At 60.7% G+C, this 114268-nt stretch carries 108 protein-coding genes and 1 tRNA gene (2 of these 109 cut by a window edge); 53 read left to right on the top strand and 56 right to left on the bottom strand.

What is annotated here, in order from left to right; translation table 11 throughout:
• From CRO06_RS03445 to CRO06_RS03545, 22 genes are all read left to right on the top strand, one after another.
• Window positions 1-862, top strand: the 3' portion of a protein-coding gene (locus tag CRO06_RS03445) for a type VI secretion system Vgr family protein (protein WP_097057735.1). It extends 2168 nt beyond the left edge of the window; only the last 862 of its 3030 coding nucleotides appear in the window; its start codon lies beyond the left edge, outside the window; its stop codon occupies window positions 860-862.
• A gap of 121 nt (window positions 863-983) precedes the next feature.
• Window positions 984-1838 (top strand): DUF4123 domain-containing protein, encoded by an 855-nt coding sequence (locus CRO06_RS03450; RefSeq protein ID WP_179746437.1) that lies wholly within the window; start codon window positions 984-986, stop codon window positions 1836-1838.
• On the top strand, window positions 1835-4672 hold the full coding sequence (locus CRO06_RS03455; RefSeq protein ID WP_143247708.1) for a T6SS effector BTH_I2691 family protein: 2838 nt from the start codon (window positions 1835-1837) through the stop codon (window positions 4670-4672). Before CRO06_RS03450 ends, CRO06_RS03455 begins: the two co-directional genes overlap by 4 nt.
• A gap of 1 nt (window position 4673) precedes the next feature.
• Entirely contained in the window at window positions 4674-5726 is a 1053-nt protein-coding gene (locus tag CRO06_RS03460; protein WP_143247709.1) for a DUF6708 domain-containing protein, read from the top strand.
• A 45-nt stretch (window positions 5727-5771) separates the two neighbouring features.
• Window positions 5772-6824, top strand: a complete 1053-nt coding sequence (locus CRO06_RS03465) for a DUF6708 domain-containing protein (protein WP_143247710.1) — start codon at window positions 5772-5774, stop codon at window positions 6822-6824.
• 94 nt (window positions 6825-6918) lie between these two features.
• On the top strand, window positions 6919-7620 hold the full coding sequence (locus CRO06_RS19910; RefSeq protein ID WP_143247711.1) for a hypothetical protein: 702 nt from the start codon (window positions 6919-6921) through the stop codon (window positions 7618-7620).
• 275 nt (window positions 7621-7895) lie between these two features.
• Window positions 7896-11564 (top strand): response regulator, encoded by a 3669-nt coding sequence (locus CRO06_RS03470; RefSeq protein WP_022995916.1) that lies wholly within the window; start codon window positions 7896-7898, stop codon window positions 11562-11564.
• Window positions 11565-11587: 23 nt separating this feature from the next.
• Entirely contained in the window at window positions 11588-12442 is an 855-nt protein-coding gene (locus CRO06_RS03475; protein ID WP_026949325.1) for a CheR family methyltransferase, read from the top strand.
• 13 nt (window positions 12443-12455) lie between these two features.
• Entirely contained in the window at window positions 12456-12947 is a 492-nt protein-coding gene (locus CRO06_RS03480; RefSeq protein WP_022995918.1) for a response regulator, read from the top strand.
• A gap of 87 nt (window positions 12948-13034) precedes the next feature.
• Window positions 13035-13610, top strand: a complete 576-nt coding sequence (locus CRO06_RS03485) for a chemotaxis protein CheB (RefSeq protein WP_022995919.1) — start codon at window positions 13035-13037, stop codon at window positions 13608-13610.
• A 1-nt stretch (window position 13611) separates the two neighbouring features.
• Window positions 13612-14745 (top strand): response regulator, encoded by a 1134-nt coding sequence (locus CRO06_RS03490; protein ID WP_179746439.1) that lies wholly within the window; start codon window positions 13612-13614, stop codon window positions 14743-14745.
• 50 nt (window positions 14746-14795) lie between these two features.
• Window positions 14796-16277 carry a type II secretion system ATPase GspE gene (gene gspE, locus CRO06_RS03495; RefSeq protein WP_055100112.1) on the top strand — a complete coding sequence of 494 codons (1482 nt, stop codon included), beginning with the start codon at window positions 14796-14798 and terminating at the stop codon, window positions 16275-16277.
• A gap of 167 nt (window positions 16278-16444) precedes the next feature.
• Entirely contained in the window at window positions 16445-17665 is a 1221-nt protein-coding gene (gene gspF, locus CRO06_RS03500) for a type II secretion system inner membrane protein GspF (protein ID WP_097057741.1), read from the top strand.
• Window positions 17666-17710: 45 nt separating this feature from the next.
• A complete protein-coding gene (gene gspG / locus CRO06_RS03505; protein WP_014994558.1) occupies window positions 17711-18142 on the top strand; it encodes a type II secretion system major pseudopilin GspG in 432 nt (143 codons plus the stop codon).
• Window positions 18143-18173: 31 nt separating this feature from the next.
• On the top strand, window positions 18174-18893 hold the full coding sequence (locus CRO06_RS03510) for a prepilin-type N-terminal cleavage/methylation domain-containing protein (protein ID WP_097057742.1): 720 nt from the start codon (window positions 18174-18176) through the stop codon (window positions 18891-18893).
• Window positions 18890-19321, top strand: coding sequence for a type II secretion system minor pseudopilin GspI (gene gspI / locus CRO06_RS03515; protein ID WP_055100052.1), 432 nt, complete (start codon window positions 18890-18892; stop codon window positions 19319-19321). The genes CRO06_RS03510 and gspI overlap by 4 nt, the downstream gene beginning before the upstream one ends.
• The gene (gene gspJ / locus CRO06_RS03520) at window positions 19321-19944 is read left to right on the top strand and encodes a type II secretion system minor pseudopilin GspJ (protein WP_022995925.1); all 624 of its coding nucleotides are present in this window, start codon (window positions 19321-19323) and stop codon (window positions 19942-19944) included. Before gspI ends, gspJ begins: the two co-directional genes overlap by 1 nt.
• The gene (gspK, locus tag CRO06_RS03525; RefSeq protein WP_026949321.1) at window positions 19935-21026 is read left to right on the top strand and encodes a type II secretion system minor pseudopilin GspK; all 1092 of its coding nucleotides are present in this window, start codon (window positions 19935-19937) and stop codon (window positions 21024-21026) included. The genes gspJ and gspK overlap by 10 nt, the downstream gene beginning before the upstream one ends.
• Window positions 21027-21067: 41 nt before the next feature.
• Window positions 21068-22270, top strand: a complete 1203-nt coding sequence (gene gspL / locus CRO06_RS03530; protein ID WP_022995927.1) for a type II secretion system protein GspL — start codon at window positions 21068-21070, stop codon at window positions 22268-22270.
• Window positions 22267-22797 carry a type II secretion system protein GspM gene (gspM, locus tag CRO06_RS03535; RefSeq protein ID WP_097057743.1) on the top strand — a complete coding sequence of 177 codons (531 nt, stop codon included), beginning with the start codon at window positions 22267-22269 and terminating at the stop codon, window positions 22795-22797. The genes gspL and gspM overlap by 4 nt, the downstream gene beginning before the upstream one ends.
• A 3-nt stretch (window positions 22798-22800) precedes the next feature.
• On the top strand, window positions 22801-23541 hold the full coding sequence (locus CRO06_RS03540; RefSeq protein WP_097057744.1) for a lipoprotein intramolecular transacylase Lit: 741 nt from the start codon (window positions 22801-22803) through the stop codon (window positions 23539-23541).
• Window positions 23538-25589 (top strand): PEP-utilizing enzyme, encoded by a 2052-nt coding sequence (locus CRO06_RS03545; protein ID WP_097057745.1) that lies wholly within the window; start codon window positions 23538-23540, stop codon window positions 25587-25589. Before CRO06_RS03540 ends, CRO06_RS03545 begins: the two co-directional genes overlap by 4 nt.
• On the opposite strand, the gene metH is transcribed toward CRO06_RS03545, so the two are convergent.
• Entirely contained in the window at window positions 25586-29287 is a 3702-nt protein-coding gene (metH, locus tag CRO06_RS03550) for a methionine synthase (RefSeq protein WP_055100047.1), read from the bottom strand. The genes CRO06_RS03545 and metH overlap by 4 nt on opposite strands.
• A 279-nt stretch (window positions 29288-29566) precedes the next feature.
• Between metH and CRO06_RS03555 the strand changes: the two genes are divergently transcribed.
• On the top strand, window positions 29567-30343 hold the full coding sequence (locus CRO06_RS03555) for a DUF481 domain-containing protein (protein ID WP_022995932.1): 777 nt from the start codon (window positions 29567-29569) through the stop codon (window positions 30341-30343).
• A gap of 42 nt (window positions 30344-30385) precedes the next feature.
• On the opposite strand, the gene CRO06_RS03560 is transcribed toward CRO06_RS03555, so the two are convergent.
• Window positions 30386-30462, bottom strand: a tRNA-Pro gene (locus tag CRO06_RS03560).
• 132 nt (window positions 30463-30594) lie between these two features.
• Here CRO06_RS03560 and CRO06_RS03565 point away from each other — a divergent pair.
• Window positions 30595-31719 (top strand): methyltransferase, encoded by a 1125-nt coding sequence (locus CRO06_RS03565; protein ID WP_063139573.1) that lies wholly within the window; start codon window positions 30595-30597, stop codon window positions 31717-31719.
• Here CRO06_RS03565 and mtnC read toward each other — a convergent pair.
• From mtnC to CRO06_RS03590, 5 genes are all read right to left on the bottom strand, one after another.
• Complete coding sequence (mtnC, locus tag CRO06_RS03570; RefSeq protein WP_097057746.1) at window positions 31701-32378, bottom strand: acireductone synthase; 678 nt, start codon at window positions 32376-32378, stop codon at window positions 31701-31703. The genes CRO06_RS03565 and mtnC overlap by 19 nt on opposite strands.
• Window positions 32379-32382: 4 nt before the next feature.
• The gene (locus CRO06_RS03575) at window positions 32383-32928 is read right to left on the bottom strand and encodes a 1,2-dihydroxy-3-keto-5-methylthiopentene dioxygenase (RefSeq protein ID WP_022995935.1); all 546 of its coding nucleotides are present in this window, start codon (window positions 32926-32928) and stop codon (window positions 32383-32385) included.
• Window positions 32929-32981: 53 nt separating this feature from the next.
• Complete coding sequence (locus CRO06_RS03580) at window positions 32982-33611, bottom strand: methylthioribulose 1-phosphate dehydratase (RefSeq protein WP_022995936.1); 630 nt, start codon at window positions 33609-33611, stop codon at window positions 32982-32984.
• On the bottom strand, window positions 33608-34645 hold the full coding sequence (mtnA, locus tag CRO06_RS03585) for an S-methyl-5-thioribose-1-phosphate isomerase (protein WP_055100042.1): 1038 nt from the start codon (window positions 34643-34645) through the stop codon (window positions 33608-33610). The genes CRO06_RS03580 and mtnA overlap by 4 nt, the downstream gene beginning before the upstream one ends.
• A gap of 117 nt (window positions 34646-34762) precedes the next feature.
• Window positions 34763-35188, bottom strand: coding sequence for a hypothetical protein (locus tag CRO06_RS03590; protein ID WP_055100111.1), 426 nt, complete (start codon window positions 35186-35188; stop codon window positions 34763-34765).
• Window positions 35189-35545: 357 nt separating this feature from the next.
• Between CRO06_RS03590 and CRO06_RS03595 the strand changes: the two genes are divergently transcribed.
• Window positions 35546-36019 carry a DUF2489 domain-containing protein gene (locus tag CRO06_RS03595; RefSeq protein ID WP_244902761.1) on the top strand — a complete coding sequence of 158 codons (474 nt, stop codon included), beginning with the start codon at window positions 35546-35548 and terminating at the stop codon, window positions 36017-36019.
• A gap of 115 nt (window positions 36020-36134) precedes the next feature.
• Window positions 36135-36803, top strand: coding sequence for a hypothetical protein (locus CRO06_RS03600; protein ID WP_022995940.1), 669 nt, complete (start codon window positions 36135-36137; stop codon window positions 36801-36803).
• A gap of 46 nt (window positions 36804-36849) precedes the next feature.
• Here the strand turns inward: CRO06_RS03600 and CRO06_RS03605 are convergent, their stop codons facing one another.
• Window positions 36850-37494 (bottom strand): hypothetical protein, encoded by a 645-nt coding sequence (locus tag CRO06_RS03605; protein WP_097057747.1) that lies wholly within the window; start codon window positions 37492-37494, stop codon window positions 36850-36852.
• Window positions 37495-37699: 205 nt separating this feature from the next.
• Here CRO06_RS03605 and CRO06_RS03610 point away from each other — a divergent pair, with 205 nt between their 5' ends.
• The 3 genes from CRO06_RS03610 to thrH all read left to right on the top strand — a co-directional run bounded on the left by CRO06_RS03610 (window position 37700) and on the right by thrH (window position 40482).
• On the top strand, window positions 37700-38614 hold the full coding sequence (locus tag CRO06_RS03610) for a 5'-nucleotidase (protein ID WP_022995942.1): 915 nt from the start codon (window positions 37700-37702) through the stop codon (window positions 38612-38614).
• Between the two features lie 110 nt (window positions 38615-38724).
• On the top strand, window positions 38725-39699 hold the full coding sequence (gene cysB / locus CRO06_RS03615; protein ID WP_026949316.1) for an HTH-type transcriptional regulator CysB: 975 nt from the start codon (window positions 38725-38727) through the stop codon (window positions 39697-39699).
• Between the two features lie 165 nt (window positions 39700-39864).
• On the top strand, window positions 39865-40482 hold the full coding sequence (gene thrH / locus CRO06_RS03620) for a bifunctional phosphoserine phosphatase/homoserine phosphotransferase ThrH (protein ID WP_022995944.1): 618 nt from the start codon (window positions 39865-39867) through the stop codon (window positions 40480-40482).
• 90 nt (window positions 40483-40572) lie between these two features.
• On the opposite strand, the gene nhaB is transcribed toward thrH, so the two are convergent.
• Window positions 40573-42165 carry a sodium/proton antiporter NhaB gene (gene nhaB, locus CRO06_RS03625; protein ID WP_026949315.1) on the bottom strand — a complete coding sequence of 531 codons (1593 nt, stop codon included), beginning with the start codon at window positions 42163-42165 and terminating at the stop codon, window positions 40573-40575.
• Window positions 42166-42392: 227 nt separating this feature from the next.
• Between nhaB and CRO06_RS03630 the strand changes: the two genes are divergently transcribed.
• From CRO06_RS03630 to CRO06_RS03655, 6 genes are all read left to right on the top strand, one after another.
• Window positions 42393-44126, top strand: a complete 1734-nt coding sequence (locus CRO06_RS03630; RefSeq protein ID WP_244902762.1) for a FimL-related protein — start codon at window positions 42393-42395, stop codon at window positions 44124-44126.
• Complete coding sequence (gene nudC / locus CRO06_RS03635) at window positions 44123-44947, top strand: NAD(+) diphosphatase (protein WP_022995947.1); 825 nt, start codon at window positions 44123-44125, stop codon at window positions 44945-44947. The genes CRO06_RS03630 and nudC overlap by 4 nt, the downstream gene beginning before the upstream one ends.
• 36 nt (window positions 44948-44983) lie before the next feature.
• The gene (locus tag CRO06_RS03640) at window positions 44984-45631 is read left to right on the top strand and encodes a hypothetical protein (RefSeq protein WP_022995948.1); all 648 of its coding nucleotides are present in this window, start codon (window positions 44984-44986) and stop codon (window positions 45629-45631) included.
• A gap of 61 nt (window positions 45632-45692) precedes the next feature.
• Window positions 45693-46748 (top strand): protease SohB, encoded by a 1056-nt coding sequence (gene sohB / locus CRO06_RS03645; RefSeq protein ID WP_097057748.1) that lies wholly within the window; start codon window positions 45693-45695, stop codon window positions 46746-46748.
• 57 nt (window positions 46749-46805) lie between these two features.
• Entirely contained in the window at window positions 46806-47798 is a 993-nt protein-coding gene (locus CRO06_RS03650; RefSeq protein WP_026949312.1) for a YhdH/YhfP family quinone oxidoreductase, read from the top strand.
• Window positions 47799-47838: 40 nt separating this feature from the next.
• Entirely contained in the window at window positions 47839-48801 is a 963-nt protein-coding gene (locus tag CRO06_RS03655; protein ID WP_097057749.1) for a zinc transporter ZntB, read from the top strand.
• An 83-nt stretch (window positions 48802-48884) separates the two neighbouring features.
• Here the strand turns inward: CRO06_RS03655 and CRO06_RS03660 are convergent, their stop codons facing one another.
• From CRO06_RS03660 to CRO06_RS03675, 4 genes are all read right to left on the bottom strand, one after another.
• A complete protein-coding gene (locus tag CRO06_RS03660) occupies window positions 48885-49388 on the bottom strand; it encodes a DUF934 domain-containing protein (RefSeq protein ID WP_022995952.1) in 504 nt (167 codons plus the stop codon).
• Complete coding sequence (locus tag CRO06_RS03665) at window positions 49381-51030, bottom strand: nitrite/sulfite reductase (RefSeq protein ID WP_026949310.1); 1650 nt, start codon at window positions 51028-51030, stop codon at window positions 49381-49383. Before CRO06_RS03665 ends, CRO06_RS03660 begins: the two co-directional genes overlap by 8 nt.
• A 131-nt stretch (window positions 51031-51161) precedes the next feature.
• Window positions 51162-51386 (bottom strand): DUF2970 domain-containing protein, encoded by a 225-nt coding sequence (locus CRO06_RS03670; RefSeq protein WP_022995954.1) that lies wholly within the window; start codon window positions 51384-51386, stop codon window positions 51162-51164.
• A gap of 10 nt (window positions 51387-51396) precedes the next feature.
• Window positions 51397-52758 carry an MATE family efflux transporter gene (locus CRO06_RS03675; RefSeq protein ID WP_080530953.1) on the bottom strand — a complete coding sequence of 454 codons (1362 nt, stop codon included), beginning with the start codon at window positions 52756-52758 and terminating at the stop codon, window positions 51397-51399.
• A 167-nt stretch (window positions 52759-52925) separates the two neighbouring features.
• On the opposite strand from CRO06_RS03675, the gene nfuA reads away from it, so the two are divergent.
• Complete coding sequence (gene nfuA, locus CRO06_RS03680) at window positions 52926-53519, top strand: Fe-S biogenesis protein NfuA (protein ID WP_022995099.1); 594 nt, start codon at window positions 52926-52928, stop codon at window positions 53517-53519.
• 152 nt (window positions 53520-53671) lie between these two features.
• Here nfuA and CRO06_RS03685 read toward each other — a convergent pair whose 3' ends face one another.
• Genes CRO06_RS03685 through CRO06_RS03695 form a run of 3 tightly spaced genes read right to left on the bottom strand, consistent with a single transcriptional unit; the run spans window position 53672 to window position 57058 of the window.
• Window positions 53672-54457 (bottom strand): M48 family metallopeptidase, encoded by a 786-nt coding sequence (locus tag CRO06_RS03685; protein ID WP_022995098.1) that lies wholly within the window; start codon window positions 54455-54457, stop codon window positions 53672-53674.
• Window positions 54458-54471: 14 nt separating this feature from the next.
• Entirely contained in the window at window positions 54472-56136 is a 1665-nt protein-coding gene (locus tag CRO06_RS03690) for an ABC1 kinase family protein (protein WP_022995097.1), read from the bottom strand.
• 37 nt (window positions 56137-56173) lie between these two features.
• Window positions 56174-57058 (bottom strand): haloalkane dehalogenase, encoded by an 885-nt coding sequence (locus CRO06_RS03695; RefSeq protein WP_022995096.1) that lies wholly within the window; start codon window positions 57056-57058, stop codon window positions 56174-56176.
• Window positions 57059-57126: 68 nt separating this feature from the next.
• Between CRO06_RS03695 and CRO06_RS03700 the strand changes: the two genes are divergently transcribed.
• Window positions 57127-57447: an SET domain-containing protein gene (locus CRO06_RS03700; RefSeq protein ID WP_022995095.1), complete on the top strand. Its 321-nt coding sequence runs from the start codon at window positions 57127-57129 to the stop codon at window positions 57445-57447.
• 14 nt (window positions 57448-57461) lie between these two features.
• Here the strand turns inward: CRO06_RS03700 and CRO06_RS03705 are convergent, their stop codons facing one another.
• The 6 genes from CRO06_RS03705 to rimO all read right to left on the bottom strand — a co-directional run bounded on the left by CRO06_RS03705 (window position 57462) and on the right by rimO (window position 64615).
• Window positions 57462-58085 (bottom strand): pseudouridine synthase, encoded by a 624-nt coding sequence (locus CRO06_RS03705; RefSeq protein ID WP_097057779.1) that lies wholly within the window; start codon window positions 58083-58085, stop codon window positions 57462-57464.
• A gap of 64 nt (window positions 58086-58149) precedes the next feature.
• Window positions 58150-60528, bottom strand: coding sequence for an endopeptidase La (lon, locus tag CRO06_RS03710; protein ID WP_097057750.1), 2379 nt, complete (start codon window positions 60526-60528; stop codon window positions 58150-58152).
• Window positions 60529-60638: 110 nt separating this feature from the next.
• Window positions 60639-61304 carry a class I SAM-dependent methyltransferase gene (locus tag CRO06_RS03715; RefSeq protein WP_022995092.1) on the bottom strand — a complete coding sequence of 222 codons (666 nt, stop codon included), beginning with the start codon at window positions 61302-61304 and terminating at the stop codon, window positions 60639-60641.
• 84 nt (window positions 61305-61388) lie between these two features.
• On the bottom strand, window positions 61389-62357 hold the full coding sequence (locus tag CRO06_RS03720; protein WP_097057751.1) for an alpha/beta fold hydrolase: 969 nt from the start codon (window positions 62355-62357) through the stop codon (window positions 61389-61391).
• Between the two features lie 96 nt (window positions 62358-62453).
• A complete protein-coding gene (locus CRO06_RS03725) occupies window positions 62454-63302 on the bottom strand; it encodes a DMT family transporter (RefSeq protein WP_026949304.1) in 849 nt (282 codons plus the stop codon).
• Complete coding sequence (gene rimO, locus CRO06_RS03730; protein ID WP_080530955.1) at window positions 63299-64615, bottom strand: 30S ribosomal protein S12 methylthiotransferase RimO; 1317 nt, start codon at window positions 64613-64615, stop codon at window positions 63299-63301. The genes CRO06_RS03725 and rimO overlap by 4 nt, the downstream gene beginning before the upstream one ends.
• An 87-nt stretch (window positions 64616-64702) precedes the next feature.
• Between rimO and thpR the strand changes: the two genes are divergently transcribed.
• The gene (thpR, locus tag CRO06_RS03735; RefSeq protein WP_097057752.1) at window positions 64703-65260 is read left to right on the top strand and encodes an RNA 2',3'-cyclic phosphodiesterase; all 558 of its coding nucleotides are present in this window, start codon (window positions 64703-64705) and stop codon (window positions 65258-65260) included.
• Window positions 65261-65301: 41 nt separating this feature from the next.
• On the opposite strand, the gene CRO06_RS03740 is transcribed toward thpR, so the two are convergent.
• The gene (locus CRO06_RS03740; RefSeq protein ID WP_022995087.1) at window positions 65302-65532 is read right to left on the bottom strand and encodes a hypothetical protein; all 231 of its coding nucleotides are present in this window, start codon (window positions 65530-65532) and stop codon (window positions 65302-65304) included.
• 55 nt (window positions 65533-65587) lie between these two features.
• Complete coding sequence (locus CRO06_RS03745; protein ID WP_143247712.1) at window positions 65588-65890, bottom strand: hypothetical protein; 303 nt, start codon at window positions 65888-65890, stop codon at window positions 65588-65590.
• Between the two features lie 207 nt (window positions 65891-66097).
• Here CRO06_RS03745 and CRO06_RS03750 point away from each other — a divergent pair, with 207 nt between their 5' ends.
• Complete coding sequence (locus CRO06_RS03750) at window positions 66098-66613, top strand: RNA polymerase sigma factor (RefSeq protein ID WP_022995085.1); 516 nt, start codon at window positions 66098-66100, stop codon at window positions 66611-66613.
• Window positions 66610-67434, top strand: coding sequence for a hypothetical protein (locus CRO06_RS03755; RefSeq protein ID WP_022995084.1), 825 nt, complete (start codon window positions 66610-66612; stop codon window positions 67432-67434). The genes CRO06_RS03750 and CRO06_RS03755 overlap by 4 nt, the downstream gene beginning before the upstream one ends.
• Window positions 67435-67512: 78 nt before the next feature.
• Here CRO06_RS03755 and CRO06_RS03760 read toward each other — a convergent pair whose 3' ends face one another.
• The 4 genes from CRO06_RS03760 to CRO06_RS03775 form a co-directional block, all read right to left on the bottom strand.
• Complete coding sequence (locus CRO06_RS03760) at window positions 67513-68895, bottom strand: NAD(P)(+) transhydrogenase (Re/Si-specific) subunit beta (protein WP_022995083.1); 1383 nt, start codon at window positions 68893-68895, stop codon at window positions 67513-67515.
• A gap of 3 nt (window positions 68896-68898) precedes the next feature.
• Window positions 68899-69174 carry an NAD(P) transhydrogenase subunit alpha part 2 gene (locus CRO06_RS03765; protein WP_014994608.1) on the bottom strand — a complete coding sequence of 92 codons (276 nt, stop codon included), beginning with the start codon at window positions 69172-69174 and terminating at the stop codon, window positions 68899-68901.
• Window positions 69174-70388, bottom strand: a complete 1215-nt coding sequence (locus CRO06_RS03770) for a Re/Si-specific NAD(P)(+) transhydrogenase subunit alpha (protein ID WP_022995082.1) — start codon at window positions 70386-70388, stop codon at window positions 69174-69176. The genes CRO06_RS03765 and CRO06_RS03770 overlap by 1 nt, the downstream gene beginning before the upstream one ends.
• Before the next feature lie 201 nt (window positions 70389-70589).
• Window positions 70590-72020, bottom strand: coding sequence for an ABC1 kinase family protein (locus CRO06_RS03775; RefSeq protein ID WP_097057754.1), 1431 nt, complete (start codon window positions 72018-72020; stop codon window positions 70590-70592).
• A gap of 216 nt (window positions 72021-72236) precedes the next feature.
• Here CRO06_RS03775 and CRO06_RS03780 point away from each other — a divergent pair, with 216 nt between their 5' ends.
• A complete protein-coding gene (locus CRO06_RS03780) occupies window positions 72237-73010 on the top strand; it encodes an alpha/beta fold hydrolase (protein WP_097057780.1) in 774 nt (257 codons plus the stop codon).
• A gap of 12 nt (window positions 73011-73022) precedes the next feature.
• Here the strand turns inward: CRO06_RS03780 and CRO06_RS03785 are convergent, their stop codons facing one another.
• Window positions 73023-75134: a carboxy terminal-processing peptidase gene (locus tag CRO06_RS03785; protein WP_022995079.1), complete on the bottom strand. Its 2112-nt coding sequence runs from the start codon at window positions 75132-75134 to the stop codon at window positions 73023-73025.
• Window positions 75135-75335: 201 nt separating this feature from the next.
• On the opposite strand from CRO06_RS03785, the gene CRO06_RS03790 reads away from it, so the two are divergent.
• Window positions 75336-76559 (top strand): nucleoside recognition domain-containing protein, encoded by a 1224-nt coding sequence (locus CRO06_RS03790; protein ID WP_097057755.1) that lies wholly within the window; start codon window positions 75336-75338, stop codon window positions 76557-76559.
• A gap of 12 nt (window positions 76560-76571) precedes the next feature.
• Here the strand turns inward: CRO06_RS03790 and CRO06_RS03795 are convergent, their stop codons facing one another.
• Window positions 76572-77213 carry an alpha-ketoglutarate-dependent dioxygenase AlkB family protein gene (locus CRO06_RS03795; protein ID WP_244902765.1) on the bottom strand — a complete coding sequence of 214 codons (642 nt, stop codon included), beginning with the start codon at window positions 77211-77213 and terminating at the stop codon, window positions 76572-76574.
• A gap of 94 nt (window positions 77214-77307) precedes the next feature.
• Between CRO06_RS03795 and corA the strand changes: the two genes are divergently transcribed.
• On the top strand, window positions 77308-78258 hold the full coding sequence (gene corA / locus CRO06_RS03800) for a magnesium/cobalt transporter CorA (protein ID WP_022995076.1): 951 nt from the start codon (window positions 77308-77310) through the stop codon (window positions 78256-78258).
• A 140-nt stretch (window positions 78259-78398) separates the two neighbouring features.
• Here corA and CRO06_RS03805 read toward each other — a convergent pair whose 3' ends face one another.
• Together CRO06_RS03805 and CRO06_RS03810 are read right to left on the bottom strand one after the other, a co-directional pair.
• Window positions 78399-79238 (bottom strand): MBL fold metallo-hydrolase, encoded by an 840-nt coding sequence (locus CRO06_RS03805; protein ID WP_026949297.1) that lies wholly within the window; start codon window positions 79236-79238, stop codon window positions 78399-78401.
• An 80-nt stretch (window positions 79239-79318) separates the two neighbouring features.
• On the bottom strand, window positions 79319-79795 hold the full coding sequence (locus CRO06_RS03810) for a hypothetical protein (RefSeq protein ID WP_080530956.1): 477 nt from the start codon (window positions 79793-79795) through the stop codon (window positions 79319-79321).
• A 223-nt stretch (window positions 79796-80018) separates the two neighbouring features.
• Between CRO06_RS03810 and yaaA the strand changes: the two genes are divergently transcribed.
• Window positions 80019-80798 (top strand): peroxide stress protein YaaA, encoded by a 780-nt coding sequence (gene yaaA / locus CRO06_RS03815; protein ID WP_097057756.1) that lies wholly within the window; start codon window positions 80019-80021, stop codon window positions 80796-80798.
• Window positions 80799-80927: 129 nt separating this feature from the next.
• Here yaaA and CRO06_RS03820 read toward each other — a convergent pair whose 3' ends face one another.
• From CRO06_RS03820 to ccoN, 12 genes are all read right to left on the bottom strand, one after another.
• Complete coding sequence (locus tag CRO06_RS03820) at window positions 80928-81845, bottom strand: universal stress protein (RefSeq protein ID WP_055100027.1); 918 nt, start codon at window positions 81843-81845, stop codon at window positions 80928-80930.
• Window positions 81842-82555: a fumarate/nitrate reduction transcriptional regulator Fnr gene (gene fnr / locus CRO06_RS03825; protein ID WP_022995071.1), complete on the bottom strand. Its 714-nt coding sequence runs from the start codon at window positions 82553-82555 to the stop codon at window positions 81842-81844. Before fnr ends, CRO06_RS03820 begins: the two co-directional genes overlap by 4 nt.
• 82 nt (window positions 82556-82637) lie before the next feature.
• A complete protein-coding gene (gene hemN, locus CRO06_RS03830; RefSeq protein ID WP_097057757.1) occupies window positions 82638-84011 on the bottom strand; it encodes an oxygen-independent coproporphyrinogen III oxidase in 1374 nt (457 codons plus the stop codon).
• A gap of 65 nt (window positions 84012-84076) precedes the next feature.
• Window positions 84077-84787, bottom strand: coding sequence for a sulfite exporter TauE/SafE family protein (locus CRO06_RS03835; protein ID WP_097057758.1), 711 nt, complete (start codon window positions 84785-84787; stop codon window positions 84077-84079).
• Complete coding sequence (ccoS, locus tag CRO06_RS03840) at window positions 84777-84959, bottom strand: cbb3-type cytochrome oxidase assembly protein CcoS (RefSeq protein ID WP_097057759.1); 183 nt, start codon at window positions 84957-84959, stop codon at window positions 84777-84779. The genes CRO06_RS03835 and ccoS overlap by 11 nt, the downstream gene beginning before the upstream one ends.
• Entirely contained in the window at window positions 84938-87316 is a 2379-nt protein-coding gene (locus CRO06_RS03845) for a heavy metal translocating P-type ATPase (RefSeq protein WP_097057760.1), read from the bottom strand. The genes ccoS and CRO06_RS03845 overlap by 22 nt, the downstream gene beginning before the upstream one ends.
• Window positions 87313-87807 (bottom strand): FixH family protein, encoded by a 495-nt coding sequence (locus tag CRO06_RS03850; protein ID WP_026949290.1) that lies wholly within the window; start codon window positions 87805-87807, stop codon window positions 87313-87315. The genes CRO06_RS03845 and CRO06_RS03850 overlap by 4 nt, the downstream gene beginning before the upstream one ends.
• On the bottom strand, window positions 87782-89188 hold the full coding sequence (gene ccoG / locus CRO06_RS03855; protein WP_097057761.1) for a cytochrome c oxidase accessory protein CcoG: 1407 nt from the start codon (window positions 89186-89188) through the stop codon (window positions 87782-87784). Before ccoG ends, CRO06_RS03850 begins: the two co-directional genes overlap by 26 nt.
• A 5-nt stretch (window positions 89189-89193) precedes the next feature.
• Window positions 89194-90105, bottom strand: a complete 912-nt coding sequence (ccoP, locus tag CRO06_RS03860) for a cytochrome-c oxidase, cbb3-type subunit III (RefSeq protein WP_022995064.1) — start codon at window positions 90103-90105, stop codon at window positions 89194-89196.
• On the bottom strand, window positions 90098-90268 hold the full coding sequence (locus CRO06_RS03865) for a cbb3-type cytochrome oxidase subunit 3 (protein ID WP_022995063.1): 171 nt from the start codon (window positions 90266-90268) through the stop codon (window positions 90098-90100). The genes ccoP and CRO06_RS03865 overlap by 8 nt, the downstream gene beginning before the upstream one ends.
• Window positions 90265-90900, bottom strand: a complete 636-nt coding sequence (gene ccoO / locus CRO06_RS03870) for a cytochrome-c oxidase, cbb3-type subunit II (protein ID WP_097057762.1) — start codon at window positions 90898-90900, stop codon at window positions 90265-90267. The genes CRO06_RS03865 and ccoO overlap by 4 nt, the downstream gene beginning before the upstream one ends.
• Before the next feature lie 10 nt (window positions 90901-90910).
• The gene (ccoN, locus tag CRO06_RS03875; protein ID WP_097057763.1) at window positions 90911-92344 is read right to left on the bottom strand and encodes a cytochrome-c oxidase, cbb3-type subunit I; all 1434 of its coding nucleotides are present in this window, start codon (window positions 92342-92344) and stop codon (window positions 90911-90913) included.
• 291 nt (window positions 92345-92635) lie between these two features.
• Here ccoN and CRO06_RS03880 point away from each other — a divergent pair, with 291 nt between their 5' ends.
• The 3 genes from CRO06_RS03880 to CRO06_RS20365 all read left to right on the top strand — a co-directional run bounded on the left by CRO06_RS03880 (window position 92636) and on the right by CRO06_RS20365 (window position 96642).
• Window positions 92636-94783 carry a TonB-dependent siderophore receptor gene (locus tag CRO06_RS03880; RefSeq protein ID WP_097057764.1) on the top strand — a complete coding sequence of 716 codons (2148 nt, stop codon included), beginning with the start codon at window positions 92636-92638 and terminating at the stop codon, window positions 94781-94783.
• A 362-nt stretch (window positions 94784-95145) separates the two neighbouring features.
• A complete protein-coding gene (locus CRO06_RS03885; protein WP_218839862.1) occupies window positions 95146-96270 on the top strand; it encodes a type I restriction enzyme HsdR N-terminal domain-containing protein in 1125 nt (374 codons plus the stop codon).
• Window positions 96271-96474: 204 nt separating this feature from the next.
• A complete protein-coding gene (locus tag CRO06_RS20365) occupies window positions 96475-96642 on the top strand; it encodes a MerR family DNA-binding transcriptional regulator (protein WP_218839863.1) in 168 nt (55 codons plus the stop codon).
• Window positions 96643-96835: 193 nt separating this feature from the next.
• On the opposite strand, the gene CRO06_RS03895 is transcribed toward CRO06_RS20365, so the two are convergent.
• The 4 genes from CRO06_RS03895 to CRO06_RS03910 all read right to left on the bottom strand — a co-directional run bounded on the left by CRO06_RS03895 (window position 96836) and on the right by CRO06_RS03910 (window position 100333).
• Window positions 96836-97456, bottom strand: a complete 621-nt coding sequence (locus CRO06_RS03895) for a 2-hydroxychromene-2-carboxylate isomerase (RefSeq protein ID WP_097057765.1) — start codon at window positions 97454-97456, stop codon at window positions 96836-96838.
• Window positions 97457-97482: 26 nt separating this feature from the next.
• Complete coding sequence (locus CRO06_RS03900) at window positions 97483-98349, bottom strand: CmcJ/NvfI family oxidoreductase (protein ID WP_179746441.1); 867 nt, start codon at window positions 98347-98349, stop codon at window positions 97483-97485.
• An 88-nt stretch (window positions 98350-98437) separates the two neighbouring features.
• Entirely contained in the window at window positions 98438-99361 is a 924-nt protein-coding gene (locus CRO06_RS03905; protein ID WP_097057766.1) for a LysR substrate-binding domain-containing protein, read from the bottom strand.
• Between the two features lie 75 nt (window positions 99362-99436).
• Complete coding sequence (locus CRO06_RS03910; protein ID WP_022995038.1) at window positions 99437-100333, bottom strand: LysR family transcriptional regulator; 897 nt, start codon at window positions 100331-100333, stop codon at window positions 99437-99439.
• Window positions 100334-100431: 98 nt separating this feature from the next.
• Between CRO06_RS03910 and CRO06_RS03915 the strand changes: the two genes are divergently transcribed.
• Complete coding sequence (locus CRO06_RS03915; protein WP_097057767.1) at window positions 100432-101619, top strand: Bcr/CflA family efflux MFS transporter; 1188 nt, start codon at window positions 100432-100434, stop codon at window positions 101617-101619.
• Between the two features lie 7 nt (window positions 101620-101626).
• Here the strand turns inward: CRO06_RS03915 and CRO06_RS03920 are convergent, their stop codons facing one another.
• Window positions 101627-102706 carry a fatty acid desaturase family protein gene (locus CRO06_RS03920; protein ID WP_244902766.1) on the bottom strand — a complete coding sequence of 360 codons (1080 nt, stop codon included), beginning with the start codon at window positions 102704-102706 and terminating at the stop codon, window positions 101627-101629.
• A 129-nt stretch (window positions 102707-102835) separates the two neighbouring features.
• Between CRO06_RS03920 and CRO06_RS03925 the strand changes: the two genes are divergently transcribed.
• The 4 genes from CRO06_RS03925 (at window position 102836) to CRO06_RS03940 (ending at window position 106964) form a co-directional block, all read left to right on the top strand.
• Window positions 102836-103609 (top strand): metallophosphoesterase, encoded by a 774-nt coding sequence (locus tag CRO06_RS03925; RefSeq protein ID WP_179746443.1) that lies wholly within the window; start codon window positions 102836-102838, stop codon window positions 103607-103609.
• A 168-nt stretch (window positions 103610-103777) separates the two neighbouring features.
• A complete protein-coding gene (locus CRO06_RS03930; RefSeq protein WP_097057770.1) occupies window positions 103778-105163 on the top strand; it encodes an NfeD family protein in 1386 nt (461 codons plus the stop codon).
• On the top strand, window positions 105160-105921 hold the full coding sequence (locus CRO06_RS03935) for a slipin family protein (RefSeq protein WP_097057771.1): 762 nt from the start codon (window positions 105160-105162) through the stop codon (window positions 105919-105921). The genes CRO06_RS03930 and CRO06_RS03935 overlap by 4 nt, the downstream gene beginning before the upstream one ends.
• 131 nt (window positions 105922-106052) lie before the next feature.
• A complete protein-coding gene (locus CRO06_RS03940) occupies window positions 106053-106964 on the top strand; it encodes a DMT family transporter (RefSeq protein ID WP_022995032.1) in 912 nt (303 codons plus the stop codon).
• Window positions 106965-107012: 48 nt separating this feature from the next.
• On the opposite strand, the gene CRO06_RS03945 is transcribed toward CRO06_RS03940, so the two are convergent.
• A complete protein-coding gene (locus CRO06_RS03945; RefSeq protein ID WP_022995031.1) occupies window positions 107013-108191 on the bottom strand; it encodes a vWA domain-containing protein in 1179 nt (392 codons plus the stop codon).
• 45 nt (window positions 108192-108236) lie between these two features.
• Window positions 108237-109079, bottom strand: coding sequence for an AAA family ATPase (locus CRO06_RS03950; protein WP_022995030.1), 843 nt, complete (start codon window positions 109077-109079; stop codon window positions 108237-108239).
• 115 nt (window positions 109080-109194) lie between these two features.
• Between CRO06_RS03950 and CRO06_RS03955 the strand changes: the two genes are divergently transcribed.
• Window positions 109195-109911, top strand: coding sequence for a 16S rRNA (uracil(1498)-N(3))-methyltransferase (locus CRO06_RS03955; RefSeq protein WP_055100011.1), 717 nt, complete (start codon window positions 109195-109197; stop codon window positions 109909-109911).
• Window positions 109912-109975: 64 nt separating this feature from the next.
• Here the strand turns inward: CRO06_RS03955 and rluB are convergent, their stop codons facing one another.
• The 5 genes from rluB to CRO06_RS03980 form a co-directional block, all read right to left on the bottom strand.
• Entirely contained in the window at window positions 109976-110818 is an 843-nt protein-coding gene (gene rluB / locus CRO06_RS03960; RefSeq protein ID WP_022995028.1) for a 23S rRNA pseudouridine(2605) synthase RluB, read from the bottom strand.
• On the bottom strand, window positions 110811-111674 hold the full coding sequence (gene scpB / locus CRO06_RS03965; RefSeq protein WP_022995027.1) for an SMC-Scp complex subunit ScpB: 864 nt from the start codon (window positions 111672-111674) through the stop codon (window positions 110811-110813). Before scpB ends, rluB begins: the two co-directional genes overlap by 8 nt.
• The gene (locus CRO06_RS03970; protein ID WP_097057772.1) at window positions 111671-112585 is read right to left on the bottom strand and encodes a segregation and condensation protein A; all 915 of its coding nucleotides are present in this window, start codon (window positions 112583-112585) and stop codon (window positions 111671-111673) included. The genes scpB and CRO06_RS03970 overlap by 4 nt, the downstream gene beginning before the upstream one ends.
• Before the next feature lie 39 nt (window positions 112586-112624).
• Window positions 112625-113839 (bottom strand): tryptophan--tRNA ligase, encoded by a 1215-nt coding sequence (locus CRO06_RS03975; RefSeq protein ID WP_014994666.1) that lies wholly within the window; start codon window positions 113837-113839, stop codon window positions 112625-112627.
• 94 nt (window positions 113840-113933) lie between these two features.
• Window positions 113934-114268 carry the 3' portion of an L-threonylcarbamoyladenylate synthase gene (locus CRO06_RS03980; RefSeq protein ID WP_022995025.1) on the bottom strand. The gene runs 289 nt beyond the window's last position, so the window shows 335 of its 624 coding nt (coding positions 290-624); its start codon lies off the right edge, out of view — the gene reads right to left on this strand; it ends in the stop codon at window positions 113934-113936.

Consider the following 114268-nt stretch of genomic DNA (forward strand, 5'->3'; position numbering starts at 1 on the left):
ATTAACCACGCTGAAAGACACCCGTTCCGGCTCCGGAGGGGAGCAGGGCGGTGCCGGCTCACCGCCCGGCTGGTCCCGCCCGCTGATCGTCGCCACCAGCCCGGATGGGCTGGCCAGCATTACCCAGCAGGCACAGACCTGGGTAGCGGGTACCACCACCACGCTGGTCAGCGGCGCGGACATCAACTGGATGAGCAAGAGCCGCACGGTAATGACCGTGAGCGGCGGGCTGAGCCTCTACAACAACGGCGCCGCGCCGGCCAGCGGCAAACCCAACCAGGAAAGCGGAATTCAACTGCACGCCGCCCAAGGCAAAGTCAGCGCCCGGGCCCCGAAACAGCCCTTGACCCTCGCCGCCGCCCAGGACGTCGCCCTGGCCAGCACCAACAGCCAGGCCATCCTGGCCGCCCCCAACCAACCCCTCCTGCTCGCCTCCGGCGGCGCCTACCTCAAACTCGATGGCGGCAACATCGAGCTGGGGGCGCCTGGCGGCGTGCATCTGCAGGCGGCGATGAAACAGTTTGTCGGGCCGGCGAGCGCGTCGGCGCAGGCGCAGACGTCGAGTGGCGGTGATCTTGACATCTGTGATGTCAACCTGGAAGACGCGGACAGGAGTGGAAGCTGGACTGTCGCACTTGGTGCAATGGGCGCCGGAGCAGAACAGAAGGTGGGAGCCTACGACGAGGCGTTTCAGTTAACTGACCAGCAAACAGGCGAACCTCTGGTGAAGGTGCATTACCGTATCGTCAGGGCAGATGGCACGACTGAAGAGGGGACGACCAATGAACAGGGAATGACCCATGTCGTAAATACAGACGTGCCGGAAGAACTGATCATTGAAATTGAAGATCTCGAGGCTTGAATAATTTAATAACGAGTCAGGGCATGGATCAATCTTGGGCTCTAGCCCTGGAGGGATCGCTAATGAGAAGGCCGCAACGGTTTACACTATGAATGGCAATCAGGTTGTGATTGGACACCAGATGGATGACATGCGATTCGGCGATCTAACCGGCGCAATTGTTAATCCTATTCAGGTTCCCGCTGAAGCCTTGAAGGGACTCAAACCGATGCCTTTGGCTCCTCAGTCATTGTCTTTGCAGGCGCGGCGGCTCCCGCAGCTGGTATGGTTTGATGATATTCCAGACTCGCTGCGCGAGGTGTTGCCTAAGCGTATTGAATATTGGAGGCGCAAAGGGGTGACGTTATTTTCAGCATTGGTGAACACCAAGGCCAGCGCCGATGCCGTCACAAGCCATCTCCAAGATTTGTTTTTTGTTCCTGTCTCAGAAAACGGAACCGTCGCTTTACGACGGTTTTATGATCCACGAGTTTTCCGGCACCTCCCCTGGATGCTGGACCGCCGCCAGATGATGTCGGTAATGGGACCGATCGATGTATGGCGCTGGCCGGATGGGGGTGGAGGCTGGAAATATCATAAGAATGACGACATGCCTGTTTTATCCCGGCCAACCGCCGGTCGACTGAATTTTAGCCAAAAACAGAAAGTGACACTGTCACGACTCCCGTTGATAAATCAACTATCAGAGGCGCTGTCTGCCTCGATGCCTGATTACGACCAGGATGCCACATTCTTTCGAACCGTCGATCAACTGCTGTCAGAGGCGAAAGAAAAGGAGCTCGCGGATGATGAAGACTGTCGGTTGTATGTCACTCAGGCGTTCCAATTCGGTCCGGAGATTCATAAGCACCCCGACATGGAAGCGCGCTGTACCAAGGCGGCATTAAGTACCATTTCTTATGCTGAGGCCTGCGCTGATCTTTCCGAAGAGGTGCTGGCTCGCTATGCGGTTGAAGGGAAAAGGAAGGTTCTATGACATCAGCACAGGATGGAAAGTGCCCATTTTGCAAGAAACAAGGACTGCCGATACTACCCTTGCGTTACGCGGTGGCTCGTGACGATCACGAAAGCGGTCCTTATGATCCAGCCGTCCCTGAGGTTTCGGGCCCCTTTGGTGCCGATGTACAGAGCGTTCCTCTCCCTGAAGGGCAACATTACACCTTGCGCTTGCTCAGACCAGGGTATCTATACGTCTTTAATGAGGTGAGAGGGAGCTGGAACGGATATCAGGTGACCGAGAACGGATACCTATTTCCTTTCGTTACTGAATTGATACACAGCTCCCTTCAAAGTATGGATCCCGAATCCCCGGAAGGCATCGATGTGCATTTGATCCCGCCAACCGAAGAGAAAGAGTTTTCCTGTACTCGGGAACCCAGCCATGCACATCTGGCTCGTTGCATAATGATTCCTAACGCTGATCAGGCAGATGCCATCTACATGGTTTTCTCCGACGTTGCCTGGACGAAGCGAACCTGGCATGCCTATGCCAATGATGTGGACGGGCGGCGCAGTCGTATGCGGCGAATTTCCTTGGCTGGCTGGAAGGGCGGTAGCCAACCGCATATGCAGGAAATCCTGGAGGGACTTGTAAGCCAGACTGCCGAGTCACATTATCCCTGGCAGCCGCCCAGTTCACCTAAGCCAATCGTCAAATCGGCTTCCGGTGAAAGAATCGCGACGATGGATACCATGCGCGTTTTTCCGTGTAGTGCTCTTGAGCATTCCATACAAGAGGTTCACGGTCTGCGCGAACAAGTAGCGGGCTTAACGCAATGGGCGCGGGAGCAGGCCGAGTCGTCAGGTATGTCCCCGGCCATCGTCGCTCTGGAGGACCCGGTTGGCATCACCACCGATCTGGCCGGGCTATTACGGGCCAAATTCAAATCGTTTCTAGAGAGAGAGGATATTAAGCGACCGATTACCATAGCGTCGACGCTAAACGGATTACAGGAAGCATTGGAGAATCAGGCTGAGCTTAACCGGATCCAGGGGGCAAAAGCGGTTGCGGTCGAAAGCATCTCGCCCTGGTATGACTTGCCCATTATGGCGACAAACAATACAGAAGCCGTTATAGAGCAATCCAACCAGGAAGAAGTCATGCGCAAATGGCACGAGCGCAAACTAGAGCAGGATCGAGCCTATCGGATTGAATGGGAAGAGAAAGTTCGAGTAGCGGAGTCGGAGGCCATTGCCGAACTCACCGCCGCTGATCTTGACCAGGCCAGACGCAACGCCTGGGGGAAGTATGGGGAAATGCTTAAAGAAGGGCAGCCCGATGAATGGCTGGAACAGACTTATAAGCCCGCTCTTGAGGCGTTTGACCAAAACCAGCTGGCACCCCTTGCCCAGGCCCACGTGACCTGGATGGAGAGCAGCAAGTTATTAGCCTACTTTGACGACCGGTACGACGCTGAGCGTATGGAAGATGGCCAGGCTTTTGCGGACACCCTGTTACTGTGCTTGCAGGACACGCAGCAATACGATGCTTGCCAGGCGCTCTACGAGCGTTGGCTGTCAGCGGAATCCATACAGCGAGAGAATCTTCTGCTCAGAGCCATGGTGTTCAACCAGACGGCCATTCTGGAACAGGTAAACCAGGAAGCAAACCGGGGCTTGTCTGTGTCCGATCTGAAGAAACTGCCCTGGGATAAATTGATCACGGCCTATGAAAAGGCTATGGAAGAACTTTCCGATGCCGGGCAGAGCGCTGCGGCGCGGGTGGTCGCCGCGCTGATGGGGCCGGTGATGAAAGTCCTGGACATCGTCATGGACAAGGGCGTGGGGCCGCTCTTGATTTCGTTGGGGCTGGTTGGCAAAACCCCGGTGGTTTACAGCCGCGTCTCGGGCACCTTGGCGGAAGCGTTGGATGACTTCGTCCGACAACTTCACCAGCTGAACCCGGCCTTTGCTGATATGGATCAACAGCTATTGAAAGACCGGATCGAGGTGAAATCCAGAGGAAGCAGACGTATCACACACGACCGCGCACCCGGTGGGCGAGTACTTGAGCAACGTGTTCAGATCGCGGCGGATCGCCTGCAACTGGCGGCGGTGGAAGGTGATCTGTCCGAACGCATGCGGGCCAATGCGGCCGCCGATGCGGTTGTGGATATCGACGATTGGAACAAAAGCCCCATGTCCAGATGGCAAACCATGACCAGCGGGGACGTGCGAACCGGGATTGTCGGTGTCCTGCTTGGGTTCTGGTCCATGAAACAACAAGGTGAAGCCATGGATAAAGCGGTCTATGAGGATCAACAGGTAGAATCCACGTGGCGATTCGGCGCGGCGGTGGCGGGGGTGACCGAGGCTGTGGCCGGAACGGTTCATAGGATGCTGGCCCGTGCTGAAATAGCCGGTGCCTGGACAGCTAGATTCGTGGGCAGTGCTGTGAAAAAAGTGCTCTTTGGGATTACTAAGGCATTTGGGTTGGCCGCGGCACTTGTTTCTGGTGTGTGGGATTTCATAAAAGGGTGGAACGAACTAGGTAAGGAAAATATGGGGATGGCCGCCCTATACTTTTTCTCCTCGGGGGCAACAATAGGCTCGTTTATGGCTTTTAATGGTGTTTTCGGAGCAACGATTGTGGGGTTAAGTGCCACTACAGTAGGGATAATTCTGGCAGGCGTAGTCTTGGTGGCTGCGGTGCTAATACTGATTTTCCAGAATGATGACCTCCAGGACTGGTTGGAGCGATGCTACTTCGGTGGCTTGGGACGAGGCGGCAAGCCCGAAGACGATGCTCGCATGAATACCTTGGAGGAAGAAATCACTGCTTTGAATTCATTGTTGGAAGTCGAGGCCTAGAATGCTATCTGATTATACGGGTCTGGGCAGAAATGCCTATAAAGTGAATCGTCCTCTCGAGCAGGAAGAGAAAACGAGTCGGCTGTCAAGAGACCGGCGCTGGACGGATGAACCTCCCAACGATGAAGCATTACTGATCAAAATCAACAGCACCTATTTGGAGATGGTGGATCGCTGGTATTGGCAAAAAGGGCAGATTCAAGTCTTCACTCTAACAGCGTTTCTTATGCTCGTTGGGTTTTCAGTTGCATTGCTGTTCTTTCCTCAAGGAAGTGATAGAGGGCTAGGTCGGTGGGCCTTCGATATCTTCTTTTCTCTTCTTTTCTTAGGCTTGGCCTGGGCTATTTGGAAAGGCATGAGAATGGAAATCTTTGCCTACACCCATTACCCCGTACGCCTGAACAGAAAGAACCGAATGGTGTACGCCTTCCGCACCGACGGAACCGTTATTCGCGCGCCCTGGGATGACCTGTTTCTGCATATCGGGGAAGGGACAGTGCCGACGGTGGGCACTACCTACGATATCCGCGCCCATGTGCTTGATGACGATGGCGTCACGGTAAAAGACACCTTTACTCTGGCGTATCCGGGTTTTCTTACCGGCAAGAAGGATCTGCCGCGCTTGATGCGCGTGGGGGAATATGTCCGCCGGTATATGGAAGAACCGGATGGGGCGAAGAAGAATGCGGAGTACAGCATGTTGTTCAACCCGGTGGAGGGCCGCAGGGAAGGCATTCACTGGAGCTTGATCCGCGCTTTCGCGCCGTCGTCGCGGTATCCCTGGCTTCAGCTACTGTTTTCGATGGTTTTCTCGCTATTCTTCCTGGGCCGCTGGATGACCATGCTGACCTGCAAGGTGCCGGTCTGGCCGGAGGAGATCGAAGAGGAATGCAAGATTGAGGTGGATGATCCGTACCGGAAGGATGCAAGCAACAACCCCAAATTTGGCTTCCTGGAAGGGCCTTGGTTGGTCATTTGTGTGTTGACCGGCTTGGCGGTGCTTGCGTGGGTACTTGTTAAATACTCACCGCTGTCGCTTCTGTTTTCCGGATAGCGGATCTTTAAAAAGCGCATCTGATAGATGCATGGGATGACTGGAATGCTCTCCGATTATACCGGTCTAGGTAGAAACGCCTACAAAGTGAACCGCCCTCTCACGCCGGAAGAGAAAGCGAGTCGGTTGTCAAAGGATCGGCCCTGGACGGATGAATCTCCCAACGATGAAGCGTTGCTCATCAAAATTAACAGTGTCTATATGGAGATAGCAGATCGTTGGTATTGGCAGAAAGGACAGGTCCAACTTTTTTTTCTTTGTTTTGTCGCGACCTTTTTTATTTCTCCCCTTTTTCTATTGACAACGTCGTTGAAAAGAGATGCAGGGGTGGGCGAATGGTTAGTATTGGCCTTTATTTTTATAATAAGCTGGGGCGCTGCCTGGGCCATCTGGAAAGGCATGAGAATGGAAATCTTTGCCTACACCCATTACCCCATACGTCTGAACAGAAAGAACCGGATGGTGTACGCCTTCCGCACCGACGGAACCGTTATTCGCGCGCCCTGGGATGAGCTGTTTCTGCACATCGGGGAAGGGACCGTACCGACGGTGGGCACCACCTACGATATCCGCGCCCATGTGCTTGATGAGGACGGCGTCACGGTAAAAGACACCTTTACTCTGGCGTATCCGGGTTTTCTTACCGGCAAGAATGATCTGCCGCGCTTGATGCGCGTGGGGGAATATGTCCGCCGGTATATGGAAGAACCGGATGGGGTGAAGAAGAATGCGGAGTACAGCATGCTGTTCAATCCGGTGGAAGGGCGCAGGGAAGGCCTTCACTGGAGTTTGATCCGCGCTTTCGCGCCGTCGTCGCGCTACCCCTGGCTTCAGCTGCTGTTTTCGATGGTTTTTTCGCTATTCTTTTTGGGCCGCTGGATGACCATGCTGACCTGCAAGGTGCCGGTCTGGCCGGAGGAGATCGAAGAGGAATGCAAGATTGAGGTGGATGATCCGTACTGGAAGGATGCAAGCAACAATCCCAAATTTGGCTTCCTGGAAGGGCCTTGGCTGGTCATTTGTGTGTTGACCGGCCTGGCGGTGCTTGCGTGGGTACTTGTTAGATACTCACCGCTGTCGCTTCTGTTTTCCGGTTAGGACGTTTTCTGTAGAGGCTATTTCCCGGACTGCTAACTGTAGAGATGGCCTGGCTTCAGATTTGAAGGATGACGAATAGCACAGGGACCAAACGATGGCAAACTATGTGCAAGTAGGACAATCAAGGACTTCTGTCACGGCCAATACGCAAAGGGCGGTAGTTAAAGTTGATGTCAGGCCTTTTTATGTATTGATGTATGGTGAGCCTGGTATCCGAAAAAATGCCGGAAAAGTCTTTCAGTGGGCAGCGGAAACCAAGGCCAGGGAGCTTGAAGAGCAAGAGAACGCTGAAACTCTGATAACTCCGGTGACGAATTTTGAGGAGTTCAAAGCGGCCATCGAAGGGGCTGCCCCGGAAACACCGCCTCTTTTGGCTCGTGTTGTCAGCGGTGTTTACTTTTTTGGCCACGCAAGTAGCCAGGCTATTTTTGTCGGGGAGAACGCTTGGGCCGGAACGAATGTCGATCTGTCAAATGTATTCGGCCTTACTCCAGGCAACATGCGTAAAAATGCGAATGTTTGGCTTTATTGTTGTAATGCTGGTAATACTGCCAGTGGAATGCCATGTATCGCGGAATTAATGGCGGATATTATCAGACGTGATGTATACGCATTCAGTAGTGGCATGCACTATCAAAACTCTCCAGAGCTTAGGGGACTGGCATTGGCTATGCCGCTGAAAGACCGCAAACCTATGTATTTGGTGCCGGACAATGGCAAGCCGGCAACCCTTTTCCCCAAGCCAGACATTCATGAGAGTAAAGAAGAAAAATATATTGGGCCCGAACAGCCTTAGCGAAGGTTTGCTGCGACGGATAACCTTGCCTCCGTCTACAAGTCCCTGAAAGCCATCTGGCCAGGCTTCCAGCGCACGCTTCCGCGACTCCCTTTCTGACACCTCCCTCGGGCTAAAAGTGTGCGCCATATCTCGTTTTTTGCCCCTCGCATGAGCCGAGCTCCGCTTAGGGTTTGGCCCTTTCGTCCTTTCTGTTAGCCTACGAATTTAGTCTTATTCCCGTTTTGGGGGGGAATACAACAAGAGCGCCTGTAGGCACGCATGGGGACGCGTTAATGAGGTGGTTTCAGAATCTGTCCGTCCGGCTGAAGATTCTCGCCGTGGCGGTTTTGGGGATTGTGCTTTTTCTCGCTTACTTTTTGTACAGTTATTATATCGCCGCGACCAATATCGACCACTTGAGCCGCATCGAGAACCATGATTTCCCGGTGCTGGAGCTGGTGAACGCCAACAATCTCGAGTTCGTGGGGATCGCCGACGCCTACAGTACGGCCATCGCCCAGATCGACGAGCGGCCGCTGGATGAGGCCAGGGTGCGCTCGGACCAGTTTCTGGAACGGCTTGGCGATATCGATCGGCTGGATCCGGCGTTGACGGACGATGTGGACAGAATCCGCATGTCCTTCATCGATTATCTGAATGAAGCGAATGGTCTCGCTCAGGCGCTGATCGAAGACCCCATGACCCTGGTGAACAGCTACGCCTGGCTGGATCGGGTGGAGTTGCTGGAGCGCCAGCTCAAGCAGGTGCAGGACGAGTTCCAGGCGAAGCGCTACGAGGCTTTCCGGGATACGCTGCTGCGCAGCCGTGAGGATAACCGCAGCACGCAGATGATCGGTCTGGCGCTGGGTGTGATGGCCTTTACCCTGCTGGGTTGGATCGCTCTGAGGGTGACACGCTCCATCACACGGCCATTGGAGGATGCGGTGGGTGCCGCGGACAGTATCGCCAATGGCAACTGGGACACCGCCATCCAGAGCGAAAGCCGGGATGAGACCGGTCACTTGATCCGTGCCATCCGCAAGATGCGGGACACCATAAAGCACCGCATCGAGGACGAAAAGCGTCAGGAACAGATCAAAACCCGGCTCTCCCAACTGGGGGATCTGATGCGTGGCGACATGGCCATCGACAAGCTCGGCAGCAATCTGCTGGGCTATGTAATTCCCACTTTAAACGCTCAGATCGGTGCCTTTTATACCTTCGATGTGGAGCGCGAGCGCCTGTACATGCGGGCGGCCTATGCCATGCAGCGCCGCAAGCATCTGGCCAATGATTTTGCTTTGGGTGAGTCACTGGTGGGGCAATGCGGGCTCGAAGGCAAGCCGATCATTCTTGAGGAGGTTCCCGAGGATTACATCCTGGTGTCCTCGGGCACCGGTAACGCGGTGCCCCGTAATCTGATGGTGATTCCCATCTTCCATGAGGAAGAACTCAAGGGGGTGCTTGAGATCGGCTCGTTCCGGCGCTTCGGAGAGGATGACCTGACTTTCCTCGAACAGGGAGTGGAACTGATCGGGGTGGCGCTGCATAGCGCGCAGAGCCGGCTGCGTTTGGGGGAAATGCTGACCCGTACCCAGGAGCAGGCCAAGGAATTGAGCCTGCAGAAGGAGGAGATGGCCCGGGCCAACCAGGATCTGGAACGCCAGGCTTCCGAGCTGGCGGCGTCCGAATCGCGCCTGCAGCAGCAGCAGGAAGAGCTCAAGGCCATCAACGAGGAGCTGGAGTCGCAAACCCAGGCATTACGGGCGTCGGAGGAGTCGCTGCAGGCGCAGCAGGAAGAACTGCGGGTGACCAATGAGGAACTGGAAGCCCAGGCGCGCATGCTCAGTGAGCAAAAGGGGGAGATGTCGCGCAAGAATACCGAGTTGGAGACACTCCATGAGGAGCTGGAGGACAAGGTCAAGGAGTTGGAGCTGTCGTCCAAGTACAAGTCCGAGTTTCTCTCCACCATGTCCCACGAGTTGCGTACACCGCTGAACTCGATTCTGATTCTGTCCAACGCCCTGGGGCAGAACAAGAAAGGCAATCTGGACGAGAAGCAGGTGGAGCACGCCCAGGTGATTCATTCCGCCGGCTCGGATCTGCTGTCTCTGATCAACGACATCCTCGATATCTCCAAGATCGAGGAAGGCAAGATGGACGTGGTCATCGATGAGATCACGCCTCAGGACGTCTCTGATTACTTCCAGCGTCATTTCACCCATGTGGCTGAAAACAAGGGTGTGGGCTTCAATGTGGTGATTGAGGAGGGCGTGCCGTTGCATTTTTATACCGACAAGCAGCGGCTGGAACAGATCGTCAAGAATTTGCTCTCCAATGCTCTCAAATTCACTGACGAGGGCAGCGTGACATTGACCATTGCCCGGCCGGCCGAGGATGAGCGCATTCCAGGGAGGGTCCTGGAACGCGACAGCACCTTGTGCTTTGCCGTCACCGATACCGGTGTGGGTATTGCCGAGGATAAGCAGAAGCTGATCTTCGAAGCCTTCCAGCAGGCCGATGGCACCACCAGCCGCAAGTATGGCGGCACCGGACTGGGGCTGACCATTTCCAGGGAACTGGCCCGTCTGCTGGGCGGGGAAATCGGCCTGCGCAGTGATGGTCTGGGGCAGGGCGCGACGTTCACGCTGTACTTGCCGGAAGGCGAGGCGCTGGGAGCCGAGGCCGCATTGGAGGAGAGCATGGACGTGGGCGCCAACGCCGAAGCGCACACTGCTCCCACCGCGCCCCTCGCCGTGGAGCCGTCAGCGGAAGAGTATGTGGTCCGTGAGAAGACCGTGCTGGTGGTGGAGGACGATCGTGAGTTCGCCAATGTGCTGGTGGATTTGGCCGCGGACTACGGGCTGGAGAGCCATATCTGTGTTGACGGCGAAAGCGGTCTGGAATACGCCAGCCGTTATCGTCCCAGTGCCATCATTCTGGACATCGGCCTGCCGGGTATCGACGGCTGGGAGGTGATGGAACGTCTCAAGGCGGATCCGCGTACCCAGGATATTCCTGTACATTTCCTGTCCGGCAAGGATGAGCGTAAGAAAGCGCTGGACTTGGGCGCCATCGACTTCCTTACCAAGCCGGTCAGCCAGGAGCAGATGCTGTCCGCGTTCGGCACCATCGAGCAGGCCATCGAAAAGAATGTCCGCCGCTTGTTAGTGGTTGAAGACAGCGAGGCTCAGCACGCCAGCATCCGCGAGCTGTTCGACCAGAAGGGTGTTGAGATTACCGCGGTGACCAGCGGTGAGGAGGCCTTGTCGGCATTGGGAGAACGGGTCTATGACTGCATGATTCTGGATCTGACCCTGCCGGATATGACCGGCTTCGAATTGCTGGAGCGTCTGCACGAAGGCGACGAGAACGAGGCCCTGCCGGTGGTGATCTACACTGGCAAGGATCTGACCCGGGAAGAAGAGGCCAAGCTGCGCAAGTACGCGGACCGCATCATCCTCAAGACGGAGCGTTCCCACGAGCGGCTGCTTAATGAGGCCTCGCTGTTCCTGCACTGGCTGGAATCCACTCTGCCCAGCCATCGGCGCGGCAATCCGGAACTGATCGAGCACCGCGATGACATTTTCGAAGGCAAGCGGCTGCTGTTGGTGGACGACGATATGCGCAACATCTACGCACTGTCCGCCCAATTGGAGGAACTGGGCTTCGATATCGAGATCGCCAATAACGGCCGTGAAGCCATTGAAGCCCTGGAAGCATCCCCACAAACGGATATCGTGCTGATGGACATCATGATGCCGGAAATGGACGGCTATCAGGCGATGGGGCACATCCGGCAGCAGCCTCGGTTCGCCACGCTGCCGATCCTGGCTCTCACCGCCAAGGCGATGAAGGATGACCGGTCCAAATGTCTGGAGGCGGGTGCCAATGACTACTGCTCCAAACCCATCGACATGAGCAAGCTGACCTCGCTGATGCGGGTCTGGCTGCACCGCTAGGAGGCTCTCTCGTGCAGCAGTCCATGGACGTGATCGACGACGATCAGATTCAAATCGAGGATATCGAGATCCGCTTGCTGCTGGAGGCGATCTACCAGCTCTATGGCTATGATTTTCGCGCCTACAGCCGGGCCTCCATGCGCCGCCGGGTGATGCATCGCCTGACCATGTCCGGCTTCCCTTCGGTGATGCAAATGACCGAACGGGTGCTGCGGGATCGTCAGTTTTTCGTCACGCTGCTCAATGATCTGACCGTCAACGTGACGGAAATGTACCGGGATCCAGAGTTTTATCGCGCCTTCCGCGAGGAGGTAATCCCGGTATTGAAGACCTTTCCGTTCATCAAGATTTGGCACGCCGGCTGCTCCACCGGTGAGGAAATTTATTCCATGGCCATTCTGCTGGAGGAAGAGGGGCTGTACGACCGGGCCATGTTGTACGCCACCGACATTGACAAGAATGTACTGGTGGCGGCTAAGAAAGGGATCTATCCCATCGATGCCTTCAAGCAGTATACCGAGAACTACCGCCGGGCCGGTGGCCGCAAATCGCTGTCGGAGTACGCCACGGCGCGTTACGACAGCGTGATCATGGAGCAACGGCTAAAGCGCAATATCGTTTTTGCCGATCATGATCTGGCCACGGACCAGGTGTTCGGCGAGATGCACGTGATCTTGTGCCGGAATGTACTGATCTACTTTGACCGGCCGTTACAGGAACGGGTGATCCGCCTGTTCGACGACAGCCTGGATCTGGGTGGTTTCCTTTGCCTGGGGACCAAGGAAAGCCTGCGTTTCAGTGGGAACGAAGACGCTTTCGATGTAATCAACAAGTCACTGCGCATCTTCCGTAAGCGACAGATCCCACATAACGCCTAAACCGAGAAGAACGATGATCGAGCAGAAGCTGCTTTTGGTCGATGACCAACCCGCCAATCTGGTGTCTCTGGAAGCCATTCTGGAGGAGGAAGGACGCGTGTTGCTCAAGGCCGAGTCCGGTCAGGCCGCCTTGAGAATCATGCTCAGGGAGGACATTTCGCTGGTGCTGCTGGATGTGCAGATGCCGGGCATGGACGGTTTCGAAGTGGCGGAACTGATGCGTCAGCGCAAGGATACCCAGACCATTCCGATTATTTTCGTGACGGCTATCTCCAAAGAGAAAAAGTATGTGTTCAAGGGTTATCAGGCCGGCGCCGTGGATTACCTGTTCAAACCTCTGGATCCATTGATTCTGAAAAGCAAAGTCAACTTCTTCCTGGAGCTGGACCGGCAACGCCGGGACCTGCTTGCCAAGCTGAAGGAAGCCCAGGCCCACCGCGCCGCCTATGAGGCGGAGAAGGCCCGTATGCAACGGGAACGGGGAGGCGGCTCCGGTACGGCCTGAAGACGATAGGGCGGGGAGCAGGAGCGAAAGGGAGCGGATGGCAATGACACAACACCGGCAAGCCAGTAGGCGCGCCGGCCGGGCGCCATGCGCAGGGCGGTGAAAGCGGTGGTAATGGGGGCGTCCTGGGGGGGATTGAACGCCTTCTCCACGATTCTCGCCGCTTTACCGGCGCGGTTTCCGGCCGCGGTGCTGCTGGTCCAGCATCAGCATGCCAGCGCCGACAACCGGTTGGCGTGGTTGTTGTCCCGCTATAGCGCCTTGCCGGTGCGGGCTCCGGAGGACAAAGAGGAGATTCTGCCCGGTCACGTATATGTGGCGCCGCCGGGGTACCACATGCTGGTCAATGAGGACGACACCGTGGCACTTTCCACCTATCGGCCGGTGCATTTTTCCCGGCCGTCCATTGATGAGCTGTTCTTCTCCGCGGGTCATGCCTATGGCGCGGCACTGGTCGGCGTATTGTTGACCGGCGCCAACGACGACGGTTCCGACGGTCTCGATTATATCCGTCGGCGCGGCGGCCATACTCTGGTGCAGTCACCGCAAAGCAGCGAGGCGCCGGTGATGCCCGAAGCGGCGATAATAAAAGGCGCGGCGCGAGAGGTGCTCGATCTGGAACGGATCGGGCCGTACCTGGCGGACTATTTGGTTGGGTTGTGACATGAAAAAACAGAATATTCTCGTTGTGGACGACCGTCAGGAGAACCTGGTCGCCATGGAAGCGGTGCTGGAGGGGGAGGACCGTAATCTGATCATGGCGAAGTCCGGTGATGAAGCCCTGGCGCGGGCGCTCAAGTATGATCTTGCCCTGATTCTGCTCGACGTGCAGATGCCGGACATGGATGGCTTCGAGGTGGCCACGCTGTTACGGCAGAACCGCCGTACCCGGCACATTCCGATCATTTTCGTCACCGCCATTTCCAAGGATCAGAGCTACGTCTTCAAGGGTTATCAGCACGGCGCGGTGGACTACCTGTTCAAACCGGTGGATGAACAGATTCTGGAAGCCAAGGTCAATGTCTTCCTGGAGCTGGACCGTCAGCGCTGGCGCTTACGGCAGGCGGTGGTGCAGATGAAGCGGCTCAAGGACGAGAACGAGCGCTTGCTGCAGGCGCTGGGGGATGCAGTCCTCGGCACCGACGCGGATGGCGTGGTCAGCTTCTGCAACGCGTCCGCCTGTGCATTACTGGACCGCGAACGGGATTCGCTGCTGAGCCGGCCGATCACGCAAGTCCTGCCTATCGTTGCAGGTGACGACAGCAACGCAAGCTGGCAGGATAGCCCCATATTCGCCCGTTGCTCGCAAGGGGAAGCCTGGGAAGGCGATTTGACCCTGGAAAGCGGCAGCGAGGAAGCGCCTCAATACCTGCGGGTTCATGCCAATCCGGTGTGTCGTCAGGACGATCCGTTCACCGGGACGGTCTTCGTGCTGCGGCCGCGCCATGGCGAGGAACCGATGCGCGGACCGGAACGCCGCAAGCATTCCCGTAAACAGATGTTTCGGGAATTGGTGGTGTTTGATCGTGGCACCGGTGGTAATGTGGGCAGGCTGACCAATCTGAGCCTGGGCGGGTTCCGGCTGGCCATGCGCCGTGATGCGGCGCCTGGCGAGCACTGGGAACTGGGCATGGTGCTTCCGGATCGAATCGGAGACGTGAACACCATGAGCTTCGATGCCCGGGTGGTGTGGAGTGAGCAGGGAACCGGTCCTTCGGAATATCACGGGGGGTTCCAGTTCCTGGATCTCTCGGAGGCGAATCGGGAGATTGTGGAGACGTTAATGAACAGGTATTGACCATGAGCGAAGCAGTCCTGGAAGGCACCGAAGAACGGCAATCGGCCGATATGGAAGAAGTGCAGGATGGCCCCTTGCTGTTACCCTATGGTTTCGCGCGCCGCTTCGGCGTGCTGCTGAGGGAGAAAGAAGGGCGCCAGGAGTTATGCTGCCGCCGTGGCGCGAATCTGTCCGCGCTGTCCGAGGTGCAACGCTGGCTGGGCGCATTGCCGCCAGTGGTGACATTGGACGAGGGCGCTTTCAATACCGCCATGGCGCTGACCTATGAGCAGCAGCGTGGTGCCGCGGCGGAAGCCGCCGACAACCTGGAAGGCCTGGACCTGGCCAGCCTGGCGGATTCTCTGCCGGAAACCTCCGATCTGCTGGAGCAGGAAGACGATGCTCCGATCATTCGCCTGATCAATGCCCTGTTTCAGGAAGCGATCCGCGAGAACGCTTCCGATATCCATATCGAAACCTTTGAACGTCGCCTGGTGGTGCGCATGCGCGTGGACGGTGTGCTGCGCGAAGTGCTGACACCGAAACGGGAACTTGCGCCGCTGCTGGTCTCCCGGATCAAGGTCATGGCGCGTATGGACATCGCCGAGAAACGGGTTCCCCAGGACGGCCGTATTTCCCTGCGGCTCGGCGGCCGCGATGTGGACGTGCGGGTATCGACCATGCCCTCCAGCAACGGTGAACGGGTGGTGCTGCGTCTGCTGGATAAACAGGCGGGGCGGCTGCAAGTCTCCCATCTGGGCATGGGCAAAGAGTGCGATTCGCGCATGCGCGAGTTGATCCATAAACCCCACGGCATCATTCTGGTTACCGGCCCCACCGGCTCCGGTAAAACCACCACTCTGTACGCTTCCCTGACCGAACTGAACGAATCCACCCGTAATATCCTGACCGTGGAAGACCCGATCGAATATCAGCTCGAGGGAATCGGCCAAACCCAGGTCAATTCCAAGGTGGACATGACCTTCGCCCGTGGTTTGCGGGCGATTCTCCGTCAGGACCCGGACGTGGTGATGGTGGGGGAGATTCGCGACCTGGAAACCGCCGAAATCGCGGTACAGGCGTCACTGACCGGGCACCTGGTGCTGTCCACCTTGCACACCAACACCGCGGTGGGCGCGGTGACCCGTTTGCAGGACATGGGCATCGAACCCTTCCTGCTCTCCAGTTCCCTGCTTGGAGCCCTGGCGCAACGGCTGGTGAGAGTGCTTTGCGATGACTGCAAGGAAGGCCATGAGCCCACCGAAAGCGAGCGCCAGTTAATGGGGCTGGCCCCGGACCAGGAAGCCACTTTGTATCGTCCGGTGGGCTGTGAAAAGTGTAATCATCAAGGCTACCGCGGGCGTACCGGCATTTATGAGCTGGTGATTATTGATGAGCCCATGCGTCAGCTGATTCATGACCGTGCCGGTGAGCTGAAACTGGCCCGCCATGCCCGCACGCTGACGCCGAGTATCCGTGATGACGGCTGGCGCAAGGTGCTGGCCGGAGAAACCACCATCGAGGAAGTGCTGCGAGTCACTCGGGAAGACTGATTCGCCGCTTTCAATAAGACGCCGGAAAGGCGCATGGAGAAATGTCGTGAAGTATGGAATTCGAGCAATCGGAGATGGCCGGCAAGCGTCTGTCATTCAACGGTCATGGTTTACGGTGACAGTGCCCCCACTTTGCGCCTCTGGGCAAGCAGTAACAGGCCGCCATCATGCCCGCGTTTGAATACCGTTCCCTGGATCACCGGGGCAAAGTTAAAAAAGGCACCGCCGAGGCCGACAGCGCCCGCCAGGTCCGCCAACAGCTGCGGGACAAAGGCTGGGTGCCGCTGGAAGTGGTGGAAACCCGCGACCGGGGCGGGCAGGGCGGACTGCGCCTCTCTGGCGGCTCCAACAAACTCAAGGGTGGCGAGCAGGCGCTGGTGACGCGCCAGCTGGCGACACTGCTCAAATCCGGTTTGCCGGTGGAGCAGGCACTCTCCGCGGTGGCCAAGCAGGCCGCCAACCCGCGTGTCGAACGGATCATGATGGCGGTTCGCGCCAAGGTTCTCGAGGGCTTCAGTCTGGCCCGCGCCCTGGCGGAGTTCCCCCGTGCCTTTCCGGAAATGTATCGGGCCACGGTGGCGGCCGGTGAACAGAGCGGCCATCTGGAGCAGGTGCTCGAGCAACTGGCCGATTACCTGGAAACCCGCCATGACACCGGTCGTTCGGTATCGCAGGCGATGATTTACCCGGCCTTTATCATGGTCTTCTCCATGGTGCTGATCGCCTTCCTGATGACTTTCGTGGTGCCGAAAATGGTGGCGGTATTTGAAAACCGCGATCAGAAACTGCCCACTATCACGGAAGTGGTGATCTGGCTCAGTGACTTTTCCCGCGACTGGGGCTGGTTGGTGGTGCTGGTTCTGATCGGCGCCATCGCGTTGTTTGCCCGGGCCCTGCGTGAACCCGGGTTTCGCCTGCGCGTGCATCGGCGTTTGGTCAATATCCCCCTGGTGGGTACCATGTTGCGCGCCTCGGATAGCGCCCGTCTGGCCAGCACCCTGGGCATTCTCGGGCGCTCCGGCGTACCTTTGGTGGACGCTCTGTTCATTGCTGCCCAGGTGGTCGGCAACCTGGCTATCCGCGAGGCGGTCAAGAACGCGGCGGCACGGGTGCGCGAGGGCGGCAACCTAAGCCGCGCGCTGGACAAGAGCGGTTTTTTCCCGCCCATGCTGGTGCAGATGATCGCCAGTGGCGAAACCTCCGGCGAGCTGGATCATATGCTCACCCGGGCGGCGGATTACCAGGAACGGGAGCTCAATAGTACGGTCAGTACTCTTGTGGGGCTGCTGGGGCCGATCATGCTGCTGGTGATGGCGGGATTCGTGATTATGATTGTCCTGGCGGTGATGCTGCCGATCATGCAGATGAACAATTTCATGGCGGGATAACCCCCCTTTTTCTTAGGTGCTCGATAACGTAAAGAAGGTGAACAAATGAAAACCAAGCGACGGAACCAGCGCGGTTTTACCCTCCTGGAAATCATGGTGGTGGTGGCGATTCTCGGCCTGCTGGCGGCGATGATCGTGCCCAATGTGATCGGTCAGGGCGAACAGGCCAAGGTCGATATCGCCAAGACCAACATGTCCCGCATTGTCCAGCAGTTGGATATGTACAAGTTCAACAATGGCCGCTATCCGAGCACCGAGGAAGGTATCCGGGCTTTGGTGGAGCGCCCGGCGTCGGCGAAGAAATGGCCCGAGGGAGGCTACCTGCCGCAGATTCCCCAGGACCCCTGGGGTAATGACTATGTCTATCTGAGCCCGGGCGTGGATGGTCCTTTCGATCTTTACTCCCTGGGAGCGGACGGTGCTGAAGGCGGCACCGGTGTGGACGCGGACATCAGCTGGCGCGACAGCAGCAACTGACGCTGGCGACTGACGACCGGAAGGATCTGCCATGCGGATGCAGCGCGGTTTCACCCTGCTGGAAATTCTGGTGGTTATCGGCCTGATGGCGCTGCTGTCCTTGGCCGTGCTGGTGGTGCCGGTGTGGACCGATGACGGCCGTCAGTTGGACACTAATGTAGCCAAGCTCACAGACCAACTGGTACTGCTCAATGAGCAAAGCCTGTTTTCTGGCCGGCTGATGGCGATGCGTTTCACCGAGCGCGGCTGGACCCCGGTGGAATACGATGTGGGAGCGCGGGTATTCCGCCCGGCGGAGGGGAACGGCCTCAGCGCCGAGTCCTTGCCGGAAGGCATTGAGTTGCTGTGGGAAGTGGAGGAGTTGGAGCGCGATGAGGATGACCGGGTGACACCGGTGAACCTCGGTGACGTGGCCAAAAGGCTGGTGGACGACAGCAAGTTTTCCGGAGGCATAGGATTGCTGGACAAAGAGCAGTCGGAGAAAGATGAGCAGGCCCGCTCCGGGCCCTTGCCCCAGGTATTTTTCTTCCCCAGTGGTGAAACCACGCCGGTGTTGCTCACGCTCCGCTCCATCAATGAGCCGGACCTGGAAGTCCGCCGGCGTCTCACCGCTCTTGGCCAGATTCGCGATCCGGATGATGCGGAGGCCGTGCGCGAAGAGGAAGAGCGTAGTCAAACCATCCGCGAGATGCGCACCCGGACCAGCGAGGACCCCGGCAGTCTGTTCAACCTGAAGCGGGACGAGCAATGAAAACGCAGAGCGGGTTTACCCTGGTGGAAGTGCTGCTGGCCCTGGCTGTTCTGTCCCTGGCGATGATCGCGCTCGGGCAGACCCTGGGCGCCAGCGCCGTGGCCTACCGCAATATTGACGACACCCGTCTGGCTTACATGGTGGCGGCGGACAAGCTGGTGGAGATGCAAACCTTCCAGCTTTGGCCGGAAAACGGGGAACAGGATGACCGGGTCAAATATGGCGAGCGCGAATGGTGGGTGCAAACCAAAATCAGCGATGGACCGTATCCGGATACTCGCCGGGTGGATATCGATGTGGGGCCGTTGATCGACGATGAGGAAATGGGGTTGGCATACAGTCTCGCCAGTCTGATCGGCAAACCCGCTGCCGCCATGGGCGAGAACGGCAACGGCCCGAATAACAACCCGAACAACCCGGGGGGATAATGCGCCAGCGTGGCTTTACCTTGCTGGAAATGCTGGTGGTGATCGGCATCTTCGCCATGATGTACATAGTGGCGGTGGAGTTTCTCAGCAATGCGTTGGACAGCCGGGAGCAACTGGCCGAAGGCGCCACTGAGATGGAAAACAGCCAGCGCGCGGTGACCTATCTCACCCTTGACTTCGAGCAGCTTATCTCCCGCCCCGTACGGGATGGCTATGGCGACTACCAGCCGGCCATGATCGGCACCGAGCAATACGTGGAATTCACTCGCCTGGGCTGGTCCAATCCCTTTCAACTGCGCCGCCGCAGTGAGATGCAGAGGGTCATCTATGTTTTCGAGAATGGCACTTTGTACCGTCGCTACTGGCCGGTGCTCGATACCACCGTGGCCACAGAATATCAGGAAGACGTTCTGATCGATAACGTCAAACGCTTCACCGTGCGCTACCTGGACCAGAACGATCAAGGGGAGTGGCAGTGGCTGGAATTCTGGCCCGAGCCGAATGTGGCGACCCAGCCGGTGTGGCTGCAACGGCTGCCACGCAGCGTCGAAATCAGCGTTGAACTGGACAATGGCGATGTTCTGCACCGCTTCTTCCGCACGGTGGTGAACCCATGGGCGTGACCGTGATGCGCCCGCGCCGCCAGCGTGGTATGGCCCTGATCATCGTTTTGATGCTGTTCGCCATCCTTGCCGCGGTGGCCACGGAGGTGATGTTCCGCCAGGACCGCTTCCGCACGCGCGCCGACAACCTGCTGCAATGGGACAAGCGCTATCAATACGCCATGGCGGTGGAAGTGGTGGCCACTCAGGGCCTGATCGACGATCTGGAAGACGACAAGCGTAATAACGCCATGGTGGACGATTGCGTGGAAGAGCAATGGGCGGTGGAATTGCCCGCCACGCCCTATGAAGACGCCATTCTCAGTGCGTCGGTGCAGGATTTGCAGGGCCGGTTCAACCTCAACTGGCTGGGTACCGCCAGTGGTCCCGGATTTGAACGTAATGAGGAAAACCGGGAGCGCCTGCGAAGACTGCTGGAACAGGTGCTGCCGGAGCCGAACAAGGCCTCCTTACTGTCCAATGAGATGGCGGACTGGATTGATACCAACAACATCGTCGACAACGTGGAAGGGGCGGAGGACACTGAGTATCGCTCCCGCCGCACGCCGAATATGGCGGTGGCTCACGAAACCGAATTGCGCGCGCTGCGTAGCTTCACCGTCGAGGATCTGTTTCCGGACATGATGATGTGGGGGCTGTTCACCGCGCTGCCATCGGGCTCCAAGCTGAATGTCAACACGGCACCGCAGCCGGTGCTGGACGCGGTGCTGGGGACCATGGCGGGCAACGATGCCGCCGAGGCGGTGATGGCGTTGCGCGAAGAAGGGCCGATCGTCAATGTCGATGACGTCATGGCCCTGGCCCCGTTTACGTCTCTGGATGACGAGCAAAAACAGAACCTGGCGGGCATGCTGACGGTGGGCAGCGAATATTTCCAGATCATGGTGGATGTGGAAGTGGACGGGCAGGTCAGCCGTCTGGTCAGCCGGCTACGCCGCTCCTCCCAGGGCGGGCCGGACGGCACTCGGGTGTTCAGCCGGCAGGTAACGCCTCTGTTGAGCCCCCTCGAACCGGCCTGCAATCCCTTCTACAATGCGGAAAATGAAAGCAATAATACCGTGGAACTGAATCCGAACGGCTGAGCCCGTTGCGGCGGTTAAATAAACGGAAAAGGACGAAATTTGTGGCCACAGCACTGATTTATCTGGCCCCGGGGGCATTCCGTAACGGACTCGCCGAAAGCCCGGCGCTGTACCAGGAATCGCCGGCGGACCCGGTGAGCGAGGGCAGTCTGTCACAGGCTCTGGAGGTCCTGCATGGGAGCAGTGCACGGATCGTCATTAGCGGCGCCGATGCCCTGTGCACCCATGTCAATCTGTCGCGGAAGCAGGCACGTCATCTGCAAAGGGTGTTGCCGTTTCTGCTGGAGGAGCAATTGCTGGATGCTCCCGAGCGGCTTTGGTTCGCCGCCGGCAAGGGTGACCACGGCCGCTATCCGGTCACCGTGGTGGACCGGGAAGCCGTGGACGCGCTGCTGACCTTGTCCAGGGATGCGCAGGTGCACATCACCAGCATTAAATCCTTGGGGGACGTGCTGGCCCACGGCGCGCCCGTGGCGGTGGCGGTACCTGGCTGCCAGACACTGGTGCTGGATCGGGAGCGGGCCCTCGGCTACGCGGACGAAGCCCAACTGAACTCGCTGATGGCACTGTGCGCGACTCCGGAATCGGAGGGGTTCGAGATCACCGGGGAGCCGGCCCCAAACGACCCGGAACAGCCCCTGGCTCGCGTGGAGTCCCCCACCGCCCTGTTTCAGCAGCTTCGGGATGGCCTCAGTGACTCCAGCGCCGTGGAGATCCTGCAGGGGGCCCTGGCACCACGCCAGAATCGCCGCGGCGGCCCCTCGCCCTGGACGCCGTGGAAACCGGTGCTGGGATTGGCCGCGGCGGTGTTCGTCTTGTCCCTGGTCGCCTTGGGCGTCCAGACCTGGCGCTACGAACGGGCCGCGGACCAGGCTCTCGCCGACGCCGGCAAACTCTACCAAAGCCTGTTCCCGGGGGATCGGGCCACCGCCGGTTTGCGGCGGCAATTCGAAGCCCGGCTGGCCCGCCTTTCCAGCGGCGGTGGCGCCACCGGCAATGCCAGGTTGTTCCAGGTGCTGCCCTCGGTGGCGGCGGTGCTTTCCGCCAGCGAAGTGGAACCCAAACGGCTGCAGTTCGATGAGCGTCAGGGTAATCTGCTGCTGGATCTGGGCGCCAAGGAATACGCCGACCTGGAGAAACTGCAAACCGCATTACGGGAAAAGGGCGTCAATGCGTCCATCGCCAACTATCGCAATGGGCCCAATGGGGTCACCGCGCGTATTCGGGTGGAGCAGGCCGGATGAAACAGCAATTAGAGCAAGCCCGAAGCCAATTGAACAAGCGGTTGCAGCCCGCCTTTGAATGGTACGCCTCCAGGGAACCCCGGGAGCAAACCATTCTGCAGTTGCTCGCCGCGGTCATCGTGTTGTTCCTGATTTACGCACTGATCTGGCAGCCAATCTGGAACGCACGGGAATCCGCCCGCCAGCGTTACGTCGCCAATGAGCAAACCCGTCAGTGGATCGAACTGAATGCGCCGGCGGTACGCGCAGCCCGGGGCCAAAGCGACAATCGCGACAAGGCCAGCGCCTTCGGCGATAGCTGGGTTAGCGAGATCAGTCGTTCGGCGCAGAACCACGGCCTTACCCTGCAAGGGTTCACTCCCGACGGTGACCGCTCGGTGAGGATTCAGTTGGAAGACCAGCCCGCCAACGCCGTGCTGATCTGGCTGCATTTCCTCGAAGAGCAGGGCCTCAACCTGGGCACCCTGGAACTGGGGCCGGGCAACGAGTCCGGCACCGCCACGCTACGTGCGTCTCTGAGCCGCTAGTCGATGAAGGGGCGCGTTGGTGGCGCCGCCGCCCTGGCGGCCTGGTGGCTGTATACCCTCAACGCCATGGTCCTGGCGCTTGGCGTCAGTTGGGGATTCTATAGCCTGTGCGACTATGGCTACTCGTTCTGGTATCCAACCCTGGATATTGAGGAGCACATCCAGGAATACGGTCCTCAGAACCGATACCGTAGAGACTTCGAACGGCTCGAGGCGGAGCAATATCAGGCGCTGTTCCACCAAATCCGCAATGCCGTTCACAACAACGGCGAGGGGTTGGAAGACATCCACTATCCCAATCGCCTGGAACAACCCGTTCCGCTGCTGCGGCAGGCGGAAATCCTGCACCTCAGGGATGTGGCTCATCTTATCCGTATGGGAACGGTGATCACGTTGATTGCCGCCTGTCTCTGGTGGCCGTTGGCCCTATGGGTGCGGTGTCAGCACCGCCCGCCCGCTGGCAGTCGCCTGATTGCCCTGGCCGCGCCGTTGCTGGGACTGGCGGGTTGGCTGCTGGTGGCCGGCCCGGAGGCGGTGTTTTACCAGTTTCATATCTGGCTCTTTCCACCCGAACATGAATGGTTTTTCTACTGGCAGGATTCACTCATGAGCACATTGATGAAAGCGCCAGTGCTGTTCGGCGGTATCGCTCTGGTGCTGTCCGTCGGAGTTGCCATACTGACACCCGTGATTTATTTCACCGGTCTGCGGCTGGCGGGACGGGGGAGTCCTGCCAGCGCATGAGTGGTATCGAAGTACTGGGTCCGGACGCCAGCGGGGCCGAGAATGTTCAGCGCTGGGCGGCATCAGGGTTGCCGATACCACCGAGCTGGCGGGTCAGCCGGGAGGCGGTGCTGGCATTGCAGGTGGATGATCTCGCCCACCGCCTGCGTGCTTTACCGCGCATGTTCGGTCGACAACGTCGCTGGGTGCTGCATCACGGTGTGATGAATCCCCGCTCCAGACGGGAAAGCCTGCTGAAGCTGGACAGTGACCAGGCGCTGGCCCGCGCCCTTCATCAGTTGTTCGAACACCGCCCCGGCCCGGATCACGCCATAATCCAGGCATTGCCGAATTTGCAGGCCGCCGGAGTTCTGTTTACCCGCCATCCGTTGCGCCAGGATCTGTCCCACATGGTGGTGGAGGGCGTTCGCGCCGGAGCAGGGCAGCGGCAGCGGCTGGTGTTCGACGCGGATGGACGGTTGGTACATCGTGGTGACGGCTCCCCGGCTCTGGACCGGATCGTACCCGCGGAAGCTCTGGTGACCCTGGGACAGATGCTGCGCAACCGGTTTGATCATCCGCAGGCCGGCGAGTGGGTATATGACGGCGAGCGGATCTGGCTGTTGCAGAGCCTGCCCGTGGGTTCACTACCAGTGCCCGAGGAAGCCTGGAACCGTCGGGCCGGCGGTGCCTTGTTCAATCAGGCTCTGACCCCCCTGTGGTATACCCTGGAGGGGCGCTGGCTGAAAACCGCCTTTTGGTGGCCTCTGGCTCGCCGTCACGGTTGGAAGGAACTGGAGAACGTCGAGCCTTACCGGCGTCAGCACAGCCATTTGTACAGTAACGGGCTTTACTTCCGGCGCCTGGCGGAAACCTGGCCGGCGGCCTGGCTACAGGTGCCACCCGCCTGGCAGCCACCGGAGTCTCTGGACGATGCAACCACCCGCCGTCGGCTTTCACCGCCACGCCGGCGCTGGCGGTGGGCTCTGGCGGTACTGGAGCACCGCCAGAAACAGCTCCAGCTGAAACATGAGCGGGCCGTGGGCGACCGGGATGCCCTCTGGCACCAGCTTATCGAACTGGATCGCATTGGCGAACGCCTGGCCCGCCTGGAAGGCCGTTTGTGTTATCTGTGGTTGCCGGAATTGTCGCATTACCATGCCCAGCCCTTTCCACTCACATCACTGCTGACGGCCTCTGAATTGCGGGCTCTGGATCAGGCCCTTAATTTGAAAATGGGGGATCGGGGAAAGAGGGATGAAGGGGACACAGGAGAGGGCGCGGAGCTGGCGACGCTGCGCCCGGGCGATGATCCGGTGCACGCATCCGTTCAGGACAGTCCTTCCCTGAAAGCGGTATTGGAGGCAGCCGGGGAACGGCGGCGGCGTCATGATCCTGGCGACCGGTTGGATACGGAGATAGCCGCCTGGTTGTCGGTGGCAAAGCGGGCGCGGGCATTGCGCCAGAAACTGGCGGAACAACTGCGGGGATGGCTGGTTCATGCCGCCCGCGAACTGGTATCGCAGGAGTTACTGGCCCATCCGGACGATATCCATTTTCTATACTTCGATGAGCTGTGGATCTTGTGGATGCAGCGCCGTATTCCCAAATCCGCCGCCGGGCGCATCATCGCCCAACGCAAGGTCCGCTATTTGGAAGACGCTCTGGTCGGCGCGCCGGACTGGAAAATGGATCGCATCGGCTATGGTTTCGGGGGCAGCCCCTCCGAACCTTTATTGCTCGGACTGCCATTGGTGGCGGGTCGGGTGGAGGGACCGGTACGCCGAATCTGCAGTGCCTGGGCACTGAACAACATCCGGCCCGGGGACGTGCTGGTGCTGGACGAAGCGGACGCCGCCTGGACCCCCTGGCTGGCCCGCGCCAGCGCCTTGATCCTGAGCCGCCGGGACCCGGCCAACCCCGCCGCCAGCCTGGCCCGGGCCTGCGGCATCCCGGCGGTGTGGGGGTTGGCCGATGCCTTGCACGGCGTGCGCGACGAGGAGTGGGTGGCCCTGGACGGCGCGGCGGGCACCGTGGCCCGGAACGCGCCGCCTGGGCCGGGCGGCTAGTCCTCGTCGATATAGCCGAGCAGGTGAGGAACCATCTTCTCGATTTCCTTTCGGCTCATCCCCTTACGGGCGGCGTAGTCGTCCATTTGATCCTTGCCGAGCTTTCCAGTACCGAAGTACTTGGCTTCCGGGTGAGAGAAGTACCAACCGGATACCGCCGCCGCAGGGAACATGGCGTAGTGATCGGTAAGCGTCATGCCGGCGTTTTTTTCCGGCTCAAGCAGCTCCCACAGCAAGGCTTTCTCGGTGTGATCCGGGCAGGCCGGGTAACCGGGGGCGGGGCGAATGCCCCGGTATTGCTCGGAAATCAGAGCGTCATTATCCAGAGTCTCGTCCGCGGCGTATCCCCAGAACTCCTTGCGCACCCGTTCATGCAGGCGTTCGGCGAACGCCTCGGCAAGCCGGTCCGCCAAGGCCTTGAGCATGATCGCGGAATAATCGTCATGGTCCGCCTCGAAGCGCGCCACATGCTCATCGATACCAATGCCGGTAGTAACCGCGAAGCCGCCCAGCCAGTCCTGTTTGCCGCTGTCTTTCGGCGCGATGAAATCACTCAGGCAATAATCCGGTTTATCGTTCTTTTCCCGGTCCAGTTGCTGGCGCAGGTGATGCAGCGTCATGAACGGCTCGGCATCGCCAGGCTGTCGGAACAGTTGAATATCGTCCATGTCCGATTGCGCTGGCCAGAAGCCGATCACGCCCCGCGCGGTGAGCCATTTTTCCTTGAGCAGGCGGTCCAGCATGGCGCGCGCGTCCTGGTAAAGCCGGGTGGCTTCCTCGCCCACCACTTCGTCCTCGAGAATACGGGGGAAGCGGCCGGCCAGTTCCCAGGAGCGGAAAAACGGCGTCCAGTCGATGCGCTCCACCAGCTCTTCCAGAGGATAATCGTCAAACACCTTGAGGCCCTTGATCTTCGGCTCCGGCGGTGTGTAGTTACTCCAGTCCGGCTGGAACCGGTGTTGCCGGGCCTTGTCGATGCTCACCAGGGAGCGGTCCACCTGCTGTTGCTTGCGTCGTTCGCGCAGCTCCTGGTAGGTGGCCTTGGTCTCTTCCACGTAACCGTCTTTCTGAGTATCGGACAGTAACCGGGAAACCACGCCAACGGCGCGGGAAGCGTCCGCCACATGGACCACGGCATGGCGATAGTTGGGGTCGATCTTTACCGCGGTGTGGATGCGGCTGGTGGTGGCGCCGCCGATCATCAATGGCAGATCCATCTCCAGGCGTTCCATTTCACTGGCCACATGGACCATTTCGTCCAGGGATGGGGTGATCAAGCCGGACAGACCGATGATGTCCACCTTTTCCGCACGGGCGGTTTCAAGGATTTTATCGCAGGGAACCATGACACCGAGGTCGATGACCTCGTAGCCGTTGCACTGCAGCACCACGCCAACGATGTTCTTGCCGATGTCGTGAACATCCCCCTTCACCGTGGCCATCAGAATGCGCCCGTTGGACTCATCCTGAGTGCCCATTTCCTCTTTTTCCTTTTCCATGAACGGCAGCAAATAGGCCACCGCCTTTTTCATTACCCGGGCGGATTTCACCACCTGGGGCAGGAACATCTTGCCGGCGCCGAAAAGGTCGCCGACCACGTTCATGCCGTCCATCAGCGGGCCTTCGATCACGTGCAGAGGGCGCTCCGCCCGAAGCCGGGCCTCCTCGGTATCGCTTTCCACATGGTCGGTGATGCCTTTGACCAGGGCGTGCTCGAGCCGCTTCTCCACCGGCCAGGAGCGCCATTCCTGATCTTCCTTCTTGGTTTCCTTATCGCCGCTGTCACGGTATTTTTCGGCCAGATCGAGAAGACGTTCAGTGCCATCTTCCCGGCGATTCAGTACCACGTCTTCCACCGCGTCGCGCAGTTCCGCCGGAATGTCCGCGTAAATCGCCAATTGCGACGGGTTGACGATCCCCATGTCCATGCCATTTTGGATGGCGTGGTATAAAAACACCGCGTGAATCGCCTCGCGCACCGGGTTGTTGCCCCGGAACGAGAAACTCACGTTGGAGACACCGCCGGAAATCAGGGCGTGGGGCAGGGTGCGTTTGATCTCCGCCACGGCCTCGATGAAGTCCACCGCGTAATTGTTGTGTTCCTCGATGCCGGTGGCGATGGCGAAGATGTTCGGGTCAAAGATAATGTCTTCCGGCGGGAAGCCCACCTCTTCGGTCAACAGCTTGTAGGCGCGGCTGCAGATCGCCACCTTCTGCTCACGGGTTTCCGCCTGGCCGTCCTCATCGAACGCCATCACCACGGTGGCGGCGCCGTAGCGGCGGATCAGCCGAGCCTGATTCAGGAACGCCTCTTCACCTTCCTTGAGGGAGATGGAGTTCACCACCCCCTTGCCCTGAATGCATTTCAGGCCGGCTTCGATCACCTCCCACTTGGAGGAATCGATCATGATCGGCACTTTGGAAATTTCCGGTTCCGAGGCCACCAGATTGAGGAACCGGACCATGCACTCGAGCGAATCGAGCATGCCCTCGTCCATGTTGATATCGATGATCTGGGCGCCGTTTTCCACCTGGTCCCGGGCCACATCCAGGGCGGTATCGTAGTCGCCTTCCTTGATCAGGCGCAGAAAGCGTTTGGAACCGGTGACATTGGTGCGCTCGCCCACGTTCACGAACAGGGAATCGGGTGCGATGCTGCATGGCTCCAGGCCGGACAGGCGGCATTGCACAGGGATCGCGGGCAGGGCACGGGGGGCACAGTCCCGCACCGCCGCCGCCATGGCGGCGATGTGTTCCGGGGTGGTGCCACAGCAGCCGCCGATAATGTTAAGAAAGCCTTTTTGTGCCCAACCACGGATTTCCTTCGCCATGGTGTCCGGATCCAGGTCGTACTCGCCCATTTCGTTGGGCAGTCCGGCATTGGGGTGGGCGGAGACGTGGAATTCGGAAATGCGCGACAGCTCTTCGATGTAAGGGCGCAGCTCCATGGGGCCCAAAGCGCAGTTCAGGCCGATGGAAATCGGTCTGGCATGGCGCAGCGAATTATAGAAAGCCTCGGTGGTCTGCCCGGTAAGCGTACGGCCGGAGGCATCGGTAATGGTGCCGGAAATCATTACCGGCAGATCGAGGCCTCGCTCGTAACAGTACTGATCCACCGCGAACACCGCGGCCTTGGCGTTCAAAGTATCGAAGATGGTTTCGATCAGAATCAGATCCGAACCACCCTGGACCAGACCGTCCACGGCTTCCAGATACGCTTCCACCAAGGTGTCGAAGTTGACGTTGCGGTAGCTGGGGTCGTTCACATCCGGGCTGATACTGGCGGTGCGGTTGGTGGGGCCAAGAACCCCGGCGACGAACCGCGGCCGTTCCGGCGTGGCCACCGCGTCGGCGGCGCGACGGGCCACCTCGGCGGAGGCCTTGTTCAATTCATGGGCCAGCGCCTGCATGTCGTAGTCCGCCATGGCGATGGCGGTACTGTTGAAAGAGTTGGTCTCGATGATATCAGCGCCGGCTTCCAGGTAGGCGCGATGCAACGCCTCGATTTTTTCCGGCTGAGTAATGGACAGAAGGTCGTTATTGCCCTTCAGATCGCAGTGCCAGTCCGCGTACTGAGCGCCCCGGTAGTCTTCTTCGCTGAGCTTGAGGCGCTGGATCATGGTGCCCATGCCCCCGTCCAGGATGACGATGCGATCCTGCAGAAGAGAGGCGAGCTGCGCGCGGCGTTGGTTGGACATGAACTGCTCCGTTGAGTGACCGGGGGCGCATTATAGCGGCTGGGACGGTGTTGCCCAACGCACCCGAGTGCCCGCTATACTGAGCGCCGTTGCCATGATCTTACTCATGGTGCTTTCGGCGAGAGCCGGATTGTGACCGGTTGATAGCCATATTGTAAAAAAAACCGCCAATGCACTGTATACGGTGGGGCAGGCGCGCGCGTTTGCGCATAATGCGCCCTTTTACCGTCAATGGCCCCGGAACGGGCTTTGAATCATCAACATAGCGTAGGAGGCATGATGCGCAAACAATGCTTGGTCCTGGCATGCGCCCTGGCGGCGGGGCCAACCCTGAGTCACGCCCAGGAGTCGGAAGAAGCCGCCAAACCGCGTGGCTGGGACATCGAACTGGAAGGCTCGTACCTTCTGAAGTCCGGCAACACCCGCTCCCAGAACCTCGCCGCCGCGGCAAATCTGACCCACGATGGCCGGGTGTGGCGCCATACCGGCAAAATGGAAGCGGTCAATGAGATGTCTCGCAATGACGACACCCGCGAGGATGAGCGCACCGCCGAACGCTATTACGGTTCCTACAAGCTGGATCGCAAGTTCGGAGACCTTGGCCGGAACTACATCTTCAATATCGTGACCTACGATAAAGATAACTTCTCCGGCTACCATTACCAGGCCAGCTATGCCATTGGTCTTGGCCGCCGTTTCCTGGATACGGAAACCCACACTCTGGACCTGGAAGCCGGTCCCGGTTACCGCGTGGACTGCCTCGATCCCTCTGATTCCTACACCAGCTGCGAGGATACCGAGGAGAGTCTGATCGGCCGTTTCGCCGCCAAATACGAGTGGAAGATCTCCGAAACCGCTTCCTTCAAGGAAGATTTCACCACCGAAGTGGGCGATGAGAACACCGTGGTGCGGGCGGAAACCTCGCTGACGTCCAAGATCAACGATCATTTCTCGCTACGGCTCAGCCATCTGCTGAAGCGTAACTCCAAGGTGCCGGATGACGGCAGCCACCGCAGCGACCAGGAAACCCGGGTCTCCGTGGTCTACACTTTCTGATCGACATAAAAAAAGCCGGCCCGAGGGCCGGCTTTTTTTATTTGGTCGGAGTAGCAGGATTCGAACCTGCGACCCCTACGTCCCGAACGTAGTGCTCTACCAGGCTGAGCTATACTCCGAATGTGGGGGCGTATTCTAGCAGCGAATTTTCAGAATGCTACTGTTTTGCAACGGGAATTTATCCGGTTGTCCATATTCTGCTCAATTCCCCGTACAATGCGCCTTCCCAGCCCTGCCTGATAGCGGTTTTGATGCCCGAATTACCTGAACAACTGGACGATCTGTGCCTGCGACGCTGGCCCCGCCGGCGCGATGAGCGCCTGCAAGCCTGGGACGCGGCGGACCGGTATTTGCTCAAGACCTTGCAAGAGCAGGGGGCGGGGCCGGCCACACTGGTGGTAAACGACCAATGCGGCGCCTTGTGGTTGACGGCGCTGCGGCGTGGCCCTGCATGCAGCCACGGTGATTCCTGGCTGGCCTGGCGCGCGGCGGTGGCCAACGCCACCGACAACGCCATGACATTACCGGAAGCCGGCTGGTCGTGGCCTTGGCAAGAGCCTTCGATCCGGCCTGACCAGGTACTGATGCGGGTTCCCAAGGAATTGTCGCTGCTGCAGGCGCAACTGGCCTGGCTGGCGCGGATTCTTCCGGAAGGCACACCGGTCTGGCTTGCCGGGATGGACAAGCACCTGCCGCCGAACCTGGTGCCTTTGATGGAGACTTATCTGGGCAATGGCCGGGCGGAGTTGGGCTGGAAAAAGGCGCGCCGATTCTCGGCTGTTGCCCCGGGCAAGACCCTTGAGCCGGCACCGGAAGCGGCGTTGGTCAGCGTGCCGGAGCGTGGCTGGAAACTGCATACCGGCGCCGGCGTCTTCGGGCGCCAGCATCTGGATATCGGCGCGCGCTTCCTGCTGGACCATCTGCCCCGGCAGGTGGAAGGGGAGATCGCGGATCTGGGGTGCGGTAATGGCGTGCTGGGCCTGACGCTGGCGGCGGACAATCCCCGGGCCCGGGTGACGTTCTGCGATGAGTCCTTTCTCGCGGTGGAAAGCGCACGTCGTAACGCGGCCCTTTATATTCCCGACCCAGACCGTTGCCGATTCCATCTCGGCAACGGTCTGGACGGCCTGGAGCAACGGTTTGACCTGATTGTGCTGAACCCGCCGTTCCACCGGGGCCATGCCGTCGACGATCGGGTGGCGTTGACGCTGTTTCGTCATGCCCGGCGGCATTTGGCGGATGCAGGGGCGTTGTGGGTAGTGGCGAATCGGCATTTGCCTTATCGCCCGCCGTTGCGGCGGGCATTCGCTCAAGTGGATGTGGTGGACGGCAACGCCAAATTCATCATCTACCGGTGTCAGAGCTCGATGTCGTAAAAGGTTTCGGCGCGGGCATGCGGGGAGTTCCACAGAACCTTCTCGCGGTCCAGCAAGGTGGTGTTCAAGCCGGCCTCCCGCGCCGCGTCCAGTTCCGCTTCCACGTCGGAGAGAAACAACACCCGCTCAGGAGCCACGCCGATGTCGGCGGTGATACCCCGGTAGCTGTCGGCGTCTTTCTTGCCGCCGCTGGTGGTGTCGTAATAGCCGCTGAACAACGGTGTCAGGTCACCGGCCACACTGTGACCGAAGAACAACTTCTGGGCTGCAATGGAGCCGGACGAATACACGTACAGCTTCAACCCCCGGGCCTGCCACTGCCGGAGCCGTTCCACCGCGTCGGAATACATGTGGGCCTGGTAGTCGCCGTTCTCATAGCCCGTTTGCCAGATCATGCCCTGCAACGTTTTCAGAGATGTGATCTTGCGATCCTCGGCAATCCAGCCCCGGAACAAGGCCGCGGCTTGCTCCGGTGACGCCAGCGGCTGGCCGCTCTCCGCACGGGCCTGGGCCACGCATTCCGCCACGGCGGGCCGCTCCCAATGCGTCCGCAGGAAAGCCTCCATTTCCCGGTCCGCATAGGGAAACAGCACCTCCTTGACGAAGGAGATGCTGCTGGTGGTGCCTTCGATGTCGGTGAGAATGACCTCGATCGCCATCGTCTCAGTTCTCCAGGCGGCTGAACCGGCCGGCGATATCGCTGCCAGTGAAGTTGGCCACCCAGCCTTCCGGATTATTGAACAACCGGATGGCCACGAAATGCGGATTCGGGCCCATGTCGAACCAGTGCGCGGTATTGGCTGGCACGGAGATCAGGTCGCCTTTGGTGCACAACACTTCATAAACCTGATCCTCGATGTGCAAGGTAAACAGCCCCTGACCCTCGACGAAGAAGCGAACCTCGTCTTCCGAGTGGCGGTGCTCGTCCAGGAACTTTTCCCGGAACGCCGCTTTGTCCGGATGATCCGGTTGCATGCTGACCACGTCCACCGTCTGGTAGCCTTCCTCGCGCTTCAGGCGGTCGATGTCCTCGGCATAGGCTTCCAGCACTTCTTCCTGGGATGGGCTGGCCGTCAACGGCTTGGTTGCCTCCCATTGTTCATAACGGATCCCGACCTTGGCCAGTTCCACCGCCATGGCGGCTTTGCTATCCACCACCAGTTGCGGATTATCCGGCTCACCGTCGCGGAAAATTTTCAGATTACTCATGGGGTGATCCTCGTTAAGAGCCTGTTCACGATCTTTACGCCGGTGGGGCGGGGTCAACCCAGCCGGCGACGATCCAGTTCAATGGCCAGCAGCGTTTCCAACGCTTCCAACTGGCGGTAACAAGTGGCCATATCCGCGGCCCATGTGTACAGACCATGGCCGCGAATCAGGTAAGCATGGCGGGCAAGGCCCTGGTCCATGGCCTGATCCACGCGTGCCGACAGCCCGGCGATATCCTGCGTATTGTCGAACACGGGCAAGGTGACCCGGGTATCGTGGGTGGTGATGCCCTCCAGCGCTTTCAACAGCTCATACCCTTCCAGGGTAAGGTGATCCGCCGGCCAATGCATGGTCAACACGGTGGACGCATGGCTGTGGGTATGCAGCACCGCGCCGACCTGGTCATAACGCTGGTAGAGCTGGGTATGCAAGAGGGTTTCCGCCGAGGGCTTGCCATCACCCACCGGGCGGCCCCGCAAATCCACCACCATGATATCGGTTTCCTCCAGCAGCCCCTTGTCCTTGCCAGAACAGGTAATGGCGGCGTGTCCGGCGTTCAACCGTATTGAGTAATTGCTGCTGGTGGCGGGGGACCAGCCGTGTTGATACAGACGGTGGCCAGTGGCCGCCAGGGTGCGGGCGGCTTCACGAAAAGCGGAGATGGAGTAGGGGCGCTGGCTCATGAGGCACTCCGGGCAAAATACGCCGCCATGGCGGTTGGGTCGGGGGACGGGATAACCCCGTTTTCGGTAACGATGGCGCTGATCAAGGCGGCCGGCGTCACATCAAAGGCGGGGTTATAGACCGGGCAGTCCGCCGGGGCGCAGGGCCGCCCCGCTACCTGCCGGACTTCCTCCGCAGGGCGTTGCTCGATGACGATACCGGAACCGTCCTGCATCGCCGCGTCCAGAGTGGAATCCGGCGCCGCGACAATAAAGGGGATGCCATGGTGACGGGCCAGCACGGCCAGGGAATAGGTGCCGATCTTATTGGCGGTATCGCCGTTGGCGGCGATACGGTCGGCGCCGACGATCACCACATCCACCTCGCCCTGGGCCATCAGCATGGCGGCGCAACTGTCCGCCACCAGGGTGACGGGAATGCCGTCCTGCATCAGTTCCCAACTGGTCAGACGAGCCCCTTGCAGCCAGGGGCGGGTCTCGCCGGCATATACCGACCTCAATTGGCCTGCTTCCCAGGCGGAACGGATGATGCCAAGGGCTGTGCCGTGGCCACCGGTGGCCAGAGCGCCGGTGTTGCAGTGGGTATAAACCCGGGCCTCCGGGGGTAGCAGAGACAGACCGGCCTCACCGAGACGCCGGTTGGCGGCCAGATCGTCCCGGTGCAGGCGCTCGGCCTGCTCACTCAGGTGCCGGGCGAGAGCCGCGCCGCTGAGATCGCCGGCGGCCTCACGCATCCGGTCCAGCGCCCAGAACAAATTCACCGCGGTGGGGCGGCTCTCGGCGAGCACCTCGAAGGCCGGCGCCAGCGCCGCCAGGGACGCTTGGTCGCCAAGCCGCTGGGCTTCCAGCGCCAGGCCATAGCCGGCGGTGATGCCGATGGCGGGCGCCCCGCGCACTACCATCTCGCGGATGGCATGAGCGGCTTCCCGCGCGTTGGTGATGCGCAGCCAGATAGTGTCGGCGGGCAGGGCGCGCTGATCGAGCAGATCAAGTGCGGTGTCGTGCCAGCGGATCGCGAGACTCGCCAGGGCCATCAATGTCTCCGTGAAAGTAGCGAAAGCGTCACCCGGTCCGGGCCGGGGCGGTTATTCTACAACAGCCATCCGTTACGGAGGCATCTCTTGGGAAGGCCTCTTTTATGGAGGCCTCGTTCACGGAGGATAGTGCAGCGGTTCCCGCCGCCGGCGACGACGAATCCAGTTGACCGCCCGGAACACACTGTGTTGACGGATAATGGCCCTTTCCAGACGGTATTTGCCCGGAAAAGTGCTGACCATGACCGCGATCAGCATGGTCAAAAGGCCTTGTCCGGGCAGAACCAGCATCAGCAGACCCGCCACCAACAACACCACCGCAAGAGCATTGCGCAACGCCCACAACACCCAATGCCCCGGGTGCCGATAGTGAGTGGGGCGCCGCTCGGCGGTGAAATAATCCGCCGGCATGCGAATCACCAGCCATGGAATGGCCAGGGTGGAAATGACCGCCATCAGCAGCCCGATCAAGGTGAGAGTGGGGAACCACGGTTCCAGGGTTTGTCCCAGTTGATGCAGCCAGGGGGGCAGGCTCAGCGTCACTGCTTGGCTCTCCTCAAATTGTCCTTGCATGGCCTTGGCGTCTGGCACCATCGCCCGAGCATCGCCAGACGGGGCGGGTTGGACGTCTGGCCGGTTGAACCGGTATGTTGCGCTTCGCATGGGGGGTGCCGTGCCGCCTCAAGGACCGGCCCATGACGAGTGAGCCGCCGGCCATGGGACAAGATCGGCGACCCACCCGGCGCAATATGAGACCGGCGATGATGATTTGCAATGCGCCGTCGTACAGCCCATGCGCCGCCGTATAACATGGGACCGTCGGAACGGCCAACCGTGCCGCCGTGGCGGTCCGGTGAGTCGAAAGTAAGCAACGAAGACAGGTGAACCAGGAGAACCTTTATGGGGATGGCCGCGCAATTGGCCCTGGCAATCGGGATCGGTCTGCTGATCGGTGTGCTGTTGGGCCTGCTGATCTGGCGCTGGATGTCACGGCGCCGTGAGGCCACCCTTGAGCGGCATCGCCACGCCCAGGTGCTGGAAAGCCTGGAGGTGCTCAGCCGCGCTTATATGCAAGGTCAGGTGGATGCCGGTGAAGCCAGTCTGAGGATGGCGGCGCTATTGGACTGTTTGCCAGCGCGGGTCGCGCCGAAAGTGGATCTGGCGGCGATCCACCAGTTGGCCAGCGACTGCGAGAACTTTCACCGGGGCGATGCGCGCAAGGCGCTGACCCCGGCTCAACGTAACCGGGAGGATCTTGATCGCCTGCGTCTGGAAGATGAGCAGGCGGAGGCGTTCATGCAGGCCACCGAGCGGCTTGCCGGTGTGCTGGTGCAATGGCGGCAACAACTTTGTCCGCGCCGGCGGACTGACTGAAAAGACACTCGACTCAGGCGTCACGGCTGCGGGCGCCTTGTATACCATTGGGTATGATCGGCGCTTTCCATTGTTTGCAATCACCTTATCAGTCATTGGAAGCCGAGTTCAGATTATGAGTGACACCTTGTACGTGGCCTTTCCCGCCAGCGAAACACTGTGCCAGCGTATCGATGCCTTTCTTGCCAAGATGCGGGATGACCCGTCTGGCAACCATGCCGCGGACTTGGATGGCATCACCGATCCTTTCATCGACGAAGTCCTGCATACCTACTTCACCGGCCCGATCGAAGCGGTCAATGCGCGCGGCACCGCGGTGAACATGATCATGGGGGCCATGAAGGTGATCCAGAAGGCCGCCCACGGACTGGCCGGCCGTTTGATGCGCAAAGCCAGTGTCGAGGAGCAACAGGCTCTGGCTCAACATTTCAGTTCCTTGCGGCTGGAGAAGGATGGCGGCGTCTTCGTCGGCTACCCGTTGCCAGCGGATCTGGCGGAGCGTGCCAATCAGGTTTTCGAATCCTTCGCCAACGGGGAAGGGGAGATGGCGCAGTTGGTGGAAGTGATGCACGGCATCACCGACGGAGCGATCGAAAACTATCTGGATAAGACTCTGGGCAGCCTGAAACTCGGCGCCATCAACCGCGGCCTGGTGTCCACCGCCCGCGCCACCATCAACAAGGCTTCCGCATCCGCCGTGGACAAGGGGTTGCCCGCCATGGAACGCAGTCACCGCAAGCCGGTGGTGGCGTACTATCAGAGCCTGCTGCATCGATTCGGCTGAACAGGCTCTAACCGCGCCGGCGGCATTACCGCCGACGCGGCTCGGCTCAGGAGGCGTCTTCCTGGGTCGGGGTGGATGAAGTGGATGTGTCTGGAGCACTCTCGGCCCGGGTGGCGGCTTTCTTACGGGTGGCCGCCTTTTTCTTTGCCGGCGTCTTTTTCACCGTGGTTTTTTTCTTGGCGGCGGCCTTCTTCCGGGGCGTGGCGGCTTTCTTCTTCACCGCGGCCTTTTTGGGTTTAGGTGCCGCTTTCGGCGTATCACCGCCAACGCGCTTTTCAATTTCCTTGGCACGCTTTTCCAGATCCTTCTGGTACTGACCGATGACTTTGGCCAGACTGTTGGCTTGCTTGGCGGTGGCCTTGAGCACTTTGACCTCGGTTTCCAGGAAACGCTTGCGGGCTTCCGATTCGTCCACCCGGGAGCGCGCCTCGTCCACTGCCTTGCGGGCGCGATCCAGTTGCCGCTTGACGGTGGCATTGGCTTTCTTCCGGTATTCCGCCTGCAGCTTCTCCAATCGATTGAGCGTATCACGGCGCCGCTCAACCTCCTGATTAAGCCGCTGGCGAGCCTTTTCCAGCTGTTTTTCCAGTTGCGCGATCTGTTTATCCCTTTCGTTATCGAAACGTTCCGCCAGCTTGCGGATCTGTGCCTGCAGATCGTCAAGGCGGCTTCGTACTGTATTCGCGGCCATGGATGACTCCCTTTCCCCGGATGGATGTGTGTGAGGGCGTTGATCAGCACCGGGTTGGAATCCTCCGCGGTGCCACTGAAACTTTATGTCACATCCTGGAGCTGGACAACAGCGCAGCGCCGATGATTCACGTCATTCCGGCAATGCCATTGAGCTTTGCCGGGCCAGCGGAGATACTGCCCGCAGCATAACGGGATAAACGGATATGGCGATTTCCTTTGACGGCAAGCTGGTGGTGGCGATCAGTTCGCGGGCGCTGTTCGATCTCAGCGACAGCCACAAGGTGTACGAAGAGGAAGGGCTGGACGCATTTCAGGAGTACCAGACCGCCCATGAGGACGACATCCTCAAGCCCGGTGACGCCTTTCCTCTGGTGACCAAACTGTTGGCGATCAATCAGTTGGAGCAGGGCCGCGATCGGGTGGAAGTGATTTTGTTGTCTCGCAACAGCTCGGATACCGGCTTGCGCGTATTCAATTCCATAGAGCATTACGGCCTCCCCATCACCCGGGCGGCTTTTGCCGGTGGGCAAAGTCCGCATCGTTATGTCTCGGCTTTTGGCGCCCACCTGTTCCTTTCCACCAGCCCGGATGACGTTCGTCAGGTGCTGGATGCCGGCTTCGCCGCCGCCAATATCCTTTCCGGCGGACCTCTGGAACAACAGGACGATCTCCTTCGTATCGCCTTCGATGGCGACGCGGTGTTGTTTTCCGACGAATCCGAGCGGGTTTTCCAGAGCGCCGGCCTGGAGGCGTTCGCGGAGAGCGAAAAGGCCGCTGCCTGGCAGCCCCTCAGCGACGGGCCGTTCAAGCCTTTTCTGGAGGCGCTGCATCAGATCCAGAAGGCCTTCCCAATGGAGCAATGCCCGATTCGCACCGCTCTGGTCACCGCGCGTTCGGCGCCGGCCCATGAAAGGGTCGTGCGTACCCTGCGGGCCTGGGGGATTCGCCTGGACGAAAGTCTGTTCCTGGGCGGACTGCCGAAAGGGCCGTTTCTACGCGCCTTCGGCGCCGATGTGTTTTTCGATGATCAACAGGGCCACTGCGAATCCGCCCGTGAGCATGTGGCCGCCGGCCATGTTCCGCATGGCATCGCCAATGCGCCGCCGGCGGATCCCTAAGAGCCTGGGGGCCGGTTCACGCGCCTGGTGGAAAAAACGCCGCCCCCTATGCTTTCTCTGAATAGTTCTTTATATTTTTATAACCTGTTCAGCATAGGCCGGGAGCGCCCATGAAACTCCAGCAGCTTCGTTATATCTGGGAAGTGGCCCGCCACGATCTGAATGTGTCCGCCACGGCCCAGGCCCTGTATACCTCGCAGCCCGGCATCAGTAAGCAGATCCGCATGCTGGAGGACGAGTTGGGAGTGGAGGTGTTCGCCCGCAGCGGCAAGCATCTGACCCACGTGACCCCCGCGGGGGAGGCGATCCTGCGTATCGCCGGGGACATCCTCCAGCAGACCGAAGCGATCAAGAGGGTGGCCCAGGAGTTCCGCGATGAGACCAAGGGCGACCTGAGCATTGCCACCACGCATACCCAGGCCCGTTACGCACTGCCCCCGGTAATTCAGAAGTTCACCCAGCGCTTCCCGGACGTCTCCCTGCACATGAATCAGGGCACGCCCATGCAGATTTCCGAGATGGCGGCGGATGGCAGTGTGGACTTCGCCATCGCCACCGAAGCCCTGGATCTGTTTTCCGATCTGGTGATGATGCCGTGCTACCGCTGGAACCGCACCGTGGTGGTGCCGGAAGGGCACCCGCTCACCAAGATCAAGCCGCTGACTCTGGAAGCGCTTGCCGAGTACCCCATCGTCACCTATGTGTTCGGTTTTACCGGCCGCAGCAAGCTGGACGATGCTTTCGCCCGGCAGGGCCTGGAGCCGAAAGTGGTGTTCACCGCCGCCGACGCGGACGTGATCAAGACCTATGTGCGCCTTGGCATGGGGGTGGGGATCGTGGCCCACATGGCGGTGGACCCGGTTCAGGACAAAGGGTTGGTCAATCTGGAAGCCGGCCATCTGTTCGAGCCCAGCACCACCCGGATCGGCTTCCGCAAAGGCACCTTCCTGCGCGGTTTCATGTACGAGTTCATCCAGCTGTTCGCGCCGCATCTGACCCGCGATGTCATTGACGCGGCGGTCCGGGCCAGCACCCGCGAGGAACGCGAGGCGCTGTTTCAGAACATCGAACTGCCCATGCTGTGAGCGCCGGTTCAGGGGCTCCGATCCCCGCCAGCGCGTTGCAAAGCGGCCAGGGCGCGGCTACATTGTGCCGGCCCGGAGACGCCGGGTGGTGCCGGCCCGGAGCCGCCGGGACCGCCGTTCGCGGCCAACCACCGTCATCTTCATTCAACCCCAAGGGGGATCAACGTGGAATTGTTATGTCTTGATCTGGAAGGGGTGCTGATCCCCGAGATCTGGATCAACTTCGCCGAGCGCACCGGAATCGAGGAACTGCGGGCCACCACCCGGGACATCCCCGATTACGACGAACTGATGCGAATGCGGCTGGGGCTGCTTGACCAGCACGGCTATGGTCTGCCGGATATCCAGGCGGTGATCGACACCCTGGAACCGCTGGACGGCGCCCGGGCCTTCGTCGATTGGGCGCGGGAGCATTTCCAACTGATCATCCTTTCCGATACCTTTTACGAGTTTGCCTTGCCCCTGATGCGCAAGCTGGGTCAGCCGACGCTGTTCTGTCACCGTCTGGAAGTGGACGGTAACGGCCGCATCATCGACTACGTGCTGCGCCAGCAGGATCCCAAGCGAGCCTCGGTCAAGGCACTGCACAGCCTGAACTACCGGGTCATCGCCGCGGGTGACTCCTACAACGACACCACCATGCTGTCCGAGGCGGAGCAGGGCATTCTGTTTCACGCTCCGGACAATGTGATCGCGGAATTTCCTCAGTTCCCGGCGGTACACAGCTACGAGGACCTGAAGAAGGAAATCGTCAAGGCCAGTGAGCGGGATATTCCGCTGTAGGCCGTGCTGACGGCACTTGCCTCGCCATGACACGGCGAAAAAAGCCCGACCAGCAAGTCGGGCTTTTTAGTGTGAGAGCGGGGGACGGCTTCAGTGTTGGGCGCCGGGCTCACTATCGGACAATTCCGCGGCGCTGTGATGTTCAATCCAGCCGTTCTGGTACATCCATTCGGTGGCGGGCTCCAGCGCCATCACCGTCATCAGCAAGCCGGTAAGACTCATGGTGATGGTGTAGGGCAGAGCCATCATAACCATGCGTCCGTAGGATAACCGCACCAGCGGCGCGAGAGCCGAGGTAAGCAGGAACAGAAATGCGGCCTGACCGTTGGGCGTGGCCACGGAGGGGATATTGGTTCCGGTGTTGATGGCCACGGCCAGCAAATCAAAGGTGTCCCGATTGATCTCGTTGAGGCGCAGCGCCTGGGCCACCTCATCCACGTAGACTGTGGCCACGAAAACATTGTCGGAGACCGCTGACAGCACACCATTGGCCACATAGAAGGCGGGACCCTGGATATGCTCATCCAGGGTCAGCACGTATTCGATCACCGGCGCGAACAACTGTTGGTCGGCAATGACGGCCACTACCGCGAAGAACACCGTCAACAGGGCGGTGAACGGTAAGGCTTCCTCGAAGGCCTGTCCCAGCCGGTGCTCCTCGATAATGCCGCAGAAGGCGGTGGCGAGGATGATCACGCTGAGTCCCACCAGCCCCACCGAAGCCGCATGGGTCGCCAGTCCCACTACCAGCCAGACGGCTATCAGCCCCTGCACCACCAGATTGACCTTGTCCCGGGTGGTGCGGCGCTGGTCCTGCTCAAGCGCGTGCTGACGCATGATGGAGCGCACCTTTTCAGGAATGTCCTCGCCATAGCCGAAGCTGCCACTGACCTCCAGAAACAGGCAGGTGAGCAGGCCGACCACCAGCACCGGCAGGCTGATCGGCGCCATGCGCAGGAAGAATTCACCAAACTCCCAGTCCGCGCGAGTGGCGATCAACAGATTCTGGGGTTCACCCACCAGGGTGCAGACACCGCCCAGGGCGGTCCCCACGGCGGCATGCATGAGCAGGCTGCGCAGGAAAGCCCGGAAGCGGCGCAAATCTTCCCGGTGCAAATCTTCCACGCTGGTGTCATCGCCATGGTCATGTTTCTGCTGGAACGTCTTGCCGGAGGCCACCTTGTGATAAATACCGTAGAAGCCGGTACAGACGGCGATGACCACGGCGGTCACGGTCAGCGCGTCGAGGAAGGCCGACAACAAAGCGGCGGCGAAGCAGAACAGCAGGCTCAGGCGTACCTTGGAGCGCACGCCGAGCAAAATCCGGGTAAAGGTGTAAAGCAGTAAATCCTTAAGGAAAAAGATGCCGGCCACCATGAAAATCAACAGCAGCAGCACCTCCAGATTACCTTCCACCTTATGCAGCACCGTGGCGGGAGAGGCGAGTCCGATCAGCAGTGCCTCGATGGCCAGCAAGCCGCCTGGCTGCAGCGGATAACACTTCAGCGCCATGGCCAGTGTAAAGATGAACTCCGCCAGCAGTAACCAGCCGGCCGCTTCCGGCCCGAGCACCCAGGCCACCAGGGGGTTGATGAGCAAAAAGACGACAATGGTGTATTTGTACCAGGCGGGGGCTTGCCCCAGGAAATTCTGGCCGAGGGCACGGCCGATTCGGGCGGACATGACGACGTTTTCCTACAGATTTCGGATCGGATCGGATGGGCGCGGCAATCATAAGCAGTTCAATTCTCACGGTACAGTCAACTAAAGTGCCATGGCGGGCCAAGGCGCGGATTTCCGCTGTGCCCTGGTTAACAATACGCAGACAAATCAGTTGTTTAGCCTCGAAAGTTGACGCACTGTTTAAGCAGTGACAAAGTGAAAATTATTTCGCTCTCGCTACGGAGCCCATGCTGGGTTGGGTTGCCCGCCAGGCCCGTGGCATCAAGACAAAACCAAAACAAGCGAGTGGGTTGCCCATGGTCGCGATCACCAATACCACCTCCTTGACCTTTCTCAAGGAAGCCATCGACACCACCCTCGGCGAATCGGAATCCAGCCTGGAAGCCTTCGCCGAGAACCAGGCCGAGGGGGCGGCTCTGGAGCGGTGCATCGATGCCTTCCAGCAGTTGCGCGGCATCTGTCAGATGCTGGAGCTGGATGCCGCCACCGTGATGGCGGAGGACATGGTGCTCACCGCCCGGGAGGTTCAGCGGCGCCCCGAGCCCCCCCTGATCCAGGCCCTGGGCAACGCCATCGTGTTGCTCGGCCACTACCTGGAGTATGTTCAACTCAGCGGCAGTCCGCTGCCCGAGGTTCTGGTGGCCGGCATCAACGAATTGCGCCAGGCCGCCGGCCGCGCGCCGTTACCGGAAAGCCAGTTTTTCCAGGTGGACGAGAGCCTGCCGCGTACGCCACCGGGGTCGTCAGCCGATGTGGATGGTCTGGCCCGGCAAAGCCGCCGCCTGCGCCACATGTACCAGGTGGGGCTGCTGGGCTTGCTGCGGGGGCAGGACCGGCGGACTCATCTGCGTCTGATGCTGCGGGCCATGGAGCGTATTGACCGGCTTGCCGGTGGCAAACGCTGGTGGTTGGCTCGGGCGGCACTGGAGTCCCTGCTGCACGACGATATGACGCTGACGGCGGCCCGGCGCGCCTTGTTGGCACGCTATGACCGACAGCTGAAGGCCCTGGTATACGACGGGGCCGGCGCTCTTGAGCGGGAGCCGCCGGCGGAGCTGCTGCGCGAATGTCTGTACCTCTCTGCTTTAGGCAGCGGAAAGGGCGACGCCGCCACCGAGGTGCGCTCCGCATTCGGGCTGCGGGAGCGCCCCGCCGACGCCGATCTGCAGCGTGAACTGGCATTGATGACCGGCTCCAAGGGCTCCGTGATCCGCTCCGTGGCCGGCGCCTTGAAAGAGGAAATCAACCAGATCAAGGACACCCTGGACATGGCCGCCCAGGGCGTGGCCGATACCGACTATGGCGCCGTGGCCGAAGGTCTTGGACGCATCGCCAGCACCCTGGACATGATTGGCGAAAACGAAGCTGCTCAGGGGTTGCGGCGCCGTGCCGAGGATGTCGCCGGCTGGCGTCCCGGCGGCGAAGTGGACAGCGATGCCTTCCACGCCCTGGTGGACGACCTGCTCGCCGCGGAGAACACCATCGCCACTTTGGAGCGCAGTCTGGCACCCGCGGATGACGTTCGCCGCGAGGTCAACAACGATCGCATTTCCCGTTACCAGCTGGATGAGGCGCGCATGACGGTGGTGGGCGAGTGCCGGGCCGGCCTGGCGCTGGCAAAACGATCGTTGGCCTCCTATATGGAGCAACAGTGGGATACCATGCATCTCAGTAATCTTCCGGGCACTTTCGCTTCGGTGGTGGGAGGGCTGACCTTCCTCGATCTGGAGCGGGCCTGCGCCGTAACCAACGCCTGTCGGTGTTATATCGAGAAGGAGTTGATCGGTGGCAGCGAGGCACCCACGGTCACCGCCATGGAGACCCTGGCGGATGCCCTGACCGCCATCGATTACTATCTTGAGAGCATGGAAGAACAGAAACCGATCGGAGAAGGCGTTCTGGATGTGGCGGAGCAGGCCGTGGGTGCCCTTGGCTATCCCACAGGCGGAGCGACATCGTGAACCATTTCTTTTCCCTGGACCTGTCCTCGGCGGAGCCGAGAGACGCGGACGAAGCCTGGTGTTTCGTGGTCCAAGAACAAAACCTGTACATCGATTTCGCCCAGCAGCCCGGCGACCTGGGCATTCCCAGGCTGCCGGCCTTCCTGCTGCGCCAACACCCGAATTACCGCTACATCGGCGTACTGCACGGCCAGCCCTGTTACGTGTGCGATGAAGGCGAGCATGAACTGGCCGACCAGCGCCTGCACCCGACCCCGTTGCGGCAGATCATCGGCCAGTTGGATGACGACACTTTCACCATGGTGGCGCGGGCCCTGCAGGTAATGAGCTGGAGACACAACCACCGTTTCTGCAGCCGCTGCGGCTCACCCACCGTACCCCATGAACGTGAGCTGGCCATGATCTGCCCGGCTTGCGACTATCGCCAGTATCCTCGCATCACGCCCTGCGTCATCGCCCTGATCAGCGATGGCGAATACGCTTTGCTGGGCCGCTCCGCGCGCTTTCCATCGGGATTCTACTCCTGCCTCGCTGGATTCATGGAGGCCGGAGAAACCGCTGAGCAGGCGGTACGCCGGGAAGTCATGGAGGAAACCGGTATCCAGGTTGGCGATCTACGCTACGCGCGCAGCCAGTCCTGGCCCTTCCCGCACTCCCTGATGCTCGGCTTCCATGGCGATTATGCCGGCGGCGACATCGTCATCGATGACGATGAAATCGTTGATGCCGGCTGGTACCGCCACGACCAATTGCCGCGCACGCCACCACCGGGCAGCATTGCCCACACCCTGATTGAACAATGGCGCGCGCCTTACCGGTAGCGCCCTGACACAGCCTTCCATGATGATGGAGTCCCGATGAGCTTTTCGTTCGCCCCGCTTTTGATTATGGTCATTGGCTTGGTTCTGGTGCTGATCGGAGCCTGGATCCTGTTGCGTCAGAAGTGGCTGTGGCAATGGCTCAAGGGCACGTTCGGACTGCTGATGGTGGCCGGCGCCATCTATCTGGTACTGGTGGCGGTGAGTCTGTATAGCTACCACGAACTGAGCGCCGAATCACCGGTGGCCACCATCAGCTTCCGGGCCACCGATGACCAGGCTTACATCGCCACGGTCACTGGCCGCGATGGCCGCACCCGGGACTTCCGGCTGGCCGGCGATCAATGGCAACTGGACGCCAGAATCATCAAATGGAAGACCCCTTTCACTTTGCTGGGGCTGAAGCCGGCCTATCAGTTGGATCGCCTCCAGGGGCGCTACTTCGCCCTGGAAGATGAGCGCTCACGGGAACGCACCGTGTATAGTCTCCATGATGAGCCGCCAGTGTTGGATGTCTGGCGCCAGGCCCGGGAGGGGTGGAGTTTTCTTGTCGATGCGCGCTATGGTAGCGCCGCCTATCTGCCAATGGCCGACGGGGCGATTTTTGAAGTAACGGTTTCCCCCACTGGCCTGGTGGGCCGGCCTCTCAACGGCAGCGCGCAGCAAGCGGTCTCCGGCTGGCAATAGGCGGCATTCGGCGCGAGCGGGGCAGGCGATTCAACCCATAAATACAGGTGAGCAAGACACGGTGATCATCGATTTAATTTCAGAATACGGCATGTTTCTCGCCAAAGTCGCCACCCTCGTGGTGGCGATTTTGTTTGTGATCGGCGGGATCGCCACTGCCGCGGCGCGCAATCGCCAGCGTAGCGGCCGTGATGGCGAACTGCGCGTCAAATACCTCAATGAGGAGTTCGACGATCTGCGCGAGAGCATCATTGATGAAGTGTGGCCGGAGCAACGCCGCAAGGCCGAGGCCAAGAAAAAGCGCAAGGAAGAAAAGGCGCGGGCCAAGCAGCGCAAAAAAGCCGGCGGCGAGGACAAGGCACCACCGCGCCTGTTCGTGCTGGATTTCAATGGCGACCTTCAAGCCAGCGATGTGGAAACCCTGCGCCGGGAGATCAGTGCCATCCTGGAGGTGGCGGAGGCCGATGACGAAGTCTTGCTGCGGCTGGAAAGCCCTGGCGGGCTGGTGCACAGCTACGGGCTGGCCGCATCGCAACTGAAACGCCTGCGCGGACGCGGTTTGAAACTCACCGTGGCGGTGGACCAGGTGGCCGCCAGCGGCGGATATATGATGGCCTGTATTGGTGACCGTATTCTCAGCGCTCCCTTCGCGGTAATCGGTTCCATCGGCGTGGTGGCGCAAATTCCCAATGTTCATCGCCTGCTGAAAAAACACGATGTGGATGTGGAATTGATGACCGCCGGCGAATACAAACGCACCCTGACCATGCTCGGCGAAAACACCGACAAGGCTCGCGCCAAGTTCCAGGAAGAGCTGGAGGAAACCCATCAGCTGTTCAAGAGTTTTGTCCGCGAGCATCGCCGCGGCCTGGATATCGACGCCGTCGCCACCGGGGAACACTGGTTTGGCAGCCGGGCCAAGGAACTGGGGCTGGTGGACGACATCATGACCAGTGATGAATACTTGCAGGGGCGCAAGGCCCAGGTGGATATCTATCAGATCACCTGGGAAGAGAAGCGCAAGCTCGCCGACCGGCTGAGCCTGTCCCTGGCGGCCGCCGCCCGGCGCGTGGTGGACCGTTTCTGGCAGCGCGGCTCGCACCGGCCATTCCAGTAACGCTCTTTCCAATAAAAAATGGCAATACCCGACGGACAACAGCAAACGGAGCTCGCAATGACATTCACGGCCCTGATCACCGAAAACACCGACAATGGTTACCAAAGCCGGGTAGGGGAGCGCGAGCTGGGCGACCTGCCGGAAGGCGAGGTCCTGGTGAAGGTGGCCTGGTCTTCCCTGAATTACAAGGATGCGCTCAGCGCCAGCGGCAATAAGGGGGTTACCCGGCAGTATCCGCACACGCCGGGCATCGACGCCGTCGGTGTGGTGGAAGAAGCGGAGCAGGGCCCCTTCAGCCCCGGTGACGCGGTAATCTGCACCGGTTATGACCTGGGCATGAACACCGCTGGCGGTTATGGCGACTACATTCGCGTGCCGGCGGACTGGCTGGTGCCTTTGCCGGATGGCATGGACCCGCGCTCCGCCATGGTGCTGGGCACCGCCGGGCTCACCGCCGCCTTGTGCGTGGAGGCCTTGCTGGATACCGGCCTGCAAGAGGACCAGGGCGATGTTCTGGTTACCGGCGCCACCGGCGGTGTCGGCTGCGTGGCGGTCTCGATCCTGTCCCGGCTGGGATTCCGGGTGGTGGCCGTTACCGGTAAAAGTGATGCCCATGACTGGCTGAAAACCCTGGGAGCGGCGGACATCATCTCCCGCGAGGAAGCTCTGGCGGATGCCAATAAGCCGATGTTGAAGCCGCGCTGGGCCGGGGTGGTGGATTGTGTCGGCGGCGACATGCTGGTGAACGCGCTGAAAAGCCTGCAATACGGCGCCAGTGCCGCTTGCTGCGGCCTGGTGGGCTCACCGCAGCTCAATAATGCCACGGTGCTTCCGTTTATCCTGCGTGGCGTCAACCTGCTTGGCGTGGACAGCGTGGAACTGCCGCGCGAAGTGAAGCAGCAGATCTGGCAACTGCTGGCCTCGGACTGGACCCCGGATCTGGCCGCGCTGGAAGCGGCGGAAATCACCCGGGAACAACTGCCGGAATGGTTCGAGCGGATCCTCGCCGGCGGAGTGCGCGGCCGCGTGGTGGTCAAGGTCGGCGGCTGATCCCGGCACCCTCCAACAGGCCGCGGATACGGGAGACACCATGACTGACCCGGGATGGCTGAAATTCGCACTGCGCCTGGACGGCAAGGGTGGCGCGGCACCCTTCGAGCCGCAGCTGTCCGCCGGCGACCACAGCACCCGCTGGATTCATCTGGATTACACCTGCCCGGAAAGCCGGGATTGGCTGGAAGCGCGGGCGGATATCCCGATGGTGGTCAGCGAAGCGCTGTTGACACCGGAGACCCGCCCGCGAGTCAGCGACGTGGGCGGAGGATTGCTGGTCTATCTCAGGGGCGTGAACCTGTCTCCGGACGCCCGGCCAGAGGATATGATCGCGGTGCGGCTGTGGATCCGGGATGGCCTGGTAATCAGCACGCAAAAGCGCACATTGAAGTCCCTTACCGAGCTGGTTGACGCTTTGCATGCCGGAGAAGGGCCGGCGACCCCGTCGGAACTGCTGGCCGGCCTGGTGGACGGGCTTGTCTGGCGCATGGAAGAGGTGATCGAGCAGATCGAGGATCAAGTGGCGGACTTTTCCGAACGGCTGGAAGGCGGGTCAGGCAACCGCGATCAGACCCGCCGGATCGGCGCATTGCGGCGCCGGGCGATTACCCTTCGACGTTACATGGCTCCGGAACGGGACGCCCTGGCCAAACTGCATGGCGACAGCCGTATTCGCAGTGGTGACGCGGAGATCATTCGTGAAGCCACGGATCGTCTGCAACGCCTGCTGGAAGATCTGGACGCGGCCCGCGAGCACGCCACCCTGCTGCAAGAGGAGGTCTTTTCCGCCCAGAATGAGACCATCAACGACCGCATGTACCTGCTGGCCATCATCAGCGCAACCTTTCTGCCGCTGGGTTTTTTGACCGGTCTGTTCGGTATCAATGTGGGCGGTTTGCCCTGGCTGGAAAACCCTAACGGCTTCTGGTGGTTTACCGGCATGCTTGTTATCACCGGCACCGGCATTTTATTGTGGATGATTCGACGACGCTGGGTGTGAATCGGGATAAGACGGCCACTGTAGGAGCTTGCCCTGCGGGCGAATAGCAGGATCGCGCGGGGCAAGCTCTTACAGCACGGAGATCAGGCTGACTGACGGCGATAAATCGGGCGCTCGTCATGGACATCGCCCTGGTAGGTCACCGAGAACGGACGCAGCCCGTTCAGGGCTTCCTCGATGTCACGGTCGGCACGCACCTCGAAGGCATTGAAACCGACCCGGTGCATGTAGAACAACTGATCCTGCAGCACATCGCCCACCGCCCGGACTTCACCTTCAAAGCCATAGCGGGTACGCAACTCACGGGCGTAGGAATAGCCACGGCCATCCTTGAAAGCAGGGAAATTGACCGCCACCAGGGGCAGGGCGGGCAGGTCCGCGGCCAGGTCCGCCGGCTCCTCGCCGGGTTCCAGGCACACCCCCACCGGCGCGGCGCGCTCCAGCAGGGCATCACGATGGGCCAGCCAATAGGCCAGCGGCACGATCACCGCGCCTTCCGCCGGAACGTCTTGCTGCTCCAGTTCCTCGGAGGTCAGCCGTCGCCAGGTGTTCTCGACGATTTCGCCGTTGACGATCACCTTAGCCATATACCACCTCCTTGAACGGGTCCATGCCGATACGCTCGTACGTGCTGATGAAAGGCTCGTTTTCCAGACGGTTGTCCAGGTACACGCGAATGATCTTGCCGATCACCCCGGTAACCTCGTGGGACTCGAAGGACGGCCCCATTTTTTCGCCAATGCGGGATTGGCGGTCACCGCGACCACCCAGGGTGATCTGGTAGAACTCCTTGCCTTTCTTGTCCACGCCGAGAATACCGATATGGCCAATATGGTGATGACCGCAGGCGTTCATGCAGCCAGAAATATTGACGTCCAGCGGCCCCAGATCATGAACGAAATCCAGGTCGTCGAACTGACGCTGTATGCCCTCGGCGATCGGCACGGACTTGGCGTTGGCCAGGGCGCACAGGTCACCGCCGGGGCAGGACACGATGTCGGTGATCAGCCCCAGGTTCGGAGTGGCGAACCCGAGCGCATCCAGTTGCCGCCAGAGATCATACAGCTCGTCCTCGGCGACATCGGCCAGAACCATGTTTTGCTGGTGCGTGGTGCGCACTTCGGAGAACGCATAACGGTCCGCCAGGTCGGCCACCGCTTCCAGCTGTTCATCGGTAATGTCACCGGGGATCCGGCCCGTCTTCTTCAACGTCAGAGTCACTGACCGATAGCCGTCCTTTTTATGGGCACGGGTATTGGTGTGGTACCAGCGGTTGAAAGCGCGATGCTGATCCAGCGCGTTGCGCAGGGCGGCGGTGTCCACATCGGTGCGGTAATCCGGATCCACGAAGCAGGCCTTGATTCGAGCCACCTCTTCCCGGGTCAGCGTCATCGCACCGCCTTTCAGTTCGGCGAATTCGGCTTCCGCAAGCTCACGGAATTTATCCGCGCCCAGAGCTTTCACCAGAATCTTGATGCGGGCTTTGTACTTGTTGTCACGATTACCGTACTTGTTGTACACCCGCAGAATCGCTTCCAGATAGGCAAGCAGATCCGGCCAGGCGACAAACTCGCCGATGACTTCGCCGGTCATCGGGGTGCGGCCGAGACCACCGCCCGCCCAGACCTGGAAGCCGGTTTCGCCGTTGTGGTCGTGCACGATCTGCACGCCAATATCGTGCACGCCGATCAAGGCCGGATCCGCGTCCGGCACCGCGTTCACGGCGATCTTGAATTTGCGTGGCAGATAGGCGAATTCCGGGTTGAAGGTGGCCCACTGGCGGATCACTTCACACCAGGGGCGCGGGTCTTCGATTTCACGCGGATTAACGCCGGCGTACTCGTCGGTGGTGATGTTGCGAATGCAGTTGCCGCTGGTTTGAATGGCGTGCATTTGCACGCTGGCCAGCTCGGCGAGGATGTCGGGAGTGTCCGCCACTTCCGGCCAGTTCAACTGGATGTTTTGACGGGTACTGACGTGGCAGAAGCCCTTGTCGTAATCACGGGTAATGGACGCCAGCTTGCGTACCTGGGTGGTATTGAGCATGCCGTAAGGTACGGAGATACGCATCATCGGCGCATAGCGCTGGATGTAGAGCCCGTTCTGCAGCCGCAGGGCGAGGAATTCGTCCTCGCTCAGTTGGCCCGCCAGGTAACGCCGGGTCTGGTCACGGTACTGTGCCACCCGCTCTTCCAGAAGCCGTTGGTCATAGTCCTGATATACGTACATTGCTGTGTCGCGCCGTGTTAATTCGTTGATTTGCAAGCCGTTTGGCGGCTTACAATTCCGAGTGGCGCGAACTTTAGCAAAGGGTTTTTATACTTAAAAGAAATATATCGCTATATCCCTAGTGTGTTCCGCTATGATCCCGCGGCACTGAGAACCATTTTCACTACCACGAAAACACCGATCACCAGAGCCAGCACCAGGATCACATAAACGCCGATATAATCGCCGGGATTGCCTTTGTTAAAATCCCGCTCGCGGTTGGCGTGGCTCTGCACGCCAAACAGTCCGGCAAGAATGCTTTTCAACACTTGCAGGAAGTTGGGGCGGTCCGAGCCGGAATTGTTCTGATCGCTCATGAAGACCTCATCATAATTGAATGTGAGCCCAGCTCCGGCGAACCCACAGCCCTCCCAGCAGGGAGGAGGTCACCAGCCGTTGCAGGGCCTGGGCCAGCCAGATACCGAGCAGGCCGAATCCCAGCCAGGGGCCAATGATATAGGCCAACGGCAGGAACAGGCACCATTGTACTACAAGGGTGACCATCATTACCGACCGGGATGCGCCGGCCCCCAGCAAAGCCTGGGTGAAAATAATGGCCGCGCCGTCCAGGCAGATCGCCAGTCCGGTGATCATCAGCGGCACCCGTCCGAGCGCCACCAGATCCGGCTGATGCAGGAACAAACCCAGAATCCACTCCGGCACCAGCCACATAGGCAGCGCGGTGACGAACAGCATCAGCACCGCCAGCCAGGTGACGTCCCAGCCCCAGCGATAAGCGTCGGCGGCATCCCGGCGTCCCAGCGCCTGACCCACCAGCGACGCGGCGGCCAGCCCGAGACCGATGGCCGGCAGAATCAGCAGGAGAATCAAGGTGATCAGCACGTGGGCCACCGCCACTTCATCGGCACCGACCATGCCGATGATCCAGAACAGCACGGTAAGACCGGCGGAGAAGAAGAACTGCTGCACTGAGTTGGGAATACTGACCCTGGCGATGCTGCGCAGGGTGTAGGCGGAGGGCCAGGCGGTCATGAAACCGTGCTCGCGCCCCAGTTTCCAGGTTTGCAGTAAATAAAGCAGGCTGCCGAGATACAGGGACAAGGTGGTGCCGAGGCCAGCGCCGGCGGCGCCCATTTCCGGCAGGCCGAGACGGCCAAAGATCAGGCCGTAGCTGAGCACCACGTTGGCCACATGGGTGGTGATCAGGGTGCGCATGTACACCGCGGAGCGGCTGATGCCGTTCCAATAGCCGCGATAGCAAAAATTCATCGCCACCGCCCAGATGCCCAGCAGGCGCATGTCAAAGTAGCCCTCCGCCAGTCCGGCCACCGGCGCATTGGGGGCAAGAAAATGCATCATCGGCCCGCTGATCGCCAAGAACAGGGCGGTCAGCGGCAATGACAGCACCAGTCCCACCAGCAATCCGGCGTTCAAGGGCAAGGCATATTGACGCTCGTCGCCTTCCCCTTTGCGCCGCGCCACCATGGCCTGAACCCCTGCGCCGAGCCCGATCACCACGCTAATCGACAGGAAGGCGGCATAGCCGCCCAGGCCGACGCCGGCCAGGGCATCACCGCCGAGCCGCCCGACCAGAGCGGCGTCGACCAGATTCAGCAGGCTCTGGCTTATCATGGCCGCCATGATGGGCAGCCCCAGGGCAAGGACGCGACGGCTTCGATGCAGTGGAGGCACGGTGATTTCTGGCTTTTTGACGAAAGCGGCAACCATACCAGAAAGTCCCAGAGCCTGTTTATAGTCTTTACGCCACCGCGGCGGCGTAAAGACTATAAACAGGCTCTCAGCCCCCAGGATCAACCCGGAGAAAAACGTCTCCCCATTGCAACCACGCAGTACCTGACTAAAATAGTCAGGAAATACCCCAACCGGAAACCGGAATGAGCGAAGAACTGATCCGCATCACCGACAGCGCCCAGGATTACCTCCGCGACCTGCTTTCCAAGCAGGACCAGGAGGGCATGGGTGTGCGCATCTTCGTCGAACGCCCCGGCACTCCCCATGCCGAATGCTGCATGGCGTATTGCCCGCCGGATGAGCAGGAAGACGGGGACGTGCGCTATGACTACGAAGGCTTTCATGCCTGGATCGAGGGCAAGAGCGTACGCTACCTCGAGGACGCGGTGATCGATTACAAGAAGGACAGCATGGGCGGCCAGCTGACCTTCCGCGCGCCCAAGTCCCGGGTCCCCGACATAAGCCCGGATGCCAGTCTGGAAGAACGCATCAACTATGTGCTGTACGCCGAGATCAACCCGAATCTGGCGGCTCACGGTGGCAGTGTGCAGTTGCTGGAATTGACCGAGGACAATGTGGCAGTGCTGGAATTCGGCGGCGGCTGCCAGGGCTGCTCCGTGGTGGATGTCACTCTGCGTGACGGCGTGGAGCGCACCCTCAAGGAGCGCCTGCCGGAACTGACTGGCGTGCGGGACAAGACCGACCACAGCGTTACCGACAACGCCTACTACAGCTGATCACTTAAGGCCGCTTCCCACAGACCGATCTACGAAGCCGCTGTAGGAGCTTGCCCTGCAAGCGAATTGTCCCGCGGTCAGCACATTCGCTCGCAGGGCAAGCTCCTACCGAGACCTGAGCGGGCCCCGGAGCGTGATCGATGCCTTCCCGATTAACCGCAGTTGGGCCGCTTGCCCGCCGCGCGGGCCTGTTGATACAACGGCAGAGCCTCGGGCATGCTGGCCTCCAGGTCCTCGATACGGGTGCCGCTGGAGGGGTGAGTGGAAAGCAGTTCCGGTGGGCTGCCGTTGCTGGCCGCCGCCATGTTTTTCCACAGCTGCACACTCTGACGCGGGTCGAATCCGGCTCGGGCCATCATCTGCAAGCCGATGATGTCGGCCTCGGATTCATGCTTGCGGCTGAAGGGCAGCGTCACGCCCACCTGAGTACCCAGCCCCAGGGCCGCCATCAGGCCTTGCTGGGCAGCGCCACCGCTGTCCCCGGCCAGGGCCGCCAGCAATTGCGTGCCGGTTTCCGTGGCGTATTGAATCGACATGCGCTCATTGGAATGCTGAGCCAGCACATGGCCCACTTCATGGCCCAGCACCGCGGCCAGTTGATCCTGGGTCTTGGCTACTTTCAGCAAGCCGGTGTAGACCCCGATTTTGCCGCCGGGCAGAGCAAAGGCGTTGGCGGCGGGATCGTCGAACAGGGTCACTTCCCACTGTTCATCACTGCCGGATTCGGCGGTGACCGCATCGGCCACGCATTGCACATACCGTTTTTGCTGACTGTTGGTGCTGATCTTCTGTTCCGTCTTCATCTGATCATAGGCAGCCACTCCCATCTGATCCATCTGGTCCGCCGGCATCAGCAGGAACTGGCTGCGCCCCAGCGGTGAGGTGGCACAAGCCGTCAGCGCCAGGGCGGTCAGCACGGGCAGGGCGATTCTTTTCATCAAGGCATTCCTCCTTATTCCCACTCACGCAAATGGCGGCGGGCTATCCATAGCAACCATGTGGACCACAATCCACACGCCAATAATACCAGCACTCCGGGCACGGAAAGATCCCAAATTGTCGGCGGCACCCGCCCGGCGAGCAGTAAAGCGCCGGTAATCATCGATGCGCACACCAAAAGTGTTTGTATCTGCCGGTATTGGCCACGCTCCAGGCGGCTTACCAAGCGCTCCAGATGGCGTGGATCGACACCACCGTCGGTGCGGCCATTGGCCAGTGTCGACGGTGGCGGCGGAGCATAGAGCCGATCGACCACATCCAAGGCCCGCAGCCCGAGACTGCGCACCAGTCGCTTGGGACCATAACGCTGCCGCAGCAATCGGTGCATCAGAGGCTCCGCTTCGCGAATCAGATCGAAGCGTGGGTTCAGCAGCCGACCAAACCCTTCCAGGGTGATCAAGGCCTTGATCAACAACGCGATATCGCTGGGCAGGATCAGACCGTGATTGCGGATCAGAGCGGTGATGTCGCCGAGCAGGGCGGGCAGGTCCAGCTCCGCCAGCGGCAGGCCATAGTAGCGGGATACCACGTCCTCCACATCCGCCACCAGCTGATCGAAGTTGAGTGGCTGGCCGTCGGACCAGCCGGTCAAAACCGCCGCGGCGTGCTCCGACTCCCGGGTTATGATGGCGCGCACCAACTGCACAATCTGCTCACGCCGGCCATCGGTGAGCTTGCCGACCATGCCGAAGTCCAGCAGGCCGATGCGGTTGTTGCTCAGGATCAGCACATTGCCCGGATGGGGGTCGGCATGGAAAAAGCCATCTTCCAGAGCCATTTTCCAGGCCACCATGGCGCCGCGTCTTGCCACCAGCGGGCGATCAACGCCAAGTGCGTCGAGACGGGCCAGATCCCTCGCGGGTGTGCCATTGAGGCGCTGTTGCACCTGCAGAGTGGCGGAGCTGAGACGGGTATGGACTTTCGGGATCATCACCCAGCGCAGGCTTTTGACGTTCTGGCGGATGCGCTCGGCGTTGCGTGCCTCGATGGTGAAGTCCAGTTCCCGGCTCAGTGAGCGGTGAAACTCGCGCACCAGCTCCACCGGGCGGTAGCGGCGCAGTTCCTGGGAATTGTCGGAGGCCAGCTTGGCCAATTGATCCAGCAGCCGCAGATCGGACTGGATTTTGGCCTCGATGCCAGGCTTTCTCACCTTGATGACCACTCGATCACCGGAGCGGGTCACCGCCGCGTGCACCTGGCCGATGGAGGCCACGCCCAGCGGGTGCTCATCCACCGAGGCGAACACCTGATCCAGAGGCCGGCCCAGCGCCGCTTCCACCGTCGGTGCCAGGCTGGCGAAGGGCACTGGACGGGCCCGGTCCTGCAGCCTTTCGAACTGCTCGATCCACTCCGGAGAAAACAGATCCACCCGGGTCGCCAGCACCTGACCGAGCTTGACGAAGGTTGGCCCCATTTCCTCCATCGCATGACGCAGACGCTCGGCACTGCCCATGTGCAGGAAGCGGGGATCCAGCCCGCTGCGCAGCAAACGCCCTGCATGCTCTATCATCGGCGCCAGTCCCAGCCGGCGCAGCATGTCAGCAAATCCGTATTTCAGCAGGATCGCCGCCAGTTCATTGAGGCGGCGCAGATCCTGGCCAGTGTGCAGCAGGTTCATGATGTCCGGGCTTCCTTTGAACAGACCCTCACCGCGCTCATCGCGGATTCGCCAAGCGTACCTGGAACCACTGATCCAGAGAATCGGCGATCACCGACGGGTTGTCTTCCGGCACAAAGTGCAGCCCCGGGCCGGCATGCACCACATCCAGGTATTTCAACCGTTGTTTGAACCAGGGAATCCGTTGTTCGGGCAATACCGCGCCAGGGCGAAAGTGCAGCATCAGCATCGGCTGGTCCATCTCCGGCAGACGCTTCTCGATTTCCTCGATCGCTCGCCAGGTTTCCCCCTGACGATCATCAATCGGCAACTCCGCGGGCAGGGCGCGGATCGCCCGGCGGCTGTCGCGGTCGGGGAAAGCCGCGCGATAAACATTCATGACGCTGCGAGGCAGACGCCGCAAGGTGCCCATGGGCAATACCGTATTGACGAAAAGATTATGCCGCTGCAGCAGCCAGGAACTCAGGGCCGGCCGGCGAAAGGCGAAATACAGCGGACGGGCAATAAGCGGAAACTCCTGCCAGTCGAAGGTGAAAGGGAAGGTCTCCATGAACACCAGAGCGCGTACCCGTTGCGGCTGCTGCTGAGCCAGTCTGAAACCAAGCGGACCACCCCAATCGTGCAGCACCAGTGTCACCGGCTCAAGCGCCAGCTGTTCCAGGAAACCGGAAAAGAAATGGTGGAGAGTGCATAGCCGGTAATCCAGATCCGGCTTGGCGCTGCGGCCGAAACCGGGAAGGTCCAGTGCGACGCAGCGATAACGATGGCAGAGAAGCTTGATCACGTTCCGCCACAGATAACTGCTGGTGGGATTGCCATGCACGAACAACAGGGTGGGACCGGAGCCTTCATCCAGATAATGCAGCCGTTGCCCATGCACCGATACGTATCGGGATCGGAAAGGACAGTCCGCGAAGCCCATGCCATGCGTCCAGGTAGCTTTTCTGGCAAGATGCCACGCTGACGATAACAACTGCAAGCACGGTGCCCATGAAACCCTATGTACGTCACGACCTGGTTTCGGTCCAGACCAGTGATATCCATGGCAAGGGGCTGTTCGCCCGCAAACGTCTTCCCGCCGGCACCGTCCTCGGCGTGTTGAAAACCAAGCCCGCTCGCCGCAACGGCCCCTATGTGTTGTGGCTGGATGATGACGGTGAAGAACGGCACCGGGTTTTATGCGAATTGCGTTACATCAACCACGGGCGGCCGGCCAATGTGGCCTACTATGACGACCTTACCGTGGTGACGCTGAAAGCGGTGAAAGCAGGGCAGGAGTTGTTGCACGATTACGGTGAGGACTGGGAGTAGTCCAAGAGCCGGTTTTAAAAGGGCACCGGCGAAACGAACTCACTCCACAGACCGGTGTGAGGATGATTGAAGGCGAGCCGATGGGCGTGCAACAGCAATCGCTCGCTGGCGGCCAGCACCGCCTCCGGCGCATAGAGATCACAGCCGAGAATCGGATGGCCCAGCTCCCGGCAGTGAATGCGCAACTGATGACTGCGCCCGGTCACTGGCCGTAACCGCAACCGGGTACGGCTTCGGACGGCATCCCGTTCCAGCACTTTCCAATGGGTGAGGGCCGCCTTGCCCGTTTCAAAGCAGACTTTCTGCAACGGCCGATTGGGCCAGTCGGCGATCAGGGGCAAGTCCACGGCGCCGTCTCCGTATTCCACCAGGCCATCCACCACGGCCTGATACTCCTTGAACACCCGACGCTGCTGGAAGGCCCGGCTCAGTTGGCTCTGCGCTTCGCGGGTCAGAGCGAACACCATGATGCCGGAGGTGTCCAGATCAAGCCGGTGCACCAGCCGTATTTCGGGAAAATCCAGCGCCAGACGGCGGATCACGCAGTCCTTGTTCTCCGGCGCCCGGCCCGGCACGCTGAGCAGGAAGGCCGGTTTATTCACCACCAGAAGGTGATCATCCCGGTGCAGGATGACCACCTCCTCATGGCAACGGGGCACGATATAGTGCTCGGGCTGCCTGGCTCGCGGCAATCGCACCGGGCTATCCCCAGATGGCGTCATGGACATCCTGATAACGCTCGGCGAAGTGCACCGTCAGCCCCTTTTTAAGGTGCTCCGGCAGTTCCTTGTAATCGCGCTCGCAGGCCTTCGGCAGAATGATTTCACGAATGCCAACGCGGCGGGCGGCGGTGATCTTCTCGCGAATACCGCCCACGGCCAGCACCTGTCCGGTCAGCGTCAGCTCGCCAGTCATGGCCAGCTTGCGCGGCAGCCTCTTGCCGGTGGCCAGGGAGATCAGTGCCGTGGCCATGGTGATGCCAGCGCTGGGCCCATCCTTGGGAGTGGCGCCCTCCGGTACATGCAAATGGACGAAGGACTGGTCAAACCAGTCGCCGTCGCCGCCATAGGCCGGCAGATTGCTGGCCACGTAGCTGTAGGCGATCTCGGCGGACTCTTTCATCACGTCGCCCAGTTGCCCGGTCTGTTTGAAACCACGTTGCTGCACATGCACCTGAGTGGCCTCGATGGACAGCGTGGCGCCGCCCATGGAAGTCCAGGCCAGACCGGTAACGACGCCGATGCCACGCTGGGTTTTTTCCCGCTGAAAATAGGGCTGGCCGAGAAACTCCTCGAGATTCTTGCTGGTGACGCTGATTTTTTTCTCGCCGGAAAGCAGCCGAACCGCCGCCTTGCGAATAATTTTGTTGAGCTGCTTCTCCAGGTTGCGCACACCGGCCTCTCGCGCATAGCCCTCCGCCACCTGACGCAAGGCGCTGGCGTTGATGGTGAGCTGCCCGGGCTTGACCCCCGCCCGTTCCAGAGAACGTGGCCACAGATGCCGTTTGGCGATTTCCACCTTTTCCTCGGTGATGTAACCGCTCAGACGAATCATTTCCATACGGTCGAGCAGGGGAGCGGGGATCGAGTCCAGGGTATTGGCGGTACAGATGAACAAGCAGTGACTCAGATCCAGACGCTCGTCCAGATAGTGATCGAGAAAGTCCTGGTTCTGTTCCGGATCCAGCACTTCCAACAGGGCGGAGGCCGGATCACCCTGGAACGAAGTGCCGAGCTTGTCGATTTCATCGAGCATGATCACCGGATTGCTGGTGCCGGACTCTTTCAGTGCCTGGATCAGCTTCCCCGGCATGGCGCCGATATAGGTGCGCCGGTGGCCTTTGATTTCCGCCTCGTCGCGCATGCCGCCGAGGCTGAGGCGGTAAAAACGGCGGTCCAGGGCTTCGGCGATGGCGCGGCCAACGCTGGTCTTGCCCACCCCTGGAGGCCCCACCAACAGCAGGATCGAGCCTTTGACTTCGCCGCGCATGGCGCCCACCGCGAGGAACTCAACGATGCGGTCCTTGACGTCATCCAGGCCGCTGTGGTGCGCGCTCAGAGTATCGCGCGCGTGCGTGAGGTCCAGATTGTCCTCGGAGAAGCGGCCCCAGGGCACGGACGTGAGCCAGTCGAGATAGTTGCGGGTCACCGCGTACTCCGGCGAGCCGCTTTCCAGCACGCCCAGTTTGCGTACTTCCTCTTCAAAGCGCTTGGCCACCGCCTCCGGCGGGGTCAGCGATTCCATGCGGGCACGGAATTCGTCCACATCGGCGGTGCGGTCATCTTTTTCCAGACCCAGCTCGCGTTGGATCACCTTGAGCTGTTCCTTAAGGAAAAACTCACGCTGATGCCGGGAGATCTTTTCGTTGACCTCCTCGCTGATCTCGTTCTGCAGGCGCGCCACTTCCACTTCCTTGCGCACCAGCGTCAGCACTTTTTCCATGCGCGGCTTCAGCGGCACGGTTTCCAGAATATCCTGGAGATCATCCCCGTTGGCACTGGTCAACGCGGCGGCGAAGTCAGTCAGCGGAGAAGGATCCCGTGGCGAAAAGTTCTGCAGATAGTGCTTGAGCCCTTCGTTGTAGAGCGGGTTCAGCGGCAACAACTCGCGGATGGTATTGATGATCGCCATGGCATAGGCACGCAGGGCGTCGGTGAGCTCGTCCTTGGGCTCCGGGTATTCCACTTCCGCCATGAAGGGCCGTTTGCGGTTGGTGTAGCCGGAGACGCGGAAACGGGCCAGCCCCTGGGCCACCACCTGCAGATGATCATCTTCCTGATTGACGGCGTGAATTTTCACCAGGCAACCGTATTCCGGAAAGTCCTCCACCGAGACCTCGTCCGGGTTACGATCGCCCACATAGATCAGACCCAGGGCATGGTGCGGCGTCTGACTGACCCGCTCCAGGGTGGATTGCCACAGTTCCCGATTCAGCAGAACCGGCTGCACCAGCCCAGGCATGAAGGGGCGGTGACGCACTGGTATCAGATAAACCCGTTGTGGCAAATGATGATCCGGCAAAGCCAGGGCGCCCTGGGGGGTGGGCTGTTCGATGGTGGTTTCCTGCTCGTCTTGGTTCATGATATCCACTCGTCATAAACGGGAAGCGTCGCCGTTGACATTACGACAGGACGGCGACGCGCGACCAGTTATCAGAATGGAGTCTCCGAACCGGTTTTCAATAGCCGGATTCAGCGCGGGCCGTCGATGATCAAAAGATCGGCGCTGAGCTCGCGGGGCGTCCGCGTACGCCGCTCCACCAACCGGGCGTCGAATTTTTGTTCACACCGCTCGGCCAGGGCGTAGAACGGCGATCGTCCGGGGTCGGCGATAATGATCCGCCGCACCCGCTGATTCAAGGCACGGCGAATCAGATTGAACAGCACCGGCGTGAGCTCATCCCAAAAGCAGATGTCGGCGCCGGTAATGACATCCACATCAGCCAGCAGCGCCTTGGTCAGGTTCTCAAAGCGTTTTTGCAGTGTCGTCACCGAGGTTTTATTGATGGCCGCATGCAATTCCAGATAGGGGAACACATCCTCGTCCGCGTCCACGGCGGTAACCCGGCAGCCAAGGCGTTTGGCGGCGAATATGGACAGCGGGCCCCAGCCACAGCCTATGTCCATCAAATGGGTATCCGGGCCCAGGGACAGCGCCCGGCGGTCGCGGGTCAACTGGTCCATGATCAGAAAACTGGAGTTCCACACTTTGTTGCCGTGGATCGAGGGCACGTGATTGGCGCGTTTCAGGCGCCGCACTTCACGGTGGCCGGAGCGCAGCAGGGTAATGCCCCGGGTATGGATGGTATGGGCTTCGCCCCGTTGGATTTTGGGAATGGGGGTCTCGGATAAGGTCATGGCCGGCCGGCGCCTTGAAAAAGGAAAGACCTTACGGGCGCCGGCGGCTTTGTTCAAGGTTGGGATGATTCAAGGCGGGGATGATCAGTCCGGGCGTTCAGGGACCTGGCTCCAGAAAACCCGGAAGACCTCGGCGCTTTGTCCCGCCGCCTCGGCCATCGGCACATGGCCAACACCATCAAGGATTACCGCCCGGGCATTGGGCAAGGTGCGGGTGAAGACCGCGACGTTATCGATTCCCAAAAGCCGGTCTTCGCGCCCCCACAAAACCAGTGTCGGGGTATTGATCGAGAGCAGCACATCACTCTGTCCCAGCTGCATCGCTGGATCGCCCTCGATATCCGCCCAGACTTTTTCCGCCACCTTCGCATTGGCGGCTTTCTCGGCACCCATCAGGGTGATGGCGAAGTCGGGCATGCCCACCGAGCGTTCGGCGGCCCAGTCCAGCGTGGTGTGGAAGTCCTCGGCCCGCTGAGGAATCAGAGGATTGCCCGGCGATTGCGCCAGCACATCGCGGAATTCCTGTGTTTGCAGGGTAACCCCGGCGGCGTCCACCAACCCCAGGGAGATCAGGCGGCCTGGGTGTTGTCGGGCCATTTCAATGGCGATGGCGCCGCCCATGGAATTACCCGCCACATGAAAGCGCTCGGCTCCCAACTGATTGAGCAGGTCAAACAGGCGGTCAGCCTGTTTGCTCACGCGGTAGTCCATCGATGTGGTCAGGGGGAGGGTGTCGCCGTGACCAGGAAGATCGGGAATGATAAAGCGGTACTCGCCTTCCAGCTGATTGGCGAAACGCACCCAGTTACGTGCATCGGCGCCGAAGCCATGGATCAGCAGTACCACCGGGGCCTCCTCGCCGCCTTTGGACTGCAGCAAATGCCAGTCCAGGCCATCCTCGGTGGATACTCTCAGGGCCTCGAGGCCTGCCCGCCATTGCTCGAACGCGATGCCTTGGTGGTAGGCCCAACGCCGGGTGTCTTCACACCCGCCCAGCAGCGCGGCACCCAGAACGGCTACCGCCAGAATCAACCCCACACGACGCCATGCCATCCTTCTTCCCTCCGGTTGTTATTCTTTCCTCGTGGAAAGCCACCGTAGAGGATCGGCGTGGCGGATGGCACCGCCGGAGAGGTCAATATTGCGCAATCACCGTGATTTCAGGTTCCAGATACCGGCACCGATAATCAACAAGGTGCCCAGATAGGTGCTAAGGGCCAGCGCCTCGCCCCAGAACAGCCAGCCAAGAATCGCCGCCCACACCACCGCGGAGTAGTTGTAAACGCCGACCTGGCCGGGGCGGGCCACCTGATAGGCGGTGGTCATGGCGAACTGTCCGGCGATGGCGAACAGGGCGATCCCCAGCATCCAGAGCATTTCCACACCGTTGGGCCATTGCTCGACGCTGGGTAACAGCAAAGCGGAAAGCAGGGTGGCGAACAGCGAGAAATAGAACACCACCCGGTGCGCCGGCTCACTCACCGCCATACGACGGATACTGACCTTGGCCACGCTCATGATGGCGGCGCCGCCAAGTGCCACCCACATTACTGGATCCACCTGGCCCTGATCGGCACGTAGAATCACCGCGACGCCAACAAAACCCAGAGCGATCGCCATCCAGGTGCGCAGCGATACCCGGTCGCCCAGCCAGACCCAGGCCACCAGCGGCAGGAAGAAGGGGACCGTCATCTTGACCAGCACCGCCTCCGCCAAAGTGATATGGCCGATGGCGTAAAAGAAGCAGAACATGGCGGCGACGCCGGTGAAGCCGCGGATAAAATGCAGGCCGAGATGGCGGGTACCCAGGTCGCGAATGCCACCACTGATCATCAGCACCGGCAGCAATACCAGCAGGCCGACGAAGTTGCGCGCGAACACGATCAGTTCGGTGGAAAGCGTGTCCGAAAGATGCTTGATCAGGGCCGCCATGATCGCCAGCAACCCTTCACCCAGAATCAGCAACAAGGCGCCCTTCAGAGGCTGGTCGTTATTCACGCGACCGGCCGGGCCCACAGGTCGTGATCATCGGCGTCCTCGACGGTCACCCGCAGGCGCTGGCCGGGTTTTACCGGCGCGTCGTCGGGCAGATACACCAAGCCGTCGATCTCCGGAGCATCCGCCTGAGAGCGGGCCACCACGCCGTCTTCACCAACCTCGTCCACCAGCACTTCCAGGGTCTGACCGATCTTGCGTTGCAGTTTCGCGGCGCTGATCCGCGCCTGGACATTCATGAAGCGTTCCTGGCGTTCGCGCGCCACCTCTTCGTCGACATGGTCAGGCAGGGCGTTGGCGGGGGCACCGTCCACCGGTGAATAGGTGAAACAGCCAACCCGATCCAACTGCGCCTCTTCCAGCCAATCCAGCAGCATCTCGAAATCATCGTCGGTTTCGCCAGGGAAGCCGACGATGAACGTGCTGCGCAGGGTGATGTCCGGGCAGATCTCGCGCCAGCGGCGAATCCGCTCCAGAGTGTTTTCCGCGTGAGCCGGACGCTTCATCGCCTTGAGCACCGACGGGCTGGCGTGCTGGAACGGAATATCCAGGTACGGCAGGATGTGGCCGGCGGCCATCATCGGAATGATCTCGTCCACGTGCGGATAGGGATAGACGTAGTGCAGGCGCACCCAGGCACCCAGCTGCCCGAGCGCCTGACACAGCTCCAGCATGCGGGTTTTCACTGGCATACCCTGCCAGAAGCCGGTCTGGTACTTACGATCCACACCGTAGGCGCTGGTGTCCTGGCTGATCACCAGCAGCTCCTGTACGCCCGCCTTCACCAGCCGTTCCGCCTCATCGAGCACGTCGCCCACCGGCCGGGAATCGAGCTTGCCACGCATACTTGGGATAATGCAGAAGCTGCACTTGTGGTTGCAGCCCTCCGAGATCTTCAAATAGGCGTAGTGGCGCGGGGTCAGCTTGATGCCCTGAGGCGGCACCAGATCGGTGAAGGGGTTGTGGTCGGCGCGAGGGGGCACCACCTGATGCACGGCACTGACCACCTGCTCGTACTGCTGGGGTCCGGTGACCGACAGCACCGCCGGATGCACTTTGCGGATAGTGTCTTCTTCCACACCCATGCAGCCGGTGACAATGACCTTGCCGTTCTCGGTCAGGGCCTCGCCAATGGCTTCCAGGGACTCGGCCTTGGCATCATCGATGAACCCGCAGGTGTTTACCACCACCACATCGGCATCATCGTAGCTGGGCGTCACCTGGTACCCTTCGGTGCGCAGCTGGGTAAGAATGCGCTCGGAATCCACCAGGGCCTTGGGGCAACCCAGGCTGATAAATCCAACCTTACCGGACATAAACCACCTCGCAGTCAGCGGGGCGGCATTCTACTATTAACCTGGCGTGAATGCCTATTGGGTTGGCGGTGCAGGGAGAAAACACCCATGCGTTGTTTCATCGGACTGCCGGTGCCGGAGGAGGCCGGTCGCGCTCTGTTGAGGGGCGTTCCGGAAGGTGTTGGGCGGCAATTGCCGTTAGCGGATCTGCATCTGACTCTGGCGTTCCTCGGGGAGCGGGAGCTTTGCTGGACGCAGGCACTCTGCCGGCAACTGGAAGCGATCCTGGGGGGAGTACAGCCACTGAGCCTGAAACTTACTCGTGGCGGCCCCTTTCCACCGAATGGAAGTTCACCCAAAGGAAGCCCTTCCCGCGGCGGCCGGCTATGGGCGGCGAGGGCTTTGCCATCGCCAGCGCTGATGGCACTGCATGAGCGTATTTGGCGGCTTCTGGAAGATCTAGGCGTGGCACGTGACGAACGCGCCTTTCAGCCCCATGTGACCCTGGCTCGCGGCCGCCACCGGCTCACCGCGAAAATGGCAAACGAGAGCGAGAAAAGTCCACCTGGAGACCATATCGAATTTGATGTCCACGAAATTGTTCTCTACGAGAGCCGACAAGGCTATCGGCCGCGCTGGCGGCAATCGCTGAAAAGCCAGCTCTGAGCCCCGGCACATAACTCCGGAACCCAGAGCCACTCAACGGGTTACTGCTGGCCTTCGCCGTAACCGCCCGCGCCTCCGGCGGAACCGCCGCCAGCGGGGTCTCCACCGTTCTGCATGCCCGGCTGAGAGGGCTGCTGCGGGTCGCCTGGTCCCGGCGAATCCGGCTGCTTGGGATCGCAAGCGGCCAGCACCGACCCCATCAGCAACAAGGCCAGAGTGCCGGCCACGCCTCTTTTCAATCCGCGTCCTGGTTCCATTTTTCCGTCTTTCATGGTTTTTCCTCCCATTAAGTCGCTGTGCGCGGGCGGCGTCGGGCCGCCCGAATAATCAGGGTCGATCGAGGTCGTCACCCCGGGTGTCGTCGCCGCCATCGCGATCCTCTCCGGTGGGCCAGCCACGGTCGTCGGGCCGCCCCATATCCCCGGAGTCTCCCTCCAGGCCACCGGGGTTGCCGTAAGCAGGCTGCCCGGGCCGATCCGGATCCGCTGGTGGGCCGGGCTGGGCCGGCAGGGTACGCTGATAGTCGGGGTGGTCTTGTGCCGGGCGATCGCCATCATTCGCGGTAGCGGTAACGGAAGCGCCGAGAAAGGCGACGCCGAGGATCAGCAATAGAGTTTTGCGAACGGTCATTACATACATGTCATTACCTCCCGATCCATCGGGTGACTTCAGTGGGCGGGGTGCCGTCAAAAGGTCCGGATTACCGCCGCCTCACTACTGTCTACAGGCCAGGATCAGGTTTGGTTCCATGACGAAGTGTTTTTTGGGAACCAAACCACACCCCCGGCTGTAAGTACTAATGAAGGCCTTAAGGTCGGCCGGAAAGGAACCGCCGGAGTGAGTTTTGAACGCCGGATCTGCGACCAGATCCCGCACCTGCAACGCTACGCCCGGGCCCTGTGTGACAACCCGGGACAGGCGGAGGATCTGGTGCAGGATTGTCTGGAACGGGCGCTGCGCAAGCGCCACTTGTGGATGCCCGGGCGTTCGGTACGGCCCTGGCTGTTCAGAATGCTGTACCGGCTGTACCTGAACGATCGCGCCAGTGCCCGACGGCGGTGGGAATCGTTGGCTCCGGATGCCGGGCTGGAGCGGCCTCAGGAAGCACGGCAGGAGCCCTTTCTGGCCTGCCACGAAGCAATAGAGGCGATGCGGGCATTACCCCCGGAGCAGCGGGCGGCGTTGCTGTTGATGGTGCTGGAAAGTCCTGGTTACGCCGAGGCAGCCCGCATTCTCGGCATCAAGGTGGGGACGCTGCGCTCACGTCTCTCCAGAGCCCGCGAGACACTGCGGCAGGTGCTCGACGGTCCGGTTCGGGGTGGCGGGCGCCCCCGGTTGAGGAGGGTGAAATGAGCTGGCGGGAGCAGGGTTTATTGTATCGCGAGATGGTTTCCGAAGAAGAATTGAACGCCTTCGCCGACGGCGAGCTGCCACGCCGGCGTGCCCGCCGGGTGGCCGCCGGAATCCGGCGGCAACCGGCCTACGCGGATCGTGTGCGTGACTACTGGCGTCATGACGAAACACTGTGGCGCGCACTCAAGGACGATAGCACCGCGGCACCATTGTCCTCTCCGGTCCAGGCGCCAGGCGCTGCCCCCCGGCGCCACTGGCTTGCCGCCGGAGGACTCGGCACGCTGGTGGCGGCAGGCGTGATAATGGCGGTGTGGTGGCAAACACCGCCTCCCGATCCGGCCACCGCGCGCCCTTCCGTCGACCTGACCCAGGCCATCGTCCATGCCTTCAGCAATCCAGTGGCGTTACCCGATACCACGCCGGCCCCGGCATTGCCACTGGATCGCCTGGGTCTGGTTTCCTCTGGCCAGCAGCCGCTGCTGGTTTCCGGACAGCATATTCAAGAGTACCGTTTCGAGAACGCCGAAGGGCAGCGGGTGGCGCTGTATGAAACAGGGCAGGGCGGATCCGGCGATAACTGGTTGCACGTGCTGACCCAGTCGCCGGTAACCCTGGTGCGCTGGAGCCAGAACGGACGCGGTTACGTACTGGCCGCGGACAGCGCGCCGCTGGAACTTACCCGGCTGGCGTTGGGCATCCACGATGCCCTGTCCATGGCGGCGGGCGCCACACCGGGGGCCGCCATGCCATCGACAGCCCATGGCCCCGGCGGGCCGGCGGCCAATACGGCCACGGCGAGGGGCGATATCAGCGAGATGTAGCCGCGAGAAACAGCCCAATACGAAAAAGCCCGCGAAAGCGGGCTTTTTCGTTGAAGCGGGCTTGAAGAAATGCGGCGATCAGCCTTCCTTCAGAGCGGCGGTGATGTCCACCACCGCACCCTTGCCATCGCCAAACAACATCAGGGTGTTGTCCTTGGCGAACAGCGGGTTGGGCAGACCGGCGAAACCGGCACTCAGGGAGCGTTTCACCACCACCACGGTCTTGGCCTTGTCGACGTTGAGGATCGGCATGCCGTAGATCGGGCTGCCTTTGTCTTCGCGGGCCATCGGGTTGGTGACGTCGTTCGCGCCGAGTACGATCGCCACGTCGGTTTGTTCGAAGGTGGGGTTGATGGTGTCCATATCCTTGAGCTTGTCATAGGACACTTCCGCCTCCGCCAGCAGCACGTTCATGTGGCCGGGCATACGGCCCGCCACCGGGTGAATGGCGTACTCCACTTCGACGCCGTTGGCTTCGAGGGTGTCAGCCAGTTCGCGCACGGCGTGCTGAGCCTGAGCCATGGCAAGACCGAAGCCGGGCACGATCACCACGCGCTGCGCGGTTTCCAGCAGCATGGCCACTTCGTCCGCGGAAGTGGATTTGATCTTGCCGGCGTAGACCTCATCCTGATCAATGGTTTCGCCGCCTTCCGCCATCACACCAAACAGCACGTTGGTGAGAGAACGGTTCATGGCTTTACACATGATCTGGGTCAGAATCAGGCCGGAGGCGCCCACCAGGGAACCGGTAATGATCAGCGCGCTGTTGCCCATGACGAAACCGGCGGCGGACGCGGCCACACCGGAGTAGGAGTTCAGCAGCGCGATCACCACCGGCATGTCGGCACCGCCGATCGGCATCACCAGCAGGATGCCCAGCACGGCGGCGGCGATGGCCAGCCCCCAGAATACCGTTGGTGAACCGGGGTTGGAGACCAAGTAGGCAATCGCCACGATGGAGCCGAGCAGCAACACGGCGTTCGCCGCTTTCATGCCCGGGAAGCCCATCGGTTTGCCGTCGATCAGTTCCTGCAGTTTGGCGAACGCCACGAAGGAACCGGTGAAAGTCACCGCACCGATCAGTACCGCGGCCCCGGTGGCGATGATGCCCACCGTGTCCGGATGGCCACCACGGAAGAACTCGGCCGCCGCCACGGAGAAGGAAGCGCCGCCACCAAAGCCGTTAAGCAGCGCCACCAGCTGCGGCATGGCGGTCATTTGTACTTTCTTCGCCAGCAGCACACCAATGATGCCGCCGACCAGGATGCCGGCGATGATGATTTCATAGCTGACGATGTCCCGGTGCAGCAAGGTCACCACACAGGCCACCGCCATGCCCGCGCCGGCCAGCATATTGCCGCGCACCGCGGTTTTCGGTTTGGTCAGGCCCTTGATGCCGAGCACGAACAGCACGGCGGCGATCAAATAGGCGATATCGATCCAGTTCTGGGAAATCTGCATTGCTTACTTCCTCTTGAACATCGCCAGCATTCGATTGGTCACCATGAAGCCGCCAATCACGTTGATGGTGGCCAGTACCACGGCGATGAAACCCAGCACCTTAACCAGCATGCCGGCGTCGGAGCCGGCGGCGATCAGCGCGCCCACCAGCGTAATGCCGGAAATGGCATTGGAACCCGACATCAGCGGGGTGTGCAGGGTGGGGGGAACCTTTGTGATCAGTTCCACGCCGAGAAAGATGGCCAGCACGAAAAGCGTTAGTTCGGCTACGAAGTCCATTACTTCTCCTCCTTCCCGTTGTCGGCGTCCGCCGCCTCGGGTTCCGGTTTCTCCAGCGCGGGCAGGCCAAGCAGCTCACGCAGGCGTGTGTGCGGCACGTCGCCGTTGTGGCTGATAACGGTGTCCGCCACGATCTGATCCTCGAAGTCCAGCGCCAACTCACCCTGGTCGTTGAGCAGCAGGTTGAGCAGGTTCTCCATGTTCTTGCCGAACATCTGGCTGGCATGGTGCGGCACGGAGGAAGGAACGTTTTCCGGGCCGATGATGGTCACGCCATGCTCGACCACGGTCTTGCCGGACTGGGTCAACTCACAGTTGCCACCCCGTTCGGCGGCCAGGTCGACGATCACCGATCCCTGTTTCATCGCCTTGACCATGTCGGCGGTGACCAGGATAGGACTTTTGGCGCCAGGGACAGCGGCGGTGGTGATCACCACGTCCATGTCCTTGATCACGTCGGTCATCAGCTCGCGCTGACGCTTGAGGAAGTCCTCGCCCTGGGCCTTGGCGTAACCGCCGCTGCCTTCCGCTTCACCGGTATCCAGATCCAGTTCCACCGGCTTGGCGCCAACGGAAAGGATTTGTTCACGGGCCGCGGGACGAACGTCATAGGCCTCCACCACGGCGCCGAGGCGCTTGGCGGTGGCACAGGCCTGCAGACCTGCCACACCGGCGCCCATGACAAACACCCGCGAGGCGTTCAGCGTGCCGGCGGCGGTCATGTTCATGGGGAACATGCGGTTGGCGGTGGTGGCGGCAAGCAGAACGCACTTGTAGCCAGCGATCATGGCCATGGAGGACAGCACGTCCATGGCCTGGGCCCGGGTAATCCGCGGCACCAGTTCCAGAGCGATGCCGGTGACATTGCTTTGCGCCAGTTGCTGGGCGAAACCCGGATTGGCCAGAGGATCGGTCATGCCGATGAGGAACTGTCCGCTCTTCATCTTGTCCAAATCGTCCTGGCCATTGGTCGTATTGCTGCCTGGCGTTTGCACCTGCAGGATAACCTGGGCGCTGGAGAAGATTTGATCCCGGTCAGCAAGCTTGGCACCGGCGGCTTCATACTGACCGTCGGTAAAACCGGCGGCGACGCCGGCACCCGTTTCAACGAGGATTTGAACATCGTGCTTCTTTAATAAAGCCGCGATATTGGCGGGCGTCAGGGCGACGCGCTCCTCGCCGGGGCGAATTTCCTTGGGAACACCGATAATCACCTGCGTTACCCCCGTTTATATGGTTTGTTGGGCCGCCCCCATGCCACGGCAATAGCCGGAAATGCACAGGGGCCCTCACAAAAAGGCCGGTTTAAGAAAACCGGCCGTCGAGCAGGCTGCTAACCTTATTGTGGAGTGGCGAGCTTGGCAAACAAGAAATCGCGGTTTGACGGATAGATGGTTAGATTTTGATCATAAAGATCATGATTTCTTCGCACTTTCGCTCAATTGTTGATCAACACGGGCCTTGTCATCATCTTCATGCATATGGATGAAAGGACCCAGAATGGTGTCGCCACGTACCTGCGCCTTGATTACATGCAAAAAAGTGTAAGCCCCAAGCAACTTCCTGAGCAGAAAGATAAATTCCTTTGGCGGTACGTCGAAGTGCACGGACAGGGCATTGCGACTGGCGCGATTCAGCACCCGGCTGGGCAGATTGCTCTCCCCCCATAGGTATTCCCCTTTCTCATTGACCACCGACGCCGGCGGCGGAAAGCGGTCCGGGTCCTGCAGGGCCTCAATGGCCTCGAAACAGAGGCCGGCGAAATCCTCCTGTACCCGGCGAGGAGGGTCACCGGAAAGGAAATGCAGCGCCTTCATCGCCCGCACCAGGCGCTCCGTATCGTGGTGCCAGGCACCGCGAATCATCTCCCGGCCGGGGCCCAGCACCTGGTCATCGAAATCGCGGATGGCGCCAAAGTCCAGCAGCACGATACGGTCGTGACCTTCCTCATCGATTTGCAGCAGATAATTGCCGAAATTCGGGTCGGTCTGCATCTTGTTCCACTCGAATACCTCGCGACAGCACAGCTCCATGATGGCGCGCCCCAGGAAATTACGGCGTTCCTGGCTCAGTGCGACCACCTTCGGGTCGCTGATGTGCAATCCCTTCTCGAAGGAAAGGCACAGAATGTTGTGGGAGGAGTACTCGGAAAACACCTCAGGAACAATGAAGCGGGGGTCCTCGCTCAACACTTCACGGAAATGGCGGGTGGTATGGGCCTCGAGATCGTAGTCCACCTCCCGGCCGAGCATGGCGCGCACTTCGTCCAGCCATTGATTGAACTGGTCGGTGATCGGCACCAGACGGCTCAGCTTGAGCAGCCGCACCAAGGCGCGCATGTCCGAATCTATGGCATCGGCGACACCGGGGTACTGCACCTTGAGCACCAGCTCACGACCGTCCTTCTTACGCCGGGCACGGTGAACCTGCCCCAGGCTGGCGGCGCCGAGCGGTTCTGGATCCACCTCCAGTTCCGCCAGTTTCACGGTGCCCAATTGCTGTTTAAGATGGCGCTCCATGGCCGGCCACTCGAGCGCGGCGGTGTCGTTTTCCAGCGTATGCAAGGCGGCGGTGACTTCTTCGGGCAGAAAATGCTCTCCGAACAGGGCCATCATTTGTCCGATTTTCACCACCGAACCTTTCAATTCGCCCAACTCGGCCACCAATTCCTCGGCCCGTTGAGAGAGAATGGCCTTCCGTCTTTCCTCGCGCTTGTCCGGGGCGGAGAACAGGGTACCGGCGCTGGCGGTGGCGTAGCGGGCACCAGCGAGAAAGCCGGCGCGGGCAAGGGTAAATCGCCGTTCCAAAGAACCGGTTTTAACCCTCTTGACGGTTTTTCGTGCCATATTTGCGCGCACTCCAAGATCTGCTAAGGCGATGGCATCAACCACGGGCGGCGGAACGCCATAAACCGCGGTTCACAGAGGGCAGTGTAGCCCGGCTCCGATGCTAGTGGTATGGCGGCACCGGCAACAAGGTGATGCCGGTGCGCCAGGAGCAGGGAAAATCAAATGGAATCTGGTGCCGGCATTGGCGCCACGGCTGGGGAGAACCGAAACTTTATGACCACTACATGGATTCTGCTGCGCGGACTGATACGCGAGCAGGCCCACTGGCAGGGCTTTGATCGCCGTTTGGCGGAGGTGCTGGGGGAGGGGAATGAGGTGCGCTGCGTGGATCTTCCCGGTAATGGGCGGCGTCACCATGAGCGCAGCCCCTGCACCGTGGCGGCGATGGTCGATGCCGCCCGTGCCGAGTTGGGAGACCAGGTGCTGAGCCGACGGCCCAGGCTGGTGGCTCTGTCTCTCGGCGGCATGGTGGGAATGGACTGGCTTCGGCGTTTTCCTGGCGAACTCGGTGGCGCCGCCCTGATCAACAGCAGTACCGCGCGCTTCAGTCCGTTTTACCAGCGTTTGCAGATAGGTAATTACCCGCGTTTGCTGAGCGATGTGCTGCTAAGCCGGGATACTGAAGGCAAGGAGCGGGCGATTCTCGAGTTGACCACCAACTTGCTGGCGCCGGACCGTCTGGCCGAAGTGGCGCGGCAATGGGCTCTGATCGCCGGGCAAAGGCCGGTTTCCACGGCGAACAGTCTGCGCCAATTGTGGGCGGCTACCCGGTTTCGGGCACCCGACCAACTGCCGGAGGGCAGCCCGGTGCTGATTGTGAATGGGGGAGGGGATCGCCTGGTGAGTCCACGCTGTTCGCAAGCGTTGTCCCGCGCCTGGAACCGGCCATTGAGCGTGCACCCTCGGGCCGGTCACGATCTGTCCCTGGATGCGCCGGATTGGCTGGCGCGGGAGTTGAAGAGCTGGGCGACGGCGTCGGATTCCTGACGCGGCGCCCTACTAATCCCGTTTGTCCGCCACCCGCTGGGCCTGCGCCAGCTCGATCATATCCGCCAGGATGTGGCCGGTTTCGCGCAGGTAAGGGTCTTTCTTCATCGGATCCTCCGCCGCTTCCGGATCCAGTGCCCGTTGCTCCTCCAGCGTCCTCAGCGCCGCCATGTCCTTCAGCGGCTCCTCGTCGCGGGCTTTACGGCGGGCGTTTTCAATGTTCAGACGGCGCTTGTCGAAGCCTTCCTGCCAGGATTCCCGGCTGGCCGCGTTGAGCGTCACTTCCTTACGCTCACGCGCCTCATCCAGCAAGGAGCGCAGTTCTTCCACATAAACGAACTCGGGATCTTTCTGGATGCGCCTTTCGTGACGCTGCCGCAAGGTCTGCAGGAACGGCATCAGATCCGCCACCTGCTGATAATCCGCGGAGTCGATTTCATCCCAGGGCAGGGCATTGGGCAGGGCGCCTTCGCCCACCTCGTTGGTATCGATCAGCGACGGCATCAACAGGTCCGGAACAATGCCCAGATTCTGGTTGCTGGAACCGGACACCCGATAGAATTTGGCGTTGGTCATCTTCAGCTTGCCGTGGTTCAGGTCCAGCAGAGTCTGCACCGTTCCCTTGCCGTAGGTGGGCTCGCCCACGATCAGCGCCCGCCCGTAGTCCTGCATGGCGCCGGCAAAAATTTCCGAGGCGGACGCGCTGTAACGGTTCACCAGCACCGCCATGGGGCCGGTGTAGAGCATGCCCGGGTACTGGTCATTCTCGACACTGACACGGCCGGATGATTCACGCACCTGCACGGTGGGGCCGCGGTTGATAAACAGGCTCACCAGCTTGTTGACTTCCAGCAGCGATCCGCCGCCATTGTTGCGCAGATCGATGATCAGGCCGTCCGGATTTTCCTTGCGCAGTTCCACCAGCAGCTTGGCCACGTCCCGGGTGGTGCTGGTGTAGTTCGGATCGCCACGGTGAAAGGCGTTGAAGTCGAGGTAAAAGGCCGGAATTTCGATGATGCCGAGCTTGATGTTCTCGCCATCGTGATTCAGCTCAATGACTTCCTTCTTGGCGGCCTGTTCCTCCAGTACCACCTTGTTGCGCACTATGGTGACCGTGCGGGTGCTGTGTTCGCCCGCACCGCCGGCGGGAATGATCTCCAGCCGCACCTCGGACCCCTTGGGCCCGCGAATCATGTCGACAACCTCATCCAGACGCATGCCGACCACATCGACGATGGCGTCCTTGTCACCCTGACCGACCCCGATGATGCGATCCGCCGGCTTCAGTTGTCCGGCCTTGGCGGCGGGACCGCCCGGCACCAGCCGTACCACCTTGGTATAGCCGTCCTCATACTGCAGCACGGCGCCGATGCCTTCCAGGGAGCGGCTCATGCTGATGTCGAAGTTTTCCGAATTATGCGGAGTGAAATAGTTGGTGTGCGGATCGAAGGTCTGCGCCAGCGCGTTCATGTAGAGCTGGAATACGTCCTCGGAGCTGTTTTGCTGCACCCGGCTGAGCTGGCCTTCGTAGCGGCGCACCAGACGGTCCTGGATTTCACTCTCGGGGGTGCCGTTGAGCCGCATGGACAGCACGGAATTACGCAGATAGTCGTCCCAAATCTGATCCAGGGCCTGCTGATCCGGTGCCCAATCGGCCTTGGTGCGATCCACCAGCACCTTGCGGTCGCTGTCGAATTTCCATTTATCGATATCGCCGCGCAGTTGCGTCAACGCTTTCTGTAAACGGTGTTCCACCCGTTGCTGGAAGCGGTTGAAGATGGTGTAGCCCGCCTCCAGAGTGCCTCTGCGCAACTGATCGTCGAGTTGGTCGCGATAGCGGTCGAATTCACCGATGTCCTCGGCGGTGAAGTACAGGCGGCTCGGGTCCAGATCCTTGATGTACTGGTCCAGCACCTGTCCGGACAGAGAATCATTGAAGTCCAGTCGCCGGTAGTGCAATTTCAGGCGGTCGACGATTTCCTTCGCCGCTTCCCGGTGCACCTTATCCGGCTTGATGCTGCCCTGGACCTCCGGCGCCGCCTGCAGGCCGTCTCCAATATGCAGGGCGCCGCCCAGCAGCAACCCGGCAACAATCAAGGCACTCAGCTTGCGAATTACGCTCATGGACTCACTCAATGATTCATTTACTGGCAGTATACGGGAACCTCTGATTAATTCGTATGGGAGGTCCGGATTTGTGACCACCATCCATGGTGGTCACCCTGCGGGCCGTCGCCAAGGCGACATCAAACATCGTTCCTGACGATGCGTTTGTGACCGCCACCCACCGCCACGGCATCGACAACACGGAGAGCACCGTACACCATGCATCGCCTGTTTACCGGTTTCTTCCTGATCGGCATCGCCGGGGCCATCCTGCAGTTGCTGCTTGGCGATACCGGAGCTCCCGCCCGTGTGGTGGGCGCGCTGTGGGAAGCGGCCGATCTGGCGGTTCAGGTCAGTCTGGGGCTGATCGGCGTGCTGGCGCTGTGGAGCGGCCTGTTCCGTCTGGCCGAGCAGAGCCATCTCGCCGACCGGCTTGCCGCTCTGGTTCAACCGGTACTTCATCGTCTGATGCCATCGGTGCCGGAAGGTTCACAGGCCGGCGCCGGCATTTCCATGAATATGGCCGCCAACATGCTCGGTCTGGATAACGCCGCCACGCCGCTGGGGCTGAAGGCGATGAGCTCGCTGCAGGAGAGCAATCCACGGCCGCGAACGGCCAGCGATGCGCAAATCATGTTCCTGGTACTGAACACCTCGGCGGTGACGCTGGTACCGGTAACCGTGCTGCTATACCGCACCCAGCAGGGCGCGGCCGATCCCGCCGACATCTATTTACCCATGCTGATGGCAACCACCGCTTCCACTTTTGTCGGCGTGGCCCTGACCGCCCGCCTGCAGGGTATACGGCTACGGGATCCGATACTGCTTGCTGTCGCCGGCGGTTGGCTGGCGCTGCTCGGTTTGCTTGGGCTGGCGGTATGGTGGGTGCCACCAGACGCCAGCGCGCGGCTTTCCAGCCTGTTCGGCAATGGCTTGCTGCTGGCGGTAATCGGCGCCTTTTTCGTGGCGGCCTGGCGGGCCCGGGTGGATAGCTATGACGCTTTCATCGAGGGCGCCAAGGAAGGCTTCAACCTGGCGGTGAGGCTGATTCCGTACCTGGTGGCCATGCTGGCCGCCATCGCCATGTTGCGCGCCAGCGGTGTGCTCGAAGCGGTGTTGTCGGCGATCCGGCATGCAGCCCTCTGGCTTGGCTGGGATACTCGTTTCGTCGACGCTCTGCCCGTGGCTTTACTGAAACCATTAAGCGGATCCGGCGCCCGCGCCGCCATGCTGGATGTCATGCACACGCAAGGCGTGGATTCGCTTGCCGGCCGTATGGCGGCGGTGATGCAGGGCTCCACCGAGACGACTTTTTACGTTCTCGCCGTCTACTTTGGCAGTGTCGGAGTGCGAAACTTCCGCTATGCCTTGTGGTGCGGTCTGGCCGCCGACGCCGCCGGCCTGATCACCGCGATTCTGGTGAGCTACCTGTTTTTTGGCTGATTGCCTGCTCTGCTAGCCGGAAAGGTCCGCCGCTGCGGTGACGATATGGCGGAAGGTAAGATTGAGGCGGGACTCGCGCACCCGCCGGCGGCGGGGCAGGGCGTGTTCATAATAACGCTGTACCTGGGGAGACATAATCAACAGGCTGTCGTGGGACAGTGGCAACCGGTGGCTTTGCCGATGCTCGCCATAACGTCGCAGACAGAAGTCGCGGGTGGCACCAAGGTTATAGGACAGGATCAAGGGGGCCGGTCCCAGTTCCGGCTCATTATCCCGGTGCCACCCCATGGTGTCGTCGCCATCCCGATAGAGATTGGCCAGAGCACCATTGGGCGTTAATCCGGTCAACGCCGTTACCGCGCGCCGTAATGGCGCCAGCGGATCGGGCCAGCCCCCGGCCCGGTGGGTCAGCCCGGAATAGCGGTAGGTGACGCCGGTGTCGCCCAGCCAGCAGACCAGCCGGGGCACCGGGTGGGAACGGCCGAACACCTGTACACGGGGTTGCTCCCAGGGGAGTTCGTTACAAAGCGTGTGGAACAGGTCCATGGCCGAAGGGCCGAGAAGCCGCTCAATCAGCCAGATACGAGCCCCTCGCCCCAATTCCAGGGGAGGGGGCAGGGAGTCGAGCCGCGACAGGGTGTGGTTGACAGTCATAGCAACCTGCTCTATCTAAGCGCCTTTGACCATCTATGTACGCGTGGATGATGCTATGCGCAGTTAGTGGAAGGTCCGTCGCCAGGAGTCTAGCATGCTGTACGTTTACGATATTGAAGACGGAGTGCTCCGCGAGCGGGATGTGGCGGGGTTGACCCCGGACACCGCCAAGGAAGCCAGTTGGATCGACCTGGTGGACGCCACCGATGAGGAACGGCAGGAGGTGCAGCATCTGTTCCGCCAGGCGCTGCCGGAGTCCGACGATGTGGAGGAAATCGAATCCTCCGCCCGTTTCTTCCATGATGAGCATGGTCTTCATGTGCACTCCCTGTTCGTTCATCAGAGCGAGGGGCGCCATCGCACCTCGACCGTGGCTTTTGTGTTGCAGCCGGGCCGGCTGTTGACCTTCCGCGATTCCCGCGCGCCGGATTTTCGTCTCATGCGCATGCGCATCCGGCGCGGCTGGGTCCGTGCCCTGGAGCCCTTGGACATTCTGCTGAGCATTCTTGAGCAGAAGACCGAGAATCTGGCCGATACGCTGGAGGACATCCATCGGGACCTGGAGGATGTCAGTTATCTGGTGCTGGAGGATGAGGAAGCGGAGCTGGAGGACGGCATCGAGAAGCTGGCCCATCTGGAAGACAGCAACGGAAAAATCCGCCTGTGCCTGATGGATACCCAACGTTCGATTTCCTTTATCCAGCGTTATGTACGGGCCGACAAGGAACGCCGCCGCACCTGCTCGGAAATCCAGCATGACCTGGACACCCTGATGTCCCACGCCACTTTTCTGTTCGAGAAGATCAACTTCCTGATGGATTCCACCCAGGGGTTCATCAATATCGAGCAGAACCAGATCATCAAGATCTTTTCCATCGCCGCCGTGGTGTTCCTGCCACCAACCATGATCGCCAGTATTTATGGCATGAACTTCCAGGTGATGCCGGAACTGAACTGGGAGTTCGGCTATCCGGCGGTGATCGGGCTGATGTTCCTGTCGGGCTTCGCCCCGTACTGGTATTTCAAGCGGAAAGGCTGGCTGTAAGCGCACTGTTGGTACGCCCACGCACTGATTGCTCTTCCACCGAGGGCGCTACGAAGCCGCTGTGGGAGCTTGCCTGCAAGCGAATGTACTCGGGCCCCAAGAGATTCGCTTGCAGGCAAGCTCCCACAGTGGACCGCGTCTCAGGAAGGCAGGCGCCAGAGATCATCCTGGCGATGGGCGCGGCCATCTTCGTGCAATTTGATCAGATGCGCCTCAAGTGACAGGCACGCCACACCGTGCAGAAATTCAGGCACATCGTCGTAAACCCGTTTCACCAGGTCCGGCACGCTGGTGGCGTCACCGGTGAGGGCGGCGAAGACTTTCTTTTCCCGCTCCAGCCGGTGCTTGATGGTGTGGTCCACCAGCGCCAGCGGCTCGTCGATGACGTCGCCATGCCCGGGAGCCATGCGTTTGATGTCCCATTGCCGCAGCTTGTCCAAGGAAGACAGATAGGCACTCATGGAGCCCGAAGGCGGGGCTATCACCACGGTGGACCCCTGAATCAGATGATCGCCGGTGAACAGCAGCGCCTCTTCCTTCAGCAGATAACACAGGTGGTTGCCGACGTGACCGGGCGTGGCGATCACCTCCAGGGTCAGGCCGCCGCAGTCCACGGTGTCACCGTCCTTGAGCTCGCGTTCCGGTTCCCACGTGGTGTCCTGCAAGCCGTCGTCCGGGACCCAGGGGCCTTCCAATACGGCGCCGGTGGCGGCGGCCAGATCATGAGCTCCGGGGGAGTGATCGCGATGGGTATGGGTGACGATGATGCGTTCGATCGGACGCCCCAGTTCCTCGGCCGCGGCCAGCAGAGCCTGGGTATGCTCCGGGTCGGTGGGGCCGGGATCAATCACCGTCAGGGCGCGGCCGCCCACCAGATAGCTGTTGGTGCCGGGGCCGGTCATCATGCCGGGGTTACGGCCCAGCACACGCCAGGCATTGGTAGCGATGGCCGTGGGCTGGCCGGGAATCAGCGCCGCCATGGTAACTCCATTGATTCGGGAAGCGCATTGTGACCATTTAGTCCCAGCTTGCAAACCCCCCGGTATGATGGCGGCGGTGCCTATTCGCCGTACACTTGTACTTCCCGGACCCGCAATTCCCAGCGGTCCGGCGTCCGCATGCCGCGATCGCGGTCGGCCACCACCGCCACCGGATAACGGCCGCCGGCGGGCACATGAATGGATACCGGAATCCGCTCTTCATGCAATGTCTCGCAGGCTTTCGCCGGCGGGCAGGAGAGGGCGACCGTATCCAGCAGCACATGGGCGATGGCATGCTCTCCCCGGTTGCTGATCTCACCACTCACCCGCACCCCGGTCTCCATCTGACTGACACCGGTGACGGTAACGGTGACCGAAGCGGGATCACCGGGCACCAGGCGTTCCTGGTCGGTGAACAGAAAGGACATCAGCATCACGGCGCTGGCCACGCCGACCCCGGCGAGCACCAGATAGAAGGGGCGCCGCCCGGCCTGCCAGCTGCCCCACAGCAACACCACCACTGCGGTAACCACCGCCAGAACCAATAAATACCGCATGCTCTTTATCCTTCTGTTTTGGTTTCCCCGACGACGCCACGGTACCAGCATCATCGGAATGGGAACCGGCTCTGCCTATGCCGTTTAGTGGTCCAAACTATGGCCGCTTGCGCTACCATCTATGGCCGCTTAGTCATGAGCCGCCATCGCGCTGTCCCGGCATGGCGGTTGCCAGACTATTATGATGGCGGTATTCGCGATTTCATGCCACGGAGGAAAACCCATGCTGATAGTGGTCTCGCCGGCCAAGACCCTGGACTACGAGTCACCGTTGCCGGCGCTGCGCGCCACTCAACCGCGCATGTTGGATGACAGTGAAACATTGGTGCAACGAGCCCGCAAACTGTCGCCGGCGGATCTGTCCAGCCTGATGGGGGTGAGTGACAAGATCGCCCATCTCAACGTCGAGCGCTTCGCTCTGTGGCAACGCCCCTTCAACAAGGACAATGCCCGTCCGGCCCTCTTTGCCTTCAAAGGGGATGTTTACACCGGATTGGATGTCAGCCGTTTCAGCAAGGACGATCTCGCCGCCGCACAGCATCGTTTACGCATGCTGAGCGGCCTTTACGGGGTTTTGCGCCCACTGGATCTGATGCAACCGTATCGTCTGGAAATGGGCACCAGGCTGGATACGTCCGCCGGCAAGGATTTGTACGCGTTCTGGGATGACCGCATCACCCGCCAGTTGATCAAGGATATGCGCGTCGTGGGCACCGACGTACTGGTGAACCTTGCCTCCAATGAATACTTCAAATCCGTGCGCACCAAACTGCTGCCGGGCCCGGTCATCGAACCGGTCTTTCAGGACGAAAAGAACGGTAAGTACAAAGTTATCAGCTTCTACGCCAAGAAAGCCCGCGGCCTGATGGCGGCCTGGATATTGCGCGAAGGGATTGAAAAGCCGGAGGATCTGAAGCGATTCAAGGAGGCGGGGTATCGCTATGACAAAGCGTCTTCCACGGACACCAAACCGGTGTTCCGAAGAGCGGAGCAGGGGGGTTGACCGAGTCTTTGGAGGCATGATTTCCCGGGTCGCCACTCCGCCACTGCAGGAGCTTGCCTTGCAAGCGAACTTTGAATTCGCCTGCAGGGCAGGCTCCCACGACAGTGGCCTCTTGGCACCGACCGCGACTTACTGCCAATCGGCGTCAAAGCCGTCCGGTTTGATCACCAGAACGTCGTTGCGGGCATGCACCAGCAGGGACTCGGCGGTGGCACCCAGCAGCAGGCGTTCCACTTTGTTGCGGCGAACCGTCCCCACCACCAGTACATCTGTGCCGTTATTTTCACAGTAGTCAGCCAGGGTGCCGGCGATCGGTCCTTCCAACATTTCCGTGCGTTCCAGCGGTAGATCATGGCGCTCGGCGAAACGGTCCAGAGCTTCGCGGTGGCTTTTGCGAATGCTCTCGGCGCTGGCGGCGTATTCCGGCAACGCTTCGCCCGCCACCAACAACAACGTTTCGTCCGGGTGCTCGAGCACATGCACGGCGTTGAGTGATGCCTGCAGCGGCGCCGACCATTCCCGCGCCGCGCTCAGCACGGCACTGTCCAGGCCGCTCTCGTCCTCTTCCTCCGGTTCGATCGCCGCGGTAAACACAGGTGTTTCACTCCAGGGACGGTCCTGCACGCAAAGCACGGGGCAGGGTGCCCGACGAATCAACAACCAGTCCCGCGGCGTAAACAGGTGGCGCCTCAGCGTGCCTTCCTCACTGGTATGTACCACCACCAGACGTGGTCTGGCGGCAATGACCGTCTGCCGGAGGTCCTCATCCTGATCCTTGTGCGTGGTGATATGCACGGTGGCCTCGGTACCCGCCAGCAAGTCCTGAATGCGCCGTTCCCAGGCATTGCGAATTTGCTGTTCGGCCGCTTGGCGGCGCTTCTGGTCAAGCCCCACCGCGCGACGCATGGCCGACGAATCACTATTGACGGCCACCACTAGCGGGCAGCTCAGCGCCGCGGCCAGCAACCGGCCTTTCTTCAGCGCCGGCTGCGGGGCCTTCAGGTGCCGGTCCAGGACGACGAGAATGCCATTGGTCGGAATAGTCATGGTGCCTCCACATGTAGTCTGCCGCCACCGCAAAGCGCCTCACGGTCGACGATTTCCACATCTCTGCCGTCCACCAGCAGCATATCCTGCTGCTGAAAACGGGTGAAAATGCGGCTAACCGTTTCCACCGCCAGTCCCAGATAATTGGCGATGTCATAGCGGGACATGGGCAGGCGGAAGCGGCGGCTGCTCAAACCCCGGCGCTGCTGACGCGCGGCCAGGGATAACAGTAGAGAGGCCACTCTGTCATCCGCGCTCTTCTTGCTCAACAGCATGTGCAGTTCGCGGTCGGCGCGGATCTCGTTGCTCATCAGCGAGAAGAAGTGATGCTGCAAGGAGGGGATGCGTTGGGACAGATCTTCCAGGCGATGGAAGGGGATCTCGCACACGGTAGCGGTTTCCAGCGCCTTGGCATTGGAAACATGGTGCGCGGTACTGATGCCGTCCATGCCGACGATCTCGCCTGGGAGGTAAAACCCGGTAACCTGTTCTTCCCCCTCATCGGAGAGGACATAGGTCTTCAGTGCGCCGGAGCGCACGGCATAAACGGCGCTGAACGGGGCGGCGGCACGAAACAGGTGCTCTCCGCGCTTCAGCGGGCGGCCACGGCGGATGATGCCATCCAGTTCGTCGAGCTGGGAAGGCGCCACCGCCAACGGCAGGCAAATGGGGCTGAGACTACAGTCGTTGCATGAAACGTGACGAGGCATGCTGCGTACCTCCATGTTGGATACACTGCGTATTGCAATTACGGCTTGAGACATTATGGTCTCCCGGATCGGTAACGGCGAGCTAAATAATGCGACTGAATCGCTGTGGGTTCGGGGTGCCGGCATAGCGGTCGAACAACATCACCAGAGCGCGCACCACCAGGCGCCCGGTGTCAGTGACCTTCAACACGGGGCTGTTCATATCAATCAGCCCCAGTTTTTCGAATTCACCCAGCGCGGCCAGCTGGTCCTTGAAGTAATCGGCGAAATCCACTTCCCAACGCTGCCGGAAGGCGACCAGATCCAGCCGCAGGTCGCACAGCAGCCCCATGATCACGTCACGGCGCAGACGGTCATCCCAGTCAAGCAGGAAGCCGCGTTCGATCGGCATGCGACCCGCTTGCACGGCTTCCTGCCAGTTGCTCAGAACCTTCAGGTTCTGAGCGTAGAAATCATCAAAAGCGCTGATCGCGCTGACCCCCATGCCCAGAAGATCGGCGTCGCCATGTAGCGAGTAGCCTTGGAAATTGCGGTGCAGGGTGCCGTTGCGCTGCGCTACCGCCATGGGATCATCCGGCAGGGCAAAATGGTCCATGCCGATCAGCACATAGCCGGCCGCCTCCAGGGTTTCGCCCGCCAGTTTCAGCATGGCGAGTTTTTCCTCCGGGCTGGGCAGCGCGGTTTCCTGGATCTGCCGCTGCACCTTGAAGCGCGCCGGCATGTGGGCGTAGTTGTAAAGGGAAATGCGCTCCGGGCGTAAAGCCAGCAATTGTTCCAGGGAGCGAGCCAGGCTGGAGGAAGACTGCCAGGGCAAGCCGTAAATCATGTCGGCGTTGATGGAGTGGAAACCGAAATCCCGGGCCGCGTCGAATACTTCGGTGATCAGCTCAAGGGATTGTTCCCGGTTCACCGCCTTCTGCACCACCGGATCCAGATCCTGAATACCGATACTGAGCCGGTTGAAACCCAGCCCCCGCAGCAGCCCCAGACGGGCGCGATCCACCGTGCGCGGGTCCACTTCGATGGCGTACTCGCCGCGATCCTCTTCCAGCAGGTTGAAATGACGGGCCAGGTCATAAACCAGCTCGGTCATCTGCGCATCGCTGAGGTAGGTGGGGGTGCCACCGCCCCAGTGCATCTGCACCACGGGCCGCTGCGGGTCCACCAGCGCCGCCTTGGCTTTGATCTCCTGCTTCAGGAAGGTCAGATAATCCTCGGCTTTGGCCCGGTTGCCGGTGATGATGCGGTTGCAGGCGCAGTAGTAGCACACCGTGGCGCAGAATGGGATGTGACAGTACAGCGACAGTGGGCGACGGGCCTGATTGCCGCGAGCAACGGCGCGCCGATAGTCCTCCTCGCCGACTTCCTCATGGAACTGGGTGGCCGGTGGGTAGGACGTATAGCGAGGCCCGGGACCTCCGAATCGGCGGATCAGATCCGGATTCCATTGCGTCATGTCAGCGCTCCAAAGGGGGAATGGCGGCATCATGCCACTATGAACACAGCCGACCTTGATGCAGATCAAGGATGGTGATGAGCATGGACATCTCCGGGCAGTCCGTGTTGAAGAAACACCAGCGCCAGCGCCAGCGTCATCGCCGCCGCCACATATCGGGCGGGCCCCCGCCGCAACCGCGACAGCTGCCCGCCGAATACACCGGCGGCCCCCACCGGCAGCAGGGTAGTGGCGCCGAACATGCCCATGACCAGGGCACCGTCAGCCCATTCACCGGTTCCGGCGGCCAGCACCAGGGCGGAATAAAGCAACCCACAGGGCAAGAACCCCCACAGCCCGCCCAGCGCCAGCGCCTTGAGCGGGTGATCCACCGGCATCAAACGGCGAGTCAACGGGGACAGCCGCCGCCACAGTCCGGCCCCGAGACGCTCCAGAGCCCGGATCGGCGCACTGTGGCCGAGGAAATGAGCGGTCAGCAAAACCATCAGGAGCGCTGACAGTAACGCTGGCCAGTGCCAGCCGCCGCTTGCCGGGCCACTGGCCAATTGCCCGCCCAGCCCCCCGGCGATCGCGCCCAGGCCGGCGTAACTCAACAGCCGGCCGCTGCCAAACAAGCTCTGCCAGGCGATCAGCCTGCTGCCACGCCGTCGTTCTTCGGGGATCGAGAAACTCAGGGCGGCGGCGATGCCGCCGCACATTCCCGCGCAGTGAAGGGCCCCGCCGACACCGAGGGCGAGAGCGCCGGTCAACGCCACGGTAAGCGGGTCAACGATCATCACCCACCCCCTTGCCAGCATTACGGCGCTGCTCCCGGTCTTCGAAAATCACCGTCCAGGCGGCATGATCCAGGTCCTCGAACTGGCCCTGGCGTAAAGCCTTGAACAGCGCCCACACCGCTACGGTGAGGAACAGCAAGGCCACCGGAATCAACAAGAGGAGGCTTTCCATGTGGTTATCCTGTTGGCATTGAGCGTCACCAGAAGTGACGAAGCTGACATCCCCAGAGCCGCGGCCCAGGGTGGGATCCAGCCAGCCATGGCCAGAGGAATCGCCACCAGGTTGTAGCCGAGAGCCCAGGTCAGGTTCTGGCGGATCACCGCCCGGCAGCGATCCGCCAGACGGGGCAGATCGGCCAGCCCCTGCAGCCCTTCGTTGAGCAGATAAACGCCAGCGGCGCGGCGGGCCAGACTGGACGCCGCCGCCGGCGCCACGGAGACCGTGGCCCGCAACAGTGCGGGAGCATCGTTGATGCCATCCCCCACCATCATTTGCGGTCCTTCCTGTTGTTCCAGCTTCTGTAACCAGGCGGCTTTGTCATGGGGCGTCAATCGCGAGCGGGCTTCGCCCATGCCCAGTTCTTCAGCCAGCGTGGCCACTGGCTCCGCGGCGTCACCACTGGCCATGCGCAGCCGCCAACCCCGTTGACGCAGTTGATCAAGTACCGCCGGGGCTTCCGCGCGCGGTTGATCCCGCAACCAGAACAGTGCCTGCGTCCGGCCGTCACGGGTGAGAGCCAGACACGTCTCACTGCCACGGCTCAGCTCCGGCGCACCGCCCATGGCCCACTGGTGGCCCTGGAAGCGGCCACTGGCTCCGGCAGGGCTCAAACGCAAATCCTCGATCGGCACCGGTGAGAGGTCATCGAAAGCGCGCGCCAGCGGGTGCGGGTGGTCCCGCTCCAACCCGGCTGCGATTCGGGGCAGGGTGGTGAGCCATTCCGATTCGACGTCGGCGGCGGCTCGCCACTCCACCCGTTGGAACCGGCCGGTGGTCAAAGTGCCGGTTTTGTCGAACAGGACGCCGCGAATACCCGGCAAGGATAAAAACTGAGAGGGGGAAGCAATCAGCAAGCCCAGCTTCAGCCCCCGGGCCAGCGTGGCGGAGAGCGTTAACGGCACCGCCAAAGCCAGGGCGCAAGGACAGGTCACCACCAGCAGGGCGAGCATGTGCTCGAATGCCTGTGCCGGGCCGCGATGCCAATGCAACACAAGGGTGGCCATGGCCAATGCCAGCACCGTCGCGGTGAACAGAGGGGCCACTCTTTGCCAGTCCCGCACCACCGTCACTCGTTCTTCCTGCGCGCGCGCCACCTGTTCGCCAATGCGCGCGACCAGGCTACTGTCGGCGGCACTCGCGGCCTCGATATCCACACCACCTTCCAGGATCCGGCACCCGGCCTGCACCGTGTCGCCGATGGTGCGGGTACGTGGCAGGGATTCGCCGGTCAGGGCCGCCTCGTTAAAGCGAGCCTCGCCAGCGCGGATGACACCATCCACCGGCACGGTTTCTCCCTGGCTGACCCGCACGGTATCGCCGGCGCACAGCTGGGCGGTGGCCACCCAGTCGCCGCCGCCGGCGTCATCCAGCCGCCGCACCACCAGAGGCAACGTATCCTGCAACTGCTGCCAGGAGCGCTGGATGCGCTGACGCTGATGCAGTTCCAGCCAGCGGCTGAGCAGCAGGAAGAACACGAACATGGCGGCGGAATCGAAGTAAACGTGCTCACCACCACTGGCCATTACCACCAGCGAACCGCCCCAGGCCAGCAACAACGCCAGGGCCACCGGCACGTCCATGGTCGGGCGGCGCACTTTCAGGCTCCGCCAGGCGCCCTGAAAAAACGGCCAGCCGGAGTAAAACACCACCGGTGTGGCCACCAGCAGGCCGGCCAGCCGGAACAAGTCCTGGTAAATGCGATCCGTGCCTTCGAACACACCGATATAAAGGGCGGCGGAATACATCATGGCCTGCATCGCCCCCAGGCCGGCCAATGCCAACCGCCCCAGCAGGCGACGCCGTTCTTTCTGCTGATGCCCCTCCCAGGTGGGATCGCCCGGCAAGGCGACCCGGTAGCCCAATTCCAGAATGCGCCGCACGGCATTGCGGGGGAATAAGGGCTCGGCGGCGTCATATTCCAGGGTCAATTGCATGCTGGCCAGATTGACCTGAACCGAACGGGCGCCGGGCAGCCCCATCACCACTTTTTCAATCAGCCAGCAGCACGCCGCGCAAGTAAGTCCGGAGACTTGCAGCCGCAAGCGGCGCCGGCCGTCCTGCTCCTGGATGTGAGCGGCCAGCAACTGGGGCACATCGAACAATGCCAGAGTGCGCTCCGTTTCCTCGCTGGCCACCAGCGGCCCGTTATTGCTGCGGATAGCGTAATAGTCTTCCAGGCCGAGACGATGAATCATCTCCACGGCGGCGGCGCAGCCGGGGCAGCAGGTGGGTTTTTCCCCTCCCGGAGTGCGGGCAACGAAAGGTGATACACCAACCCCTTCGCCACAGTGCCAGCAGGCCGTACTCATGGCGCGCCCTGTAGTGGCCGCAGCCGCTGACGCAATCGCCAATGTCCCTGTTCCGGCGTCACCGTCACCACCCAGTGATCGGTCGCCGCCAGAGCGCCACCGTCGGCGCGATAACGACCACCCCCCTGATGGATGAACGTCATGGCAATATCGCGCTCGGCGAAGGTCGGGTGGCGGAACGCCAGTTGCAGCCGTTCAGGCCAGGGCATGGGCACTTTGCTGGTCAATTGCAGGGCGGCCGGTTCACCGGCGTACAGTTGCAGTTCGAGGCCAAGCCGGCGGGCCTGATCCAGGTCGGCCATGGAACGGTTGATGGCCTTGCCCTGTTGATACCAGTCGTCCGCCACGGTGGCGTCGGCATGACGTATCGCCAGAGTCAGGGTGACCATGCCGCCCACCACCGAGGACAGCGGGATCAGAATAACCAGCCACACCAACGGGTAGCGGTACCAGGGCAGGGTGCCATCACGGAGCGATGAAGCGTGATTCATGGCGCACCTCCAGATCAGGCACATCCAGATCCTGTACCCGGAACCAGATGGTCCGGCTGTCCAGATCGGCGACATAGGGATCGTAGCTGACGGTAACGGGCAGGCTTCGGTGTTGTCCGCCCTCCAGCGTCACGGTCATTTCGCCATGGACCAGTTTCAGGCCTTCCGGCGCTTCCAGGGTGACGCGATAGCGGTGGCTGTGCTGGTCCTTGTTCAGCAATTCCAGGCGGTAGCTGTTTTCCACCTCACCCAGGCTGGTGAGGCGGTAGAGTTGGTTACGGTCACGCAATATATCCACCTGCAGCGGCACCCGGCTGTACAGCGCCCAGACAAACGCCAGCGACAACAGGGAAATCACCACGCCATAGCCGATCAGGCGTGGCCTCAGTACCTGATGGCGGCCGCCGGCGAGGGCGTTTTCGGTGGTGTACCGAATCAGTCCCCGGGGCTTGTCGATGCGGTCCATCACCTGATCGCAGGCGTCGATACAGGCGGCACAGGTGATGCATTCGTACTGCAGGCCATCGCGAATATCGATACCGGTGGGGCAGACCTGAACGCACAGACTGCAGTCCACGCAATCACCGACCAGGGGGGCGGCCTGCTTTTTACGGGAGCCGCGGCCACGCGGTTCGCCCCGGGCGGTGTCGTAAGACACGATAAGCGTGTCGCGATCGAACATCACGCTCTGGAAGCGCGCGTAGGGGCACATGTACAGACATACCTGTTCGCGCAGGAAGCCGGCATTACCGTAGGTGGCGACGGTGAAGAAGCCGATCCAGAACAGCGCCCAGCCCCCCACCTGGGCGGTGAGAAAGTCTGGCACCAGCTCACGGATCGGGGTGAAGTAGCCGACGAAGGTCAGTCCCGTGACCAGCCCCAGCAACAGCCAGCACAGGTGCTTGCCAGTGCGACGCCAGAGTTTGTTGAACGACCAGGGCGCCTTGTCGAGCTTCATGCGCTGATGGCGGTCGCCCTCGAATATCCGTTCGATGCCCATGAAGAAACGGGTCCAGGTGGTCTGCGGGCAGACATAACCGCAGTAGACCCGTCCGGCCAGAACGGTAAAGAAGAACAGGGCGAACGCGGCCAGCATCAACGCCCAGGCCAGGAACAGGAAGTCCTGCGGCCAGAAGGTGATACCGAAGATGTGGAAACTGCGATGGGGCAGGTCGAACAGTACCGCCTGCCGCCCCTGCCACTGTACCCAGGGCAGTATCAGGTACAGCCCCATGGTCATACTCAGCCCCAGATCGCGCAGGCGCTGGTAATGGCCGGATACATGCTTGGCCTGAATCCGCTCGCGTTTAGCGTACAGCGCCACCGAGCGGCCGTCGTCGATGCCTTCGGAATGAACCGGGATGCGCTCCGTTTTCGACATTCTGACTACTCCTCGGTCTCCATGGACAAGCTGTAGACGTAGGCGGCCAGCACGTGGATGCGCTCCGGCGTCAAAACCCCTTCATGGGCTGGCATATGCCCCTGACGGCCTTCCCGGATGGTGGTTTCGATGTCTTCCAGACGGGCCCCATGGAGCCAGATGCCGTCGGTAAGGTTGGGGGCGCCGATCATCTGGTTGCCGGTGGCGTCGGCGCCATGACAGGCCGCGCACACCTGGAACCGGGGCTCGGCCCGTTCGGCCGCGTCACGATACTCTGGCTTGTTCTTGAGGTCGGGCCGGCTGAGGGTTTGCACGTACATAGCCATGTCCCGCACCGCTTCGTCACTGTTGCCAATGGCCGCCGCCATCGGCGTCATGGTGCCGCGGCGTCCGCTGGTAATAGTCTGCACGATGGCGTCGGGCGAGCCGCCGTAGAGCCAGTCATCATCGGTAAGGTTGGGGTAGCCGCGTGCGCCGCGCGCATCGGAGCCATGGCAGATGGCGCAGTTCTGCGCGAACAGCCGGCCACCGACGTCCCGGGTCTCGGGATAATGAGCCAGCTCAGCCACCGGAACCTTGGCGAATTCCTTGAACAGCGGCTCGCTGCTTTTTTCCACCAGCGCCACTTCCTGTTCCCACTGAGTGACGCTGGTCCAGTTCAACAGGCCGCCGAACCGGCCCAGGCCAGGGTAGAGCACCAGATAGCCAACGGCGAAAACCAGAGTGCCGACGAACAGAAACAGCCACCAGCGGGGTAGGGGCTGGTTTCGCTCCTCAATGCCGTCGAACTTGTGACCGGTGGTGTCCTGGCGCGCCTCTTCGGCGGACAGGCGGGAGTTGGCGAACAAAAGCACCGCGCAACCCACCAGATTCAACACCACGATAAAAATGATGTACCCGCTCCAGAAATCACTCATGGATTTGCTCCCCGTCGCTCCCGGCCCGGGCCTGTTGATCGTCACGCACCGGCAGCTTGGCCAGTTCCTGATATTGCTGTTTGCGGCCGGGCCGGTAGACCCAGGCCACCAGGGCGAGAAACGCCAGGAAAAACAGTACGGTCAGAACGCTGTGATAGGTCATTCGCGAACCTCCTTACGGACCTGGCCAAGGGAGAGCAAGTAAGCCACCAGCGCGTCTTCCTCGCTGGCGCCGGCCCATTCGCCGTTGACCTTTTCCATTTGCTCGGCCACATCCTGCTCGCTGTAAGGCACACCGAATATGTCCTTGAACACGCGCAGCTTGCGTTCCATGTGCTTCCAATCCACCGGCGTGTTTTGCAGCCAGGGATAGGCGGGCATATTGGACTCAGGGACCACCTCGCGTGGATCGCGCAGGTGTTCGCGATGCCATTGCTCGGTGATCGGGCGTAGTCCCACCCGTGCCAGATCCGGGCCGGTACGCTTGGACCCCCACAGGAACGGATGCTCCCAAACGTCCTCTCCGGCCACGCTGTAAGGTCCGAACCGTTCGGTTTCCGCGCGCAGCGGCCGCACCATCTGGGTGTGGCATACATGGCAGCCTTCACGGATGTAGATATCGCGGCCGGCCATTTCCAAGGCATCGTAGGGACGCAAAGTGGACATCGGCTCGGTGGTGGATTTCTGCCAAAACAGCGGCACGATCTCGGCCAGCCCGCCAAAACTCACCGCCACCAGAATCAGCACGATCAGCAGGCCCACGTTCTTTTCGATTACGGCGTGTCGGTTTGCCATCGTTGATCTCCTAGTAGGCAAGGGCCAGACGGTTGTCTTCACCGGCGTCATCACGAGTGCCGCGAATGGTGAGATAGACATTGAGTGCCATCAGCAACATGCCGACCAGGAACACCACGCCGCCGAGCAGGCGCACGATGTAGAAGGGCTGCCGTTCCACCAGTTCCTGAACGAAGTTGTAGGTGAGGGTGCCGTCGTCGTTGACCGCCCGCCACATCAGCCCCTGCATGATCCCGGACACCCACATGGCGGCGATGTAGAGCACCGTGCCGATGGTGGAAAGCCAGAAATGCACATTGATCCAGCTCACCGAATACATGCGTTGACGGCCAAACAGGCGCGGCGTCATGACATAAAGTGCGCCGATGGAAATCATCGCCACCCAGCCCAGGGCGCCGGCGTGCACGTGGCCGATGGTCCAGTCGGTGTTATGGCTGAGAGCATTGACCGTCTTGATCGACATCAGCGGCCCTTCGAAGGTGCTCATGCCGTAGAAGGAGAGGGCGACGATCAGGAAGCGGATGATCGGATCGTCACGCAGCTTGTGCCAGGCGCCGGACAGCGTCATGACACCATTGATCATACCGCCCCAGCTGGGCGCCAGCAGGACAATGGAGAACACCATACCCACGGACTGGGCCCAATCCGGCAGGGAGGAATAGTGCAGATGGTGCGGACCGGCCCACATGTACACCGCGATCAGCGCCCAGAAGTGAACGATGGACAAACGGTAGGAATAGACCGGACGTTCCGCCTGAATCGGCACGTAGTAGTACATCATGCCGAGGAAACCGGCGGTGAGGAAAAAGCCCACGGCGTTGTGGCCATACCACCACTGCACCATGGCATCGATGGCGCCGGCATAGGCCGAATAAGACTTGGTCAGGGAAATCGGTATGGCGGCACTATTGACGATGTGCAACAGCGCCACCGCCAGAATGAAGCCGCCATAGAACCAGTTGGCCACATAAATGTGCCCCGTACGCCGTTTCGCGATGGTGCCGAAAAAGACCACCGCGTAGGCCACCCACACCAGGGCCAGCAGAATATCGATCGGCCACTCCAGTTCCGCGTATTCCTTGGCGCTGGTGAAACCCAGCGGCAGACTCACAGCGGCGAGAACGATGACCGCCTGATACCCCCAGAACACGAAAGCCGCCAGCCCCGGCAACACCAATGGGGCCTGGCAAGTACGCTGAACCACATATAAGGACGTGCCGATCAGGGCACAACCACCAAAGGCGAAGATCACGGCATTGGTGTGCAGCGGGCGAAGGCGCCCAAAACTGAGCCAGGGTATATCAAAGTTCAAGGCAGGCCAGGCCAGTTGCGCGGCGATCCAGACCCCCACGAACATGCCCACGACCCCCCAAACCACGGTCATGACTGTAAATTGGCGAACCACACGATAGTGGTACGCCGGCGGCGCAGCGGCGTCTTGCATGATGTTGTCCTTGCAAATTGAGGCGTGTGCAAGGTATCAGCCGGCGCTAAAGCTGCCCTTGATATACATCAATACAACCGTGACGGATGCGGAAATCCCGATCTGAAAGGCCGGCAGATATCTGCCGGTGGCAGGCTCAATCAAGAAAATGAACGCTTATGAAAAGCATTATCATTATTGACCCAGGCAGATTCTCTCCGGATAATCCCTATCCCTTCGGTAGAGAAACGTAAACGCGCTGTTCAGGCTCATGGGGAGCGCCAGGCCACGTCTTCACCTTTGGGGGTTCAAATGATTGATCGCAACAGCACAGTCCGACGCCAGGCCAATAGACCACGATGCCGGCGAACCACGACCGCTCTGCTATGTGGCACGACTCTGGCTATTGCCCCGATGATTGGGAGCGCGCAGGAGTCTGACGGCGGGAATGAGGAAGAAACGGTATATCGTCTCGCTCCCATTATCGTCAATACGCACGTGGTAGCCCCTGATGATGATGCCAACTCCACTGTTGCCCGGGAGTTATGGGTGGGCGGCAAGGTCGCAACCAGCATCCTCGACACACCTGCCTCCGTGTCGGTCATTACGGAAAAGGAGATCGAGCAGCGAAACGCGAATACCACCGAGGAGGTCCTGCAATATACGCCAGGGATCATCACCGACTACTACGGCACCGACGACCGTAACGACTATTTCAAGATTCGAGGATTCCAGGCCACTACTTACCGTGACGGCATGACACTGGGATCGATGCGCGGTGTGCGTGAGGAGCCTTACGCCTATGAGCGCGTGGAAGTACTGCGTGGAGCCAACTCCACCTTGTTCGGCCCAGCGGATCCTGGGGGGTCAGTGAACTTCGTCAGCAAGCGACCGAAGTTTTATCGCTTTGGTGAGGGTTACCTGGGCTATGGTTCCTTCGACCAGAAAGAGGCCGGCATTGATGTGGGGGATGCATTGGACGCCGACCAGACACTGGCCTATCGCTTCACCGGAAAATTCAAGGATGGCGAGCGCGAATACGACCACTCGAAAGACGACAATCAGTTCTTTATGGGGTCACTGACCTGGGAGCCGACAGCGTATACCTCCGCCACGCTGATCCTGGACTATCTTGAGCGGGACAGCACGCCCAACAGTGGCGGTTATCCGCTTGATCGGGAATATGATCGCAGTGATTTCTTTGGTGAGCCTGATTTCAACTATCACGACGTTGAACGAACCAGTATGACCGGGCAGCTCACCCATGATTTCAATAATGGGCTTACCCTGCGTGGGAATCTGCGCTACAGCGATCTGACCGATGATTTTGGTTACGTCTATCTGACGGATTCCGTCGCAAGAACAGGCACGGTGGTGGATCGGGATTACTTCGGCACCGACAGTAAGGCGCATGAACTGATCGGAAACGTCATTCTGCAATACGATGCCAGCTTCGATCACACCGACAGCAGCACATTGCTGGGGATCGAATACCGTGACGCCTCAACGGATGACAGCTCCTTCTATGGGGATGCGGAATCAATTGATATCGAAGACCCGGCTTACTCCGGGGCTCCGAGCAGCCTGAATATCTATAGCACCAACAAACAGGATTACACCACCAAATCAGTTTTCCTGACACAGAACTTATCTTTTTATGATCGATTCGTTATCACGGCTGGGGTTCGCAATGACTCAATGGATCTTTCCAGCGAGGGGAGCTCCTACGGTTCGCCTTTCGATGACAGCGATGACTTTTCGGAAACTTCGGCCCGGGGCGCGCTGACCTATAAAGTCAGTGACGGACTCTCCACCTATATCAGTTATGTGGAATCGGTGGCACCGCCAGCCATCGGTGTTAAACCGGAACGCGGTGAGCAGCACGAGATAGGGGTGAAATACGCGCCTGCGGGTATGAACGCGCTGTTCTCGGCAGCGGTCTATGAGCTGAACAAAGACGACGTTACCATTGCCGTTGTGCAGGATAACGGCACCATCGAGCAGGAAACCATTGGCGAATCCCGCGTGCGAGGTCTTGATCTGGAAGCCAGAGTCGAACTGACCGATAACCTGAGCCTTATCGGGGGCTACTCCTATATAGACCCTGAAGTGATTCGCGGCACACTCGGGGATGGCACTTCACTCGAAGGGAGGGAGTTCGCTATTGCGCCGAAACACACCGCCTCGCTCTGGGGACACTATACTCTGCCAGATACAGGTATGAGCTTCGGTCTTGGTGCCCGGCATGTCGGTTCTTATTACTTTGATGCCGCCAATACCTCCAAGAGCGATTCGGAGACGCTCTTCGACGCCTCTCTCGGCTACCAGCTCATTAAAAACGTCGACGTTTCCGTCAATGTTCAGAACCTGTTCAATGAGCAGCATGTGGTCGGGTCAGGCACGGCAAACTACTACAATCCGGGGCGCGAAATTATGGCGAAAGTCGGCTATCGCTGGTAGCCATCGGCCAGTACGCCACCGCACCCACCTCCTCGGGAGGGGGCGCCTGGCAGGGCAGGGAAGGGGGTTTACTCCTCCAAGCAGAACCGCAAAGATGCTCTCGTCCTGGGGAGGAGGCGTGGGGGAGGTATTGCTAGAGTCCTGAGGAGCGAGCATGCCCATCATGAACAACAAATTACTTTAAGAAATCATTTTAACTTTATGTTTTTATTGTATTTTATAAAAATTAAAATCAACACAAAAACCAATCTGTTTGTTTATTATTTGACCTCAACCATGGTTCGCCTAGACTCAACCTCACAGGGCCGGTTTAACCAAGCCCTCCTGGGGAACAATACAACAACACGAAGAAGGGGAATTCCATGTCCATGGATTTTGAAGACCGTTTGGAACAAATGCGGTCCAAAGTAGGGCAGTTGGCTGGAGACCTGGCCACGGAAGAAGCCACGAAAAACGCTCTTGTAATGCCATTTATAAAAGACATTCTGGGTTATGACGTATTCAATCCACTGGAAGTCATTCCCGAGTTCACCGCGGATCAGGGCATCAAAAAGGGAGAAAAGGTCGACTACGCGGTTAAACAGCATGGTTCGATTCAGATCCTCATAGAATGCAAACGAGCCGGCGATGAGTTGGGCTTTAAGCATGCATCTCAACTCTATCGCTATTTTTCGGTGACAGAGGCTCGTATTGCCATTCTCACGAATGGCATTCGCTATCAATTCTTCACGGATCTTGATGCCGCCAATCGCATGGACAAAAACCCCTTTATGGAGGTCGATTTCACCAACTTCAATTGGCGATTATCTGACGAGATCCGAAAGCTATCCAAGAACGATTTTGATCTGGGTGATGTCATCACCGCCGCCGGCGAGCTGAAATATACCAATCGCATCAAGAAGCTGATTGCCGAGGAGTTCTCGCAACCCTCCGAGGAATTCGTCGCTCTTTTCGCTGGCAAGGTTTATGACGGGCGACTCACCCAGAAAGCCAAAGAGGAATTTCGGGACATTGTACAACGAGCCACCGCCCAGTTTCTAAACGACAATTTAAACGAGCGCTTGAAAGGCGCCGTGCGTGATGATTACACCCAACGTTCCAGCGCCCTGAGCCGTCAGGAAGAGACGGAACAGGAGGAAGGCCAGGGGCCACAAATCGAAACCACGGCGGAAGAACTCCAGGGTTTCTATATCGTCCGGGCGATCCTGTCTGACCAAGTGGATATCAACCGCATCGCTGAGCGGGACACCCTGAGCTATTTCGGCGTACTACTGGATGACAACAACCGCAAGCCGATATGCCGGTTACATTTCAATCGATCCCAGAAATACATCGGCCTGTTCGATAAGGACAAAAGGGAAACCCGCCATCCAATCCGATCACCAACGGACATCTTTCAATACAAGGAGCAATTGAGGGTAACCATTGGGTACTACGACGTATCGGACACGGGTCAAGACCTGGAATCCGAAATGGCTGGCTCCTAATGAAGTGCCGATCTGGTGAAGGGGCGTTGTCATTTCTGGGGTGTCTCGGCTTATCCATAATTAGGTGTAATGTATATTATGTTAAATAAGATATAACGACGGATAGGACGCATCTTGTTAAAGTTGGCCTTAACCCAGCGACAATCCGGCTACGGACATGAAAATTGGCGAACTGGCGGATATCACTGACCTTGCCCCTCACGTATCCGCTTCTACGAGAGGATTGGCCTTCTGAAAACCGTCAGCCGCAAGGCCAACGGTTACCGCACCTATCCGCCAAATGAACGGGATGTGGATCTGGTTGAGCTGTCCGGTGGCAGCTACGAGGCGCCGGCCATGCACGGGCGCGATCACGCGATGGCCGCACCCTGACCCGTGAAGCCTATTTCCTGGAGTTTGCCAAACTGGCCTACATGGCGGTGGTCATCCGGCTCCCTGGCCGTTATCGAGCATTTGATGGAGAACCAGCACACTGGCGGCGCGTACACTCCGTCGACTCTTGTCGGGGCGGAGTTGGTAGCACGGCTGCCGGGGTCCGGTGAGCTGGTGATTCAATAGCCTGATTTCATCCGTTGCCGCGCGTCGCCGCGTACAGTAAGGCATCGTCCAGCCGATCGTTGCCCCAGAACATGGCGTCACCGATCAGAAAGGTCGGGGCGCCAAACAGCCCCCGGTCCAGGGCTTCCTGGGTCTGCTCCCTCAAGCGCTGTTTGTTGTGGTCGGACTGGGCGGCCTTCAACAAGGATTCCGCCGGCAACCCCATATCCGCAAGGATGCCGCCCACTTCTTCCTCGCTGTTTATGTCCCGGTCACGTTGAAAGTTATGCAGCATCACCTGGCGGTTGAATTCCGCGATCCATGGCATATCCGCTCCCAGCAGCGCCACCCGTGACGACAGCAGTCCGTTGCGGGGAAAAGTGGATGGCCGGGTCCACGGCAGCCGGTACTTTTCACATTGGCGAAGCATGTCCCGCCACACGTAACGCAGCTTTTCCTGTTGTTCCAGGAATGGCGATCCCTGCCAGCCCAGTGCCTTGAAAACGGGACCGAGCAGGAACGGCTTCCAGACAATGGCGACGCCGTGGCGATCCGCCGCCTCCTCCACCCGCATGATGCTCAGGTAACTGTAGTTGCTGCCAAAGTCGTACCAGAGCTCCATGGCTGGAGCGGTGTGTTTCGAGACCATGAGCACATCCTCTTCGATGAGAGCCGTCAGTGATGAATCAGCAGTACGCGAAGTTCGATACTATGCCGCGGAGCCACATCAGCGGGCAGCGCCGGCGGATCGAAGGCGCCATGCGGCGTAAACCGCGCGGTACCACTCAACTGGGTGTCGTACTGCTTGAAAATCAGTACCTCGTCCGACGTCATTGCCGGGTAGTGATACCAGCGTTGGCGGGCGGTGTAGCGAGCCAGATAAATCTCGCCAGTGCGCTCCCGGTAGCGCACTTCCGCCGGGTTCAGGTCCAGCACCGAAAGGGTCGAGGCGTCACACAACGCCAGCGGCGCATCCAGAACCGGTCCTCTTAGCGGCCGCCACAGATTAACGATGGCATAGCGGCTGTGAGGTGACATGCGCTCCCCCTGGCGGGCCAGCACGGCGGCCACCCTGGCCCGCCCGGAGGCTTCGCTGTAGTCGTTATGCAGCCGGCCCACCGCCCCGGGGCGACTGCCGTCGCCATGCCGGCCGAAACCGGCGGTGACCTGCCCCGGCTCACGGCGCCGGACCTGATGATCGAACACCAGCGCACGGTCGGCGCCGGTGGCGCGCCGGGCCATTTCCGCCATCGGCGGATAGTAGCTCGCGCTGATCCAGGCATCATCGTCCACCCGATCGGGCACCGCGACTTCGGTTCGCAGTAATCGGAACCCCTGTCTGTCCAGCCCCGGTTCGAAGTCCGCGTGGCGCGCGTCCAGAATGGTCATGGCCCGGGTTTCATACTGGCCGGAGTCCTGGGGGGAGCCATCCTCGGGCTGATACATGTAGTGACAGGGACGCTCGGTGCCAGGTACATGAAAACTGAGATAGGCCCGCGTGGCCGCCTCATGACGAGCAAAAGACGATGAGAGATGATTCATACGCTGCGCCTCCGTCTGGATGAGGTTTCCATTGAAGGCTTCAAAGGCGCGCGGCTCAAACGATCATTTTGCAACCATGACATGCATTTTACTCATGGCTTAATGCCGCCTGGGACACCAGCCATTCCGCCAATGCACGCACCGAGGCGGACGGCGACGCCGATGCCTGGATCAGCCAGTGGGCGTATTTTTGGGCTGGAGGGCCGGACCACGTTCCCACGCCAAAATCGAAGACTTGCAAGCGCCCTTCCCTGATCAAATCCGCCACCAGCGCCCGTCGTCCCAGCGCCAGCCCCTGACCGTTCACCGCCGCCTGAATCAATTGGTCGTACTGGTTGAAACGTACCAACCGCGCCGGGCGCAAATGGTTCAGTCCGGTGCTGCCGAGATAGGATGACCACTGCAGCCAGGGATGGTCAGGATCATCGAACTCCAATAGCACCTGACGGGCGAACACTTCCGGCTGGTTCAGGGCGTCATTCCGCCAGTCCGGGTGCCCGACCACGATGATTTCATCGCCGAACAGCTTGATCGCGCCCTCCGGAGCCGCGGAGCGTGCACAGTAACGAATCGCCAGATCAACGCCCTCGGTGTCCAGATCCACGACTCTGTTGTTGGCGGCCACACGCACATCCACCTCCGGGTGGCGCGTGATGAAATCGCCAAGTCGCGGCAGTAGCCACAGCCCCACCACCCCCATACTGGCGGTAATGGTGACCGGCTTGCGCTGTTCACCGCCACCCAGCGTTTCCACCAACTCCTGCAGTTCCCGCATCATCGGGTCCACCGATTGGAACAGCCGCCGGCCTTCCTCGGTCAGTCTGACGCCACGGTATTCCCGGACCAGCAATTTGCAGCCCAGGCGAGCTTCCAGGGTCTGGATCTGGCGGCTGACCGCCGATTGGGTCAGGTGCAAATCCTCCGCCGCCACGGTGATGCTCATTCTGCGGGCCACGGCGACGAAACCGCGCAGCGCGTCCATTGGCGGCAGGCGATAAAGAGGGGCTGTCATTCCTTTCTCTCATGGGAAAACATCCGCCAAGACTGCGCCCATTGTTCTGCTTTTGTCGAGCCTGTGTCAGGAATGCTATGTCGGGAGTGGCGGCAGGCGACAGTGGCTCACCGCGAAATCGATGAAATGACGCAGCGCCGGCAGGGCCCGGCCGCTGGCCCGATAGAACAAGGCCACATCAATCGGTGGTTGTTCCCACTCGGACCGCAGCCGGCACAAGTGTCCGGCCTCTATTGCTTCCAGCACCATATAGTGATGCAACCAGGCCAGGCCAAGCCCCTGTTTCACGGCTTCGATCATTGCCTCGGTGTCGTTGAGCCGCAGCGCCGGCCGCATAACCACTTGGCGACTACCCCACAGCCAGACACGATCCGGCGGATGCCGCATGGCATGGGTAATGAGCCGGTGTTCCGCCAATTGCTCCGGTGTTTCAGGCATGCCGTGGCGCTCTATGTAGTCCGGCGAGGCGCAAAGCCAATAGGCGGTCTTGCCAAGACTTCGCCGTACCATGCCGTTGCTGCCCGCCATCGACATGGCGAAGATCAGATCGACGTTTTCCTGCTCCAGATCCGGGAAGCGCTCGGCCAGTTCCAATTCCAGATCAATTGCCGGGTAGCGGCGCACGAATTCGTCCAGGTGTGGTAACAAAGACGTCTTCGTCAGCCAACGGGCGGCCACCACTCTCAAGGTTCCTGAAGGTTCGCCTTTGATTCGCGAGAGGCAATTTCTTTCCGCGTCGTCGAGCAGTCGTAACGTGGCCACGGCGTGCTCCTGAAAGGTTCTGCCGGCCGGAGTCAGGACCATGCGGCGGGTGGTTCTCTCAAGCAGGACAACCTCAAGGGACTGCTCCAAAGCGGACAACTGTTTGCTGACCGCCGGCGCGGACAATCCGAGCGCACGGGCGGCCGCGGCAATACTGCCGTTGTCGCACACGCTCAGGAAGGTGCTCATGTGGTCCAGTCTGGCCTTCATTAATTCGTAACTTCTGATTAAGAAAGGATTCCATTAAAGCACATTCCATCAACACCCCGGGCCTCCTAATCTTGCCCACCAAGCTGAACGGAGGCCCCATGTCCCCTACACGATTTCCCCCACCCTCGGTGATTCTGCTCGCCGCTCTTGTGACACTGCCGCAGATCGGCGAAACCATCTACACCCCCGCGCTGGCGGATCTGGCCGCGGGACTTGCCATCACCGAAAGTCAGGCGCAGACCTCCCTAAGCGTCTTCTTTCTCGGTTTCGCACTTGGTGTTTTGGTGTGGGGTCGGTTCAGTGACCGCTGGGGACGCCGCCCCGCCCTGCTTGCTGCTCTTGCGGTCTACGCGGCGGGCAGTTGGCTGTGCGTTGGTGCAGAAGGACTGGCCATGCTGCGCGCGGGACGCGCGGTGCAAGCGTTCGGGGCTGCCGCCTGTTCGGTGGTGATCCAGGCGGTGTGCCGGGAAGCGTTCCAGGGCGAAGATCGGGTGCGGGTATTTGCCACGATCGGCATGCTGATTCCGCTGTCCACCGCAATAGGCCCTTTGCTGGGCGGCATGGTAACCACCTTGTGGGGCTGGCGGGCCGCACTGACACTGCTGCTGATGATGGGGTTGGTCCTGTGGCTGGCGGTCTGGCGCGCCTTGCCGGAGACCGGCGGCGGGCCGACGCCAGCGCTGCTGCCTGTTGTCCGGCGCATGCTGGGTGATCGCTTTATTGCCGGCATGGTGGCGGTTATCGGAATCGCCAACGGCGTGCTGTTCAGTTACCACGGGGAAGCCCCGTTTTTGTTGATTCAAAGCGGGGGGCTGACGCCCGCGGAGTACGGTCTGACTGGACTCTGGGTAGTGAGTGGCAGCGTGGTCGGCGCCATAATCCTGCGTTATTTGGGCTGGAAAGGCTGGGAAAGCGGCGCGCTCATCCGGCTGGGGCTGATCGGGATGTTGCTCGCTGCCGGCGGCCTGGCCGGTGTCGCCGGTCTGTCAACGCGGGACTTTGCCCTGGTTCCGTTCATCGCCTTCGCCGCCCTGCTATTCACCGGTTTCACCCTGACCACCACCGTCTGTCTGCACCGGGCACTGGAGCGGTACCATGATGCGCTCGGAACCGCCGGAGCCGTAATGGGGCTCGCCTATTACGCCGTGGTAGCCGCCGTTACTCAAGGCATGGCGGCTTTGCACGATGGCCAGAGCATCACCTTTCCGTTGTACAGCATGGCACTGGTGTTGTTGGCCTTGCTGGCATACGTGGCGCTGTTGCGTCCGGGCCTGAAGGGCTCCTGAGTGGCACTCACGCCGGTGCCGACGAAACGATGTCCAGCACCCGCCAGTACCCCGGTGGCGCCGGTACCACTTGCCGTTCCCGCAGCATGCGGTGCATGGCTGGCAGGCGGAACCAGGGCACCGAGGCCATGGCATGGTGCTCCAGGTGATAGTTGACCCGGAACGGCGCCACGAACAGACGTGCCAGCCAGCCGGCCCGGGTGGCGCGGGTATTGCGGAACATGTCGGCACAGCGTTCGGTACCAGCGTGTTCGGCAAGCGCGCGAATGCGGATAAACAAGGGATAGGGAATCAGGTAAGCCATGACCCAGCCGAGAAACAATTGCGGATAGCCACAGAGGTAAAGCGCGGCAAACAGCAGCAGATTGCTGATCACCGTCGGCAAACTGTTGCGCAGCCACGCCCGCAGGTGCCAGACAAAGCCGCGCTTCGGCAGCCATTCCACATTGGTGGCCACGGTCCATTTCATCCGCTCGGCGTCCATCAACGCGCGGCCGAGCAGAAACTTGAGACCGGTGAGGCCGGTCAGGTCACGCAGGAACTTGCGCATCAGAGAGCGGCGGGTGGTGGGCAAATGCTCGATCAGCGAAATGTCCGCGTCCTCATCGGTACCGGTCCTGGCGTGATGGATGAAATGGTGGGCCCGGTATTTGGCCAGATTGAGTCCCAACGGCCTGGCGCACAACCAGTCGGCGAGACCTTCATTGGCCCAACGGCGCTGAAACAGCGTCTTGTGGGTGGCTTCGTGGGTGAGAATGGACAAGGCCAGTTGCCGGCCGCCCAGCAGAGCCGTCGCCAGTATCAATACCGGTATCTGCAGCCATGGTTCCCACCTCTGAGCCCAAGCCATCACCCAGAAACAGCCGGCGATAGCGGCCCAGGTGGAGGCGATCGCCCAAGCGCCCATGGCATCGGAGCGGGCGGTGAGTGCCGCCATCTCCTCACGGGTGAAAATGTCGTGAATCTTGCGACGGGTGGCGTGGTTATGTCGATATACCGCCTGATGGTCCATGACCTTCTCCCGGTGCTCTCCGGATTTCTTGTTCGGCAATCCCGTCGTGTAATGGGATGTGTATTTGCGGGTCATGAGACGTTACACCGAAAGCCCCTCAGTGTGTATCGCCGTAATAAGGCATCGGTGTCGACGGCTGACCTTACCGTAGGGAACAGCTATGCTTAAGAACCCCATACCATCCTGCCGGAGCAAGGAAGTATCGTGATCATCCATCCTCTCAGCGATCTGCATAACGAGCTGTACCGTCGTGCCGAGCCACCGGTGGCGATTCCCGACATCCCCGAGACCGACGCCGACCTGATTGTTCTCGCCGGCGATATCGACACCGGCGACCGCGGTGTGCAGTGGGCCGTGGAGCAATCCGAAAAGCACGACAAACCGGTGCTTTATGTGCCGGGTAACCACGAATATTACCGCCACGACATCCAGGATAATCTGGCCGCCATGCGCCAGCGCGCGGAAGGGACCCGGGTCCAGGTGCTGGACCGGGATCAGACGGTGATCGGCGGCATTCGCTTCCTCGGCTGCACCCTGTGGACCGATTATCTGGCCTATGACGGCGAAAGCCGGGACGAGCCGATGGCGCTGGCCGCGCAACGTATGCCGGACCATCAGTTAATCACCATCGAGGGTGTGCCGTTTCTCCCGGAACATGCACTCGCCCTGCATCAGGCCGCCGTTGAATGGCTGGACCGGCGCATCGCCGAACCCTTTGACGGTCCCACCGTGGTGATCAGCCATCACGGCCCCGCCGGCGTCTGTTGCCATCCGGTCTTCTCACCCGGACCGCTGGACGGCGCTTTCTTCTCCCGGCTGGAAGACCGTATCGGTCTGGTGGATCTGTGGATTCATGGCCATACCCATCTGTCGCTGGACCTGCCGGTGGGCGAAGGGCGCTTGATCTCCAATCAGTCCGGCTACCGCGGTGAAACCTCCGGGTTTGACTGGAACAAGACGGTCAGCGTGCCAGCCTAGCAGCGAAGTATTTACTTTAATTTTCCATGGTAATTGATTGATTTAAAAAGAAAGCTGAGATCAAAACCATCCAGCGTGCAAAGCGCTGGTACTCGGCAACGGTTTGCGTTTACATGGATACAGGGCCGCGCCGGTCCGGCGGGCCTCGCCCTCAACGGGAGGAGAACCATGGCACGTAAGCCGTTGTTCCTGATCCTGCTTCTGGCGCTGGCCATGGCCGTGCTGATCGCCCTCCCCGTTTCCGCTCAATCGCCCTCCGCGCAACACTCCGCCGCATCTGCGTCACCACCTGATGTCCGCGTGATGGTCCTGGATGACGCCATCGGCCCGGCGGTCAGCGACTGGTTCGTGCGCGCGCTGGAAGACGCCAACGACGAGGCGGCGGCTTTGTTCGTGCTACAGCTGAACACACCTGGCGGCCTGGACCACTCCATGCGCGCCATGATTCGCACCATTCTCGACTCGCGGGTGCCGGTGGCCATCCACGTTGCCCCTTCCGGCAGCCGTGCCGCAAGCGCCGGCACCTATCTACTCTACGCCGCCCATATCGCGGCCATGGCGCCGGCCACCAATCTTGGCGCGGCAACCCCCGTGGAGTTGGGCGGCGGCGCTCCGGCCCCCAATCCCGCCGGCAGCGATGGCGAAGATCAGAACACCGCGCCGGACAGCGCCACCGCCCTGCGCAATAAACAGGTCAACGACGCCGTGGCGTATATCCGCGGGCTGGCGGAACTGCGCGGGCGCAATGCCGACTGGGCCGAGCAAGCGGTACGCCAGGGCGCCAGCCTGCCCGCCGAGGAGGCGCTGGAACAGAACGTCATCGACCTGATCGCCGATGACCTGCCCGCCTTGTTGTCGCGGTTGGAAGGCCGGGAAATCGAAATTCGCGGGCAGCGACACACCCTGACGCTGAGCGGCCATCAGGTACGGAACATCGAGCAGGACTGGCGCACCGGCTTTCTGGCGATCATCACCAACCCCAGTGTCGCCTACCTGCTGTTATTGGTGGGCATCTACGGCCTGATCCTGGAGTTTTCCAGCCCCGGCGTCGGCGTGGCGGGCGTGTTTGGAGGCATCTGTCTGTTGGTGGCCGCCTACGCCTTGCATCTGTTGCCGGTGAGCTACGTTGGCCTGGCGTTGATTGTGCTGGGTATAGGGCTAATCGCGGCGGAAGCCCTGTCGCCCTCGTTCGGGGTACTGGGTATCGGCGGCGTGGCCGCTTTCGTGATCGGCTCGGTGATGCTGATGGATACCGAATTGCCCGCGTTCCAGATCGCGCTACCGGTGATTGCCGCCGTCGGCACCGGATCCCTGCTCCTGGTCGGCGTCATGATCCGCCTGATCACTCGCACCCGACGACAGGCTCTGGTCAGCGGCGCCGATACCTTGATTGGCCAGTCGGCGGTGGCGGCTCAGGATTTCGAACTTCTCGGCATGGTACGCATCAATGGCGAGCTGTGGCGTGCCCGCGCCGCCGCCCCGGTGCGCAAGGGCCAACGATTACGGGTCATCGGCCGGAAGGGTCTGACCCTGAATGTGGAGGACGCATCATGACGATCTACTATTTCTGGATTTCACTGGCGGTCCTTTTGATCGCCTTTCTGCTCAGCGCCTTTCGGATTCTGCGCGAGTACGAACGCGGCGTGGTGTTCATGCTTGGCCGCTTCTACCGGGTCAAGGGGCCCGGGCTGATCGTGATTATCCCCATCGTGCAGCAAATGGTGAAAGTGGACCTGCGTATCCGCGTGCTCGATGTGCCCACTCAGGATGTGATTTCCCGGGACAACGTTTCGGTGAAGGTCAACGCGGTGTTGTATTTCCGCGTGATCGACGCACAAAAGGCGGTGGTCAATGTGGAGGATTTCTTCGCCGCCACCAGCCAACTGTCACAAACCACCCTGCGTTCGGTGCTGGGCAAACATGAGTTGGATGAGATGCTGGCATCGCGGGACGAGTTGAATCGCGACATCCAGGAAATCCTCGATGAGCAGACCGATTCCTGGGGCATCAAGGTCTCCAATGTGGAGATCAAACATGTGGACCTGGATGAAACCATGGTGCGGGTGATCGCACGACAGGCTGAAGCCGAACGGATTCGCCGCGCCAAGGTGATCCACGCCAACGGCGAAAAAGAGGCGGCCCAGGTGTTGCTGGAGGCGGCGCGCACGCTGTCGGAGCAGCCCCAGGCGCTGCAGCTGCGCTATCTGCAAACCCTGACGGAAGTGGCCAACGATCGCTCCAGCACCATTGTCTTTCCGCTGCCCATGGATCTGTTGAAAGGATTCTTGAAACCTGGAGAAACGGGCAGGTAATACTTTTTATTATCGGTACCAAAGGCATCCATTCTATTTGGGAATGGATGCCAATCCTGCTTTTCATTGGATATCCCAGCGGCGTGACGGGAACATGCAGTCTTTAAGAGCCTGTTTAAGATGGAGTTCCCATGATTCGTCGCGGTTTTTGGCAAGCCGGCCTGTCCTTGGTGGCGGCTGCTACTTTCGCCATGGCCTTCAAGGGTATTTTCGCCCGGCTGATCTATCAACACGGTGTCTCCGTGAACGCGCTGCTGATTTGGCGCTTTGCCCTGGCCGTGCCGCTGTTCTGGCTTGGCGGGATGTGGCTGCTGCGTCGCAATCCCGCGCCAGCTGGCGGTCTGGGACACCAACAATGGGCTCTGTGCGCCGGCACCGGATTGTTGTTCTTTATCAGCGCCTGGTGTGATTTCCATGCCATCGAAAGCCTGGGCGCCAGTCTGTCACGCATGTTGCTGTATCTGTTTCCGGCCATGGTCATGGTGTTGCAGGCGGTGGAGCGTCGACGCTGGCCCGAGGGCCGTTCCCTGCTGATCTTCACCGGCGCCTGGATTGGTATCGCTCTGGTGCTCATGCCGGGCTGGCACGGCGGCACCGTAAACCCGGCCGGTCTCGCCTACGGCTTCGGCGCGGCACTGTGCTACGCCCTGTTCTGGCGGGCCAGTCAGTCGCTGATGAAACCGCTGGGGTCGGTGCGCTTCAACCAGCTTTCCAACAGTTTCACGCTGGTGGCGATGCTGGTGTTCCTGTTGCCCGGTGTGCCGTTGCAGAGCCTGTGGTTGCCCGCACCCGCGCTCGGCTGGATGCTGGTGATGGTGGTGTTTTCCACCGTGGTCCCGTTCTTCCTCATGTTCGAGGGCATTCGCCGCACCGATACCAGCCGGGCCGGTGTGGTGTCCATGTTCGGGCCGGTGGTGACGGTACTGGCGGCAATAACGGTGTTTCCGGATGAGCACCTGGGGCCGGTGCAGTGGCTGGGCATGGCGCTGGTCCTGGCCAGCATCGCCATGCTGAAATCCGACAAGAAGCCGAAACCGGCCTGAAACCAGCCCGGCGCCTCTCTCCCGGCGGGGGAGAGGCGCCCCGGGAGGTTATTTGCTGAGGTATTTCATGGCCCGCTCCAGCCCTTCCAGGGTCAGCGGGTACATATGGTCCTCGGTGAGCTGCTTGATCCACTGGGTGGACGTGGTCATCTCCCAGGCCCTTTGCGGCTCGGGGTTCAGCCACACCACCTTCTCGTAGGTGTCCTTGATACGTTGGAACCAGACCGATCCGGGTTCTTCGTTCCAGTGCTCCACGGAACCGCCGGCGGAATTGATCTCGTACGGGCTCATGGCGGCATCACCGATGAAGATCACTTTGTAATCATTGCCGTACTTGTGCAGGACATCCCAAGTGGCGGTTTTCTCGTCCCAACGACGGCGGTTGTCCTTCCAGACATACTCATAAACGAAGTTATGGAAGTAGAAATACTCCATGTGCTTGAACTCCAGCCGGGCGGCGGAGAACAGCTCCTCGCAGAGCTTGATGTAGGGGTCCATGGAACCGCCCACGTCGAAAAACAACAACACCTTGGCACGGTTCTCCCGTTCCGGGCGCATCTTGATATCGAGCAGACCGGCGTTGCGGGCGGTGGAAGAAATGGTGTCGTCCAGATCCAGTTCTTCCTCCCGGCCGGTGCGGGCGAACTTGCGCAACCGACGCAACGCCAGCTTGATGTTGCGGATGCCCAGTTCCACCGAGTCATCCAGATTCCGGAACTCGCGTTTTTCCCAGACTTTCACCGCGCGCTTATTGCGGGAAGGGCCGGTCATGCGAATCCCTTCCGGGTTCTCGCCGTAACCACCGAACGGGCTGGTGCCACCGGTGCCAACCCATTTGTTGCCGCCCTGGTGCCGCTTCTCCTGCTCTTCCAGACGCTTGCGCAGTTCGTCGAGAATTTTCTCCAGGCTGCCCAGCCCCTTGAGCTTTTCCCGCTCTTCCGGAGACAGGGTCTTTTCCAGTTGTTTGCGCAGCCATTCGTCAGGAATCACCCGATTGAGCCATTCCGGCTCAATGTTCTCGATCCCTTCGAAATAGCTGGCGAAGGCGCGATCAAAACGATCGTAGTACTTCTCGTCCTTGACCATCACCGCCCGCGAGAGCATGTAGAAGTCCTCCACGGAGCCGAAGGCCACGTGGTGTTTGAGTGCATCGCACAGATCCAGCAGCTCCCGCAGGCTCACCGGCACCCGGTGAGTGCGCAGGTTTTCAAAGAAGCCAATCAGCATAGCAACCTCTGTGAACGGAATGAGCGTATCGGCACGGGCCGCCGATCAGCGCTCGCGCCGGTTCATGAACGCCAGGCGCTCCAGCAGTTGAACGTCCGCTTCGTTTTTCACCAGGGCGCCATACAGCGGCGGAATCGCCTTCTTGGTGTCGCGATTGCGCAGCACGTCGTCGGGGATATCGTCGGCCAGCAGCAGCTTCAGCCAGTCGATCAGCTCGCTGGTGGACGGCTTTTTCTTCAGGCCCGGTACCTTGCGCAGGTCGAAGAAAATTTCCAGCGCCTCGGAGACCAGCTCCTGTTTGATGTCCGGGAAATGCACATCCACGATTTTCATCATGGTCTGGGCATCGGGGAAATTGATGTAGTGGAAGAAACAACGGCGCAGGAAGGCGTCCGGCAGTTCCTTCTCGTTGTTGGAAGTAATGATCACGATCGGCCGCTTGGCCGCGCGCACGGTTTCGCCCGTCTCGTAGACGAAAAACTCCATGCGATCCAGTTCCTGCAACAGGTCGTTGGGGAACTCGATATCGGCCTTGTCGATCTCGTCGATCAGCAACACCACCTGCTCATCGGCGGCGAAGGCTTCCCACAGCTTGCCCTTCTTGATGTAGTTGGACACGTCCTCCACGCCTTCGGCGCCGAGCTGGGAATCCCGCAGCCGGGATACCGCATCGTACTCGTACAGGCCTTGCTGGGCCTTGGTGGTGGACTTGATGTGCCAGGCCAGCAGCGGCTTGCCCAGAGCCTCGGCCACCTGTTCGGCCAGCAAGGTTTTGCCAGTGCCGGGCTCCCCTTTGATCAACAGGGGGCGCTGCAGCGCGATCGCGGCGTTCACCGCCATTTTCAGGTCGTCGGTGGCGACGTACTGGTCGGTACCCTGGAACTGCATGCAGGAATCTCCACATCGTTTCGGAAACATGGCCGGACACTCTAGCAATCCGCGGACAGAGCGCATAGGGCCAGAACCGCCATGAAGCGGGAGGATTGTGTCATAATCCGCGACCATGAATCTGCTCCTTCTGCACCCGGAACAACATCTGGAAGGCCCGTTTTGGCGGCTCGATGCCCGCCAATGCGAGCACGTGCGCCAGGTGCTGAAATTGAGCGAAGGGGATCAGTGCCGTGCCGGCGTGCTCGACGGAGAGATAGGCTTTGCTCGTCTGGACTCCATAAAAAACAATGAGATAACAGTTTTTTTTAAAGCTGTTTCTCCCCCTCCTCCCCCGCTTGATCTGAACCTGCTGCTGGCCCTGCCCCGCCCCAAGATGCTCAAGCGGCTGCTGGTGGACGCCGCCAGCCTGGGCATCAAGCGGATTGTGTTGATCAACAGCTGGAAGGTGGACAAGAGCTACTGGCGCACCCCCAATCTGAAGGCCGGCCTGTTGCGGGAAAAGCTGCTGCTGGGACTGGAGCAGGCGATGGATACCCGATTACCCGAGTTACGCCTGGCACCGCGCTTCCGTCCTTTCGTGGAAGATGAACTGGATACCTGGGCCGGCCCCGGAGAGCGGCTGCTGGCTCACCCCGGCGATCATGCGGACCTGCCCCATCAGCAGGAGGGGCCGCTGACCCTGGCCATCGGCCCGGAAGGGGGCTGGACCCCGTTCGAGGTGGAACTGCTGGCAGGGCATGGGTTCCACTGCCACCGTTTCGGCACTCGTATTCTGCGCGTGGAGACCGCCCTGCCCGCCCTGGTGGGGAGTCTGATGCGCCTGCCCTGATATTTGTCAGGTTACCGAACGAAACGACCCCGCCGAAGCGGGGTCGTGTTTTTCAGGGCGGCCGTCAGCGGCGGTAAGGGTTGCGCCGCGGCTTACGCGGTGGCTTGTTGCCGCCGCGCTGATGACGCAACCGGGCTCGACCATACAGACCGGTGTATTTCTTGCCTTTCAGATCCACCCTGTCCAATAGCGGGCGAATTTCTTCCTCGGTGAGTTCCTGCCAACGCCCCATGCGCAAGCCGGAGGGCAACGTCAGATCGCCGAAACGAATCCGCATCAACCGCGATACATCCAGCCCCTGTGACTGGAACAGACGGCGCACTTCGCGGTATTTCCCACCGGTAAGCGATACCTTGTACCAACGGTTGGCGGCGTCCTCGTTGTGGCCAGCTTCCTCAATGCTGTCGAACTTGGAAACCCCATCCTCCAGCATCACGCCTTCCAGCAGTGCACTGCGCTGCTCGTCGGTGAGCTCGCCACGGATACGCACCGCGTACTCGCGAACAAAACCGTTGGACGGATGCATCAGGCGGTGTGCCAGCTCTCCGTCCGTGGTGAACAGCATCAGGCCGGTGGTATTGATATCCAGCCGTCCCACCTGCACCCAGCGCATACCCTGCAGACGCGGCAGGTTGTCAAACACCGTGGGCCGGCCTTCGGGATCATTTCGCGAGCACACCTCCCCGGCGGGTTTGTGATAAATGATCACGCGTCGAACTATGTCTTCTTCCGGCTTCACTCGAATGATCCTGCCATCCACTCTTAATACATCTTCTGGCTCCACCCGGTCTCCCAGGGTCGCCACCTTGCCGTTCACGGAGACTCGCCCGTCGGCGATCCAGACCTCCAGTTCCCGGCGCGAACCCAGCCCGGCACGGGCCAGCACCTTCTGTAACTTCTCACTCATTGGGCGAACGCTCTTCATCGGCCGTCATGTCGGCCGCCTCCTGCTCCGGCGGCTCCGGGTCCTGCTCATCGGGAGAAGCGCCCTCCTCTTCCGATGCACCCGAATCCGGCCGGCGGCGGAATTCCGCTTCAAAATTGGCGATCACCGAGTCCACCTTTTCCATGCTCATCAAGGTGGATTCGTCGATCTCCGGCTCATCGTGCATATTCAATGCCAGCACGTTGGCGTTGTCCGGTTCGGCCCCGTCTCCATCTTCTCCCTCCGACACAGGCTCGTTCTCGGACGGCGCGTCACTGAGCGCCAGTTCCTCGTTGAGCTTGTCGAGGTCACGGATCTCCGCCAAAGGCGGCAGCTCGTCCAGACTCTTCAAATCGAAGTAATCGAGGAACTGGCGGGTGGTGGCGAACATCGCCGGCCGGCCCGGCACATCCCGGTGTCCGACCACGCGCACCCAGCCGCGTTCCATCAGGCTCTTAATAATATGGGAACTCACCGAAACGCCGCGGATCTCTTCGATCTCGCCGCGGGTGATCGGCTGGCGGTAAGCCATCAACGCCAGCGTTTCCAATACCGCCCGGCTGTAGCGGGGCGGCTTTTCCTGCCACAGGCGGCTGACCCAGGGCCCCAGCTCGGTGCGCACCTGAAAACGGAAGCCGGTGGCAACTTCCTTCAGCTCAATACCCCGTTCGGCATAATCCTCACTCAGCGATTCCAACAACCGGCTCAGATCCGCCTTGCTGGGGCAATCCTGTTCATCGAACAAAGTCAGCATGGTATCCCGGTCCAGCGGGCCGTCGGCGGCCAGAATCGCCGCTTCCAGAATGCTCTTGATCCGCTCCGGCGACAGTTCACTCATGCCTCGCTCCCTTGTTCGGCGTCCGGGATGTCATCTTCCAATTCCAGCTGCGCGATCACATCAGACTCTTCCACCGTCACCGTTTTCGCCTTGATGTGGATCGGTGAGAACGGCGAGTTCTGAACCAGTTCCACCAGTGACACCTTGACCAGCTCCAGCACCGCCAGGAAGGTCACCACAACGCCCAGCTTGCTCTCCTCGGCGTCGAACAACTCCACGAAGGGTACGAATTCCCGCCCCTTCAGCCGGTCCAGCACATTCGCCATGCGCTCGCGGGTGGAAAGCTTTTCCCGCGATATCTGGTGGCTCTCAAACATGTCGGCTCGGTGCAGCACTTCCTTGAGCGCCAGCAGCAATTCGCGCATATCCACGTCCGGCTGCGACTTCTCACGCACATACTCCGGACGGCGGGCGGCGGCCAGGTGAATATCGCGCTCCAGCCGGGGCAGCGCCTCGATATCTTCCGCCGCCTTCTTGAACCGCTCGTATTCCTGCAACCGGCGGATCAATTCGGCGCGGGGGTCCTCGCCTTCGTCCTCTCCCTCGTTGGCCGGGCGCGGCAGCAACGAGCGGGATTTGATCTCGCCCAGCATGGCCGCCATGACCAGATACTCGGCGGCCAGCTCCAGGTTGAGCGCCTTCATCAGCTCAACGTACTCCATGTACTGGCTGGTGATTTGCGCCACCGGAATATCAAGGATGTCCAGGTTCTGCCGCTTGATCAGGTACAGCAGCAAATCCAGCGGCCCCTCGAACGCTTCCAGGAACACTTCCAGGGCATCGGGCGGAATGTACAGATCATCCGGCAGCTTGGTGATCGCCTTGCCGTAGATCAGCCCAAAGGGCATCTCCGCCTGCTGTGGAGCAGGCGGTGGCATCAGCGGATTGTCCACCGGATTCGGATCGTTCATCGCACCTTGCTCATCGGCACCTGCTTATCGACGGCTTATTCATCGATAGTGCAGTCCCATTACCGCCCGCACCTCTTCCAAAGTGGCACGAGCCTGTTCCCGGGCCTCTTCGCAGCCGTCGGACAGCACCGACCGCACCAGGTCCGGATTGCGCAAATGCTCTTCCGCCCGCTTGCGGATCGGCTCCACTTCCTCCTGCACCGCCTCGATCACCGGCTTTTTGCAGTCCAGACAGCCGATCCCCGCGCTGGTGCAGCCCTCGCGCACCCAGATGCGGGTGGCATCGTCGCTGTAGACCTTGTGGAATTCCCATACCGGGCAATTCTCCGGATCACCAGGGTCACTGCGGCGCACCCTGGCCGGGTCCGTGGGCATGCGCCGGATCTTGCTTTCCACTTCCCCCGGCTCCTCGCGCAGACTGATGAAATTGCCGTAGGACTTGGACATTTTCTGACCGTCCAGGCCCGGCATGCGCGAAGCCGGGGTCAGTAGCGCCTGGGGTTCGGGCAGAATCACCTTGCCGCCACCCTCCAGGTCGCCGTAGAGCCGCTCCTTGTCGCCCAGAGTAATGTTCTGCTGGTCCTGGACCAAGGCCCGGGCGGTTTCCAGGGCCGATTCATCACCCTGTTCCTGATACTGGCGGCGGTGATTCAAGTAGATACGGGACTGTTTCTTGCCCATCTTCTTGATCGCCGCGGCCACCGCCTCCTCAAACCCCGGCTCGCGGCCATAAAGGTGGTTGAAACGGCGCGCCACTTCCCGGGTCAGTTCCACGTGGGCCACCTGATCGGCCCCCACCGGCACCTGTCCGGCCCGGTAAATCAAAATGTCCGCCGCCTGCAGCAGCGGGTAACCGAGAAAACCATAGGTGCCCAGGTCCTTTTCCTTGAGCTTTTCCTGCTGGTCCTTGTAGGTCGGCACCCGCTCCAGCCAGGACAGCGGCGTGATCATCGACAGCAGCAGATGCAGTTCCGCGTGCTCCGGCACCTGGCTCTGCACGAATAGCGTGGCGGAACCCGGGTTGACCCCTGCGGCCAGCCAATCCACCACCAGATCCCAGGTGTGCTGCTCGATGCTGCCCGGATTTTCATATTCGGTAGTCAGACCATGCCAGTCCGCGACGAAAAAGAAACACTCGTACTCATGCTGCAGACGTGCCCAGTTCTTCAGTACCCCATGATAGTGTCCCAGGTGCAGACGGCCGGTGGCACGCATGCCGGAAACCACTCGTTGGGCGGGAACCACGGAACTCAAAACCGACTCCTGTCGTAAAGGCGTGAAAGCCAGCGATTATAAGGCGAAGAAGGTGCCCAGGGACAGGGTGCACGGATTGTGTACCCCGCCGGGTTCAGAAAATGGCGTCCAACGGCCCGGCCCCTTCGCGGATCACCTCCGGCCCGTTGCCATCGACCAGGGAGATCACCGTGGTTTCGGTGACGCCGCAGAAGCCGCCATCGATCACCATATCCACCTGGTTATTAAGAAAGTCGCGCACGTCCTGCGGATCGGTGAGTGGAAATTCATCGTCTGGCAAATGGGCGGTACTGGTCATGATCGGCTCGCCGTATTCCGCCAGCAGCGCCTGACAGATCGGATGGTCCGGCACCCGGATACCGATGGTGCGCTTTTTCGGATGCATCAGCCGCCGCGGCACCTCACTGGTGCCCTGGAGAATAAACGTAT

It is taken from the genome of Alloalcanivorax xenomutans, assembly GCF_900217905.1.
GTDB lineage: Bacteria > Pseudomonadota > Gammaproteobacteria > Pseudomonadales > Alcanivoracaceae > Alloalcanivorax > Alloalcanivorax xenomutans.

Excerpts from the sequence above, each read along its gene's own strand:
- CRO06_RS03450 (WP_179746437.1), top strand. The coding sequence starts at position 984 with ATGGATGACATGCGATTCGGCGATCTAACCGGCGCAATTGTTAATCCT.
- CRO06_RS03455 (WP_143247708.1), top strand. The coding sequence starts at position 1,835 with ATGACATCAGCACAGGATGGAAAGTGCCCATTTTGCAAGAAACAAGGA.
- CRO06_RS03460 (WP_143247709.1), top strand. The coding sequence starts at position 4,674 with ATGCTATCTGATTATACGGGTCTGGGCAGAAATGCCTATAAAGTGAAT.
- CRO06_RS03465 (WP_143247710.1), top strand. The coding sequence starts at position 5,772 with ATGCTCTCCGATTATACCGGTCTAGGTAGAAACGCCTACAAAGTGAAC.
- CRO06_RS19910 (WP_143247711.1), top strand. The coding sequence starts at position 6,919 with ATGGCAAACTATGTGCAAGTAGGACAATCAAGGACTTCTGTCACGGCC.
- CRO06_RS03470 (WP_022995916.1), top strand. The coding sequence starts at position 7,896 with ATGAGGTGGTTTCAGAATCTGTCCGTCCGGCTGAAGATTCTCGCCGTG.
- CRO06_RS03475 (WP_026949325.1), top strand. The coding sequence starts at position 11,588 with ATGGACGTGATCGACGACGATCAGATTCAAATCGAGGATATCGAGATC.
- CRO06_RS03480 (WP_022995918.1), top strand. The coding sequence starts at position 12,456 with ATGATCGAGCAGAAGCTGCTTTTGGTCGATGACCAACCCGCCAATCTG.
- CRO06_RS03485 (WP_022995919.1), top strand. The coding sequence starts at position 13,035 with ATGCGCAGGGCGGTGAAAGCGGTGGTAATGGGGGCGTCCTGGGGGGGA.
- CRO06_RS03490 (WP_179746439.1), top strand. The coding sequence starts at position 13,612 with ATGAAAAAACAGAATATTCTCGTTGTGGACGACCGTCAGGAGAACCTG.
- gspE (WP_055100112.1), top strand. The coding sequence starts at position 14,796 with ATGGAAGAAGTGCAGGATGGCCCCTTGCTGTTACCCTATGGTTTCGCG.
- gspF (WP_097057741.1), top strand. The coding sequence starts at position 16,445 with ATGCCCGCGTTTGAATACCGTTCCCTGGATCACCGGGGCAAAGTTAAA.
- gspG (WP_014994558.1), top strand. The coding sequence starts at position 17,711 with ATGAAAACCAAGCGACGGAACCAGCGCGGTTTTACCCTCCTGGAAATC.
- CRO06_RS03510 (WP_097057742.1), top strand. The coding sequence starts at position 18,174 with ATGCGGATGCAGCGCGGTTTCACCCTGCTGGAAATTCTGGTGGTTATC.
- gspI (WP_055100052.1), top strand. The coding sequence starts at position 18,890 with ATGAAAACGCAGAGCGGGTTTACCCTGGTGGAAGTGCTGCTGGCCCTG.
- gspJ (WP_022995925.1), top strand. The coding sequence starts at position 19,321 with ATGCGCCAGCGTGGCTTTACCTTGCTGGAAATGCTGGTGGTGATCGGC.
- gspK (WP_026949321.1), top strand. The coding sequence starts at position 19,935 with ATGGGCGTGACCGTGATGCGCCCGCGCCGCCAGCGTGGTATGGCCCTG.
- gspM (WP_097057743.1), top strand. The coding sequence starts at position 22,267 with ATGAAACAGCAATTAGAGCAAGCCCGAAGCCAATTGAACAAGCGGTTG.
- CRO06_RS03540 (WP_097057744.1), top strand. The coding sequence starts at position 22,801 with ATGAAGGGGCGCGTTGGTGGCGCCGCCGCCCTGGCGGCCTGGTGGCTG.
- CRO06_RS03545 (WP_097057745.1), top strand. The coding sequence starts at position 23,538 with ATGAGTGGTATCGAAGTACTGGGTCCGGACGCCAGCGGGGCCGAGAAT.
- metH (WP_055100047.1), bottom strand. The coding sequence starts at position 29,287 with ATGTCCAACCAACGCCGCGCGCAGCTCGCCTCTCTTCTGCAGGATCGC.
- CRO06_RS03555 (WP_022995932.1), top strand. The coding sequence starts at position 29,567 with ATGCGCAAACAATGCTTGGTCCTGGCATGCGCCCTGGCGGCGGGGCCA.
- CRO06_RS03565 (WP_063139573.1), top strand. The coding sequence starts at position 30,595 with ATGCCCGAATTACCTGAACAACTGGACGATCTGTGCCTGCGACGCTGG.
- mtnC (WP_097057746.1), bottom strand. The coding sequence starts at position 32,378 with ATGGCGATCGAGGTCATTCTCACCGACATCGAAGGCACCACCAGCAGC.
- CRO06_RS03575 (WP_022995935.1), bottom strand. The coding sequence starts at position 32,928 with ATGAGTAATCTGAAAATTTTCCGCGACGGTGAGCCGGATAATCCGCAA.
- CRO06_RS03580 (WP_022995936.1), bottom strand. The coding sequence starts at position 33,611 with ATGAGCCAGCGCCCCTACTCCATCTCCGCTTTTCGTGAAGCCGCCCGC.
- mtnA (WP_055100042.1), bottom strand. The coding sequence starts at position 34,645 with ATGGCCCTGGCGAGTCTCGCGATCCGCTGGCACGACACCGCACTTGAT.
- CRO06_RS03595 (WP_244902761.1), top strand. The coding sequence starts at position 35,546 with ATGGGGATGGCCGCGCAATTGGCCCTGGCAATCGGGATCGGTCTGCTG.
- CRO06_RS03600 (WP_022995940.1), top strand. The coding sequence starts at position 36,135 with ATGAGTGACACCTTGTACGTGGCCTTTCCCGCCAGCGAAACACTGTGC.
- CRO06_RS03605 (WP_097057747.1), bottom strand. The coding sequence starts at position 37,494 with ATGGCCGCGAATACAGTACGAAGCCGCCTTGACGATCTGCAGGCACAG.
- CRO06_RS03610 (WP_022995942.1), top strand. The coding sequence starts at position 37,700 with ATGGCGATTTCCTTTGACGGCAAGCTGGTGGTGGCGATCAGTTCGCGG.
- cysB (WP_026949316.1), top strand. The coding sequence starts at position 38,725 with ATGAAACTCCAGCAGCTTCGTTATATCTGGGAAGTGGCCCGCCACGAT.
- nhaB (WP_026949315.1), bottom strand. The coding sequence starts at position 42,165 with ATGTCCGCCCGAATCGGCCGTGCCCTCGGCCAGAATTTCCTGGGGCAA.
- CRO06_RS03630 (WP_244902762.1), top strand. The coding sequence starts at position 42,393 with ATGCTGGGTTGGGTTGCCCGCCAGGCCCGTGGCATCAAGACAAAACCA.
- CRO06_RS03640 (WP_022995948.1), top strand. The coding sequence starts at position 44,984 with ATGAGCTTTTCGTTCGCCCCGCTTTTGATTATGGTCATTGGCTTGGTT.
- CRO06_RS03650 (WP_026949312.1), top strand. The coding sequence starts at position 46,806 with ATGACATTCACGGCCCTGATCACCGAAAACACCGACAATGGTTACCAA.
- CRO06_RS03655 (WP_097057749.1), top strand. The coding sequence starts at position 47,839 with ATGACTGACCCGGGATGGCTGAAATTCGCACTGCGCCTGGACGGCAAG.
- CRO06_RS03660 (WP_022995952.1), bottom strand. The coding sequence starts at position 49,388 with ATGGCTAAGGTGATCGTCAACGGCGAAATCGTCGAGAACACCTGGCGA.
- CRO06_RS03665 (WP_026949310.1), bottom strand. The coding sequence starts at position 51,030 with ATGTACGTATATCAGGACTATGACCAACGGCTTCTGGAAGAGCGGGTG.
- CRO06_RS03670 (WP_022995954.1), bottom strand. The coding sequence starts at position 51,386 with ATGAGCGATCAGAACAATTCCGGCTCGGACCGCCCCAACTTCCTGCAA.
- CRO06_RS03675 (WP_080530953.1), bottom strand. The coding sequence starts at position 52,758 with ATGGTTGCCGCTTTCGTCAAAAAGCCAGAAATCACCGTGCCTCCACTG.
- nfuA (WP_022995099.1), top strand. The coding sequence starts at position 52,926 with ATGAGCGAAGAACTGATCCGCATCACCGACAGCGCCCAGGATTACCTC.
- CRO06_RS03685 (WP_022995098.1), bottom strand. The coding sequence starts at position 54,457 with ATGAAAAGAATCGCCCTGCCCGTGCTGACCGCCCTGGCGCTGACGGCT.
- CRO06_RS03690 (WP_022995097.1), bottom strand. The coding sequence starts at position 56,136 with ATGAACCTGCTGCACACTGGCCAGGATCTGCGCCGCCTCAATGAACTG.
- CRO06_RS03695 (WP_022995096.1), bottom strand. The coding sequence starts at position 57,058 with ATGGGCTTCGCGGACTGTCCTTTCCGATCCCGATACGTATCGGTGCAT.
- CRO06_RS03700 (WP_022995095.1), top strand. The coding sequence starts at position 57,127 with ATGAAACCCTATGTACGTCACGACCTGGTTTCGGTCCAGACCAGTGAT.
- lon (WP_097057750.1), bottom strand. The coding sequence starts at position 60,528 with ATGAACCAAGACGAGCAGGAAACCACCATCGAACAGCCCACCCCCCAG.
- CRO06_RS03715 (WP_022995092.1), bottom strand. The coding sequence starts at position 61,304 with ATGACCTTATCCGAGACCCCCATTCCCAAAATCCAACGGGGCGAAGCC.
- CRO06_RS03720 (WP_097057751.1), bottom strand. The coding sequence starts at position 62,357 with ATGGCATGGCGTCGTGTGGGGTTGATTCTGGCGGTAGCCGTTCTGGGT.
- rimO (WP_080530955.1), bottom strand. The coding sequence starts at position 64,615 with ATGTCCGGTAAGGTTGGATTTATCAGCCTGGGTTGCCCCAAGGCCCTG.
- thpR (WP_097057752.1), top strand. The coding sequence starts at position 64,703 with ATGCGTTGTTTCATCGGACTGCCGGTGCCGGAGGAGGCCGGTCGCGCT.
- CRO06_RS03740 (WP_022995087.1), bottom strand. The coding sequence starts at position 65,532 with ATGAAAGACGGAAAAATGGAACCAGGACGCGGATTGAAAAGAGGCGTG.
- CRO06_RS03745 (WP_143247712.1), bottom strand. The coding sequence starts at position 65,890 with ATGACCGTTCGCAAAACTCTATTGCTGATCCTCGGCGTCGCCTTTCTC.
- CRO06_RS03755 (WP_022995084.1), top strand. The coding sequence starts at position 66,610 with ATGAGCTGGCGGGAGCAGGGTTTATTGTATCGCGAGATGGTTTCCGAA.
- CRO06_RS03760 (WP_022995083.1), bottom strand. The coding sequence starts at position 68,895 with ATGCAGATTTCCCAGAACTGGATCGATATCGCCTATTTGATCGCCGCC.
- CRO06_RS03765 (WP_014994608.1), bottom strand. The coding sequence starts at position 69,174 with ATGGACTTCGTAGCCGAACTAACGCTTTTCGTGCTGGCCATCTTTCTC.
- CRO06_RS03775 (WP_097057754.1), bottom strand. The coding sequence starts at position 72,020 with ATGGCACGAAAAACCGTCAAGAGGGTTAAAACCGGTTCTTTGGAACGG.
- CRO06_RS03780 (WP_097057780.1), top strand. The coding sequence starts at position 72,237 with ATGACCACTACATGGATTCTGCTGCGCGGACTGATACGCGAGCAGGCC.
- CRO06_RS03785 (WP_022995079.1), bottom strand. The coding sequence starts at position 75,134 with ATGAGCGTAATTCGCAAGCTGAGTGCCTTGATTGTTGCCGGGTTGCTG.
- CRO06_RS03790 (WP_097057755.1), top strand. The coding sequence starts at position 75,336 with ATGCATCGCCTGTTTACCGGTTTCTTCCTGATCGGCATCGCCGGGGCC.
- CRO06_RS03795 (WP_244902765.1), bottom strand. The coding sequence starts at position 77,213 with ATGACTGTCAACCACACCCTGTCGCGGCTCGACTCCCTGCCCCCTCCC.
- corA (WP_022995076.1), top strand. The coding sequence starts at position 77,308 with ATGCTGTACGTTTACGATATTGAAGACGGAGTGCTCCGCGAGCGGGAT.
- CRO06_RS03805 (WP_026949297.1), bottom strand. The coding sequence starts at position 79,238 with ATGGCGGCGCTGATTCCCGGCCAGCCCACGGCCATCGCTACCAATGCC.
- CRO06_RS03810 (WP_080530956.1), bottom strand. The coding sequence starts at position 79,795 with ATGCGGTATTTATTGGTTCTGGCGGTGGTTACCGCAGTGGTGGTGTTG.
- yaaA (WP_097057756.1), top strand. The coding sequence starts at position 80,019 with ATGCTGATAGTGGTCTCGCCGGCCAAGACCCTGGACTACGAGTCACCG.
- CRO06_RS03820 (WP_055100027.1), bottom strand. The coding sequence starts at position 81,845 with ATGACTATTCCGACCAATGGCATTCTCGTCGTCCTGGACCGGCACCTG.
- fnr (WP_022995071.1), bottom strand. The coding sequence starts at position 82,555 with ATGCCTCGTCACGTTTCATGCAACGACTGTAGTCTCAGCCCCATTTGC.
- hemN (WP_097057757.1), bottom strand. The coding sequence starts at position 84,011 with ATGACGCAATGGAATCCGGATCTGATCCGCCGATTCGGAGGTCCCGGG.
- CRO06_RS03835 (WP_097057758.1), bottom strand. The coding sequence starts at position 84,787 with ATGATCGTTGACCCGCTTACCGTGGCGTTGACCGGCGCTCTCGCCCTC.
- ccoS (WP_097057759.1), bottom strand. The coding sequence starts at position 84,959 with ATGGAAAGCCTCCTCTTGTTGATTCCGGTGGCCTTGCTGTTCCTCACC.
- CRO06_RS03845 (WP_097057760.1), bottom strand. The coding sequence starts at position 87,316 with ATGAGTACGGCCTGCTGGCACTGTGGCGAAGGGGTTGGTGTATCACCT.
- CRO06_RS03850 (WP_026949290.1), bottom strand. The coding sequence starts at position 87,807 with ATGAATCACGCTTCATCGCTCCGTGATGGCACCCTGCCCTGGTACCGC.
- ccoG (WP_097057761.1), bottom strand. The coding sequence starts at position 89,188 with ATGTCGAAAACGGAGCGCATCCCGGTTCATTCCGAAGGCATCGACGAC.
- ccoP (WP_022995064.1), bottom strand. The coding sequence starts at position 90,105 with ATGAGTGATTTCTGGAGCGGGTACATCATTTTTATCGTGGTGTTGAAT.
- CRO06_RS03865 (WP_022995063.1), bottom strand. The coding sequence starts at position 90,268 with ATGACCTATCACAGCGTTCTGACCGTACTGTTTTTCCTGGCGTTTCTC.
- ccoO (WP_097057762.1), bottom strand. The coding sequence starts at position 90,900 with ATGGCAAACCGACACGCCGTAATCGAAAAGAACGTGGGCCTGCTGATC.
- ccoN (WP_097057763.1), bottom strand. The coding sequence starts at position 92,344 with ATGCAAGACGCCGCTGCGCCGCCGGCGTACCACTATCGTGTGGTTCGC.
- CRO06_RS03880 (WP_097057764.1), top strand. The coding sequence starts at position 92,636 with ATGATTGATCGCAACAGCACAGTCCGACGCCAGGCCAATAGACCACGA.
- CRO06_RS03885 (WP_218839862.1), top strand. The coding sequence starts at position 95,146 with ATGTCCATGGATTTTGAAGACCGTTTGGAACAAATGCGGTCCAAAGTA.
- CRO06_RS03895 (WP_097057765.1), bottom strand. The coding sequence starts at position 97,456 with ATGGTCTCGAAACACACCGCTCCAGCCATGGAGCTCTGGTACGACTTT.
- CRO06_RS03900 (WP_179746441.1), bottom strand. The coding sequence starts at position 98,349 with ATGAATCATCTCTCATCGTCTTTTGCTCGTCATGAGGCGGCCACGCGG.
- CRO06_RS03905 (WP_097057766.1), bottom strand. The coding sequence starts at position 99,361 with ATGACAGCCCCTCTTTATCGCCTGCCGCCAATGGACGCGCTGCGCGGT.
- CRO06_RS03910 (WP_022995038.1), bottom strand. The coding sequence starts at position 100,333 with ATGAAGGCCAGACTGGACCACATGAGCACCTTCCTGAGCGTGTGCGAC.
- CRO06_RS03915 (WP_097057767.1), top strand. The coding sequence starts at position 100,432 with ATGTCCCCTACACGATTTCCCCCACCCTCGGTGATTCTGCTCGCCGCT.
- CRO06_RS03920 (WP_244902766.1), bottom strand. The coding sequence starts at position 102,706 with ATGACCCGCAAATACACATCCCATTACACGACGGGATTGCCGAACAAG.
- CRO06_RS03930 (WP_097057770.1), top strand. The coding sequence starts at position 103,778 with ATGGCACGTAAGCCGTTGTTCCTGATCCTGCTTCTGGCGCTGGCCATG.
- CRO06_RS03935 (WP_097057771.1), top strand. The coding sequence starts at position 105,160 with ATGACGATCTACTATTTCTGGATTTCACTGGCGGTCCTTTTGATCGCC.
- CRO06_RS03940 (WP_022995032.1), top strand. The coding sequence starts at position 106,053 with ATGATTCGTCGCGGTTTTTGGCAAGCCGGCCTGTCCTTGGTGGCGGCT.
- CRO06_RS03945 (WP_022995031.1), bottom strand. The coding sequence starts at position 108,191 with ATGCTGATTGGCTTCTTTGAAAACCTGCGCACTCACCGGGTGCCGGTG.
- CRO06_RS03950 (WP_022995030.1), bottom strand. The coding sequence starts at position 109,079 with ATGCAGTTCCAGGGTACCGACCAGTACGTCGCCACCGACGACCTGAAA.
- CRO06_RS03955 (WP_055100011.1), top strand. The coding sequence starts at position 109,195 with ATGAATCTGCTCCTTCTGCACCCGGAACAACATCTGGAAGGCCCGTTT.
- rluB (WP_022995028.1), bottom strand. The coding sequence starts at position 110,818 with ATGAGTGAGAAGTTACAGAAGGTGCTGGCCCGTGCCGGGCTGGGTTCG.
- scpB (WP_022995027.1), bottom strand. The coding sequence starts at position 111,674 with ATGAGTGAACTGTCGCCGGAGCGGATCAAGAGCATTCTGGAAGCGGCG.
- CRO06_RS03970 (WP_097057772.1), bottom strand. The coding sequence starts at position 112,585 with ATGAACGATCCGAATCCGGTGGACAATCCGCTGATGCCACCGCCTGCT.